General features: G+C 73.9%; 98 protein-coding genes. 40 read left to right on the forward strand and 58 right to left on the reverse strand.

Annotated features, from left to right (window positions below; genetic code table 11):
* Nucleotides 1–113 precede the first annotated feature (113 nt).
* Together ACPOLA_RS10015 and ssd are read right to left on the reverse strand one after the other, a co-directional pair.
* A complete protein-coding gene (locus tag ACPOLA_RS10015) occupies nt 114–1,283 on the reverse strand; it encodes a TadA family conjugal transfer-associated ATPase (RefSeq protein ID WP_435770374.1) in 1,170 nt (389 codons plus the stop codon).
* Entirely contained in the window at nt 1,283–2,380 is a 1,098-nt protein-coding gene (ssd, locus tag ACPOLA_RS10020; RefSeq protein WP_435770278.1) for a septum site-determining protein Ssd, read from the reverse strand. The genes ACPOLA_RS10015 and ssd overlap by 1 nt, the downstream gene beginning before the upstream one ends.
* 131 nt (nt 2,381–2,511) lie before the next feature.
* On the opposite strand from ssd, the gene ACPOLA_RS10025 reads away from it, so the two are divergent.
* The gene (locus tag ACPOLA_RS10025) at nt 2,512–3,318 is read left to right on the forward strand and encodes an HAD family hydrolase (protein ID WP_435770279.1); all 807 of its coding nucleotides are present in this window, start codon (nt 2,512–2,514) and stop codon (nt 3,316–3,318) included.
* Between the two features lie 351 nt (nt 3,319–3,669).
* On the opposite strand, the gene ACPOLA_RS10030 is transcribed toward ACPOLA_RS10025, so the two are convergent.
* Entirely contained in the window at nt 3,670–4,398 is a 729-nt protein-coding gene (locus ACPOLA_RS10030; RefSeq protein WP_435770280.1) for an oxidoreductase, read from the reverse strand.
* Between the two features lie 67 nt (nt 4,399–4,465).
* On the opposite strand from ACPOLA_RS10030, the gene ACPOLA_RS10035 reads away from it, so the two are divergent.
* The 5 genes from ACPOLA_RS10035 (at nt 4,466) to ACPOLA_RS10055 (ending at nt 9,664) form a co-directional block, all read left to right on the forward strand.
* Complete coding sequence (locus ACPOLA_RS10035; RefSeq protein WP_435770281.1) at nt 4,466–5,407, forward strand: class I SAM-dependent methyltransferase; 942 nt, start codon at nt 4,466–4,468, stop codon at nt 5,405–5,407.
* Between the two features lie 367 nt (nt 5,408–5,774).
* Nucleotides 5,775–6,911, forward strand: coding sequence for a sensor histidine kinase (locus ACPOLA_RS10040; protein ID WP_435770282.1), 1,137 nt, complete (start codon nt 5,775–5,777; stop codon nt 6,909–6,911).
* Nucleotides 6,908–7,696: a LytR/AlgR family response regulator transcription factor gene (locus ACPOLA_RS10045; protein WP_435770283.1), complete on the forward strand. Its 789-nt coding sequence runs from the start codon at nt 6,908–6,910 to the stop codon at nt 7,694–7,696. The genes ACPOLA_RS10040 and ACPOLA_RS10045 overlap by 4 nt, the downstream gene beginning before the upstream one ends.
* Nucleotides 7,696–8,136 carry a hypothetical protein gene (locus tag ACPOLA_RS10050; protein WP_435770284.1) on the forward strand — a complete coding sequence of 147 codons (441 nt, stop codon included), beginning with the start codon at nt 7,696–7,698 and terminating at the stop codon, nt 8,134–8,136. Before ACPOLA_RS10045 ends, ACPOLA_RS10050 begins: the two co-directional genes overlap by 1 nt.
* Nucleotides 8,137–8,149: 13 nt before the next feature.
* Entirely contained in the window at nt 8,150–9,664 is a 1,515-nt protein-coding gene (locus ACPOLA_RS10055) for a sodium/solute symporter (RefSeq protein WP_435770285.1), read from the forward strand.
* Nucleotides 9,665–9,855: 191 nt separating this feature from the next.
* Here the strand turns inward: ACPOLA_RS10055 and ACPOLA_RS10060 are convergent, their stop codons facing one another.
* Nucleotides 9,856–10,941, reverse strand: coding sequence for a hypothetical protein (locus ACPOLA_RS10060; RefSeq protein ID WP_435770286.1), 1,086 nt, complete (start codon nt 10,939–10,941; stop codon nt 9,856–9,858).
* Between the two features lie 268 nt (nt 10,942–11,209).
* Here ACPOLA_RS10060 and ACPOLA_RS10065 point away from each other — a divergent pair, with 268 nt between their 5' ends.
* Together ACPOLA_RS10065 and ACPOLA_RS10070 are read left to right on the forward strand one after the other, a co-directional pair.
* Nucleotides 11,210–12,676 (forward strand): protein adenylyltransferase SelO, encoded by a 1,467-nt coding sequence (locus tag ACPOLA_RS10065; RefSeq protein ID WP_435770287.1) that lies wholly within the window; start codon nt 11,210–11,212, stop codon nt 12,674–12,676.
* A 60-nt stretch (nt 12,677–12,736) separates the two neighbouring features.
* Complete coding sequence (locus ACPOLA_RS10070; protein WP_435770288.1) at nt 12,737–12,874, forward strand: hypothetical protein; 138 nt, start codon at nt 12,737–12,739, stop codon at nt 12,872–12,874.
* 89 nt (nt 12,875–12,963) lie between these two features.
* Here the strand turns inward: ACPOLA_RS10070 and idi are convergent, their stop codons facing one another.
* Genes idi through ACPOLA_RS10105 form a run of 7 tightly spaced genes read right to left on the reverse strand, consistent with a single transcriptional unit; the run spans nt 12,964 to nt 19,454 of the window.
* Complete coding sequence (idi, locus tag ACPOLA_RS10075; protein ID WP_435770289.1) at nt 12,964–13,554, reverse strand: isopentenyl-diphosphate Delta-isomerase; 591 nt, start codon at nt 13,552–13,554, stop codon at nt 12,964–12,966.
* Entirely contained in the window at nt 13,551–14,576 is a 1,026-nt protein-coding gene (locus tag ACPOLA_RS10080; RefSeq protein WP_435770290.1) for an NAD(P)/FAD-dependent oxidoreductase, read from the reverse strand. The genes idi and ACPOLA_RS10080 overlap by 4 nt, the downstream gene beginning before the upstream one ends.
* Nucleotides 14,573–15,208 carry an isoprenylcysteine carboxyl methyltransferase family protein gene (locus ACPOLA_RS10085; protein WP_435770291.1) on the reverse strand — a complete coding sequence of 212 codons (636 nt, stop codon included), beginning with the start codon at nt 15,206–15,208 and terminating at the stop codon, nt 14,573–14,575. The genes ACPOLA_RS10080 and ACPOLA_RS10085 overlap by 4 nt, the downstream gene beginning before the upstream one ends.
* A complete protein-coding gene (locus ACPOLA_RS10090; RefSeq protein ID WP_435770292.1) occupies nt 15,205–16,326 on the reverse strand; it encodes a type III polyketide synthase in 1,122 nt (373 codons plus the stop codon). Before ACPOLA_RS10090 ends, ACPOLA_RS10085 begins: the two co-directional genes overlap by 4 nt.
* Nucleotides 16,314–17,516, reverse strand: coding sequence for a geranylgeranyl reductase family protein (locus ACPOLA_RS10095; RefSeq protein ID WP_435770293.1), 1,203 nt, complete (start codon nt 17,514–17,516; stop codon nt 16,314–16,316). Before ACPOLA_RS10095 ends, ACPOLA_RS10090 begins: the two co-directional genes overlap by 13 nt.
* Nucleotides 17,513–18,349 (reverse strand): UbiA family prenyltransferase, encoded by an 837-nt coding sequence (locus ACPOLA_RS10100; protein WP_435770294.1) that lies wholly within the window; start codon nt 18,347–18,349, stop codon nt 17,513–17,515. Before ACPOLA_RS10100 ends, ACPOLA_RS10095 begins: the two co-directional genes overlap by 4 nt.
* 22 nt (nt 18,350–18,371) lie before the next feature.
* Complete coding sequence (locus tag ACPOLA_RS10105) at nt 18,372–19,454, reverse strand: NAD-dependent epimerase/dehydratase family protein (protein ID WP_435770295.1); 1,083 nt, start codon at nt 19,452–19,454, stop codon at nt 18,372–18,374.
* A 157-nt stretch (nt 19,455–19,611) separates the two neighbouring features.
* Between ACPOLA_RS10105 and ACPOLA_RS10110 the strand changes: the two genes are divergently transcribed.
* Nucleotides 19,612–20,172, forward strand: coding sequence for a GNAT family N-acetyltransferase (locus ACPOLA_RS10110; protein ID WP_435770296.1), 561 nt, complete (start codon nt 19,612–19,614; stop codon nt 20,170–20,172).
* Between the two features lie 257 nt (nt 20,173–20,429).
* On the forward strand, nt 20,430–21,731 hold the full coding sequence (locus tag ACPOLA_RS10115) for an HNH endonuclease signature motif containing protein (protein WP_435770297.1): 1,302 nt from the start codon (nt 20,430–20,432) through the stop codon (nt 21,729–21,731).
* Between the two features lie 7 nt (nt 21,732–21,738).
* Here the strand turns inward: ACPOLA_RS10115 and ACPOLA_RS10120 are convergent, their stop codons facing one another.
* Nucleotides 21,739–22,308, reverse strand: a complete 570-nt coding sequence (locus ACPOLA_RS10120; RefSeq protein ID WP_435770298.1) for a hypothetical protein — start codon at nt 22,306–22,308, stop codon at nt 21,739–21,741.
* A gap of 202 nt (nt 22,309–22,510) precedes the next feature.
* Between ACPOLA_RS10120 and ACPOLA_RS10125 the strand changes: the two genes are divergently transcribed.
* The gene (locus ACPOLA_RS10125) at nt 22,511–23,599 is read left to right on the forward strand and encodes an NAD(P)H-dependent amine dehydrogenase family protein (protein WP_435770299.1); all 1,089 of its coding nucleotides are present in this window, start codon (nt 22,511–22,513) and stop codon (nt 23,597–23,599) included.
* A gap of 75 nt (nt 23,600–23,674) precedes the next feature.
* Here the strand turns inward: ACPOLA_RS10125 and ACPOLA_RS10130 are convergent, their stop codons facing one another.
* The 7 genes from ACPOLA_RS10130 to ACPOLA_RS10160 all read right to left on the reverse strand — a co-directional run bounded on the left by ACPOLA_RS10130 (nt 23,675) and on the right by ACPOLA_RS10160 (nt 33,176).
* On the reverse strand, nt 23,675–24,349 hold the full coding sequence (locus tag ACPOLA_RS10130; RefSeq protein WP_435770300.1) for a sirohydrochlorin chelatase: 675 nt from the start codon (nt 24,347–24,349) through the stop codon (nt 23,675–23,677).
* Entirely contained in the window at nt 24,346–25,458 is a 1,113-nt protein-coding gene (locus ACPOLA_RS10135; RefSeq protein ID WP_435770301.1) for a uroporphyrinogen-III synthase, read from the reverse strand. The genes ACPOLA_RS10130 and ACPOLA_RS10135 overlap by 4 nt, the downstream gene beginning before the upstream one ends.
* A complete protein-coding gene (nirD, locus tag ACPOLA_RS10140; RefSeq protein WP_435770302.1) occupies nt 25,455–25,859 on the reverse strand; it encodes a nitrite reductase small subunit NirD in 405 nt (134 codons plus the stop codon). Before nirD ends, ACPOLA_RS10135 begins: the two co-directional genes overlap by 4 nt.
* Nucleotides 25,860–25,870: 11 nt before the next feature.
* Nucleotides 25,871–28,465 (reverse strand): nitrite reductase large subunit NirB, encoded by a 2,595-nt coding sequence (nirB, locus tag ACPOLA_RS10145; RefSeq protein WP_435770303.1) that lies wholly within the window; start codon nt 28,463–28,465, stop codon nt 25,871–25,873.
* A complete protein-coding gene (locus tag ACPOLA_RS10150; RefSeq protein ID WP_435770304.1) occupies nt 28,465–30,075 on the reverse strand; it encodes an FAD-dependent oxidoreductase in 1,611 nt (536 codons plus the stop codon). Before ACPOLA_RS10150 ends, nirB begins: the two co-directional genes overlap by 1 nt.
* Nucleotides 30,076–30,168: 93 nt before the next feature.
* Nucleotides 30,169–30,927: a glycoside hydrolase family 16 protein gene (locus ACPOLA_RS10155; protein ID WP_435770305.1), complete on the reverse strand. Its 759-nt coding sequence runs from the start codon at nt 30,925–30,927 to the stop codon at nt 30,169–30,171.
* Between the two features lie 134 nt (nt 30,928–31,061).
* The gene (locus ACPOLA_RS10160; RefSeq protein ID WP_435770306.1) at nt 31,062–33,176 is read right to left on the reverse strand and encodes a molybdopterin oxidoreductase family protein; all 2,115 of its coding nucleotides are present in this window, start codon (nt 33,174–33,176) and stop codon (nt 31,062–31,064) included.
* A gap of 130 nt (nt 33,177–33,306) precedes the next feature.
* Here ACPOLA_RS10160 and gdhA point away from each other — a divergent pair, with 130 nt between their 5' ends.
* A complete protein-coding gene (gene gdhA, locus ACPOLA_RS10165) occupies nt 33,307–34,647 on the forward strand; it encodes an NADP-specific glutamate dehydrogenase (RefSeq protein WP_435770375.1) in 1,341 nt (446 codons plus the stop codon).
* On the opposite strand, the gene ACPOLA_RS10170 is transcribed toward gdhA, so the two are convergent.
* The 9 genes from ACPOLA_RS10170 to ACPOLA_RS10210 form a co-directional block, all read right to left on the reverse strand.
* A complete protein-coding gene (locus ACPOLA_RS10170) occupies nt 34,640–35,170 on the reverse strand; it encodes a GNAT family N-acetyltransferase (protein WP_435770307.1) in 531 nt (176 codons plus the stop codon). The two genes, gdhA and ACPOLA_RS10170, sit on opposite strands and share 8 nt — an antisense overlap.
* Before the next feature lie 238 nt (nt 35,171–35,408).
* Complete coding sequence (locus tag ACPOLA_RS10175; RefSeq protein WP_435770308.1) at nt 35,409–36,926, reverse strand: MFS transporter; 1,518 nt, start codon at nt 36,924–36,926, stop codon at nt 35,409–35,411.
* Nucleotides 36,927–37,068: 142 nt separating this feature from the next.
* On the reverse strand, nt 37,069–38,772 hold the full coding sequence (locus tag ACPOLA_RS10180) for a hypothetical protein (protein ID WP_435770309.1): 1,704 nt from the start codon (nt 38,770–38,772) through the stop codon (nt 37,069–37,071).
* Nucleotides 38,773–38,893: 121 nt separating this feature from the next.
* Nucleotides 38,894–39,460: a GNAT family N-acetyltransferase gene (locus ACPOLA_RS10185; protein ID WP_435770310.1), complete on the reverse strand. Its 567-nt coding sequence runs from the start codon at nt 39,458–39,460 to the stop codon at nt 38,894–38,896.
* Nucleotides 39,457–41,559, reverse strand: coding sequence for a penicillin acylase family protein (locus ACPOLA_RS10190; RefSeq protein ID WP_435770311.1), 2,103 nt, complete (start codon nt 41,557–41,559; stop codon nt 39,457–39,459). Before ACPOLA_RS10190 ends, ACPOLA_RS10185 begins: the two co-directional genes overlap by 4 nt.
* Nucleotides 41,556–43,874 (reverse strand): GNAT family N-acetyltransferase, encoded by a 2,319-nt coding sequence (locus ACPOLA_RS10195; protein WP_435770312.1) that lies wholly within the window; start codon nt 43,872–43,874, stop codon nt 41,556–41,558. Before ACPOLA_RS10195 ends, ACPOLA_RS10190 begins: the two co-directional genes overlap by 4 nt.
* Nucleotides 43,871–45,223 carry a lysine N(6)-hydroxylase/L-ornithine N(5)-oxygenase family protein gene (locus tag ACPOLA_RS10200; protein WP_435770313.1) on the reverse strand — a complete coding sequence of 451 codons (1,353 nt, stop codon included), beginning with the start codon at nt 45,221–45,223 and terminating at the stop codon, nt 43,871–43,873. Before ACPOLA_RS10200 ends, ACPOLA_RS10195 begins: the two co-directional genes overlap by 4 nt.
* Complete coding sequence (locus ACPOLA_RS10205) at nt 45,220–46,686, reverse strand: pyridoxal phosphate-dependent decarboxylase family protein (RefSeq protein WP_435770314.1); 1,467 nt, start codon at nt 46,684–46,686, stop codon at nt 45,220–45,222. Before ACPOLA_RS10205 ends, ACPOLA_RS10200 begins: the two co-directional genes overlap by 4 nt.
* A 156-nt stretch (nt 46,687–46,842) precedes the next feature.
* Entirely contained in the window at nt 46,843–47,256 is a 414-nt protein-coding gene (locus ACPOLA_RS10210) for a hypothetical protein (RefSeq protein ID WP_435770315.1), read from the reverse strand.
* A 299-nt stretch (nt 47,257–47,555) separates the two neighbouring features.
* On the opposite strand from ACPOLA_RS10210, the gene ACPOLA_RS10215 reads away from it, so the two are divergent.
* From ACPOLA_RS10215 to ACPOLA_RS10230, 4 genes are all read left to right on the forward strand, one after another.
* Nucleotides 47,556–47,846 carry a DUF4212 domain-containing protein gene (locus ACPOLA_RS10215; protein WP_435770316.1) on the forward strand — a complete coding sequence of 97 codons (291 nt, stop codon included), beginning with the start codon at nt 47,556–47,558 and terminating at the stop codon, nt 47,844–47,846.
* Entirely contained in the window at nt 47,843–49,552 is a 1,710-nt protein-coding gene (locus ACPOLA_RS10220; protein ID WP_435770317.1) for a sodium:solute symporter family protein, read from the forward strand. The genes ACPOLA_RS10215 and ACPOLA_RS10220 overlap by 4 nt, the downstream gene beginning before the upstream one ends.
* Before the next feature lie 98 nt (nt 49,553–49,650).
* Complete coding sequence (gene acs / locus ACPOLA_RS10225; protein ID WP_435770318.1) at nt 49,651–51,654, forward strand: acetate--CoA ligase; 2,004 nt, start codon at nt 49,651–49,653, stop codon at nt 51,652–51,654.
* A gap of 38 nt (nt 51,655–51,692) precedes the next feature.
* Nucleotides 51,693–52,106 (forward strand): PPOX class F420-dependent oxidoreductase, encoded by a 414-nt coding sequence (locus ACPOLA_RS10230; RefSeq protein WP_435770319.1) that lies wholly within the window; start codon nt 51,693–51,695, stop codon nt 52,104–52,106.
* Between the two features lie 104 nt (nt 52,107–52,210).
* On the opposite strand, the gene nhaA is transcribed toward ACPOLA_RS10230, so the two are convergent.
* Complete coding sequence (nhaA, locus tag ACPOLA_RS10235; protein ID WP_435770320.1) at nt 52,211–53,659, reverse strand: Na+/H+ antiporter NhaA; 1,449 nt, start codon at nt 53,657–53,659, stop codon at nt 52,211–52,213.
* Nucleotides 53,660–53,760: 101 nt separating this feature from the next.
* Here nhaA and ACPOLA_RS10240 point away from each other — a divergent pair, with 101 nt between their 5' ends.
* From ACPOLA_RS10240 to ACPOLA_RS10260, 5 genes are all read left to right on the forward strand, one after another.
* Nucleotides 53,761–54,162, forward strand: a complete 402-nt coding sequence (locus ACPOLA_RS10240; RefSeq protein WP_435770321.1) for a phage holin family protein — start codon at nt 53,761–53,763, stop codon at nt 54,160–54,162.
* Nucleotides 54,163–54,189: 27 nt separating this feature from the next.
* The gene (locus ACPOLA_RS10245; protein WP_435770322.1) at nt 54,190–55,056 is read left to right on the forward strand and encodes a fructosamine kinase family protein; all 867 of its coding nucleotides are present in this window, start codon (nt 54,190–54,192) and stop codon (nt 55,054–55,056) included.
* A gap of 52 nt (nt 55,057–55,108) precedes the next feature.
* Entirely contained in the window at nt 55,109–55,819 is a 711-nt protein-coding gene (locus tag ACPOLA_RS10250) for a response regulator transcription factor (protein WP_435770323.1), read from the forward strand.
* Complete coding sequence (locus tag ACPOLA_RS10255) at nt 55,816–57,231, forward strand: sensor histidine kinase (protein ID WP_435770324.1); 1,416 nt, start codon at nt 55,816–55,818, stop codon at nt 57,229–57,231. The genes ACPOLA_RS10250 and ACPOLA_RS10255 overlap by 4 nt, the downstream gene beginning before the upstream one ends.
* Before the next feature lie 94 nt (nt 57,232–57,325).
* Nucleotides 57,326–57,919 (forward strand): hypothetical protein, encoded by a 594-nt coding sequence (locus tag ACPOLA_RS10260; RefSeq protein ID WP_435770325.1) that lies wholly within the window; start codon nt 57,326–57,328, stop codon nt 57,917–57,919.
* Between the two features lie 68 nt (nt 57,920–57,987).
* Here the strand turns inward: ACPOLA_RS10260 and ACPOLA_RS10265 are convergent, their stop codons facing one another.
* From ACPOLA_RS10265 to ACPOLA_RS10290, 6 genes are all read right to left on the reverse strand, one after another.
* Nucleotides 57,988–58,692, reverse strand: a complete 705-nt coding sequence (locus tag ACPOLA_RS10265; RefSeq protein ID WP_435770326.1) for a hypothetical protein — start codon at nt 58,690–58,692, stop codon at nt 57,988–57,990.
* A gap of 115 nt (nt 58,693–58,807) precedes the next feature.
* Nucleotides 58,808–59,620 carry a hypothetical protein gene (locus ACPOLA_RS10270; protein ID WP_435770327.1) on the reverse strand — a complete coding sequence of 271 codons (813 nt, stop codon included), beginning with the start codon at nt 59,618–59,620 and terminating at the stop codon, nt 58,808–58,810.
* A 67-nt stretch (nt 59,621–59,687) separates the two neighbouring features.
* Nucleotides 59,688–60,995 carry an anthranilate synthase component I family protein gene (locus ACPOLA_RS10275; protein WP_435770328.1) on the reverse strand — a complete coding sequence of 436 codons (1,308 nt, stop codon included), beginning with the start codon at nt 60,993–60,995 and terminating at the stop codon, nt 59,688–59,690.
* Nucleotides 60,992–61,570, reverse strand: a complete 579-nt coding sequence (locus ACPOLA_RS10280; RefSeq protein WP_435770329.1) for an anthranilate synthase component II — start codon at nt 61,568–61,570, stop codon at nt 60,992–60,994. Before ACPOLA_RS10280 ends, ACPOLA_RS10275 begins: the two co-directional genes overlap by 4 nt.
* Before the next feature lie 7 nt (nt 61,571–61,577).
* Nucleotides 61,578–63,500, reverse strand: a complete 1,923-nt coding sequence (locus ACPOLA_RS10285; RefSeq protein ID WP_435770330.1) for an anthranilate synthase family protein — start codon at nt 63,498–63,500, stop codon at nt 61,578–61,580.
* A gap of 9 nt (nt 63,501–63,509) precedes the next feature.
* A complete protein-coding gene (locus tag ACPOLA_RS10290) occupies nt 63,510–63,842 on the reverse strand; it encodes a hypothetical protein (RefSeq protein WP_435770331.1) in 333 nt (110 codons plus the stop codon).
* A gap of 43 nt (nt 63,843–63,885) precedes the next feature.
* Here ACPOLA_RS10290 and ACPOLA_RS10295 point away from each other — a divergent pair, with 43 nt between their 5' ends.
* Nucleotides 63,886–65,124 carry an MFS transporter gene (locus ACPOLA_RS10295; RefSeq protein WP_435770332.1) on the forward strand — a complete coding sequence of 413 codons (1,239 nt, stop codon included), beginning with the start codon at nt 63,886–63,888 and terminating at the stop codon, nt 65,122–65,124.
* On the opposite strand, the gene ACPOLA_RS10300 is transcribed toward ACPOLA_RS10295, so the two are convergent.
* Nucleotides 65,096–66,160: an SMP-30/gluconolactonase/LRE family protein gene (locus tag ACPOLA_RS10300; RefSeq protein WP_435770333.1), complete on the reverse strand. Its 1,065-nt coding sequence runs from the start codon at nt 66,158–66,160 to the stop codon at nt 65,096–65,098. The genes ACPOLA_RS10295 and ACPOLA_RS10300 overlap by 29 nt on opposite strands.
* Nucleotides 66,157–67,671, reverse strand: coding sequence for a flavin monoamine oxidase family protein (locus ACPOLA_RS10305; protein ID WP_435770334.1), 1,515 nt, complete (start codon nt 67,669–67,671; stop codon nt 66,157–66,159). The genes ACPOLA_RS10300 and ACPOLA_RS10305 overlap by 4 nt, the downstream gene beginning before the upstream one ends.
* 78 nt (nt 67,672–67,749) lie before the next feature.
* Between ACPOLA_RS10305 and ACPOLA_RS10310 the strand changes: the two genes are divergently transcribed.
* From ACPOLA_RS10310 to ACPOLA_RS10350, 9 genes are all read left to right on the forward strand, one after another.
* Nucleotides 67,750–68,391, forward strand: coding sequence for a TetR/AcrR family transcriptional regulator (locus ACPOLA_RS10310; protein WP_435770335.1), 642 nt, complete (start codon nt 67,750–67,752; stop codon nt 68,389–68,391).
* Nucleotides 68,388–69,074, forward strand: a complete 687-nt coding sequence (locus tag ACPOLA_RS10315; protein WP_435770336.1) for a class II aldolase/adducin family protein — start codon at nt 68,388–68,390, stop codon at nt 69,072–69,074. Before ACPOLA_RS10310 ends, ACPOLA_RS10315 begins: the two co-directional genes overlap by 4 nt.
* Nucleotides 69,071–70,024 carry a carbohydrate kinase family protein gene (locus tag ACPOLA_RS10320; protein ID WP_435770337.1) on the forward strand — a complete coding sequence of 318 codons (954 nt, stop codon included), beginning with the start codon at nt 69,071–69,073 and terminating at the stop codon, nt 70,022–70,024. Before ACPOLA_RS10315 ends, ACPOLA_RS10320 begins: the two co-directional genes overlap by 4 nt.
* Nucleotides 70,025–70,086: 62 nt before the next feature.
* A complete protein-coding gene (locus tag ACPOLA_RS10325) occupies nt 70,087–70,416 on the forward strand; it encodes a WXG100 family type VII secretion target (protein WP_435770338.1) in 330 nt (109 codons plus the stop codon).
* Nucleotides 70,409–70,714, forward strand: a complete 306-nt coding sequence (locus tag ACPOLA_RS10330; RefSeq protein ID WP_435770339.1) for a WXG100 family type VII secretion target — start codon at nt 70,409–70,411, stop codon at nt 70,712–70,714. The genes ACPOLA_RS10325 and ACPOLA_RS10330 overlap by 8 nt, the downstream gene beginning before the upstream one ends.
* Nucleotides 70,711–72,099, forward strand: coding sequence for an HNH/ENDO VII family nuclease (locus ACPOLA_RS10335; protein ID WP_435770340.1), 1,389 nt, complete (start codon nt 70,711–70,713; stop codon nt 72,097–72,099). The genes ACPOLA_RS10330 and ACPOLA_RS10335 overlap by 4 nt, the downstream gene beginning before the upstream one ends.
* A 40-nt stretch (nt 72,100–72,139) precedes the next feature.
* The gene (locus ACPOLA_RS10340) at nt 72,140–72,730 is read left to right on the forward strand and encodes an ankyrin repeat domain-containing protein (RefSeq protein ID WP_435770341.1); all 591 of its coding nucleotides are present in this window, start codon (nt 72,140–72,142) and stop codon (nt 72,728–72,730) included.
* 9 nt (nt 72,731–72,739) lie between these two features.
* Nucleotides 72,740–73,093 (forward strand): DUF2185 domain-containing protein, encoded by a 354-nt coding sequence (locus ACPOLA_RS10345; protein ID WP_435770342.1) that lies wholly within the window; start codon nt 72,740–72,742, stop codon nt 73,091–73,093.
* Nucleotides 73,090–73,422 (forward strand): hypothetical protein, encoded by a 333-nt coding sequence (locus ACPOLA_RS10350; protein ID WP_435770343.1) that lies wholly within the window; start codon nt 73,090–73,092, stop codon nt 73,420–73,422. Before ACPOLA_RS10345 ends, ACPOLA_RS10350 begins: the two co-directional genes overlap by 4 nt.
* Before the next feature lie 30 nt (nt 73,423–73,452).
* Here ACPOLA_RS10350 and ACPOLA_RS10355 read toward each other — a convergent pair whose 3' ends face one another.
* The gene (locus ACPOLA_RS10355; protein ID WP_435770344.1) at nt 73,453–75,678 is read right to left on the reverse strand and encodes a HelD family protein; all 2,226 of its coding nucleotides are present in this window, start codon (nt 75,676–75,678) and stop codon (nt 73,453–73,455) included.
* Nucleotides 75,679–75,817: 139 nt separating this feature from the next.
* On the opposite strand from ACPOLA_RS10355, the gene ACPOLA_RS10360 reads away from it, so the two are divergent.
* A complete protein-coding gene (locus tag ACPOLA_RS10360; protein ID WP_435770345.1) occupies nt 75,818–76,435 on the forward strand; it encodes a TetR/AcrR family transcriptional regulator in 618 nt (205 codons plus the stop codon).
* 9 nt (nt 76,436–76,444) lie between these two features.
* On the opposite strand, the gene ACPOLA_RS10365 is transcribed toward ACPOLA_RS10360, so the two are convergent.
* Nucleotides 76,445–77,326 carry a TIGR03619 family F420-dependent LLM class oxidoreductase gene (locus tag ACPOLA_RS10365; protein WP_435770346.1) on the reverse strand — a complete coding sequence of 294 codons (882 nt, stop codon included), beginning with the start codon at nt 77,324–77,326 and terminating at the stop codon, nt 76,445–76,447.
* Nucleotides 77,327–77,372: 46 nt separating this feature from the next.
* Between ACPOLA_RS10365 and ACPOLA_RS10370 the strand changes: the two genes are divergently transcribed.
* Nucleotides 77,373–79,316, forward strand: a complete 1,944-nt coding sequence (locus ACPOLA_RS10370) for an oxidoreductase (RefSeq protein ID WP_435770347.1) — start codon at nt 77,373–77,375, stop codon at nt 79,314–79,316.
* Nucleotide 79,317: 1 nt separating this feature from the next.
* Here the strand turns inward: ACPOLA_RS10370 and ACPOLA_RS10375 are convergent, their stop codons facing one another.
* Nucleotides 79,318–80,130, reverse strand: a complete 813-nt coding sequence (locus ACPOLA_RS10375; RefSeq protein ID WP_435770348.1) for an enoyl-CoA hydratase-related protein — start codon at nt 80,128–80,130, stop codon at nt 79,318–79,320.
* A 65-nt stretch (nt 80,131–80,195) separates the two neighbouring features.
* On the opposite strand from ACPOLA_RS10375, the gene ACPOLA_RS10380 reads away from it, so the two are divergent.
* From ACPOLA_RS10380 to ACPOLA_RS10400, 5 genes are all read left to right on the forward strand, one after another.
* Nucleotides 80,196–81,692, forward strand: a complete 1,497-nt coding sequence (locus tag ACPOLA_RS10380; RefSeq protein WP_435770349.1) for a molybdopterin-dependent oxidoreductase — start codon at nt 80,196–80,198, stop codon at nt 81,690–81,692.
* A gap of 102 nt (nt 81,693–81,794) precedes the next feature.
* On the forward strand, nt 81,795–82,457 hold the full coding sequence (locus ACPOLA_RS10385; protein ID WP_435770350.1) for a fasciclin domain-containing protein: 663 nt from the start codon (nt 81,795–81,797) through the stop codon (nt 82,455–82,457).
* A 43-nt stretch (nt 82,458–82,500) separates the two neighbouring features.
* Nucleotides 82,501–83,100 (forward strand): ECF RNA polymerase sigma factor SigK, encoded by a 600-nt coding sequence (gene sigK / locus ACPOLA_RS10390; protein ID WP_435770351.1) that lies wholly within the window; start codon nt 82,501–82,503, stop codon nt 83,098–83,100.
* Nucleotides 83,097–83,951 (forward strand): anti-sigma factor, encoded by an 855-nt coding sequence (locus tag ACPOLA_RS10395; protein WP_435770352.1) that lies wholly within the window; start codon nt 83,097–83,099, stop codon nt 83,949–83,951. Before sigK ends, ACPOLA_RS10395 begins: the two co-directional genes overlap by 4 nt.
* Before the next feature lie 42 nt (nt 83,952–83,993).
* Nucleotides 83,994–84,908, forward strand: coding sequence for a tyrosine-protein phosphatase (locus ACPOLA_RS10400; RefSeq protein WP_435770353.1), 915 nt, complete (start codon nt 83,994–83,996; stop codon nt 84,906–84,908).
* A 258-nt stretch (nt 84,909–85,166) separates the two neighbouring features.
* Here ACPOLA_RS10400 and ACPOLA_RS10405 read toward each other — a convergent pair whose 3' ends face one another.
* The 14 genes from ACPOLA_RS10405 to ACPOLA_RS10470 all read right to left on the reverse strand — a co-directional run bounded on the left by ACPOLA_RS10405 (nt 85,167) and on the right by ACPOLA_RS10470 (nt 100,775).
* Entirely contained in the window at nt 85,167–86,315 is a 1,149-nt protein-coding gene (locus ACPOLA_RS10405) for a YihY/virulence factor BrkB family protein (RefSeq protein WP_435770354.1), read from the reverse strand.
* A gap of 38 nt (nt 86,316–86,353) precedes the next feature.
* Nucleotides 86,354–86,758 carry a PLDc N-terminal domain-containing protein gene (locus tag ACPOLA_RS10410; RefSeq protein WP_435770355.1) on the reverse strand — a complete coding sequence of 135 codons (405 nt, stop codon included), beginning with the start codon at nt 86,756–86,758 and terminating at the stop codon, nt 86,354–86,356.
* A gap of 134 nt (nt 86,759–86,892) precedes the next feature.
* Nucleotides 86,893–88,059, reverse strand: coding sequence for an acyl-CoA dehydrogenase family protein (locus tag ACPOLA_RS10415; RefSeq protein ID WP_435770356.1), 1,167 nt, complete (start codon nt 88,057–88,059; stop codon nt 86,893–86,895).
* On the reverse strand, nt 88,056–90,074 hold the full coding sequence (locus ACPOLA_RS10420; protein WP_435770357.1) for an acetyl/propionyl/methylcrotonyl-CoA carboxylase subunit alpha: 2,019 nt from the start codon (nt 90,072–90,074) through the stop codon (nt 88,056–88,058). Before ACPOLA_RS10420 ends, ACPOLA_RS10415 begins: the two co-directional genes overlap by 4 nt.
* A gap of 52 nt (nt 90,075–90,126) precedes the next feature.
* Complete coding sequence (locus ACPOLA_RS10425; RefSeq protein WP_435770358.1) at nt 90,127–91,743, reverse strand: acyl-CoA carboxylase subunit beta; 1,617 nt, start codon at nt 91,741–91,743, stop codon at nt 90,127–90,129.
* Nucleotides 91,740–92,219 (reverse strand): SRPBCC family protein, encoded by a 480-nt coding sequence (locus ACPOLA_RS10430; protein ID WP_435770359.1) that lies wholly within the window; start codon nt 92,217–92,219, stop codon nt 91,740–91,742. Before ACPOLA_RS10430 ends, ACPOLA_RS10425 begins: the two co-directional genes overlap by 4 nt.
* 10 nt (nt 92,220–92,229) lie before the next feature.
* On the reverse strand, nt 92,230–93,381 hold the full coding sequence (locus ACPOLA_RS10435; protein WP_435770360.1) for an acyl-CoA dehydrogenase family protein: 1,152 nt from the start codon (nt 93,379–93,381) through the stop codon (nt 92,230–92,232).
* Between the two features lie 10 nt (nt 93,382–93,391).
* Nucleotides 93,392–95,143 carry an acyclic terpene utilization AtuA family protein gene (locus ACPOLA_RS10440; RefSeq protein ID WP_435770361.1) on the reverse strand — a complete coding sequence of 584 codons (1,752 nt, stop codon included), beginning with the start codon at nt 95,141–95,143 and terminating at the stop codon, nt 93,392–93,394.
* Nucleotides 95,144–95,213: 70 nt separating this feature from the next.
* Nucleotides 95,214–96,029: a TIGR03084 family metal-binding protein gene (locus tag ACPOLA_RS10445; protein WP_435770362.1), complete on the reverse strand. Its 816-nt coding sequence runs from the start codon at nt 96,027–96,029 to the stop codon at nt 95,214–95,216.
* A complete protein-coding gene (locus ACPOLA_RS10450; RefSeq protein ID WP_435770363.1) occupies nt 96,026–96,655 on the reverse strand; it encodes a TetR/AcrR family transcriptional regulator in 630 nt (209 codons plus the stop codon). The genes ACPOLA_RS10445 and ACPOLA_RS10450 overlap by 4 nt, the downstream gene beginning before the upstream one ends.
* A gap of 52 nt (nt 96,656–96,707) precedes the next feature.
* On the reverse strand, nt 96,708–99,338 hold the full coding sequence (locus tag ACPOLA_RS10455; protein WP_435770364.1) for an FtsX-like permease family protein: 2,631 nt from the start codon (nt 99,336–99,338) through the stop codon (nt 96,708–96,710).
* A complete protein-coding gene (locus ACPOLA_RS10460; RefSeq protein ID WP_435770365.1) occupies nt 99,335–100,054 on the reverse strand; it encodes an ABC transporter ATP-binding protein in 720 nt (239 codons plus the stop codon). The genes ACPOLA_RS10455 and ACPOLA_RS10460 overlap by 4 nt, the downstream gene beginning before the upstream one ends.
* Nucleotides 100,051–100,182, reverse strand: coding sequence for a hypothetical protein (locus tag ACPOLA_RS10465; RefSeq protein WP_435770366.1), 132 nt, complete (start codon nt 100,180–100,182; stop codon nt 100,051–100,053). Before ACPOLA_RS10465 ends, ACPOLA_RS10460 begins: the two co-directional genes overlap by 4 nt.
* Nucleotides 100,179–100,775: a PadR family transcriptional regulator gene (locus ACPOLA_RS10470; RefSeq protein WP_435770367.1), complete on the reverse strand. Its 597-nt coding sequence runs from the start codon at nt 100,773–100,775 to the stop codon at nt 100,179–100,181. The genes ACPOLA_RS10465 and ACPOLA_RS10470 overlap by 4 nt, the downstream gene beginning before the upstream one ends.
* A 113-nt stretch (nt 100,776–100,888) precedes the next feature.
* Between ACPOLA_RS10470 and ACPOLA_RS10475 the strand changes: the two genes are divergently transcribed.
* Both ACPOLA_RS10475 and ACPOLA_RS10480 read left to right on the forward strand, forming a co-directional pair.
* Nucleotides 100,889–101,650 (forward strand): SDR family oxidoreductase, encoded by a 762-nt coding sequence (locus ACPOLA_RS10475; RefSeq protein WP_435770368.1) that lies wholly within the window; start codon nt 100,889–100,891, stop codon nt 101,648–101,650.
* Between the two features lie 206 nt (nt 101,651–101,856).
* A complete protein-coding gene (locus ACPOLA_RS10480; RefSeq protein ID WP_435770369.1) occupies nt 101,857–103,113 on the forward strand; it encodes a hypothetical protein in 1,257 nt (418 codons plus the stop codon).
* Between the two features lie 191 nt (nt 103,114–103,304).
* Here ACPOLA_RS10480 and ACPOLA_RS10485 read toward each other — a convergent pair whose 3' ends face one another.
* The 4 genes from ACPOLA_RS10485 to ACPOLA_RS10500 all read right to left on the reverse strand — a co-directional run bounded on the left by ACPOLA_RS10485 (nt 103,305) and on the right by ACPOLA_RS10500 (nt 109,396).
* Entirely contained in the window at nt 103,305–106,316 is a 3,012-nt protein-coding gene (locus tag ACPOLA_RS10485; RefSeq protein ID WP_435770370.1) for a S8 family serine peptidase, read from the reverse strand.
* A 524-nt stretch (nt 106,317–106,840) separates the two neighbouring features.
* Entirely contained in the window at nt 106,841–107,524 is a 684-nt protein-coding gene (locus ACPOLA_RS10490; protein ID WP_435770371.1) for a histidine phosphatase family protein, read from the reverse strand.
* Between the two features lie 13 nt (nt 107,525–107,537).
* Entirely contained in the window at nt 107,538–108,590 is a 1,053-nt protein-coding gene (locus ACPOLA_RS10495) for a phosphotransferase family protein (protein WP_435770372.1), read from the reverse strand.
* A complete protein-coding gene (locus ACPOLA_RS10500; protein WP_435770373.1) occupies nt 108,587–109,396 on the reverse strand; it encodes an SDR family NAD(P)-dependent oxidoreductase in 810 nt (269 codons plus the stop codon). Before ACPOLA_RS10500 ends, ACPOLA_RS10495 begins: the two co-directional genes overlap by 4 nt.
* Between the last annotated feature and the right edge of the window lie 122 nt (nt 109,397–109,518).

Consider the following 109,518-nt stretch of genomic DNA (forward strand, 5'->3'; position numbering starts at 1 on the left):
GGCGGGTGCGCCGGCCCCTCCGGCGGGCCCGGCAGATCCGGCGGCGGGCCGAGGGCGGGTCGGCAGCAGCAGTCCGACGGCCGCGGCCGCGCACGCGGCGGCCAGCGCCCCAGTCACGCCGCCCGCCTCCCGTCGAGCAGGTCGAGCAGCCGCCGCGAGCCCGGGCCGGGCGCGAGGTCGCCGTCCGCGCTGAACCGCACCGCCGGCACGGTGCGCACCAGTCCGCCCGGATCCCGCTCCAGCACTGCGATCTCGCCGAGCCGGCGCCGTCCGGAGCCGCGGTCGCGGACCACGTGGAGCACGGCGTCGAGCGCCGAGGCGAGCTGGCTGTGGGCCGCCTCGCGCCCCAGACCGGCGGTCAGCGCGAGCGCCTCCACGCGCGCCGGCACGTCGGTCGCCGAGTTGGCGTGCAGCGTGCCGCAGCCGCCCTCGTGGCCGGTGTTCATCGCGGCCATCAGGTCGACCACGGCCGCGTCGCGGACCTCGCCGACGACCAGCCGGTCGGGCCGCATCCGCAGCGCCTGGCGCACCAGGTCGCGCAGCACGACCGCGCCCGCCCCCTCGAGGTTGGCCGGGCGGGCCTCCAGCCCCACCACCTGCGGGTGGCGCGGCCGCAGCTCGGCGGCGTCCTCCACCACGACGATCCGCTCGGCCGGGTCGACCTCGCCGAGCATCGCCGCCAGCAGGGTGGTCTTGCCGCTGCCCGTGCCGCCGCTGACCAGGAACGCCAGCCGCGCGGCGACCACCTGGCCCAGCAGCTCCAGGCCGTCGTCGGTCAGCGCCCGCTCGGCGGCGAGCTCGTCGAGGGTGAAACCGCCGCTGCGCGGCACCCGCAGCGAGATCGCCGTCCCCGGCTGGGCGAGCGGCGCCAGCACCGCGTGGCAGCGGGTGCCGTCGGGCAGCCGGACGTCGGCGTACGGCGCCGCGTCGTCGAGACGGCGACCGCCCGCGGCCACCAGCCGCTGCGCGAGGCGGCGTACGGCGTCCTCGGACTCGATCACGACCTCGGTCTCCTCCAGGCCGATGCCGCGGTCGATGCGGACCGGTCCGGACCCGTTGACCAGCACGTCGGTGACGTCGGGCAGCCGGAGCAGCGGCTCGAGCGGGCCGGCGCCGACGACGTCGCGCCGCAGCTGCTCGTAGACGGCGAGCACCGTCGCGTCGCCGACGGGGCGGCCGGCGGCCCGCAGCGCGTCGGCCACGCGGTGCGGCGAGAGCGCGCCGGGCGTGGCCGCGAGCCGGCGCCGGACCTCCTCGACCAGCGACGTGACGTCGTCGGCGATCACGCCGCAGCCTCCCGCTGCGCCGCTCCGTCGAGGATGCCGGCGACGGCCCGGGCGAGTGGTCCGCGGCCGGAGCGCAGCGGCCCGAGGCCGAGGTCGACCGCCTCCGCGAGCCCGCGCTGGTCCCGCATCTGCACCGCGACCGGCAGCCGGACGGCGCGGGCGACCTCGTCGGCGGTCAGCGCCTCCCCGCGCAGCACCAGCCGCGCGGACGGGTGGCCGGCGAACCGCGCGCGCATCCGAGCCGCGCCGGCCACGCCGACCACGCTCGCGACCGTCACCACCAGCAGCTCGTCGCACCGCGCCGCGACCTCGTCGGTCAGCGCGTCGGGCGTGCGCGGCAGGTCGACCACCACGGTCCGGTGCCCGCGGCGGGCCGCCGACACCGCCTCCCGCACGGCGAACGCCTGCAGCGTCTGCACCCGCCCGTCGACGTACCAGCTGAGGACGCCGAGCGAGCCCTTGCGCGGCAGCGCCTCACGCAGCGCCCGTGCCGAGAGCCGGCCCGTTGTCTGGCACAGGGCATCCCAGCGGAACCCGTCGTGGCGCTCCAGGCCGAGCATCCGGTCGAGGCCCGGCCCCTGCGGGTCGCAGTCGATCACCACGGCGTCACCCGACCGCGCCGCCCACTGACCCAGCGCGCAGGCCAGCGTGGTCGCGCCCGCGCCGCCGGTGCCGCCGACCACGCCGATCACCCGGCCGCGGGCCGGCTGCTGCTCGGTCAGGTCGGCGAGCAGCTCCACCAGCCAGCCTGCCGACCCGGGCAGGCCGATGACGTTCTCCGCGCCGAGCGCCAGCGTGGTGCGGAAGAGCTCGTGCGGCGCCTCCCGGTTGGTGACCACCCACGCCTGCGCGCGCTTGTCCGGCGCCACCTTCGTCATCGGCGCGGCGAGGTCGGCTCCGACGAGTACGACGGGGGCATGGCTCCAGCTGCGGAGCGCGGTCAGCGGGTCGCGGGCGACGGTCGGCGTCACGTCGGCCGCGGCGAGGAGGGGCAGCAGGTCGGTGAGCAGCGCCTCGTCGTCGGTCACCACGAGGGGTGGCGCGGCGGCGGCGTCGGGGCGGGCAGGGGCGGCGGGTCGGGTGCGTCGGTCCATGCCCCCACGGTCGCCGTACCGGCGCAGGGATACGCCTCGGGGCGGCGCGGCCTGTGGAGGACGGCTCGCCGGGCCGCGCCTGTGGACGCGAGGTGGCGGATCCGCGGCCGCGCGACACCTACGATGGGCGCATGGCCCCCGTGGGTGCGCCCACCGCGGCGTTCTTCGACCTCGACAAGACGATCATCGCCAAGTCGAGCGTGCTGGCCTTCAGCAAGCCCTTCCAGGCCGGCGGGCTGATCTCGCGACGGGCGGTGCTGCGGTCGGCCTACGCCCAGTTCGTCTTCATGGTCGGGGGCGCCGACCACGACCAGGTCGAGAAGATGCGGCAGTTCATGTCCCAGCTCACCGCCGGGTGGGACGTCGCCACCGTGCGCGAGATCGTGGCCGACACGCTGCACAACGTCGTCGACCCGCTCGTGTACGACGAGGCGGTGGAGCTGATGGAGCAGCACCACGCCGCGGGACGCGACGTCGTCATCGTCTCCACGTCGGGCAGCGAGGTGGTCGAGCCGATCGGCGCGATGCTCGGCGCCGACCGGGTGATCGCGACCCGGCTCGAGGTCGAGGACGGCCACTACACCGGCGAGATCGGCTACTACGCCTACGCCGAGGAGAAGGCCACCGCGATCCGGGCGCTGGCCGAGGAGCGCGGCTACGACCTGGCCCGCAGCTACGGCTACTCCGACTCGATCACCGACGTGCCCATGCTGGAGGCCGTCGGCCACCCCCACGCGGTCAACCCCGACAAGGAGCTGCGCAAGGTCGCGGTCTCCCGCGAGTGGCCGGTGCTGGAGTTCACCAAGCCGGTGACGCTCCGGTCGCGGATCCACCTGCCCCCGCCGAAGCCGACGCTCGCCGCGCTCGCCGTCGGCGGCGTCGTCGCGGTGGGTGCGGCCGTGTGGATCGGCGCGCGGAAGCGGACGCTCAGCGCCTGAGCGGTGCCACCGCGCGGGCGGGTCCCGGAGGCGTCGTACGGGGCGAGCGGGCAGTGTGCCCTCAACCGGCCAGACAACCCCTTCCGGAGCCCAATTGCAACCCTTGAAGGTGCCCGGGGAGTGGCGTACAAAGGAGACAAGAACTCAAGAGCAACACGTGATCCCGGTACCCACGCGGCGATCCACCCTTCCCAACAGGGCGCTGGTCTCTCGGAACACTTCCGGGGCAGCAATATGACGATGCACGCCTGGTAGCCGAAGGTTCACGTGTCAGCGGTGGCACCCGAGACACTCGATGACTCGGGTGCCACCTGCATGTCCGGGGCCGTTGGCGGCTGCTCGACCGGTCGGCTACTCGGCGTCGCGGACCAGCGGGCTGGCCTCGGCGGCCGCGGCGTAGGCCTCGGCCGCGTACAGCAGCCAGGAGTGCATGCCGGACTGGCCGCCGGTGGCCCAGCCGCGGAGGTTCGACTCGTACTGCGGGCGGAGCGCGAGGTGCGCGGCCTCCGGCACGACCAGCGACTTCTCGTCGACGCCCTTGGTGGCGAGCAGCAGCCGCTCCGCGGCCCGGGCGACGATGCCGTTGTGGGAGCCGAACGGCGCGGCGGTGACGAGCTCGGCGTGCACCACGGCCGCCACCGCGAGGGCGGGGGCCTCGGTCGGCGCGGTGATCAGCTCGGCGATGCCGCGCAGCCGCAGCGCGGAGTCGCCGTCGCGCGGCCGGCCGAGCCGATCGTCGGGGAGCGACCCGCGGGCCGCGACGGCGTGCATCCGCGCCAGCGCCTGCAGCGGCTGGCGGCGCAGCACCGGCATCAGCGAGAGCAGCTCGGTGGAGAGGCGTACGGCGTCCGCGGCGATCTCGTCGCCCTCGCCCGCGCGCACCGCGGCGAGCGAGGCGGCCGACCCCTCGAGCACCGCGCTGGCGTGGGCACCGCGCAGCAGCGACTCGGCGGTCAGGTCCGGGCCGGTGCGGCGCAGGCCACGGTCGCGAAGCACGACGTCGATGCCGTCCCGGGCGCCGGCGAAGCCCGAGGGGACGCCTTCGAGCGCCACCAGCCAGGCGTGCGGGTCTCCACTCACGGCGTCACGCTATCGGGCGAGCGTGCCTCCACGATCCGGTGCCCGGGGCGCCGTACATTCGGGCCTGATGGCTACCGACGACGCTTCGCCCGCTCGCCCCGCCCTCTCCTTCGGGGGCGTGGCGGAGGCCTATGACCGCGGCCGCCCCGGCTACCCGCGCGACGCCGCGGCCTGGCTGGCCGGTGACCGGCCGCTGTCGGTCCTCGAGCTCGGCGCCGGGACCGGCAGGCTCACCGAGCAGCTGGTCGCCCTCGGCCACGACGTCCACGCCACCGACCCCGACCCGCGGATGCTCGACCGGCTCGCCGCGCGGCTGCCGGAGCTCCGGGTCTCCCAGACCACGGCGGAGGAGATCCCGGCCGCCGACGCGAGCTTCGACGTCGTCCTCGCGGCGGACAGCTACGAGTGGTTCGACCACGAGCGGGCGCTGCCCGAGATCGCGCGGGTACTCAAGCGTGGCGGGTCGCTGGGCGTCGTACGCAACGTCCGCGACGAGCGGATCCCGTGGGTGAAGCGGCTCGGCAACCTGGTCGGCCACCACGTCGCGGGTGCGGGCGTCGGCGAGGAGCTCGAGGCGTCGCCGTACTTCGGTCCGGTCGAGGTCGCCACCTTCAAGCAGTGGCACGTGATCGACCGCTCGACGGTGCAGGACATGGTGCGCTCGATCGCCGAGGTCGCCGTGCTCGACGCCACGGGCCAGGAGGCGAAGGTCCGCGAGGTGCTCGACTTCTACGACGACTTCGGGCGCGGGATGGACGGCATGCAGCTGCCGTACGTCACCGAGTGCTACCGCGCCGTCGTCGGCATCCGGCCGCAGCCGCGGCCCGAGGCCCGGCCGGCTTCGGCCGACGACGGTGCCGATGCTGGGACTGGTGCTGGTGTCGGCGCCGATGCGGGCATCGCCGGCGCGACGGGTGCTCACGCGGAGTCGGTCGCCGCCTCGTCCTCCCCCGCCGTCGACCCGCCCACCGACGACGACTCCGGCGTCCTGCTCATCGACTTCCGCTGACCCACCCATCTCGCCCCGTCGGGCCTCGGGTGCGTTGAGTCGGCCGTCCTGGCGCGTCGAGTCGGGTGTGGTGGCGCGGCGAGCCGCGTCCGTCGTACGACGCGTGGGGCGGCCCTGCGCGGGCCTGGGCGGCCCTGGGCGGGCGAAGGCCGGCGACGACCGGGCCGACGCCGGCGCGACGAGACCTGCCCCCTCGCGCGCGAGAACCTCCCACCTCGCGGACCGAAACCTTCCACCTCGCGGACCGAAACCTGCCCCCTCGCGCGCCACAACCTCCCACCTCGCGCGCCACAACCTCCCACCTCGTGCGCCGAAACCCGCCACCTCGTGCGCCGGAACCTGCCCCCTCGTGCGGCACGATGGGGGCATGCGGATCGCGCGGTGGTGGCAGCGCGGGCACCTGGGGAGCGAGGCCGACCGGGCGGCGTTCCGGGCGCTGCATCAGGCCTCGCTCGCCTCGCCGGCGCTGCGGGAGGGGCTGACCCAGGACAGTGCCGAGCGGGCGATCCGGCACCTGCGCAACCTGCTCGGCACACCGGCGATGGCGATCACCGACAACGAGACGGTGCTGGCGTGGGACGGGCTCGGGGGGCACCACGCCGACCAGGCGACGGTGGTCGCGCTGCTGGCCGCCGAGCGCGGCGCCACCCGCACCGTCGACCGCGGCCAGCTCTCCTGCGAGACCAACGGGTGCCCCGTGCGCACCGGCGTGGTCAGCCCGCTGATCGTGGACGACCGGGTGCTCGGCACGGTGCAGGCGTTCGCGCCCAGCCCCACCGCCGGGCTGGTCCGCGCCACCGACGAGGTCGCGCAGTGGGTCTCGGGACAGCTCGAGCTCGCCGAGCTGGACGCCCACCGCAACCGGATGATCGAGGCCGAGGTGCGGGCGCTGCGCGCGCAGATCAGCCCGCACTTCGTCTACAACTCGCTCAACGCCATCGCCAGCTTCGTGCGCACCGACCCCGACCGGGCCCGTGACCTGCTGCTGGAGTTCGCCGACTTCACGCGCTACTCCTTCCGCCGCCACGGCGAGTTCACCACGCTCGCCGAGGAGCTCCGCTCGATCGAGCGCTACCTCCTGCTCGAGCAGGCGAGGTTCGGCGACCGGCTCCAGGTCACGCTCAACATCGCGCCGGAGGTGCTGCCGGTCGTCGTACCGTTCCTGTGCATCCAGCCGCTCGTCGAGAACGCCGTGCGCCACGGCCTGGAGGGCGCGGGCTCGCCGGAGAAGCCGGCCGGCCACCTGCGGATCATCGCCCACGACCGCGGCCACGAGGCCCTGCTCGAGGTCGAGGACGACGGGGCCGGCGAGGACCCGGAGCGGGTACGACGCGCGCTCGCCGGCGACGCGTCGCTGGACTCCGTCGGGCTGGGCAATGTGGACGCGCGGCTGCGCGCGACCTTCGGCGACGACTACGGTCTCGTCGTGGAGACCGCACCGGGGGCCGGGACCAAGGTGATCGTGCGCGTGCCGAAGTTCGCGCCGGGAGTGACCGCGCAGTGACGGGCGCGACCGGCCCGATCAGCGGCCCCCTCAGCGGCCCCGGGAGCGGCCCGCAGCAGCCCGACCGGCTGCGGGTGCTGGTCGTCGACGACGAGCAGCCGGCGCTCGACGAGCTGTCGTACCTGCTCGAGGCCGACGAGCGGGTGGGCGAGGTGGTGGCCTGCCGCTCGGCGACCGAGGGACTGCGCACCCTGCGCGAGTGCGAAGTCGACTGCGTCTTCCTCGACATCCAGATGCCCGGCCTGAGCGGCCTGGAGCTGGCCGAGGTGCTCGGCCGGTTCAAGCAGCCGCCGCCGGTGGTCTTCGTGACCGCCCACGAGCAGCACGCCGTCGAGGCGTTCGACCTGCACGCCGTCGACTACGTGCTCAAGCCGGTGCGGCCCGAGCGGCTCGCCGAGGCGGTGCGCCGGGTGGTGACCGACGCCGACCGGCGGCCCGCCCCGGCCGACACCCAGATCGCCGTGGAGCGCGGCGGCGTCACCCGGTTCGTCGACCGGCACGACATCACCCACGTCGAGGCGCAGGGCGACTACGCCCGGCTGCACACCGGCGGCGACGCCTACCTCGTGCGCGTGCCGCTCTCCACGCTCGAGGAGGAGTGGGCCGAGGCCGGCTTCCACCGGATCCACCGCTCGCTGCTGGTCTCGCTCGCCCACGTGACCGAGGTGCGCACCGAGGAGGGACGCACCTCGGTGGTCGTCGGCGGCACCGAGCTGCCGGTGAGCCGCCGGCACACCCGCGGCCTCCGCGACGTGCTCGTACGACGCGCACGGGGCGGCCCCTGATGTCCGACCGGGTGCGGGTCACCGGTCCCCCGCGGCGCAACGCCTCGGCGCGGACCGGTCCGGCGAGCCGGATCGGCGACGTGCACGAGCAGACCCCGCTGGGCGACCTCTACCTGCGGTCGCTGCTCAGCGAGCAGCTCGGCCTGGCGGGCCGGGTGCTCGCCGTACTGGTGTTGACGCTCGGCCTGGTCCCGCTGGCCTTCCACCTCTGGCCCCACCTGGCCGAGGTGGAGGTGGTCGGGCTGCCCGTGGCGTGGGTGGTGCTGGGCGTCGCGGTGCACCCGTTCCTGGTGGCGCTCGGCTGGGGCTACGTGCGGCGGGTGGAGCGCAACGAGCGGGTCTTCGCCGACCTGGTGGGGGCCGAGCCGGACCCCTATCCCGGTCGAGGCCACTCCGGTGCCCCGGGTTCCGGTCCGGGGCATCTGGGGCCTGAGGCGTGAGGGCCGGACGACGATGAGCACCTCCGCCGTACCCGGCCTGATCGCGGTCATCGCGGTCTCGCTGGTGACCCTCGCGATCGGCACTTGGGGGCTCCGCTTCTCCCGGACGACCAGCGACTTCTTCGTGGCCTCGCGGACCGTGCGGCCGCCGCTCAACGCCTCGGCGATCGGCGGGGAGTACCTCTCCGCCGCCTCCTTCCTCGGCGTCGCCGGCCTGCTGTTCGTGGGCGGCGCGGAGATGCTTTGGTACCCCGTCGGCTGGACGGCCGGCTACCTCGTGCTCCTGGTGCTGGTGGCGGCCCCGCTGCGCCGCTCCGGCGCCTACACGCTGCCCGACTTCGCCGAGGCCCGGCTGGGCTCGCCGGCCGTCCGCGCGGCGTGCTCGCTGCTCGTGGTGGGCGTGGGCTGGCTCTACCTCGTGCCGCAGTTCGAGGGCGCCGGGATCACCCTCCACTCCGCCATCGGCACGCCGGAGTGGGTGGGCCCGGTGGTCGTCGGCGCCGTCGTGCTCTTCGGCGTCTCCTCCGGCGGCATGCGCTCGATCACCTTCGTGCAGGCGTTCCAGTACTGGCTGAAGGTGACCGCGATCCTGGTTCCGGCGGCGGTGCTGGTGGCGGTCTGGTGGGGCGACGGCCGCCCCGGCCACGCCATCCCCGGCGAGAGCTGGTCGGTGCCGGTGGCCTCCGGCGGCAGCCTCGGCCTCTACACGACGTACTCGCTGATCGTCGCGCTGTTCCTCGGCACCATGGGCCTGCCGCACGTGGTGGTGCGGTTCTACACCAACCCCGACGGCCGCGGCGCGCGTCGTACGACGGTGGTGGTGCTCGCCCTGCTCGGCCTGTTCTACCTCTGGCCGCCGGTGTACGCCGCCCTCGGCCGCGTGTACGGCGAGCCGCTGGCCGAGTCGGGACGGGCCGACGTGCTCGTGCTGGCGCTGCCCCGACTGGTCGTCGACGGCGTCGGCGGCGACGTGCTCACCGGCCTGGTGACCGCGGGCGCGTTCGCGGCGTTCCTCGCCACCGCGTCGGGGCTGGCGATCGCGGTGTCCGGCGTGGTCACCCAGGACCTCACCAGCCGGCTCGTGGGCGACCGGATCGGCGGGGTGGCGGCGTTCCGGATCTCCGCCGTGGCGGCCGTGGTGATCCCCGTGGTGGTGGCGCTGTTCGTGCACGACGTCAGCGTCGCGCGGGCCGTCGGGCTGGCGTTCGCGGTCGCCGCGTCGACGTTCTGCCCGCTGCTGGTCCTCGGCATCTGGTGGCCTCGGCTCACCGACCTCGGCGCGCTGGCCGGCCTGTTCGCCGGCGGGGTCGGGGCCGGCGGCGCAGCGGTGCTCAACCTGGCCGGCGTCTCCCACGAGGGCTGGGCGGGGGCGCTGCTGGGTCAGCCGGCCGCCTGGAGCGTGCCGCTCGCCGCCGGGGTGATGGTGCTGGTGTCGCTCGCGACGCCCGGTCGCGAGCCGGTGCACGCCCGCCGGTTCCTGGTGCGGCTGCACACGCCGGAGGTCTTGGGGTCCTCGACGCGGGGGTGAGGTGGGCGGGGGGTTGTCGCGGGAGCTGGCATGTAACTCGGTGTTACGACCTCTACCTCGGTACTCGGGCATCTGCCACGGTCCTATGACCGGTCACAGCACCCAGGTAGTGGACCGAACACCGAGTTACATGGCGACCTCGCCCGACCTCCCCGGCCGGCCCCGCGTACGCCGCGTCCCGCCGCCCGGGGCTACGCCTCGGCCAGCGCCGCCCTGATCCGCTTGCGCAGGTCTCGGCGCGGCAGCTCGTCGATCAGCCGCACCATGACGCCGCGATCGGCCTCCCCGCCACGGGTGATCAGCGCGTCGACGGCCGCCGAGGCGGCACCGAACGCCAGCGCCTGCGGGAAACCGTCGAGGCCGTTGTGGACGGCTCCGCGTCGAGCAATCGACCCCAGGAGCTCCGCCGGCCAGGACTCGCCGGGGAGGCACGTGGTGGCGAAGGCGGCTGCCCGGACGATGTCGCCGTTGGCACCGACGAAGAGCGTCGCGCAGCAGGCGCCGATCCACGACCCCGGCCACTCCGGCACCGGGTCGGCGACCGCGGCGAGCTCGACCCAGCGGCGCAGCAGGTCTCGAGCGGGCGACGGCCGGAGGGCGCGGTCGACCTCGGCGAGCCACCGCCTGCCGGGCTTGCGCGGGCCCAGGTCGACCAGCAAGCGGACCAGTGGGGAGACCTCGTCGGCGGGCAGCGCCCGGGCGGCGTCCCGCGCCGGTCCCGCCCAGGTGTCCCCGTCCTCCAGCAGCGAGAGGTCCAGGATGCCGGGCGGTGCCACGGTGGCGATCACCCGCCTCGCGAGGCGGAGCAGCTCGGTGACGCGGTGCTGCTCGTCGCCGATCGCCGCGAAGTAGTCCGCGCAGCGGGTGAGCGCGTCGAGCAACGCGGCGTCGGCCAGTCCGGCCGCGCACACCTGACGCGCGCCGCGCAGCGCGATGGCCACCCGGCGGTCGTCGTACGGCGCCCGCCCGGTCACCGCGGTCACGGCAGTGGTCGCCGTCGCCGCCGTCCAGGGATGGCTCAGCGACGACAGCCGGTCCCAGGGCTGCCGGTGCCTACCCATCCAGTCGAGGCGCTCGTCGAAGGGGTCGAAGCAGAGCATGTCGCCCGGCCGGGCGGCGTCATGCTCGACGGTGGCCAGCAGGACCAGCACACCCGACAGCCTGGCGTCGGGGCTCAGCCGACGGTCGGTCAGCACGTCCGGCCACGCGCTCCAGCCGACCCCGAGCGACGCGAGCGCGGCGTCGAACGCGGCTCGATGCGACTCCACGTCGGACACGACTCGGAGTATGGCGTAGCCGAGCGCGCGACGTCCCCATCTCGGCGTGGTCGTGACGGCGGTCGCCGGAGGAGCTGGCATGTAACTCGGTGTTACGACCTCTACCTCGGTCTTCGGGCATCTGCCACGGTCCTATGACCGGTCACAGCACCCAGGTAGTGGACCGAACACCGAGTTACATGGCGACCAGCCACCCAGCCCGGCCGCCGCGGACCAGCCACCCCACACCCACCCCGACCAGCACCGCCCCCTCCGTACGCTCGAAGGCATGACCACGGCACCCCCGAGCGCCGTCGCGCTCCAGGCCCGCTTCGCCACCGAGCTGCCGGAGCTGGCCGCGCCGTGGCAGGCCGCGGAGCCGCCGGCACCGCGGCTGCTCGTGCTCAACGACGCGCTCGCCGAGGACCTCGGGCTCGATCCCGCGTGGCTGCGGACCGAGGAGGGGCTCGGCCTGCTGACCGGCGCCCGTCCCCCGGCCGGCGCGAGGCCGGTCGCGCAGGCCTACGCGGGCCACCAGTTCGGCGGGTTCACCCAGCTCGGCGACGGCCGGGCGCTGCTGCTCGGCGAGCTCATCGACCGCGACGGGCGGCTGCGCGACCTGCACCTCAAGGGCTCCGGCCGCACCCACTTCGCCCGCGGCGGCGACGGGTTGGCGGCGGTCGGCCCGATGCTGCGCGAGCACGTCGTGAGCGAGGCGATGCACGCCCTCGGCATCCCCACCACCCGCTCCCTCGCGGTGGTCGCCACCGGCCGCGACGTACGACGCGAGACCGTGCTGCCGGGCGCCGTGCTGGCGCGGGTGGCGAGCAGCCACCTGCGGGTCGGGTCGTTCCAGCTGGTGCAGGCGATGGGCGACTCCGACCTGCTGCGCCGGCTCGCCGACCACGCCATCGCCCGCCACCACCCCGCCGCGGCAGCCGACCCGGCGCCGTACCTCGCCTTCTACCGCGCCGTCATCGCCGCCCAGGCCCGGCTCGTCGCGGAGTGGATGCTCGTCGGCTTCGTGCACGGCGTGATGAACACCGACAACATGACCGTCTCCGGCGAGACCATCGACTACGGGCCGTGCGCGTTCCTCGAGGCGTTCGACCCGGCGACCGTGTTCAGCTCGATCGACCACGGCGGCCGTTACGCCTACGGCAACCAGCCGCCGGTCGCGGCGTGGAACCTCGCCCGCTTCGGCGAGGCGCTGCTGCCGCTGCTCGCCGACGAGCAGGACGAGGCGGTCGGGCTGGCGACCGAGGCGCTCGGCTCCTTCGGCGAGGAGTACGCCGCCGCGTGGTCGGCCGGGATCCGCGCCAAGCTCGGCCTCGCGGGCACTGGGCGCCCGGGCGAGCCGCTGCCCGAGGGCCTGGCCGAGGACCTGCTCGGCCTCCTCAAGGACAGCCACGTCAACCACACGTCGTTCTGGCGCCACCTGGCCACCGCGGCGCGGGGCGACGCCGAGCCGGTGCGGGGACAGTTCCTCGACCTGGCCGCCATCGACGGCTGGCTGGAGCGCTGGCGCGCGCTCGGCCCCGACCCGGACGCGATGGACGCGGTCAACCCGCTCTACATCCCGCGCAACCACCTCGTCGAGGAGGCGCTGGACGCCGCGACCGCCGGCGACCTGGCGCCGCTGCACCGGCTGCTCGAGGCGGTGACCCGGCCGTACGACGAGCGGCCCGGCCTGGAGCGCTACGCAGCGCCGGCGCCGGAGGACTTCGGCCGGTACACGACCTTCTGCGGCACCTGAGACTCGCCGGCACGCCCGGGTGACCGCCGGCCCAGCGGGTACCTCCCCACCATGAGGATCATGCGCACGCTCGCCACCGCCGGCATCGCCAAGAAGCTCTTCGACGAGGCCCGCAAGCCGCACAACCAGGCCAAGATCAGGTCCGGGATCGACCAGCTCCGCAGCCGGACCCGCGGCCGCAGCGGCAAGCGGCACTGACGCCGACTCGACCAGCCGCCCTCCCACTGGACCGGCCCACCCACTGGACCGGCCCGTCGGCCGGTCGGCGGCGGTGATGGAGGCCCGGCTCAGCTCCTGACGGGCCGCGCGGCCGGTGGCAGCTCGTCCAGCGGCGCGGCGACGAACCCGCCGTCGGACGCCTCCCGGCCCGCCAGCTCGGCCACCTGCTGCGCGCACCAGACCGACACCTGCCGCTCCCCCGCCAGCACCTCGTCGCGGAAGAGCGCCCACGGCACCCACGCCACCTCGGCCACCTCGGCCGCCGCCGGGACGGGGTCGGACGCGGCGACCGCGGTGAACACCGGGCACAGCTCGTTCTCCCGGACCCCGTTGTCGCCGGTCGCCTCGTAGCGGAACGCCGGCAGCACGAGCGTGAGCGAGGTCAGCGACAGGCCGAGCTCCTGCTCGGCGCGGCGCGTCACCGCCTCGACCAGGTCCTCCCCGGGCGCGGGGTGACCGCAGAAGCTGTTGGTCCACACGCCCGGGAACGTTGCCTTGTCGAGCGCCCGCTGCGTCACGAGGAGCCGGCCCGCGTCGTCGAACACGTAGCAGGAGAAGGCCAGGTGCAGCGGTGTCCGGGTGTGGTGGGCGGTGGCCTTGGGCGCCGAGCCGACGGCGTTGCCGGCCTCGTCGACCAGCACCACGAGCTCGGCGCTCACGCCGGCCTCGCCAGGGTGTTGACCGCGGCGGAGAACACCGCGGGCAGCCGCTCGGCGGTCGGCACCAGCGCCCGCCGGACCGGGACGAACCGGGTGGCGCCCAGCAGGGAGGCGGTCAGCACGCGGTAGCGCCGGGTGATCGCGTGCCAGTCGCGCTCGTACTGCGCCGGGGCGTCGGCCACGACCGCCGCGACGGCCGCCCGCGCCTGCGCCACCGCCATCGCCACGCCCTCGCCGGTGAGGGCGTCGACGTAGCCGCCGGCGTCCCCGACGAGCAGCACCCGTCCGGCGACCCGCGACCGCGCCCGCTGCCGGAGCGGCCCGGCGCCGAGCACCTCTCCCTCGACGGGCGCGCCGGCCAGCCGGGCACGGAGCGGGCCGAACGCGGCAAGCTGGTCGTCGTACCCGCCGCGAGCGGAGGTGAGCAGCGCGACGCCGACCACGTCGTCGGCGACCGGCGTCACGTAGGCCTCGGCCGACCCGGTCCAGTGCACCTCGACGTACGACGTCCACGGCGCGAGCCGGTAGTGCCGGCGCAGCCCGTAGCGCCGCCGCGGTGCGGGCCGCCCGTCGAGGCCGAGCCGGCGGCGGACCGGCGAGTGCAGCCCGTCGGCGGCGACGACGTGGCGGAACCGCTCGCCGTCGACCAGCACCCCGTCGGCGTCGGGGCGGACGTCCTCGGCGCAGCGCTGCGCGACCCGGATCCCGGCGGCGTCGGCCGCAGACCGCATCGCCGCGTGCAGCGTCGTACGACGCACGCCGCGGCCTAGCCCGTCGCGGAACGGCGCCGCGACCGCCCGCTCGCCGGCGAGGTAGCGGATGCCGGTGAGGTCGCGGCCGAGCGGGTCGATGCCGAGGTCGGCGAGCGCGGCGACCGCGCCGGGCATCAGTCCCTCGCCGCAGGCCTTGTCGATCGTGCCGGCGCGCTTGTCCCACACGGTCACGTCGAGGCCGGCGCGGGCGGCGTGCAGCGCGGTGGCCAGCCCGGCGGGCCCGCCGCCGATGACGAGGAGCTCCCTCACGACGTCACCTGCGCCGACGAGGAGCCGGTGGCCTGGCCGTCGGGCGGGGGGCCAGCGGGCGGGCCAGCGGGCGGGTCAGCGGGCGGGTCAGCGGGCGGGTCAGCGGGCGGGCCGGTCGGGCCGACCGGCAGTGCGGCGAGGGCCTGGTTCTCGACCCGGATCCGCACGGCCAGGAGAAGCGCGTTGCACACGGTGAACACGATCGCGGTGATCCAGGCGGAGTGGACCAGCGGGAGTGCGAACCCCTCGATCACCACGGCGACGTAGTTGGGGTGGGAGAGGAAGCGGTAGGGCCCGCCGGTGACCCGCGGCAGCCCCGGCACCACGATGACGCGGGTGTTCCACTGGTGGCCGAGCGTCGCGATGCACCACCAGCGCAGCGCCTGCGCGGCGACGACGAGGGCGAGCATGGTCCAGCCGAGCGCGGGCACGAACTCGGGCCGGCGCAGCCACACCTCGACCAGCGCCCCGACCAGGAAGCCGGTGTGCAGGACCACCATCACCAGGTAGTGCCGCTGGCCGGACTCCACGCCGCCGCGCGAGAAGCTCCACGCCGCGTTGCGCTTGGAGACGACAAGCTCGGCGAGCCGCTCCACGCCGACGGCGGCGACGAGCAGCGTGAACCACATCATGCGGCGGCCTCGGGAGCGCGGAGCAGCACGAGCTCGGAGCAGAACCCAGGGCCCATGGCGAGCATCAGGCCGTAGGAGCCCGGGCGCGGTGGGCGCTCCGCGAGGGTGTCGGCGAGCACGTGCAGCACCGACGCCGAGGAGAGGTTGCCGATCCGGGCCAGGGAGTCCCAGGTCACCTGGAGCTCGCCGTGCTCCAGGCCGAGGGTCTGCTGCATGGCCTCCAGCACCTTCGGCCCGCCCGGATGGGCGACGTACCACTCGATGTCGTCCTGGGTCAGGCCGGCGTCGGCGAGGAACGCCCGTACGTCGTCGCCGACGTACTGGTCGACCAGCACCGGCACGCTGCTGTCGAGCACGATCTTGAGGCCGGTCGCGCCGACGTCCCAGCCCATGGTCCGCTCGGAGTCCGGATAGAGCCGGCTGCGGGCAGCGAGTACGTCGGGCTGCGCGGCACCGACCGGGCCGCCGGGACCGGACGGACCCGCCGCGCCACCGGCGTCGAGCTCGCGAGCCCGATCGGCGCCGACCGCCACCACGGCCGCGGCGCCGTCGCCGAAGAGGCCGCTGGCGACGAGGTTGGCCACCGAGGCGTCGTCGCGCTGCAAAGTCAGCGAGCACAGCTCGACCGCCATCAGCACCGCGACACTGTCCGGATGCCCGAGCAGGTAGTCGTTGAGCCGGGCCACCCCGGCCGCCCCCGCGACGCAGCCGAGCCCGACCAGCGGCATCCGCACCACGTCGGGCCGCATCCCGGTCAAGGCGGCGACCCGGGCGTCGAGGGACGGGACGGCGAGGCCGGTGACGGTCGCCGACACGATCAGGTCGACGTCCTCGGGGGTCAGTCCCACGGCCTTGAGCGCGTCGGTCACGGCGCGCGCCCCGAGCTCCACACCGGCCTCGATGAAGGCGTCGTTGGACTCGGTGAAGTCGGCGAGCTCGCCGTACCGCTCGAGCGGGAGGGCGAGATGTCGCGTCTCCACCTGGGCGTTGGCGTGGAAGCGCCGGACGACCCGCTCGTCCACCGGGATGCGCAGCATCGTGTGGGTGAAGGCGTGGGTGATCTCATCCTGGGTGTAGCGGTGCTCGGGGAGGGCCCCGTGGACGCTCACGATTCGCATGCTGGTGTCTCCTGGGTGTCGGGGCGCCGTCCCGAGAGGTACCGGCGTCGGATGCCGCTGGCGAGCTCGCGGACGAGCGCGCGGGCGAGGGTCGGGGTGATCCGGCCGCTGGCGAGCCCGAGCTCGACCAGGTCGTCGAACACGCGCTGGTCGGCGGCCGACGCGCGCAGCCCGCCCTCGATCACCCGGCCGTGGCGGCACAGCCACGCGGCTGCGGCGATGTGGCGGAGGTGGCCGGCGAGCAGCGGCGTGACGGTGCGGGCGTAGCGCGCTCCGGCGCTCGCGGGGTCGCCCGCGCCGAGGGCCTGAGCGGCGGCCCGGCCCGCGGCGAGCCCGGTCGCGACGGCGTAGTAGATGCCCTCGCCGGTCATCGGGTTGACCAGACCCGCCGCGTCGCCGGCCAGCATCATCGGCCCGGACGGTGGCCGCCAGGAGCCGGTCGAGAGGGGCAGCTGGTGACCCTTCCAGTCCGTGCCGCCGTCGGTGGAGCCGGGCAGCAGCGCCTCGAGCCGCTCCATCATGTGTGCCTTGGTGGGCGACCCGTGCTCGCCGAGCAGCACGCCGTACCCGACGTTGGAGAGGCCGTCGCCGCGGTCGAAGGCCCAGGCGTACGCCGGCTGCCGGCCGGTGTCGAAGACGATGACCTGCGCGTTCGAGCGGGCCGCGGGCGTCGGGGCGTAGCCGCGGATCGCCACGGCCATCGGGCCCGGGGCGAGGCCGAGGGCCTTCCTGACCGTGGAGTGCGCGCCGTCGGCGCCGACGACGGTCCGGGCCGTCAGCTCGCCGTCGAGCACGACCGGCGCTCCTGCCTCACCCGCATCGACGTCGCGGACCCGCTGGCGGAGCAGCGTCGCGCCGGCGGCCCGCGCGGCCTCGACGAGTCGCTGGTCGAAGACGGTGCGCGGGATCACGAAGGTCGGACGGGCCATCCTGCGGTCGACGCCCAGCGCGCCGCGGTCGAGGCGCAGCCGCGGCACCGGCACCCGGTCGTCGGCGATGCCGGTGACGCCGGCGTCGTCGAGCAGGTCGATGACGTGTGGCGCGATGCCGTCGCCGCAGGACTTGTCCCGGGGGAACTCGGCGCGGTCGAGCAGCGCCACCCGCAGCGACGGGTCCGCGCGCAGCGCCCCGATCGCCGCGGCCGAGCCGGCCGGCCCGGCGCCCACGATCGCCAGGTCCCACGCGGTCATCCGGCCACCACCGCGAGCAGCGCGACGTCGACGAGGGCGATCGCGATGGCGGCGTAGAACGGCACCTTCCCGCGTCCGAGGAGAGCGACCCCGGCGAGCACGACGACGACGGCCAGGGCCGTCCACGCCCAGGTCGCCGGCGCACCGGCGGGGCCGAGCACCGCGACCGCGGAGGCGAGGACGAGCAGCGCGGTGGCGACGACCCGGCTCCAGGTGGCGCCCAGCCGGTGCGGGAGCCCCCGGACGCCGGTGGACGCGTCGTCGTCGAGGTCGGGGAGCGTGTTGAGGAAGTGGGCCGCGACGCCGAGCGCGGCGGCGGTGCCGACCATCCACACCGGCGTGCGCTGCGGCGGGACGTCGGCGAGGTGGACGACCGCGGGCAGCGAGCCGAACGCGACGGCGTACGGCAGCCAGGACCCCGCCGTGGCCTTGAGGCCGACGTTGTAGAGGTGACCGGCCCCGACGCCGAGGGCGAGGTGGGTCAGGCCGCTGCGCCAACCGGCCATCAGCGACAGCGCCACGCACCCGAGGGCGACGACGACCAGGCACCGGACCACCAGCGACCTGGCCAGGTCGCCGTTGGCCAGCGGCTTGTCGCGGCGGCCGACGTCGCGGTCGCGGGTGGCGTCGATCAGGTCGTTGCCCCAGCCGATGGTCAGCTGGCCGGTGAAGACGGCGGCGGTGACCAGGACGGCTTGCGAGAACGGCAGGCCGACGGCGACCGAGAGCAGCGCCACGATCGTGGTCACCGCGACGGTGGGTCCGAAGTGGGCGGCGCGGAAGAGCGGGACGAGCACGCCGGGCCGCCCGGCCGGTGCTGCCTGCGTCGTCACCGTCGCTCCTCGGGTCCGGGGCTCAGGGCCGGTTGCGCTGGCCGACCGGGCCGCGGGAGACGAAGTCGCGCAGGGCGCCGGCCACGCTGCGGCGCCGGAGCACGGGCGTGGCGTCCGCGTCGCGGTCGCGCATGCCGGCGAGCACCTCCTCGAGGACCGACACCGCGTCCACCGACGGCGACCAGTCGAGCTCACGGGCGGCGCGGCTGCAGTCGAGCATCGGGAGCGCGAACGCCATGTCGAGCCAGCCGGTGTCCACCTGTTGCAGCCGGAGGTGCCACGCGGCCGAGAAGACCGGTCGTACGACGGCCGACGGCACGTGGATGGGCCGCGCTCCCAGCGCGTCGGCGATCCGCTGGGTCGTGATCGGCGGCTCGGCGGCCAGGTTGAACGCCCCGCCGACGCTCCGGTCGATCGCCCGCGCGATCGCGTCGGCCACGTCGTCGGCATGCACCATCGGGATCATCAGCCGCCGGTCGAGCGGCAGCACCGGGATGTGGTCGAGCACGGCCGCGGGCACGATCGCCGGCAGGCCGTAGCGCAGCAGCGCGCTGCCGGCCGACCGCTGGCCGACGATGCCCGGCCGCAGCCGGGTGATCACGGTGCTGTGGCCGGCCTGCTCGTGGCGGTCGAGGAGCCGCTCGGCGGTGGCCTTGTGGACGCTGTAGCGCGACGACGGCACGCCCTCGGTGGGCCAGCTCTCGTCGACGGGCGCGTCGTCGCGCTTCGGCGAGTAGGCGCCGACCGACGACATGTGCACCAGGTGCGGCACGCCGGCGGCGGTGACGGCCTCGAGGACGCGGCGGGTGCCGCCGACGCCGAGCTCCTCGAGGTAGGTGAGGTCGTGCGAGGGCTGGAACCCCCAGGCGAGGTGGACGACCGCGTCCGCCCCGGCGAAGGCGTGCTCGAGCGCGGGCACGCAGCCGTCCTTGGTCAGGTCGGCGCCGACCCACTCGATCGCCGACTGGTCGGTGCTGCCCGGGCTGGTGGTCGGCGTACGGCGGGCGATGCCGACGAGCTCGTGCTCGCCGTCGGCGCTGAGCCGTCGCAGCAGCGCGGAGCCGATGTTGCCGCTGGCGCCGGTGATGGCGATGCGCATGCCCATGCCGCTCTCCCAACCCTGGTCAAACTCCTGCGTTACCCGGCACCGGGAAGAGCACACCTGAGCCCGAGCAGCCCGCGGGCACAGCGCCCCGCGCGTCGTCGGGCCCCGCCGAGAAATGCGGCGCGCTCACCGCGGGCGGTCCACTAGCCTCCCCGCCGTGGACTCCAGCACCGTCACGCTGCGAACCGAGCGCCTGGTGCTGCGGCCGGTCCGCGACGAGGACCTCGACCGGATGCTGGAGTACCGCAACCTGCCCGAGGTCAACCGCTGGCTGCTGCACACCGAGGTCACCCCCGAGACCTTCCGGGCCGCCTGGCACCGCGCCGCGCAGGACGCCGACGACCACAGCCTGGCGGCGACCCTCGACGGGCTGGTGATCGGGGTCGTCTCCCTGCACCGCCGGGACGGGATGGGCCAGCCTGGGATGCCCGAGCGCACCGAGGCCGAGATCGGCTACACCTTCGACCCGGCGTACGGCGGCCGCGGCTACGCGGTCGAGGCCGTCACCGCGATGCTGACGCACGCCTTCGACACCCTGGGCGTACGACGGGTCACCGCCGGCTGCTACGCCGACAACCTCGCGTCGGTGCGGCTGCTGGAGAAGGTCGGCATGCGTCGCGAGCAGCACGGCGTCGGCGACTCCTGGCACGCCGAGCTGGGCTGGGTCGACGGCTACACGTACGCGCTGCTGGCCGAGGAGTGGCGGGGCCGGAGCTGACCGGCGGGGCCGGAGCTGACCGGCGGGGCCGGAGCTGACCGGCGGGTGCTGGATCTGCGGCGGGATGTGGCCCGATCAGACCTTGCTCGGAGGTTCGAACGCATGTACGATTGACCTCAAGTCGATCCGCTGGTGGGGCCATGAGCACAGGGCCGGAGGCGGACGGCCGAGTCTCGTGGATCGGTGAGTAATAGCGCCGGGACGGCGCCTCCGGCGGGACGACACGTGAACTGTCCGTGTCCTGCTCGGAGCCACCGATGTCGATCACCGCCCAGACCTCCCACCCGCTGGTGGCGTGCGCCACGGCGATTCACACCGCCCTCGACGAGGTCGGCGAGGTCGAGCCCGCCTCCATGACGGTCGCCGACAAGGAACGTGCGGTGATCGAGCTCGAGCGCGCCGAGCGCCGGCTCGCGGAACGCAAGCTGCGGCTGCTGGCCGCCTGCGACGACGTCGCCGACCACCACAGCGCCCGTGACGTGGCGACGTGGTTCGCCCACGTGACCCGGAGCGAGCCGTCGACGGTGCGTGCCGACGTCCAGCTCGCCCGAGCCGTCGACCGGCGTTGGACCCGGGTCCGGGACGGCATGGCCGCCGGCGGCGTCTCCGCCGAACAGGCCCGCGTGATCACCCGCGCTCTCGACGACCTGCCGAGCGACCTCGGCCCCGAGGTCCTCACCTCCGCCGAGACGCTCCTCGTCGGCTACGCGAGGGACTTCCGCCCCTCCGCGCTGCGACGGATCGGCCGCCACATCCTCGACGTGGCCGCCCCCGAGGTCGCCGAGGCCGAGGAGGCCAAGCGGCTGCAGCGCGAGGAGCAGGCGGCGCGAGAGAAGGCCTCGCTGCGGTTCCGGCCGCGGGGCGACGGGACCACCGCGTTCTCCGGGTTGCTTCCTGACGCAGACACGGCCCGCTGGCGGACCTATCTCGACGCGTTCACCTCCCCACGTCACCGGCCCGACGAGCCCGACGAGCCGGGGAAGCCGGGGAACCTCGGCGGGCTTGGCGAGGCCGACCGGATCCCGCCCCACCGCAAGCTCGCCCACGCCTTCAGCGCGCTGCTCGAGCACCTCGACCCGGCCCGCCTCCCGGCCCACGGCGGCGACGCAACCACGGTGATGGTCACCCTGTCCTACGACCAGCTGCTCGCCCGGCTCGGCACGGCCGGCCTGGTCGACGCCGACCTCGGTGCCGACCCCGCTGCCGGCGCCACCCTCTCCGCCGAGCAGGCTCGACGCCTGGCCTGCACCGCCCGGATCATCCCGGTCGTCCTCGGCGGCAAGGGTGAGATCCTCGACGTCGGCCGCGCCCGCCGGCTGTTCTCGGCCGGGATCCGCAAGGCGATCAAGCTCCGCGACCAGCGCTGCCGCGCCGAGGGCTGCACCATCCCCGCCGACTGGTGCGAGGCCCACCACCTGGTCCCGTGGTCACGCGGCGGCCCGACGTCACTCGACAACGGCGTCTGCCTCTGCAGCTTCCATCACCACCGCATCCACGACCATCGCTTCACCTACCAGCGACTGGCCAACGGTGACGTCCGGTTCCACCGCCGGACGTAGGCCGACGTCAGGAGATTCGGCGCTGCCCGCCACGGGCAACAACGATGCCCCACACGACAAGCCCGATGCCCGCCGCTGCGCCGACGATCGGCAGCGGCCACCACGGGCCCAGCCCGTCCACGAGCCGGGGCCCCTGCGGATGGTCGAGATAGAGCGGCGAATGCGCAGTCCGATCGCAGGAGACCTGTACGCGATCCGAGTCGCTCGTGCCACGTGCGAAGGCGACGTAGGGCACCGCGCCGGCCCCGCGCTCCCACCGGCCATCGACGGTCTCCAGCGCGACGACCTCGCCCGACGGAGCCTCCCGGATGGTGCACTCAGGCGTGTCGTCCGAGGGGTACTTCCACAGCAGGAACTCCTCGCCCGCCTCCACCTCGACGATCTGCGCCCCGTCGCCCCCGTCGATGTGGCCGTCGGCGGGCCAGTAACGGTAGCCGCTGCTGTCGACCATCAGGGAGAGCGCGCCGAGCGTGGTCACCGCGAGCGTCGAGGCGCCGGCGGTGAGCAGCGCGACGATGGCCCAGGCCCGCCTCGGGGCGGACTGGCGAGCCGGCCGAACGGGCGGCACGGCCTCCACCTGACGATCACCTGGCACGGCCCGGCCTCCTCTGCTTGTCGAGTCAGCAGAGTCCCACGGCGCGCGGGCCGCCGACGGGATCTCGCCAGTCGGTGCTCGGCGGCGACGCGGACTGGCCGCGCCGCCGTACCCGAGGACGGTTGCCGACGATGTCGGCCGCTGCCATGGTGTCGGTCACCAACCCAGAGGATCGGAGTGCTCGATGACGGAGTCGACGTCGCGGATCCGGGTGATCCAGTGGGCCACTGGCGGCGTCGGCCGCGCGGCGGTCGACGGCGTGCTGCGGCATCCCGACCTCGAGCTGGTCGGCTGCTGGGTGCACGGCGAGGACAAGCACGGCAAGGACGTCGGCGACATCGTCGGCGCGGACCCGATCGGCGTCACCGCCACCACCGACGTCGACGAGCTGCTGGCGCTCGACGCCGACTGCGTCGTCTACAGCCCGCTGATGGCCGACGAGTCGGTGGTCGCGGCGATCCTCCGGTCCGGCAAGAACGTCGTCACGCCGGTCGGCTGGGTCTACCCCGACCGGTCCAGGCCGAGGGTGGCCGCGATCGAGGAGGCGGCGGTCGCGGGCGGCGTGACCCTGCACGGCTCCGGCATCCATCCCGGAGGCATCACCGAACGTTTCCCGCTGATGGTCTCGGCGCTGTCGGGGGCGGTGACCCGGGTGCGCGGCGAGGAGTTCTCCGACATCCGCACCTACAACTCCCCCGACGTGGTGCGCCACGTGATGGGGTTCGGCGCGACGCCGGAGGAGGCGACCAGCGGCCCGATGGCGTCGCTGCTCGGCTCCGGCTTCAAGATGTCGGTGCGGATGATCGCCGACGAGATGGGGTTCGCCATCGACCCGGAGATCCGTACGACGCAGGAGGTCGCCGTCGCCGTCGAGCGCATCGACTCACCGGTGCTCACCATCGAGCCCGGCATGGTCGCGGCCCGCCGGTTCCGGTGGGACGGGATGGTCGACGGCGAGCCGGTGATCACCGCGGCCGTGAACTGGCTGTGGGGCGACGCCGAGCTCGACCCGCCGTGGGCGCTCGGCGAGGAGGGCGAGCGGTTCGAGATGGAGGTCACCGGCGACCCCGACGTACTCCTCGTGCTGCGCGGCTGCCAGCCCGCGACGGTCGAGGAGGGGCTGGTGCGCAACCCCGGCGTCGTCGCGACCGCGATGCACTGCGTCAACGCCATCCCCTACGTCGTCGCGGCCGAGCCCGGCATCAGGACCTACCTCGACCTGCCGCTCATCGCCGGCCGTGCCGCCCCGGGCCTGAGGGGGCCTGGCAGGTGAGCTGAAGGGGACCGGCACCCGGATCTCCGACAGCGGCCCCCGGCCCACCGATGCCGGCCGGGCGACGAGGTCCCTTCAGCCCAGGGCCTGAGCCCTGCTCGCCCGCTCGACGACCAGCCCGACGACGTCCCGATGAGGCCCGATGACGTCGGCGACGACGGTCGCGCCAGCGGTCCGCGCCTCCTCGGCCAGCCGGCGGTGGAAGAAGCCGGTCGCGAGCAGGTAGGGCGAGACCGCGTCGCCGGGCTGCACCACGTCCGCGGGGCGCGAGCCGATGGCCGACAGGGTCGCCAGGCGGACGGGTGCGCCCCACGCCTCGGCCAGCAGCGCGACCGCGCCGTCGAGGTCGGTCAGGGCGTCGGGGTCGGAGGAGCCGGCGGCGACCATGACGACCGGCTGACCGGGCCGGGCGCCGGCTTCGCGGAGGCGGTCGGCCTGGGCCTCGGCGAGGAGCGGGTGGGGACCGAAGGGTCCGGCGAGGTGGACGCGGTCGGCGGCACCGGCGGCGGCGATGGCGGCGGGAAGGTCGTGCTTGATGTGGTAGCCGGTGGAGAGGAGCAGGGGGACGACGACCGTGGGACCGTCGTACGGCTCGGCGACGACGTCGGCGAAGAGGGGCTCGGAGAGCTCGACGTACGACGCGACGTGGTCGAGGCCGAGGATCTCGCCGGCGGCGGCGGTGAGCTCGACGGCGACCTCGTTGCCGACGGGCGTGCGGGTGCCGTGGGCGACGGTGACGAGACGGGTCATGTCGCGACCGCGAGGCGGTAGCCCCGCTTGACGACGGTCTGGACGCAGCGGGTGCCGAGGGCGGCCCGGAGGCGGGCGACGGCCATCTCCACGGCGTGCTCGGAGCCGGCGGTGCCCGAGGGCAGCGCGGCCAGGAGGTCGCGGCGGGAGACGACGGTGCCGGGGTTGACCAGCAGCGCCTGGAGGACGGCGTACGGCGCCGGGGAGAGGCTGACCTCGACGCCGTCGAGGAGCACGTCGTCGCCGTGCAGGAGCAGGGTGTGGCCGGCGACCTCGAGCGACGTGCCGGCCGCGCGGGACGGCAGCTCGACCTCGAGCTGCTTGACCATCGCGGCCAGACGGGAGCGGTCCGGGCAGATCGACGGCACGCCCCACATCTCGAACGCGGCGGCGGTGACCGGTCCGACGCAGGAGGCGACCACGTCGGCCTGGAAGGCGGTGACCACCTCGTCGCGGTGGCCGGTCGACGCCGCTGCCTGCATCATCGCCGCGATCGCCGGCGCGGCGGTGAAGGTCACCGCATGCACCCGGCGCTCGGCGACGGCCTCGATCAGTCGGAACATCGGCTCCGGGTCGTCGGCGCCCTCCACGCGATAGACCGCCACGGTCGTCACCTCGGCGCCCAGCCGGCGCAGCGCGTGGGCGGCCATCGACAGCGACTGCCCGTGCTCCTGTACGACGATCCGCCGGCCGGTCAGGTCGCGGCCGCGGAGGTGGCCGAGCACGTCCTCGAAGAACTCCGACTCCGGCGCCCACAGCTCCCGCAGCCCGAACCGGCGCAGCGCGCCGACGCTCTTCGGCCCGCGGGCCAGGATCTCGGCCCGGCCGAGGTGGGCGACCAGCTCGTCGAGCAGGCCCCACCGCTCGGCGGCGCCCAGCCACGACTTCATGCCGATGCCGGTGGTGGCGACGAAGATGTCGACCGGCTCGGAGAGCACGTCCTTAGTGGCTGCGAGCAGCCCGACCTCGTCGATCCGGTTGGGGTCGACCGACAGCGCGGGCGCGTGGATCACCTCGGCGCCCCGGCGCTCCAGCAGCCTGATCTGCTCCTCGGCCCGCCGGGCGGCGGTGACCCCGATCCTGAAGCCGAACAGGGGCGTGTCGGTCACGGCTCGATTGTCCCCCGCCTCGGGCCCACGAGCACAACTCCGCCCTCGACCACGCGCACCTCGTAGGTCGGCACCGCGACCGACGGGTCGTCCAGGCAGGCGCCCGTGCGCAGGTCGAACGGGTGCTTGAGCAGCGGGCTCGCCACGAACGGCACCTGCTCCTCGCCGGACTCGGTCGACACCGTTCGGGTGCCGACGATGCCGCGGGAGAGCACCGAGGCCCGGCCGAACGGGTCGAAGTTGGAGAGGGCGAACACCTGGTCGTCGTACGTGCGGAAGACGGCGACCGCCTCACCGTCGACCAGTGCGGTCACGCCCGCCTCCCGCGGGATCCGGTCGAGGCGGCAGACGGCGGTCTCGACCGCGTCCCGCGGCCCGGTCGCCGCCGGCTGCTCGACCACGTGGCCCCCCCTCACTGCGGCGCTCCGACCGGGATGGAGGCGCCGAGGGAGACCGGGCCCGCACTGTCCTCGGGCGCGATCTGGCCGCGCTCGGCGCGGAAGGAGATGTGCGGGTCGGGCACTCCGGGCGCGTTGACGAAGGAGACGAACCGCGCCATCTTCTCCGGGTCCTCCAGGGTGGCCTTCCACTCGTCGAAGTAGGAGTCGACGTGCCGCGCCATCGCCGCCTCCAGCTCCGAGCCGAGGCCGAGCGCGTCGTCGACTACGACCGCGCGCACCCGGTCGAGCCCGCCGTCGAGGCTCTCCACCCAGGGCGCCGTGCGCTGGAGGCGGTCGGCGGTGCGGATGTAATACATGAGGTAGCGGTCGAGGTAGCGGATCAGGGTGTCCTTGTCGAGGTCGCCGGCGAGCAGCTGGGCGTGGGCGGGGACGGCGCCGCCGTTGCCGGCGACGTAGAGGTTCCAGCCCTTCTCGGTGGCGATGATCCCGAAGTCCTTGCTTCGCGCCTCCGCGCACTCGCGCGCGCACCCGGAGACGCCGCCCTTGAGCTTGTGGGGCGAGCGGAGGCCGCGGTAGCGCAGCTCCAGCTCGATGGCGAGGCCGACCGAGTCCTGCACTCCGTATCGGCACCAGGTCGACCCGACGCACGACTTCACCGTGCGCAGCGACTTGCCGTAGGCGTGGCCGGACTCCATGCCCGCGTCGACCAGCCGCTGCCAGATCGCCGGCAGGTCCTCCAGCCGGGCGCCGAACAGGTCGATCCGCTGGCCGCCGGTGATCTTGGTGTAGAGCCCGAACTCCTTGGCCACCTGGCCGATCACGATCAGCTTGTCGGGGGTGATCTCGCCGCCGGGGATGCGGGGTACGACGGAGTAGGTGCCGTTCTTCTGCAGGTTGGCGAGGTAGGCGTCGTTGGTGTCCTGCAGCTGGGCGCTGCCCGGCTCGAGCACGTGGTGGTTGAGCAGGCTGGCCAGGATGGAGGCGACGGTCGGCTTGCAGATGTCGCAGCCGCGGCCGCGGCCATGGGCCTCGATGATGTCGTCGAACCGGTTGTAGCCGTGCACGGCGACGACCTCGAACAGCTCCTGCCGGGTCATCGCGAAGTGCTCGCACAGCGACCGGTCGACCGTCCTGCCGGTGGCGGCGAAGTGGTCCTCGACGATCTTCTTCACCACCGTCTTGCACGAGCCGCAGGTCGACCCGGCGCGGGTGCACCGGGTGACGCAGCCGGCGTCGCTGCATGGCCCGCCGTCGTTGGTGGTCGAGTCGTCGGAGACGGCGGCCACGATGTCGGCCTTCGTGACGTCGTTGCAGGAGCAGACCTGGGCGTCGTCGGGGAGCCCCAGCTCCACGCCGCCGCCCCGGCCGGCCGGGAGGATCAGCTCCTCCGGGTTGGCCGGCAGCGCCATGCCGCTGCCGACCATCGGCCGGAGCGCGCCGTACGCCGACGCGTCGCCGACCAGGATGCCCCCGAGCAGCTCGTAGCCGCCGGCGTCGTCCTCCTTGACGACGAGCTTCTTGTAGATGCCGGCCACCGCGTCGGCGAAGACCAGCTCCAGGGCGTCGTCGGTGGCGGCGAAGGCGTCGCCGAAGGAGGCGACGTCGACCCCGAGCAGCTTGAGCTTCGTCGACATGTCGGCGCCGAGGAACCGGCCCTCGCCGCCGAGCAGCGCGTCGGCGACGACCTCGGCCATCGCGTAGCCGGGGGCGACCAGGCCGTACATCCGGCCGGCGGGGGCGGCGCACTCGCCGATCGCCCAGACGTGCGGGTCGGAGCTGCGACAGCGCTCGTCGACCAGCACGCCGCCGCGCTCGGCGAGGTCGAGCCCCGCCTCGCGGGCGAGCTGGTCGCGCGGGCGGATGCCGGCGGAGAACACCACGATCTCCGCGGGGATCGGGTCGGCGTCCTGGAGCCGGAGCGACGCCACCCGGCCGTCCGCACCGGCCGCGATCCGCTCGGTCGTCGCACCCGTGTGCACCTTGACGCCGAGGTCCTCGATGTGGCGGCGCAGCACCGCACCGCCGGCGTCGTCGGCCTGCACCGCCATCAGCCGCGGCGCCATCTCCACCACGTGGGTCTCCACACCGAGCTGTCGGAGCGCGTTGGCCGCCTCCAGCCCGAGCAGCCCGCCGCCGATCACCGCGCCGACCTTCGCGTCCTGAGCGCGGTCGCGGATCGCCTCGAGGTCCTCGATGGTGCGGTAGACGAAGCACCCCGGCAGGTCGTGGCCGGGCACCGGCGGCACGAACGGGTAGGCGCCGGTGGCGAGCACCAGCTCGTCGTAGTGCAGCGTCTCGGCCGCGGTGCCGCCGTCGGCGAGGGTCACCGTCCGTGCCGCGGTGTCGAGGGCGGTCACAGCGGTGCCGAGCCGGAGGCGGACCCGCGGGTCGTCGTACGCGCCCTCGGGGAGGAGGGAGAGCGCGTCGGCGCCCGCCTCGAACCACGAGGTCAGCGCGACCCGGTCGTACGCCGGCCGCGGCTCCTCGCCGACGACGGTGATGTCGTAGGTCTCGGTCAGCCCGCGCTCGATCGCGGCCTGCACGAAGCGGTGGCCGACCATGCCGTGGCCGACGACGACGAGCTGCTTCCTCAGGTGCGGTGCCATCACAGGTGTCCCTTCTCGGAGGTGACCAGGGCCGGGCCGCTGGCGAGCAGCTGCCGGACCGTCGGGGCGCAGCCACCGCAGCCGGTGGTCGCGCGGGTGGTGTCGCGGACCTGCTCCACCGAGGAACAGGCCCGGATGCGGCCGGCGGTGACGCCCGCGCAGGCGCACACCTCGGCGTCGTCGGGGAGGGCACGGGCGAGGCTGCCGGCGGCGGCCGTGCTGCGGCCGGCCGCATCGGCCTCGGCGTCGGCGTCGACGGCGCCGGGGCGCTCGGGCAGCAGCAGGTGGCCGGGCTCGTGGGGGCCGAGGACCGTGCCGCGGTCGAAATGCTGGGTGATCAGCCCGATCCGGGAGAGGTCGCCGACCAGCGTGGCCGCCACGATCCGGCCCTCGCGCACCACGAGCCTGCGGTGGGAGCCGGCGATCGGGTTGGACACCTCGACCACCTCGCCGCCGGTCGCGGCCTCGCGAGCGGCGTCGCCGAGCACGGCGACGTCGAGCCCGGTGGCGCGGAGCCGGGCGACGATCCGGCTTCCGTCGTACTTCACCGGCTCGTCGCAGAGCACGCCGGCGAGCACACCGGCCTGCTCCCAGGCGGGCGGCACGAAGCCGGTGGTGCGGCCCCGGCCGTCGACCGTCGCGGTCTCGGCGCAGTCGCCCAGGGCGTGGACGGCGGGGTCGGTGACGCTGGCGAGGCGGTCGTCGACGACGATCCCCCGGCGCACCTCGAGGCCGGCCGCGCGGGCGAGCGCGGTCGAGGGGCGGCCGCCGGCGGTGAGCACGACGAGGTCGGTGTCGAGGGTGACGCCGTTGTCGAGGCGGAGGGCGACCCGGCCGGGGTTGGTCGGGAGCGGGTCGGGGACGCGGGCGGTGAGACCCGGACCGTCGGGCGACGCCACGGTGGTCAGCCGGACGGCCCGGGCGCCCGTGTAGACGCCGACGCCGAGCCGCTTCAGGTCGCGTGCCAGGATCCGGCCGGCGCCGGTGTCGACCTGCTGGTGCAGCAGGCGCTCGGCGCCCTCGACGATCTCGGTGTCGATGCCTCGGGTGCCCAGCGCGCGGGCGACCTGGAGACCGAGCAGTCCGCCGCCCACGACGACCGCGCGGCGGTTGTCCCGGGCGCCGGCGCCGTCGGTGGCCTCGACCGCGTCGAGCAGCCGTCGACAGTCGGCGAGCGACCGGAACGCGTGCACCGCCTCGTGCAGCGAGCCGTCCATCCGCACCAGGCCGCGAATCGGCGGCAGGGTGGGGATCGAGCCGGTCGCGAGCACGAGCGCGTCGTAGTCGACGGTGGTGCCGTCGACCAGCATCACGTCGCGGCGCTCGCGGTCGACCTGCAGCACCCGGGCGCCCAGGCGGAGGTCGATGCCGTGGGCGTCGTACCACTCCGCGGAGCGGAGGGTCAGGGCCTCCGGCCGGTGGGTGCCCTCGAGCACGGCGGAGAGCAGGATCCGGTTGTACGGCGCCACCGGCTCGTCGCCGAGCACGGTGACCCGGAGCGTCTCGGTCGCCCCCCGCGCGACCAGCTCCTCCAGCAGCCGGGTCGCCGCCATCCCCGACCCGACGACGACCACCCGCCGGCGCGCGGGAGTGGGTTCGGAGGCGGGCATGACTCCATGCAACGACGCGCAGGTTTCACCGCGCGGTCGGCGTGTTACACGCCGGTGTCAACTCTCTCTCACGGCCTCACCGTCCTCACGGGGTCACAGCGGCGTCCACGCCACGCGTCGTACGACGAGCTCGGGGACGGCCGCTGGGTCGCTGCGCCCGGGGAAGTCGAAGACTCCCAGGATCAGCAGCATCGGGTAGTCCGGCGACTGCGTGGACCGGGCCGTCTCCACGCCGTCGACGAGCCAGCGCACGCCCTCGGGGGTCCAGTCGACGGCGTAGCGGTGCCAGTGGGCGACGTCGAGCTCGCGGCGCGGCGCGGCGAACTCCTCGGCCAGCGCCGGGTCGCGGAAGGCGTGGATGCCCGCGCCGACGTCGGCGCCGACCCGGCCGTCCTGCGCCTGCACGGTCTCCCCGAACACCTCGACCAGGCAGATCTCGCCGCACTGGTGCGGCTCCTCCTCCATCCCGATCATCCACGCGGAGAACATCGAGCCGGGCCCGATCGCGGCGCGGCACTCGACCTCGACCCGGCCATACCGCGGCACCAGGCCGGCCATCCGCGGCTGCTCCTCCCGGACGAGCAGGCCGTCGCGGAACGGCTGCTGCCCGCGGGGGCTGCCGACCGGGCCCGACCAGTTGCCGCTCTGCACCGCGGAGACCCGCAGCGGCTGCTGGTGCAGGTCGGCGCACCACAGCGGCTGGTCGGGCGGGATGCTCAGCCGCAGCCCGTCACCGGTGAGCTCGTAGGTCGCCGCCGCCTCGGCGCGCGAGCTCCAGGCCGGCAGGTACGCCGCCAGCCAGCGCTCCCGGTCCAGCGCCTCGCCCTGGAACCGCTCCTCGAATCCGGCCACGTCCCGATCATGGCCGGGACCACCGACATCGCCCGGTGGTCGCCGAAACCCGCCACCTCGCGCGCCGAAACCCGCCACCTCGCGCGCCGAAACCCGCCACCTCGCGCGCCGAAACCTGCCACCTCGTGGGGTGGTCAGACGACGACGGCGGCGGCGCAGACCTTGAACTCGGGCATCCGGCTGGAGGGGTCGAGGGCGTCGTTGGTGAGGCGGTTGGCGCCGACCCAGTGGAACGGGACGAAGACGGTGTCGGGGCGGATCGTGGTGACGACGCGCGCCGGCGCCTTCAGCTCGCCGCGGCGGGTGCGGACGACCACCGGCTCGCCGTCGTGGGCGCCGATCCGGGTCGCCAGCATCGGGTGCAGCTCCACGAAGGGCCCGGTGTCGGGCAGGGAGCGGATCCGCCGGGTCTGGGCGCCGGACTGGTACTGCGCGAGGACGCGCCCGGTCGTCAGGTGCAGGGGGTACGCCGCGTCCGGCTGCTCCGCCGCGCCGACGTACTCCGGCACCACGAAGCGGGCCCGTCCGTCCGGCGTCGGGAACCCGTCGGCGAACAGCCGCGGGGTGCCGGGATGCGGCGCCTTCCCCGCGGGCACGGCCGGGCACGGCCAGAACACGCCGTGCTCGGCGGCGATCCGCTCGTAGGTGATGCCGGAGTAGTCGGCCTTGCCGCCGGCCGACGCGCGGCCCAGCTCGGCGAAAACCTCCTGCGGGTCGGTGCTGAAGGGCACCGGCGAGTCCAGCCGCTCGGCCAGCCCAGCGATCACGTCGAGGTCCGAGCGCACCCCGTCGGGCGGCGCCACGGCCTGCTGCCGCAGCACGACCCGCCCCTCGAGGTTGGTCATCGTGCCGGTCTCCTCGGCCCACTGCGTCACCGGCAGCACGACGTCGGCGAGCGCCGCGGTCTCGCTCATCACCAGGTCGCAGACCACCAGCAGGTCCAGCGACTCCAGGCGCCGGGTGACGTGGCCGGCGCGCGGCGCGGACACCACGATGTTGGAGCCGAGGACCAGCAGCGCGCGAGCCCCGCCTCCGTCGCCCAGCGACTCCAGCAGCTCGTAGGCCGACCGGCCCCTGCCCGGGAGGGACGCCGGGTCGACGCCCCACACCCGTGCCACGTGCTCCCGCGCCGCGGGGTCGTCGATCATCCGGTATCCCGGCAGCTGGTCGGCCTTCTGGCCGTGCTCGCGGCCGCCCTGCCCGTTGCCCTGCCCGGTGAGGCAGCCGTAGCCGGCGTACGGCCGGCCCGGCAGGCCCAGCGCGAGGGCCACGTCGATCCAGCCGAGCACCGTCGCCGTGCCCTGCGCGTGCTGCTCGGCGCCGCGTGCGGTGAGCACCATGACCCGCTCCGCACCGGCGAGCAGCTCGGCCAGCTCGCGCAGCTCGAAGGTGGACACTCCCGTGGTGCGCTCCACCCGCTCGGGCCACCACGCGGCGGCCGCCTGCCGGACGGCCGCGAAGCCGGTGGTGCGTGCGGCGACGTACTCCTCGTCGACGGCGCCGGCCGCGTCGAGCAGGTGCAGCACGCCCAGCGCCAGCGCGAGGTCGGTGCCGGGCACCGGCTGCACGAACAGGTCGGCGCGCTGCCCGGTCGGCGTCAGGCGCGGGTCGATCACGACGAGGCGGCCGCCGTTGTCGCGGAGCCGGTCGAGGTGGCGCGCGGCCGGCGGCATCGTCTCGGCGAGGTTGGAGCCGACCAGCACCACCACGTCGGTCTGCTCGACGTCGGCCAGCGGGAACGGCAGGCCGCGGTCGATCCCGAAGGCCTGGTTGCCGGCGCTGGCGGCCGAGCTCATGCACCACCGGCCGTTGTAGTCGATCTGGCTCGTCCCGAGCGCCACCCGCGCGAACTTGCCGAGCTGGTAGGCCTTCTCGTTGGTGAGCCCGCCGCCGCCGAAGACAGCGACCGCGTCCCGGCCGTGCCGCTGCTGCAGCGCCCGGATCCGACCCGCCACCAGGTCAAGAGCCTCCTCCCAGCCGGCGGCCCGGAGCTCGCCGGTCGACCGGTCGCGCACCATCGGCGTGGTCAGCCGCTCCCGGCTGCCGCGCAGCTCGCCGGCGGTCCAGCCCTTGCGGCACAGGCCGCCCTCGTTGACGGGGAACTCCTCCCAGGCCCCGACCTCGATGCCGGCCCGCCCGCGGCGGGCGACGGTCATGCCGCACTGCAGGCTGCAGTAGGGGCAGTGGGTGCGCGCGGCGGGGCGGCTGGCGGGGCGGCTGGTGGGGCGGTCGTCGGCACGCTCGGTCATGGCCCCATTGCACGGCGCCGGCGTTTCCCCGGGTGCCGAGCGGGGGCACCGTGAGGTCAACTGCTGCTCACACCCTCACAGGCCCGATTGGCCGCCGGGCGCCCGGCAGTGGCACCGTGGGCCGGTGCCCCTGAACGAATCCCTCCAGCCGATCTTCGACGAGGTCCTCGCCCGCAACCCCGGCGAGACGGAGTTCCACCAGGCCGCCCAGGAGCTGCTCGACAGCCTGGAGCCGGTCGTCCGCCTGCACCCGGAGTACGCCGACGCGGCCATCATCCGCCGCGTGTGCGAGCCCGAGCGGCAGATCATCTTCCGCGTCCCGTGGGTCGACGACGCCGGCCGGGTGCAGCTCAACCGCGGCTTCCGCGTCGAGTTCAACTCCGCGCTCGGCCCCTACAAGGGTGGCCTGCGCTTCCACCCGTCGGTCTACCTCGGCATCGTGAAGTTCCTCGGGTTCGAGCAGATCTTCAAGAACGCGCTGACCGGCATGCCGATCGGCGGCGGCAAGGGCGGCTCCGACTTCGACCCGAAGGGTCGCAGCGACGCCGAGGTGATGCGGTTCTGCCAGTCGTTCATGACCGAGCTCTACCGCCACATCGGCGAGTACACCGACGTCCCGGCCGGCGACATCGGCGTCGGCGGTCGCGAGATCGGCTACATGTTCGGCCAGTACAAGCGGATCACCAACCGCTACGAGTCCGGCGTGCTCACCGGCAAGGGCGTCGGCTGGGGCGGCTCGCTCGTGCGCACCGAGGCCACCGGCTACGGCACCGTGTTCTTCGCCAACGAGATGCTCAAGGCGCGCGGCCAGTCCTACGACGGCAAGACCGTCGTGGTGTCCGGCTCCGGCAACGTGGCGATCTATGCCGCGGAGAAGTCCGTCGCGCTCGGCGGCAAGGTGATCGCCTGCTCCGACTCCAGCGGCTACGTCGTGGACCTCAAGGGCATCGACCTCGACCTCCTCAAGGAGGTCAAGGAGGTACGCCGCGAGCGGATCTCCGCCTACGCCGACGCCCGGCCGCACTCGGCGAAGTTCGTCGGCGACGGCTCGGTGTGGGACGTGCCCTGCGACATCGCCCTGCCCTGCGCCACCCAGAACGAGCTCGACGAGCACGCCGCGACCACGCTGGTCCGCAACGGCTGCACGGTCGTCGCCGAGGGCGCCAACATGCCGTGCACCCCCGAGGCGGTGCGGGTCTTCGCCGACGCCGGCGTCGCGTTCGCTCCAGGCAAGGCGGCCAACGCCGGGGGCGTCGCGACCAGCGCGCTCGAGATGCAGCAGAACGCCTCGCGCGACTCCTGGTCCTTCCCGCACACCGAGGAGCGGCTGGAGGAGATCATGGTCGGCATCCACCACCGGTGCCTGGAGACCGCCGACGCCTACGGCATTCCCGGCAACTACGTCGCCGGCGCCAACATCGCCGGCTTCATCCAGGTCGCCGACGCGATGCTGGCGCTCGGCGTCATCTAGGACCACCACCGGGCGGCGCCTGCAGCGCCACCTCGGTCCGGCTCATCCGCAGCTCGGTGCCGTGCTCGTCGGCGCGGGTGGCGCCGTCCGCGACGAAGCCGTGCCTGCCGTAGAAGGCGATGGCCCGGTCGTTGCCCCGGAGCACCCACAGGTACGCCGGGCGGTCGGCCAGCGCGTCGACGAGCAGGGCCCGGCCGACACCGGTTCCCCACCGTCGCGCGCGGACGTACAGCGCCCACAGCTCGACGTCGACGTCCACGTCGCCGTCCCGGGCCGGGCCGGCGCTCGCGAAGCCGACCAGGCCGTCGGCGTCTACGGCGGCGGCGGTGCGGGCGGGTCCGGCGGCCAGGTTGTGGCGCCAGCGGGCGACCCGCTCCGCGATGGTGGCGCGCCGGTGCTCGAAGATCGCCGCCGGCATCAGCTGCCGGTAGGCCTCCTCCCAGACGTCGACGTGCAGCACGGCCAAGGCCTCGGCGTCGTCGGGAACCGCCGGTCGGATCGTGACGCCAGGGGGTGCGTCCATGGCCCGACGGTACTGGGGGGTGCAGGCATCGAGGGTGCCCCTCGACCGGTGCCGCGAGTAGGTTCGGTGCGTGCAGCTGGCGGTCCACCACTGGGGCTCCGGCCCGCGCGTCGGGCCAGGCGGACCTGGCGCTCGTCGTACCTGATGTTCTCGTTCCATTTCCGCCGTACGGAGAACTCGTTCGTCAGGTACGTCGAGCTGGCCCGGTCCGCGAGCAGGCGATCGGGGGCCCGTGGACTCAGACCCCGACGTACCCGCGGTCGGGGACGCCCTTGCGGACCCGGAGGTAGACCGCCCAGGTGACCAGGGCGCACACCACGTAGAAGGCGGTGAAGATCAGGAACGCCGTCTTGGTGGCCTCCATCGGCGCGGTGACCCACGGGGAGCTGAACGTGATCGGGATCAGGAAGCCGCCCATCGCGCCGACGGCGCCGATGATGCCGATCGCGGCGGAGGCGCGCTTCGTCGCGTTGAGCACCGCCCACTCCCGCTCGGGGCTGTCCGGCTCGCCGACGCGCTGTGCCTCGCGCTGGAAGATCGCCGGGATCATCTTGTACGTCGAGCCGTTGCCGATCCCGGTCGAGGCGAAGACCAGCAGGAAGAAGCCGAGGAACAGCGGGAACCAGGCCTTGTTGTCCTCCGCGATCGTCACGTCGGCGGTCGGGTTGGGCGTGAGCTGCATCAGCGTCCACAGCACCAGGGCGGTGAAGACGATCATGCCGGTGAACGCGCCGAGGGTGACCCGCGCGCCGCCGTACCGGTCGGCCAGCCAGCCGCCGAACGGCCGGGTGATCGAGCCGACCAACGCTCCCAGGAAGGCGTAGTAGGCGAAGTAGATGCCGGTGCCGAGCGGCGCCGGCTCGGGCACCCAGAAGTTGAGCTTGATGAGCAGCGGCATCGCCGCGGAGTAGCCGATGAAGGAGCCGAAGGTGCCGATGTAGAGCAGCGACATCACCCAGGTCTGACGGTTGCGCAGCACGCTCAGCTGCGACCGGGTGTCGGTCCGGGCGGTGCCGAGGTTGTCCATGAAGAGGTACGCCGCCAGGGTGGCCACCACCGCGAGACCCGCGTAGACCCACGCCGCGCGCTCCAGGTGGATGCCGCCCTCGGAGGCCTTGACCAGTCCGAAGACGGCCGAGCCACCGACGATGATCGGCAAGCAGAACTGGATGATCGAGACGCCGATGTTGCCGCCGGCGGCGTTGAGCCCGAGCGCGGCGCCTTTCTTCGCAGCCGGGTAGAAGAAGTTGATGTTGGCCATCGAGCTGGAGAAGTTGCCGCCGCCGAAGCCGGCGGTCGCGGCGATCAGGCAGAACGCCCAGTACGGCGTGCCGGGGTTGGTCACCGCGTAGGCGAACAACAGCGTCGGCACCAGCAGCAGCGCCGCGCTGACCATCGTCCAGTTGCGGCCGCCCACCTTGCCGACCATCAGCGTGTAGGGCACGCGCAGCAGCGACCCGACGAGGTTGGGGATGGCGACGAGGAAGAACAGCTGCTGCGGGGTGAAGGTGAAGCCCTGGGCCAGCAGGAACGCCGAGGAGACGCTCCAGATCAGCCAGACCGAGAAGCCGAGGTGCTCGGAGAAGATCGACCAGATCAGGTTGCGCCGGGCGATCGAGGCGCCCTCGGCCTCCCAGAACGCCTCGTCCTCGGGGTTCCACTCGTCGATCCACCGCCCGGTACGGCGGCGCGGTGGTGTCGTTGCTGCACGGCTCGCGACGACGACGTCGCTGTCACTGTCGGTGGTGAGGGTCATCGGAGGCTCCTGGCGGACAGGGGTCGGGTGATGGGTCCCGATCCTGTGCGCGCGGGGTTTCGCCCCGGCTCGCCCGCGGATTTCGTTGCGTCAACTCCTCCTCACGGGCTCACGCACCTCACCGACGCACGCCACACCCACCTCAGCAGGGCGGGTGGTCCGCCGCGTGGACGTACCAGAAGGTCGCCCGGGAGCCCCACCGCACGACCGTGCCCGGGCTGATCGACTGCTTCGCGACGGTGTCCACCTTGCGGCCGGGGTCCACGCACCCGTTGAAGCTCGGCGAGAAGAAGGCGCCGATGTCCGGCGCGCCGCAGTCGCCGTTGCCGTAGCAGCCGACGTAGCGGGGCATCACCCGGTGCGTGTCGCGCACAGTCCAAGTGAAGCTGCCGGTGGTGCGGGCGCCCTTCTCGTCCTGGATCGTGACGGACACCCGGAAGCTCCGGGTGCGGAGGCTGGACTTGTGCACGGTCACGCCGGCCGCCGTGTGGGACACGGTGCCACCGAGGCTGCGCGACCCGCTCTTCCCGATGCCCGCAGGCGCCCCGGAGACGGCGACGACGCTCCAGCTGTCCCCGTCCGGGTCGCTGCCGTTGACCGCGTAGCTCGCGCTGACCCGCTCGTCGGTCGTCTTCGACGCCAGGGACAGCCGCGGCGCCCGGTTGCGCGGGGGCGGCGGCGGGTCGTCGTCCTCGGTGGGGCCGTCCTCGACCGGCTCGTCGGTCGGAGGCGCGGCCACGTCCGAGGGGTCCGACGTCGACGCGGCGACGTCCTCGCGGTCCAGCGCGGGTGGAGGCGGCTTGATCACGCTCTCGCCCTCGCGCGCCAGCCGGGCGAGCGCCCGCTCGATCCGCGGTGTCGCGCCGGTGACGGCCTCCTCGTGCCACCCCACGACGCGGTTCAGGTACTCCGCGCTCGGCTGCGCCTCGTCGGGCAGCGCCGCGCTCCACCGGATCTCCTTCGTCGCTCCCGCCGGCAGCCGGATCCGCCAGTAGACGATCGGATCGGCCTCGATCACGCCGGTGTAGCGGGGCTTGAAGGCGGCCTTGCTGACGTGGTCGGCGACCTCCTTCGGCACGACCTCCGCCCACAGCCGGGTCACCGGCTTCCTCGTCGTGTTCGTGAGCGCGACGACGGAGACGACGCCCCGGTCGGTGAGCCGGTAGCGGCGCGCGCTCCGCACACCCTCGGCTCGTGACCGGTCGCCGACGACCTCCGCCGAGGTGAACGGCGGAGCGACGACGGGGTCCTGCGACTCCCGGTCACGGCCGTCCCCGTCGTCGAAGGCCCGCAGCGTCACCGCCGCCGCGGCGAGCAGCACGACGACGGCGACCACCGCAGCGATCACCCGGCCTCGCCGCTCCGGCCGCTCCTCCTTCTCCCAGGGGAGCAGCTCCCGGGTCCCGGCGGCGGCAGGCGCCGCCACGGTGGTCGGCGCTGCCGGCGGCGGCGTCGCACTGGCGGGCGGCCGGTCGGGGCGGTCGTCCGCACGCTCCATCGCCTCCCGGCGGGCGAGCACCACGTCCTCTCCGGCCCTGCCGACGGCATAGGCCAGGGCCGCGATGGCCCACCGGGCGCTCCGGACCTCGCTGGTGCCGCGGTCACGTGCGAGCTGGTCACCGAGCACGTCGATCGCCGAGCCGACGTCGGCGCCGTTGTCCACCTGGGCGGCGAGGCGCTCGAACACACCGAGCCGCACCGCGTCGACCAGGACGTTGATCTCCCCACGGGTGGCCGTGTCGTCGGCGAGGTAGTCGTCGAGCACGGCCCGGAAGACCTCGGCGTCGTCGAACGCGCCTGCTCCCACCTCGGCCGCTAGCTCCGCCAGCTCCTCGTGCACCCCCACGGAACCGAGGATGGCACCGCCCTCGTCCGCAGGGATCGGATTGGCGCAACTGGCCCGCTGGGTTCCCGCTCGTCGGTCAGGCCCGTCAGTCAGGCCGTCAGTCAGGCCGTCAGTCGGGCCGTCAGTCAGGCAGGGCAGCGTGCAGCCTCGCGGCCGATGCCAGCGCCGCCTCCGCGGAGAGGAAGCAGAACTGCGCGGGCTTCTGGCTGATGCTGGTCCGCAGGTCGACCAGCGGCCCCCGCTGGGCGCCGAGCCGGTCGAGCAGCGCCAGCGACCGCTGGTTGCGGGCGTCGGGCTCGAACACCAGCCGCTCGCTGCCCGGGCGGGTCGCGACGAACCGCAGCCCGGCGGCGACCACCTCCGCCGTGCGCCCGCGTCGCGCGCGGTCGTCGGCGAGCAGCAGGTGGACGCCGACGTCCCCGGGCCGACGGTCGTACCAGTCCCCGATCTCGTCGACCTCGGGGTCGTAGGTCTGGAGCAGTCCGACCGGATGGCCCGGGGGCACGTCGCCGAGCACCAGGAGGTACGCCGCCAGGTGCGCCTGCTCGGCGATGAAGCCGTAGACCTCGGCGACCTGCGCCCGGCTCAGCTCCGCCATCCCCCAGAACTCCGCGCCCTCGGCCGTGACCCAACGGTGCAGCAGGTCTGCATCGGCCTCGGGATGGACGGGCCGGACGCTCACGCTCATCGCGGCGCGGTCTCTCGTCCGGGGGACGCGACGGGCAGGGTGCCGCCGGCGGCCCAGGTGGCCTGCTGGTCGTGGTGGTGGGGCGACCCCGGGTCGCCGGACGCGCCGAGCGGAACCACCCACCGGCTCCGCCCGGCCAGGTCCCAGACGTAGCGCGCGACCGGTCCGTGCACGCAGGCCCCTGTGCCGCCGACCGCGCGGGTGGCGAGGACGCAGTCGTCGTCACCGGACACCGGCACCATCGGCACTGTCAGCGCCGAAGGCCCCGGCGCACCTGGACCGGGCGGCACGGCGTCACCGGCGAGCTCGTGGGCGCTGAGCGGGTGCACCCGGTGGGACTCGCCCCACGGCGGCGGGTCGGGCGCCGCCGCCACCCGCTCCAGCGCGTGGGCGACCATGCCGAGCGGATCGGCCCCGAACGGCTTGTCGGCCGCCAGCAGGGCGGGCAGGCAGAGCCGCACCCGCGCGCGCAGGTCGAACCACGGGCTGAACAGCTCGCCGTGCGGGCTGGTGTCGACCCCGGCCAGGCCGGGCGCCCGGACGAACCCCTCGACCACGACCTCGCGCACGGCGGCGAAGCGGGCGGCGTCCACGCTGCCGGCCGCCATCTCGCGGTCCCAGGCCAGCAGCCGGTCGCGCAGCACCGCGGCCGGCTCGGAGAGGTCGCGCAGCGCGGCGATCGCGGCGAGCAGCGGCTCGCCGGCCGTCTGCCGCACGTCGGCCAGCACCGCGCCGAGCTGCTCGGGCATGACCGGTCCGCGCGCCGCCAGGTCCGCGACCAGGGCGGCGATCCGGCGGGCGCGGTGCGGCGGCGCGAAGTCGTCGCCCACGCGGTCCCAGCGCTCGTCCGCGCGGTCGTTGGCGGTGACCAGCACGTCGCCGGTGCGGGCCGGCAGGTCGGTGACCCAGCCGGTCCAGCCGTGGCCGTCGGCGCCGCGGCCCGGCGCCCGCCGCAGCGCCGTACGTCGGCTCGGCTCGCGTTCCGGCACCCGGCCCACCACGCGGTGCTCGAGCCGGCCGGTGTCGTCGGCGACGAGGAGGTTGTCGACGGGCCCGACCCAGGGCCCGAAGGCGGCGACCACCTCACCGGCGGTCCGCGCCCGGAGCAGCAGGGGCAGCGCATCGAAGCCGAGGTCGCCCAGCACGTGCGCGGGCGTGCGGAGGCTGATCGCCTCGGCGTCCTCCGGCCCGCCGAGCACGACGGGGCCGCGGTCGGTGACCAGCACCTCGACCGGCTGCTCGGCGAGCCTCCCGTCCGGCTGCCGCACGCGGACGGTCTCCAGCCGCCGGGCCACCGGCTCCCAGCTCGTCCGGCCGCGCGCGACGACCGTCTCGCCGTGCCGGGCCAGCTCCTCGACGTAGAGGTCCTCGTCGTCGGCGACCGCGTTGGTGACCCCCCAGGCGACCGACCCCGCGTGGGCGAAGTGCTGGACGCCCGGGACGCCGACGAAGGCCAGCCCGGTGACGTCGAAGCCGTCGTCGGGGTCGGTGCAGGCCAGCCGCACCTGGGCGTAGCAGCCGGGGGCCTCGATCAGCCGGTGCGGGTCGCCGGCCACGATCGGCAGCCCGCCGGCGGCCAGGGACCCGGCGACGGCGACGGCGTTGCTGCCGCCCGGCAGGCCCTCGGTCCGGAGCAGGCCGAGGGCCTCCTCCCCCGCCACCGAGGCGAGGTGGCGGCGCCAGAGCTTGCTCGGGAAGCCGGAGAAGAGCAGGTGCTGCACGGCGAACACCACCAGCGGCGCCCACGCCTCCCACCGCCCGGCCCGGATGCCGAGCGCCGCCAGCTCCGGTGACGTGGCGTCGGCCAGCCCGGCGTTCACCCCGTCGGCGTACGCCGCCACCATCGCCCGGGCCTCGGGCGAGAGCCGCGCGTGGGCGCGCCGGGCGACGTCGGCGAGCCGCGCCCGGCGGGCGAGCAGGTCCCACTCCAGCGCTCCTGGGCCGAGCAGCTCGGCGCTGGTGCCCTCGCCGCGCCGCCGCTCGACCTCGAGCTGCCAGGCGCGGTCCTGCGCCGTCGCGCGTCCCTGCTCGTGGCACACCTCCGCGAGCGAGCCGCCTCTGACGTGCGGGATGCCGAGCGCGTCGCGCCGCACCGTCACGACGACGTCCCGCCCGACGGCGTCTCGCCCGACGACCCGCCCGGTGGCGGCAGGGCGATCGGGTTCGCCAGCGTGCCGGCGAAGATCAGCGACTCGGCCTGGTCGGTCAGGTCGACCATCTGCAGCGTGTTGCGCAGCTGGAGCCGGTTGAGGCAGCTGTGCCGGAACTCCGGGCGGCGCAGGTCGTAGCGCGCGGCGGCCTCGGCGAGCTCGGGGTGGTCGGCCGCGTGCTCGTCGACGCAGTCGCCGACCAGCGCCCAGAACTCCTCCTCGGGCAGCACGCCGTCCTCGTCGAGGATCGCCGCGACGAAGCGGAGCACGCCGTCGAAGACGTCGGTGTGGATCGCCAGTGCCTTCACGTCGTCGGGGAAGGAGCCGCGGATCCGCTCCACCTCCTCGGGCAGCGGCAGGTCGCCCATCACGGCCACCTCCTCGCCGATGTCCTTCATGAACGCCGCGACCGGCACCCGGTCGCGCAGGAGCAGCACGAGGTTCTCGCCGTGCGGCATGAACGCCAGGTCGTAGGCGTGCAGGCAGTGCACCAGCGGGCGGAGGTAGGCGCGCAGCCAGGCGCGCACCCAGCCGGCCGCGTCGACCGGCGAGGCCTTGATCCACGCCGTCACCAGCGCGTCGCCGTCGGCGTCGCGGTGCAGCAGCGCGGCCATCGTGGTCAGCTGCTCGCCGGGCGCGATCCGGGGCACCGGGCTCTCCCGCCACAGCGCCGCGACCATCTTGCGGTACGGCGAGGGGCCGGCCTCGCGGTGGAAGGCATCGCCGGTGTAGCCGATCGCCGCCACCTCCCGCAGCACGCCGAAGCCGCACTCCTGCAGCTCGGGGTCGGCGTGCACGGTCTCCGCGACCCAGTCGTTGATGGCCGGCGTCGCCGCCATGTAGGCCGGCGACAGGCCGCGCACGAACCCCATGTTCTGGATCGCCAGCGCGGTCTTCACGTAGTGCCGCTCGGGTCGGCTGGCGTTGAAGAAGGTGCGGATCGACTGCTGCGGCCGGTGCTCGTCGTCACCCTCGCCGAGGTGCACCAGGTCGCGGCGCGCGACGTCGGGGGCGAACGTGACCGCGAGCCGGTTGCGCCACTGCCAGGGGTGCACGGGCATCAGCAGGTAGTCCTCCGGCGCCAGCCCGAGCGCGAGCAGCCGGTCCTCGAAGTGCTCGCGCAGGCCGCCGGCCAGCTCGGCGCCGTACAGGCCCTGCTCGGTCTCCCCCGCGCCGAGGGCGAGCCGGGTCAGCGAGCGGCGCGCGGCCACCCAGTGCAGCCGCACGCTGCGGGCGGTCTCCGGCGCGTAGGCGCGGTAGTCGTCGAGGCCGAAGCCGATCCGGCCGTTGTTGGCGACGAAGGCCGGGTGGCCCTCGGTCATCGCGGCCTCGATCCGCTGGTAGTCGGCGTCGACGAGCTCGGCCACCGGCAGCTGGCGGTGCCGCAGCTTCCAGGCGCCGGCGGCGAGGGTCGCGGCGACCTCCTCCAGGTAGGTCGGCAGCAGCTGCTCGGGGATGCCGAGCACCGGCGCCAGCTCCGCCACGAAGGCCTGCACGTCCGGCTCCGCCGGGCGGCCGGCCACGGTCCGCCCGATGGACCCCGGGTCGACCACCCAGTGCTCGAGGGCGTGCACACGCGCCGTGAAGCAGTACGACGACCGGCCGGCGTCCAGCTGCCACCGCCCGTCCGCGCGCCGCTCCGGCGCGACCAGCCGCTCGTGGGCGTACTCCCCGATCGCCTTGGCCAGCAGGTGCCGCTGGGCACGGGCCATCAGGTCCGGGGCGAGGTGGTCGGCCTCGACCGCGGCGGCGAAGTCGGCGCGCCGGCAGACCGACAGCATCGCGGTCTTGCCGGCCAGCGGCACCTCGCACAGCTCGACGAACCCGGCGGCGACGTTCTTCGCCCGGATCGCGGCGTTGCGGACGTCGGGCTCGACCACCACGCGCCGCACGGCCGGGTCGCGGAAGCAGTGCTCCATCACGGCGGTGAAGATGCGCGTGGTGAGCCCGCGGACCGGCGCGCCTGCCGGGGGCGCGACCAGCACGTGCATGCCGAGGTCGCCGGCGCGGAGCTCCGGCAGGCCGGCCAGCGGCGAGTGCGCGGGATCGTAGGTCTCGGCGAGGAACGCCGCTCCGCCGTCGACCCGCCCGAGCCAGGCGTCGTGGTGGGGGTCGGCCGTGATCGCGGCGTACTCCGCGAGGACGTCGTCGCGGGTGGCGCCCTGCATCATCCAGTACGCCGAACGTGGGTGGGTGACCCACGCGTGCAGCAGGTCGAGGACGGCGGGGTCGCGGTCGAGGTCGAGCGGCTCGAGGGTGATCACCGGGCCGCCTCCGGCTGGCGGCGGAGTTGGTCGGGGACGCCGAAGGTCTGCACGGCGATCCGCTTCTCGACCGGGTGGACCTCGCGGCCGAGCATCGCGGCCAGGATGACCGAGTTGCGGTAGGGGCCCATCCCGAGGTCGGGGGCGAGCACGGAGTGGGTGTGCTCCTCGGCGTTCTGGACGAAGATCTCGCCGCCGGCGACGTCCACGCTGTAGTCGGCGGCGACGTCGTAGCGGCCCCGCGGGTCGCGGCGGACCCGGTCGGCGACGCCGTCGAGGAACGCCGGCACCGTGGGTGCGTAGCCGGTGGCGAGGACCAGCCCGTCGGTGCGCAGCCCGAACTCCTCGCCGGTCTCGGCGTGCCGCAGGTCGAGCTCGTGCGCCGAGCCGTCCCGCCGGGCGCCGGTGACCGCGGTGTTGGTCAGCAGCGTCGTGCGGGGGCCGTCGCCGCAGACGCGCAGCCGGTAGTGCAGGTCGGAGATCGCGTCGACCAGGTCGCCGGAGATGCCCTTGAACAGCTGCCGCTGGTCGCGCGCGAGCCGGTCGCGGACCTCGACCGGCAGCCGCCGGTGGTGCTCGGCGTAGTCGGGCGAGGTCATCTCGAGGGTGAGCTTGGTGTACTCCATCGGGAAGAACCGCGGGCTCCGCGTCAGCCAGGTCAGCTCGTAGTCGTGGTCGGGCGAGGCCGCCAGCAGGTCGTGGTAGATCTCCGCCGCCGACTGGCCGCTGCCCACGATCGTGATCGACCGGCACCGCCGCAGTCGGGCGCGGTGGGCGAGGTAGTCGGCGGAGTGGGTCAGCGGTGACGGCTCGGCTGCCGGCCGCTGCGCGACCTCCTCCACCAACGGGCGGAGCGGCTCGGGGACGTGCGGCTCGGTGCCGATGCCGACCACCAGGCGACGGGCGCGATGCACGTCGCCGGTCGCCGAGGTCACGACGTACGACGCCCCGTCGTGCCGCACGTCGACGACCCGCTGGCCGAAGCGGATGCCGTCGACCCGCTCGGCGGCCCAGCGGCAGTAGTCGTCGTACTCCCGGCGCAGGGGGTAGAAGCTCTCCCGGATGTAGAACGGGTAGAGGTGCCCGGTCTCCTTGAGGTAGCTGAGGAACGACCACCGCGAGGTCGGGTCGGCCATGGTGACCAGGTCGGCCAGGAACGGCACCTGCAGGGTGGCGTCGTCGAGCAGCATCCCGGGGTGCCAGTCGAACCGCTCCCGCGCCTCGAGGAAGACGCCGTCGAGCTCTCCGGACTGCCGCAGCGGCTCCGAGAGGCACGCCAGGCCGAGGTTGAAGGGCCCGAGACCGATCGCGACGAAGTCACGCACGCCCGGCGTCGTCGCCCCGGTCACCGGGCGACCTCGGCCTCGGGCAGCACCGCGGCGAGCCGGGCACCGGCCGCGCGGACGAGGTCGAGCACGGCCACGATGTCGGCGGCGGTCGCCATCGGGTTGAGGAGCGTGAGCTTGAGGTACTGCCGGCCGTCGACCTTCGTCGCCGCCACCATCGCCCGCCCGGAGGCGTAGAGCTCCTCGCGGATCCGGCGATTCAGGGCGCCGAGGGCGGGCTCGTCGAGCACCGGCCCCGCGGGCAGGTAGCGGAAGACCAGCGTGCTGAGCTCCGGCGCGGCGGCGTACTCCAGGTCCGGCTCGACGACGGTGGCGGCGTGCACGGCCGCGGCGAGGTCGACGACGGCGTCGACGTAGTCGCCGATCACGTCCGGGCCCATCGCCCGCAGCGTGACCCACAGCTTCAGCGCGTCGAACCGCCGAGTGGTCTGCAGGCTCTTGTCGACCTGGTTGGGGCTGTCGGTGCCGACCGGCTCGCGCGGGTTGAGGTAGTCGGCGTGCCAGGTGACCGGCTGGAGGAGTGCCCGGTCGCGCACGATGAGCGCGCTGGAGGAGACCGGCTGGAAGAAGGTCTTGTGGTAGTCGACGGTCACCGAGTCGGCCCGGTCGATGCCCTCGAGCAGGCCGCGCCGGCGCCGGGACGCCAGCAGGCCCCCACCGTAGGCGGCGTCGACGTGCAGCCAGGTGTCGTAGGCGCGGGCGAGGTCGGCGATCGCGGGCAGCGGGTCGATGGCGCCGAAGTCGGTGGTGCCGGCGGTCGCGACGACGGCCATCGGTCGCAGGCCCAGCGCGGTGCAGGCGGCCAGCGAGCGCTCGAGCGCGGCCGGGTCCATCCGGTGCCGGTCGTCGGTCGGCACGCTGACCACCGACTCCTCGCCCAGGCCCAGCAGCCGCGCGGACTTCTGCACCGAGAAGTGGCTGTCCTCGGAGGCCAGGATGCGCAGCCGCTCCAGCCGCACCCGGTCGAGCCGCCCCCGCGCCAGCAGCAGGCCCTGGAGGTTCGACTGGCTGCCGCCGCTGGTGAACACGCCGTCGGCGGCGTCGCCGAACCCGATCCGCTGGGCCGTCCACTCGACCAGCCGGCGCTCGATGAAGGTGCCGCCGACGCTCTGGTCGAAGGTGTCCAGCGAGCTGTTCACCGCGGCGACGAAGAGCTCGGCGAGCAGCGCGGGCACCACGACCGGGCAGTTGAGGTGCGCGGCGTACGACGGCTCGTGGAACCACACCGCGTCGTCGAGCCAGAGTGCGGACATCTCGGCCAGCACCTCGTCGAGGCCGGCGAGCGGGGCGTCGAGGTCGACCGCGGCGACCCGGGCGGCCGCCTCGGCCGGTCCGGTGCCGGCGGCCGGGCCGGTCACCCGACCGAGGTGGCCCAGCAGGTGCTCGAGCCCCGAGCCGATCGCGGTGGCGTAGTGCTCGGCGTGACGGGGGTGGAAGACATGATGGAGCGGGGGCTGCTGCGACAAGGCGATCTCCTACCGAGAAAGGTTAGGCTTACCTAAGTACCTCCTCGGCGCGCTGCCAACACCGCCTCCTGTGGCCTGGCCCACAGGTCGCCGCCCGCCGGCGATCGGGCGGGCGGTCAGGCGAGCAGTCAGGACTGGCCGGTCAGGACTGGCCGGTCAGGCGGGAGCGGGGTCGCGCAGCAGCTGGACCGCGGCCGACCCGGCGAGCACCCCGCCACCGAGGACCAGCACGATCCCAGGGCCGGGCAGCCAGCCGGAGGTACCGACCAGGTCGAGCACCCGCACCAGCTGCCACACCGGCAGCACCACGGCGACCGCCGCCAGCACCGCGGCCTGGACGCCGCCGAGCCGGTGCAACGGGATGATCGCGCCGCCGAGCCCGAGCATCGCCGCGTAGAAGGTCCACAGCCCCGGACCGCCGCCGCCGGAGAGGTTGCCCACCGGCGTGTGCAGCCACGGCAGGAAGGAGCCGAACATCACCATCGCCGTGGCCAGGCCCAGCCGCTTGCGGCCGGGGTGGACGGGGGTGCGGGTCCGGGTCGCCTTGCCCGCGATGCCGTGGGTCGCCATGCCCCGACGGTAGCCGCCGTGACCGGGGTCACGCACCGTCCGCGTCGCGGCGCCGTGCCGCTCGTCGCCGGCCCGTCGGCCGCCGTCGGCGACGAGCGGTCGATGAGGGGCGACGAACGGTCGCTAGCGGTGCCGATCGGAGGTGGGCAGCGATCGCCCCCGCCGCTCGCCGAGCCGATCACGCCGCTCGGCGACTCCTGTGACCCAGGGCACATCTGTGCCTTGACCGAGCGCGCCCGCCGTTGCTTGCCTCGATGTGGTGGCCGTCACCTCCTGGCCGCCCCGTGGTCCGACGAGGAATGGAGCAGGCAATGGATGAACAGGCGCGCCGGGAGTACTGGCGCCACAACCTGACGCTGATGGCGGTGCTGCTCGCCATCTGGGCACTGGTGTCGTTCGGCGCCGGGATCTTCTTCGCCGACGCGCTCAACAATATCGAGGTCGCGGGCTTCCCGCTGGGCTTCTGGTTCGCCAACCAGGGCTCGATCCTGGTGTTCCTGGCCCTGATCGCGGTCTACGTGTGGCGGATGGACCGGCTCGACTCCAAGTACGGCATCAACGAGTACGAGGAGGAGGTGCACCACTCGTGAGCGACATCCAGCTCTGGACGCTGATCTTCGTCGTCCTCACCTTCTCGGTCTACATCTACGTCGCCTACGCGAGCCGGGTCTCCGACACCTCCGGGTTCTACGTCGCCGGCGGCGGCATCCCCGCCCCGGCCAACGGCGCCGCGATCGCGGCCGACTGGATGAGCGCGGCGTCGTTCATCTCCATGGCCGGCCTGATCGCCCTTGCCTACAACGGCTACGGGGGCTCTGCCTACCTGATGGGCTGGACCGGCGGCTACGTGCTGCTCGCGCTGCTCCTGGCGCCGTACCTGCGCAAGTTCGGGAAGTACACGATCCCCGACTTCGTCGGCGACCGCTACAACGAGACGGCGCGGATCATCGCCGTCGTCTGCGCGATCGTCGTCTCGCTGACCTACGTGGTCGGCCAGATGGCCGGTGTCGGCGTGGTCTTCAGCCGGTTCCTCCAGGTGAACACCACGGTCGGCGTGCTGATCGGCATGGCGATCGTGCTCTTCTACGCGGTGCTCGGCGGCATGAAGGGCATCACCTGGACCCAGGTCTGCCAGTACTCCGTGCTGATCGTCGCCTACCTGATCCCCGCCGTGGCGATCTCGGCGAAGGTCACCGACATCCCGCTGCCGCAGGTGGGCTTCGGGCAGATCCTCGACGAGCTGGAGGCGCTGCAGGCCGAGCTCGGGTTCGGCGACTACACCGCGGCCCTCACCGGCAGCGGCCAGTTCAACATGTTCCTGCTGACCGCGACGCTGATGTTCGGCACGGCCGGCCTGCCGCACGTCATCGTGCGGTTCTACACGGCCAAGAACGTGCGCGCGGCGCGCTACTCGGCGCTGTGGGCGCTGTTCTTCATCGCGCTGCTCTACACGACGGCGCCCACGGTGGCGGCGTTCGCGAAGTACAACATCCTCAGCGAGTCGCAGAGTGGCGGGCTGGCCGACCAGTCCTGGTTCGGCAAGTGGGCCGACGTCGGGCTGATCACCGGTCCCGACGGTGGCGAGGTGACCGACATCAACGGCAACGGCGCGATCGACTTCCAGGGCGGCGCCGGCAACGAGGTGCTGATCAACAACGACATCCTGGTGCTGGCCTCGCCGGAGATCGGCGGCCTGCCCGCGCCGATCGTCGGGCTGGTCGCGGCCGGTGGCCTCGCCGCCGCGCTGTCGACGGCGTCCGGACTGCTGCTGGTGATCTCCTCCGCGGTCGCCAACGACGTCTACCACAAGCGGATCAACCCGGGAGCGAGCGAGAAGCAGCAGCTGCTCGTCGCCCGGATCGCGATGGCGGTGGCCGTGCTGGCCGCCGGCTACCTCGGCGCCAACCCGCCGGGATTCGCCGGCCAGGTGGTGGCCCTCGCGTTCGGGCTGGCGGCGGCCAGCTTCTTCCCGATCCTGGTGCTCGGCATCTTCTGGAAGAAGTGCACCGCGGCGGGTGCGGCCTCCGGCATGGCGGTCGGCCTGGGCGTCACGGCGGCGTACTTCGTGTGGACGCTGCCCTCGGAGTCGGCGTGGTTCTTCCTCGGCAAGGACCCGATCCTCGACATCGCACCGGTGGGCTTCGGGGCGATCGGCATGCTGCTCAACTTCATCGTGACGATCGTGGTCTCCCAGTTCACGAAGAAGCCGTCGGTCACCATGCAGCACCTGGTGGAGGAGATCCGCTACCCCGGCCGCACCGACCTGGTCGCCAAGCACGCGGAGGGCCAGCTCTGACGCCCGGCAACCGGGAGACAACCCCTTGAGAGCAGGCTGGTGGTGCGGCCTACTGTGAGCCGTGCCACCAGCTTGCCCATCGTTCGGAAGGAAGAGTCGTGACTGACACCGAGCAGACCCTCGCGAACCTGCTGCGGGAGGAGCGCCGGTTCGAGCCGCCGGCCGACCTCGCCGCCGACGCCAACCTGAAGGCCGACGCCTACGAGGCGGCCGCTGCCGACCGCGAAGGCTTCTGGGCCCAGCAGGCCGAGCGGCTGTCGTGGGCGAAGAGGTGGGAGCAGGTCCTCGACTGGTCCGACCCGCCGTTCGCCAAGTGGTTCGTGGGCGGCACCCTCAACGCGGCGTACAACTGCGTCGACCGGCACGTCGAGGCCGGCCGCGGCGACAAGGTGGCGATCCACTGGGTGGGCGAGCCGGTGCACGACGGCGTCGCGGAGAGCCGCGACCTCACCTACGCCGACCTCCAGCGCGAGGTGTCCAAGGCGGCCAACGCGCTCACCGACCTCGGCGTGGCCAAGGGCGACCGGGTGGCCATCTACATGCCGATGATCCCCGAGGCGATCGTCGCGATGCTCGCCTGCGCCCGGATCGGCGCCCCGCACACCGTGGTGTTCGGCGGCTTCTCCGCCGACGCCCTGGCCTCCCGGCTCGAGGACTGCCAGGCCAAGGTCGTGGTCACCGCCGACGGCGGCTACCGGCGGGGCACCGCGTCGGCGCTGAAGCCGGCGGTCGACGAGGCCCGTGCCAAGACGGCGAGCAACGGGCACACCGTGAGCAAGGTGCTGGTGGTGCGTCGTACCGGTCAGGACCTCGGCGAGAACGGCTGGGACGACGACGTCGACGTGTGGTGGCATGACGTCGTCGACAGCGCCTCCGAGGAGCACGCCCCCGAGCCGGTGGACGCCGAGCACCCGCTCTACGTCATGTACACCTCCGGCACGACCGGCAAGCCGAAGGGCATCCTGCACACCACCGGCGGCTACCTGGTCGGCTCGGCCTACACCCACCACGCGGTGTTCGACATCAAGCCGGAGACCGACGTCTACTGGTGCACCGCCGACATCGGCTGGGTCACCGGCCACTCCTACATCGTCTACGGGCCGCTGGCCAACGGCGTCACGCAGGTGCTCTACGAGGGAACGCCCGACAGCCCCGAGCGGGGCCGCTGGTGGAAGATCATCCAGGACTACAAGGTCACCGTCTTCTACACGGCGCCGACCGCGATCCGCTCGTTCATGAAGCAGGGGCACGAGGTCCCGGACCAGTTCGACATGTCCAGCCTGCGGGTGCTCGGCTCGGTCGGCGAGCCGATCAACCCCGAGGCCTACGTCTGGTACCGCCACGTCATCGGCGGCGACCGCACCCCCGTCGTCGACACCTGGTGGCAGACCGAGACCGGGTCGATCATGATCAGCCCGCTGCCCGGCGTGACCGCCGGCAAGCCCGGCTCGGCCATGACGCCGATCCCCGGCATCGAGGCCGACGTCGTCGACGACGAGGGCAACCCGGTGCCCAACGGGTCCGGTGGCTACCTGGTGGTCACCTCGCCGTGGCCGTCGATGCTGCGCACGATCTGGGGCGACGACAAGCGGTTCGTCGACACCTACTGGCGGCGCTTCGAGAAGCAGGGCTACTACTTCGCCGGCGACGGCGCGAAGAAGGACGACGACGGCGACATCTGGGTGCTCGGCCGGGTCGACGACGTCATGAACGTCTCCGGCCACCGGCTGTCCACCACCGAGATCGAGTCGGCCCTGGTCTCCCACCCCAAGGTCGCCGAGGCCGCGGTGGTCGGCGCCACCGACCCCGACACCGGCCAGGCGGTCGTCGCCTACGTCATCCTGCGCGACGAGGCCGGCGACGGCGGGGAGGGCATCGCCAAGGAGCTCTCCGACCACGTGCGCAAGGAGATCGGCCCGATCGCCAAGCCGCGGCAGATCATGGTCGTCCCCGAGCTGCCCAAGACCCGCTCGGGCAAGATCATGCGGCGGCTGCTGCGCGACGTCGCGGAGAAGCGCGAGGTCGGCGACACCACCACCCTCGCCGACAGCTCGATCATGGAGCTGATCTCGGCGGGCCAGGCGACGTCCACCGACGACTGAAGCCGCGGCCTCCCACACCGACCGATGACAGGAGTTCCGTGCCCAGCTGGCACACCGACTGGTCCGACTTCCCCGAACCGCTCGCGGCGTTCTGGACCGAGCGTCACCTCTGCACGCTGAGCACGCTCGACTCCACGGGCGCCCCGCACGCGGTGCCGGTCGGCGTCGCGCTCGACCCTGAAGAGCATTGCGCGTGGATCATCACCGGCCGCGGGTCGCAGAAGGCGCGCAACCTGCGCCGCGACCCGCGGCTGGCGGCCACCCAGGTCGACGGTGCCCGCTGGTCCACGCTGCTCGGCGCGGCCGAGGTGCTCGACGACCTGGAGTCGGTCGCCCGCGCCTGTGAGCGCTACTCCGAGCGCTACCGCACGCCCCGGCCGAACCCGGAGCGGGTAGCGGTCCGGGTCACCGTCGACCGGTTCCTGGGCTCGCGGCAAGTCTTGCCCGGCTGACCTCCCCGCCTTCCTCGAGGCCGGCCTCCCGCTTTGACCGGCCACCCGCTCCGGGTGGCCGGCCGTTCGGCGTCGGGGCCGTGGGACGGCGATCTGCGCCGGCGTCAGCCGGGGGTGACCCGCGACGCGCCCTCGGCGACCTTGTCGACCGGGTCGTCCTGGGGCGGGACGCCGGTGTCGGTCGGCTCGGGGTGGTGCTCCCCGCGGCCCGCCCACAGCAGCACGAGGACGCCGACGACGGCGGCCGTCACCGAGGCGAGCAGGATGCCCACCTTGGCGTCGTCGGTGAGCACCTGGTCGCCCGGGAAGGAGAGCCCGGCGATGAACAGCGACACGGTGAAGCCGATGCCGGCCACCGAGCCGACGCCGACCACCTGGGCCCACGACGTGCGGTCGGGCAGGTGGCTGAGGCCGAGCTTGACCGCGAGGTAGCAGAACAGCGCGATGCCCAGTGGCTTGCCGATCACCAGCCCGGCCGCGATGCCGAGGCCGACGGTGGAGGTGACCGCCTCGCCGAGCACGCCGCCGCCGAGGTAGACCCCCGCGTTGGCCAGGGCGAAGATCGGCAGCACGACGTACGACGACACCGGGTGCAGCCGCGTCTGCAGGCGCTCGACCACGGGCACCGACTCCGCGAGCAGGAAGCGCAGCTTGTGCAGCTCCTCGGCGTCGAGGTCGTGGTCGCGCAGCGCGTGCACGGCGTACTCCTTGGAGACGTCGGGCTTGAGCAGCGCCACGGCGGGGGTGAGCAGCCCGATGGCCACACCGGCGAGGGTGGCGTGCACGCCCGACTGAAGCATCGCGAACCAGGTCGCGACCCCGAGCACGGAGTAGACCGAGATCGACCAGACCCGGAGCACCCTCAGGACCGCCATCGTCACGAGCAGGACCACTGCCAGGGCGAGCCACTGGAGGGACAGGTCGGCGGTGTAGAACACCGCGATCACCAGGATCGCGCCGATGTCGTCGACGATCGCGAGCGTCAGCATGAAGAGCCGCGCCGAGGAGGGGATGCGGCGGCCGAGCAGGCCGAGGACGCCCACCGCGAACGCGATGTCGGTGGCCATCGGGATGCCCCAGCCGCGACCGGTGTCCCCGCCGCCGGCGATGGCGAGGTAGATGGCAGCCGGCACCAGCATGCCGCCGAGCGCCGCGACGATGGGCAGGGCGGCCGTGCGGGGGTTGCGGAGATCGCCGTGGACCAGCTCGTACTTGATCTCCAGGCCCACGACGAAGAAGAAGATCGCCATCAGCCCATCGTTGACCCAGTGCTGCAGCGTCTCGTCGATCTCCAGCCCGCCGATGTGCAGCGAGATGTGGGTGTGCCAGAACTCGTCGTAGCCCTCGGCCCAGCCGTCGAACGGCAGGTTGACCCACAGCAGCGCGGCGACCGTGGCGGCCAGCAGCAGCAGCGATCCGGCCGCCTCGATGTGGAGGAACTCGCGCAGCGGCCGGGCGACGTAGCGCGCCAGCGCCTTGTCACTCGCCGTCCAGACGGGGCCCTGGTTCCAGAGGTCGTCGCGGGGGCGGTCGGACGACGGTGTCTCGGGCACGGAGCGGCCTCCAGGTGTGGGTGGGCAGGCATGGTCGAGCGCCGACCAGACTTCCCGGCTCACCTGTCTCCCAGCGTATCGGTATCGGTAAGGTCGTCGGCATGGCCATCGAACCGCTCCGCGACGAGCCCACGATCGGGCGTCTCATCAAGGACGCGCAGACCGATTTCTCCACGCTCATGCGCAAGGAGATCCAGCTCGCCAAGTCGGAGCTGAAGGTCAGCGTGACCGCGGGCGGGATGGGGGCGGCGTTCCTGGCCGCGGCGGCGTTCTTCCTGGTCCTGTTCGTGATCATCCTGTCGGTGGCGGCCGCCTACTTCATCCACTGGAACGGCGACGGCCTCTCGCTGCACTGGGCGTTCCTGATCGTCGCGGGGTTCTGGCTGTTGGTCGCCGCGCTCCTGGTGCTGCTCGGCATCCGCGCGTTCAAGCGGGTGAAGGCGCCGGAGCGGGCGATCGAGCAGGGCCGCGAGATCCCGCGCGCCCTCAAGGGCCAGGCCTGAGCCGGAGCCCCGGAGGGGTGGGCCGAGGTGGCACGGCAGCCGGTGGTCGCCGGCAAGGCTGAGCAGCTGCTCGGCTCCGCGGTGGTCGCGACCGCACCCGTCGCCGGAGGTGACGTCTGCACCGCCGTGAAGCTGCGGCTCTCCAGCGGTCGCACCGCGTTCCTCAAGACGCTCACCGGCGCGCCGCCGCACTTCTTCGCGCGGGAGGCCGCCGGGCTGCGCTGGCTGGGCGAGGCCGAGCCGGCGGGCGGCGTCGCGGTGCCGGAGGTCCTCGGCTTCGACCAGGACTGCCTGATCCTCGGGTGGGTCGAGTCCGGCCGCCCGGGCGCCGAGGCGGCGACCCGCTTCGGTCGGGCGCTGGCCGCGACCCACGGCGCCGGCGCGCCGGTGTTCGGCGGTGACGCCGACGGCTACATCGGCCGGCTGCCGCTGCCCAACCGCCCGCTGCCCACGTGGGCGGAGTTCTGGGCCGAGCGCCGGATCGCGCCGTACGTGAAGGTGCTGCGCGACAAGCAGCTGCTGTCGGCGGACGACGCCGCCGCGATCGAGGCGGCCGCGGCCCGGACCGCCGAGGTGGTGCCGGAGGAGCCGCCGGCACGGCTCCACGGCGACCTGTGGAACGGCAACGTGCTCTGGACCGCGGACGACCGCGTCGTGGTGGTCGACCCCGCCGCCCACGGCGGTCACCGCGAGGTCGACCTGGCCATGCTGTCGCTGTTCGGCCTGCCCCAGCTGCCGCAGGTGCTCGAGGCCTACCAGCACGCCGCCCCCCTGGCGGACGGGTGGGAGGAGCGGCTGGCCTTCCACCAGCTCTTCCCGCTGCTGGTGCACGCCTGCCTGTTCGGCGGTGCGTACGGCGCCCGCGCCGCCCGCCTCGCGCAGCGCTACCGCTGAGTCCGGCGGCCGCTCTCAGCGCGCGCTCAGGGCGATCAGCCATCATGGGATGGTGTCGCAGCGTGCCGCCAGCCCAGCCCGTGTCCTCGTCGTCGACGACGACCGGGCGGTCCGCGAGTCGCTGCGGCGGTCGCTGGAGTTCAACGGCTACGACGTGCACCTGGCCAGCGACGGCGCCGAGGCCCTGGCGGGCATCGGCGCGGTCGCGCCCGACGTCGTGGTGATGGACGTGATGATGCCCAAGCTCGACGGCCTGGAGGCGACCCGGGCGCTGCGCGCCGCCGGCAACGACGTGCCGGTCCTCGTGCTGACCGCGCGGGACGCGGTCGGCGACCGGGTCGAGGGGCTCGACGCGGGCGCCGACGACTACCTCGCCAAGCCGTTCGCGCTGGAGGAGCTGCTGGCACGGCTGCGCGCCCTGCTCCGACGGATCGCGCCCACCGAGGAGGGCGCCGACGAGGAGGTGCTCACCTTCTCCGACCTGACCATGAACGTCACCACCCGCGAGGTGACCCGCGGCTCCCGTCCGATCGAGCTGACCCGCACCGAGTTCACGCTGCTGGAGATGTTCCTGCGGCGTCCGCGGCGGGTGCTCGACCGCAGCTTCATCCTCGAGGAGGTCTGGGGCTACGACTTCCCCACCACCGCGAACTCCCTCGAGGTCTACGTCGGCTACCTGCGTCGCAAGACCGAGGCCGGTGGCGAGCCGCGGCTGATCCACACCGTGCGCGGCATCGGCTACGTGCTGAGAGCGACGGAGTGAGCGGCTGGGGGCTGTCGGCGATCGGCCCCGGTGCCGACGGCCGCTGGCGCTACCGCCGCTCCCTGGCGAGCCGGGTCATCCTGCTGACCACGATCGCGGTCGGCCTCTCGGTCGCCCTCGTCGCGGTCGGCGCCTACATCACCGCCCGGGTGCAGATGCAGCACGCGCTCGACGACTCGCTGCTCGACCGCGCCAACAAGGCGGCGCGCTCCAACACCCTGCTGGAGGCCTCCTCGGCGGGCATCCCGCCGTGGGCGCTCGGCGCCGCCGACGTGCGGATCGCGTTCCTCGACCACGAGGGCACCCCGGTGATCCTCGACCGCGGGCCGCGGATCGAGCTCGGCCGCCCCGAGCTGGAGGTGGCGCAGGGCGACGCCGACCACAGCCTCCGCACCATCGTGATCGCCGGTGAGCGGCACCGGGTGGTCGCCGTACCGACCCGGCAGGAGGGGATCGCGCTGATCATCGCCCAGCCGCTGGCCGACCAGGACCGCACCCTGTCGCGGCTCGGCTGGGTGACCGTCGCCTTCGGGGTGGTGGGCGTGCTCGCCGCCGCGCTGGCCGGGTGGATGGTCGCCAGCAACGGCCTGCGGCCGGTCCGCCGGCTGACCGCCGCGGTCGAGGACATCGCCCGCACCGAGGACCTCCGGCCGCTCCCGGTCGAGGGGGACGACGAGGTGGCGCGGCTGGCCACCGCGTTCAACCACATGCTCACCGCGCTGGACGCCTCGCGGCTGCGCCAGCGGCAGCTGGTGGCCGACGCCTCCCACGAGCTGCGCACGCCGCTGACCGCGCTGCGCACCAACATCGACCTGCTCGCGATGAGCGCCCGTGGCGACGGGTTCGAGGGGCTGCCGCCGAAGGCGCGCGACGAGCTCCTCGACGACGTGCGCGCCCAGATCGAGGAGCTGACCACGCTCATCGGCGACCTCACCGCGCTCGCCCGGGACGAGCCGATGCCGGTCCAGGTGGAGCCGGTCGACCTCGGCGAGGTGGTGGACCACGCCGTGCAGCGGGTGCGGAGGCGGGCCCCGAGCCTGACCTTCGAGGTCTTCACGCGACCATGGTGGGTGATCGGCGAGGCCGCCGAGCTCGAGCGGGCGGTGACCAACCTGCTCGACAATGCTGCGAAGTGGAGCCCCGAAGGAGGCCAGGTGACGGTGCGACTCAGTGACGGCGTGCTGACCGTCGACGACCAGGGACCAGGCATCGCGGAGCCCGACCGGCCGCACGTGTTCGACCGGTTCTGGCGCTCCCCCGACGCCCGCACCATGCCCGGTTCCGGCCTCGGCCTGGCGATCGTCCGCCAGGTGGCCGACCGCCACTCCGGCACCGTCCAGGCCACCGAGAACGCCAGCGGCGGCGCCCGCCTCGTGCTCCGCCTCCCCGGCCGGGAGAGCGCCCATGCCTGACCCGAGGCGGCAGGTTCCGGCGCACGAGGTGGCAGGTTCCGGCGCACGAGGTGGCAGGTTCCGGCGCGCGAGGTGGCAGATTCCGGCGCGCGAGGTGGCAGGTTCCGGCGCACGAGGTGGCGCGTTCCGGCGTACGACGTGCGCGGCGCTCGCCGCGCTCCCGGCCCTCGTGCTCGCGGCCTGCGGGGGTGAGGACGTCGGCGCCAAGCCCGACCTCCCGACCGAGCCGCCGGCCCGGTGGAACCCCTGCGACGCCCTCGACAGCGCCTTCGTGGAGAAGAACTTCGGCTCGGTCGCCGAGGAGCGCAACGGCACGCCCACCAAGCCCGACTGCCGGTTCGCCCCCGAGGAGGAGAGCGGCGAACCGGTGGTCACCGCCAACTACATCCTCTTCCCCGGCAAGCTCGAGGACGCCTGGGAGAGCATGGGCCAGTCGCCCGACGCCGACGTGCGCGAGCCCCGGATCGACGGCGCCGACGCCGCCCGGATCGTGGTCGCGGTCGAGCAGGACCAGCTCTATGTCACCGGGTTCGTGCAGAACGGCGACCTGATCCAGCAGGTCGACGTCGCCGACCCGGCGCCGTTCGCCAAGGCGCAGGTCGTCGCCGGGGTGCGTACGACGCTCGCCCGGCTCTCCGACCACGCCAACGCCGCCGGCGTCGGCAAGGCGGACCCCTCGGCCGAGTGAGGCCGCGGCACGTCCGAGCGCCGGTTGGCCGGCTGGCTGGTGACCGGTGACCGGTCGCCGGTGGCCGGTCAGGCCAGCTGCACGGCGGCGACGCCGTCGTACGGGTTCACCCCGCTCAGCGTGCCGGTCGACCGGGTGGGCCGCATCCGGAGGAACCGCTGGCTGACGTGGTGCCCGCCACCCAGGTCGGCCGCCATCGCGGTCGCGTGCGCACCGGGCTTGTAGGCGAAGGCACGGGAGTCGGCCGCCGTGCGCCAGGCGCTCACCGAGGTGGTGTTGCGTGGCGAGCTGAAGAACCCGAGCCCGCCGAGGTATCCCGGCGCGGCGAACGCCTGTCCGGCGGCGCGGATGCTGCCCCGCACGAACTCCGGGAGGTGCCGGCTGCGCAGCTCACCGCTGATGAACACCACCACCGGCTGGTCCTTCGGCAGCGGGCGGTCGGACTCGGGGCTCGGCTCCCACCCGCGCCACCGGGTGTCGTGGGTGCCGAAGCCCAGCGGGCCGCGGACGTGCCAGTGCTCCCGCGCCCCCTCGGCGAGGGTGCGGAGCAGCGGTGCGGAGTCCGCGGCGTCCTCACTGGTCCACGCGGCGAGGACGCCGAGCCGACGGAGCGTGTAGGGGAACTCCTTCCCCGTGTCGGTGAAGTTGCCGGTCGTGCCGGGCACGATGCCGCGACATCCGGGCGGGAGCGGCGCCCGCGCGAGGTGGAGCAGGGCCCGGGCGGCACCTCGGGCCGGCCGGTCGACGACGTCGAAGGTCAGGAAGTCCGCCATCGGCCGAGCGTAGATCCGCGGCCGCGGGCGCGGGGAGGCTCGCCGGCGAGACTTGACCGTCCGGTCCAGACCGCGGCCCGATCGGGCAGCCAGCACAGCCGCGGCCACAGGCCGGTCACGCGCAGGCCAGGTCGGCGGCCGGCCAGGCCTCCACGGCCGCCGGGCGGCCGACGTAGGCACGGTCGCCGCTGGGCGACGTCCACAGCCGGTCCCTGCCGCGGCTGAACCCGGTGCGTACGGCGTCCCGCGGCAGGGGCATCGAGTCGACGTACTCACCGTCCACCCACTCCTGGAGCCCCGGCTGCGGCCGCCGCACGTAGCTGCGCTCGCCGAGGGCGAGGAAGGTCATCGACTGCCAGTCGCAGTGCGCGGGACCGGCGTAGGAGACCACCTCCGTGGTCGGCGCCGGCTCCCCGGCGGTGCCGGTCCACAGCTGGTAGCCCAGGTCGCGCGCCACCTCCGGGCCGAGCTCGGCGACGTCGCAGCGGGCGTACGACTCGACGTACCACCCGTCGCCCCCGGCGCCGTCGGTCGCGTCGCCGTCGTGGACGACGACCGCCGCCACGATCCGGCCGTCGCGGCGGTGGGCGAACATCACCCGGTCACGGTCGCGGGCCACCTCCGCCAGCTCGACCTCGGGGAGGTCGATGGCCCCCTCGGACCTCGCCGTGACGAGCGCCGACTCGGGGTCGTCGCTGGTGGCACCCTCGGCGTAGACGGCCGCGTCCTCGAGCACGCCGGCCCGCGCTCCGTGCCGGCAGTCCACGGCCGCGCCGGCGGCGCCGTGCCGGCCCTCGGAGAGCTGCAGCGGTCCGTCGTACGACGCCCCGGCGGGCTCGTCCGCGCCCCGCTGCCCCCGCTCGCCCTGACCGCAGGCCACCAGGAGCAGCGCTGTCATCAGGATCCACGTCCACGCCGGTGTGCGCATGTCGCTCCTCGCGTCGGGGGTCTGCTCATCCTGACGTGCCGGAGCGGTGGCTGGTTCCGGTCGCCGGTCAGGGCGCGCTCGGATCGACCGCCTGCAGCACCCGGGCCGCCTTCCAGCGGGTCTCGTCGTACTCCTCGACGACGTCGCTGGCGACCGTGATCCCGCCGCCGGTGCCGAGGACCCAGTCGCCCCCGGCGGTCGTGAGGGTCCGGATCACCACGCCGAGGTCCGCCCGGCCGTCCCCGGAGACCCAGCCGAAGGCGCCGCTGTAGGCGCCACGCGGCGTGGCCTCGACCTCGCCGATGATCTCCATGGTCCGCAGCTTCGGCGCGCCGGTCATCGATCCGGCCGGGAACAGCGCCTTGAGCGCCGCGACGGTGGAGACGTCGTCGCGCAGCCGGCCGCGCACGGTGGAGACCAGCTGGTGCACCGACGCGTAGGACTCCACCTCCATCAGCACCGGCACCTCGACCGACCCCACCTCGCAGACCGTCGCCAGGTCGTTGCGCAGCAGGTCGACGATCATCAGGTTCTCGGAGCGGTACTTCGGGTCGCTCGCGAGGCGGTCGCGCGCCGCCGCGTCCTCCTCCGCCGTGCTGCCGCGGGGGGTGGTGCCCTTGATCGGCTTCGCCTCCAGCAGCCGGTCGCCCGTCACCAGCGCGTAGCGCTCCGGCGAGGAGCTCAGCAGCCACGCCCGGGCCCCCTCGACGTCGTGCTGCAGGAACCCGGCGTACGGCGCCGGGTTGATCGCCCGCAGCCGGAGGTAGGCGTCGGCGGGCGAGGTGGCGGCCGGAGCGGCGGCTGCCGGCACCCGCAGCCGGTGGGTCAGGTTGACCTCGTAGGAGTTGCCGGCGTGGAGGTGTTCCTGCACGCGGGCGAACGCGGTGGCGTAGTCGGGGGGTGGGGTGGCGGGGCTGCAGGAATCACCGGTCAACCGGTGATTCCTCGACTTCGCGGCCATTGCAATGCCCGAGAGGTGCGAGGAAACCTCCGAGGAGCCGTGCTCGAACCGCCGCACGTGGCTGGGCCGCATCCACACCGCGTCGGGCAGGTCGGGGTCGGGCGCGGCGGGAAGGTCGGGCCGCGCGGCGTAGCCGAAGTAGCCGAACCACTGGTCCCGCGACGAGCCGGCCGCCAGCTCCTCCTCGAGTACGACGAACGGGTCGTCCCCGACCACGACGGAGCGCCCCGCGGCGTGGCGGGTGACCTCGCGAGCGGCGGCGTCGTAGGTGAGGGAGACGTCGTCGTCGTCGAGCCAGCCGACGATCGACTGCCGGCGCGACCAGTTGCGCGCGCCACCGCCGTCGAGCCACACGCAGCGAGCGCGGCTGGACTGGACGCGGGTGAACGCCTCGACCGCGTCGGCCTCGCTCATCGTCCGGCGCCGCTCAGGAAGTTGGCCACCAGTCGCGCGCCGTGCTCGGTGAGCACCGACTCCGGGTGGAACTGCACGCCCATCACCGGCAGCGTGGCGTGCTCGACCGCCATGGTGAGGCCGGACTCCGCGTCGACCGCGGTCACCCGCAGCACGTCGGGGAGGCCCAGCACCGCCAGCGAGTGGTAGCGGACCGCCCGGAACCGGTCCGGGACGCCCGCGAACAGCCCGGTCCCGTCGTGGTCGACGGTCGCCGTCACGCCGTGCCCCGGCGGCACCCGGTCGACCGCGCCGCCGTACGCGGTCACGATGCCCTGCATGCCGAGGCACACGCCGAGCACCGGACGGCTGCCGTCCCGGAGAACCTCACGGCCGACGGCGAAGTCGCGCTCCACCGCGGGGTGGCCGGGCCCCGGCGAGAGCACGACGAACTCGTGGGCGAGCACCTCCTCCGGGGTGCAGGCGTCGTGCTGCACCACCGTGGGCAGGGTGCCGGTCACGCCGGCCACCAGGTGCACCAGGTTCCACGTGTAGGAGTCGTGGTGGTCGACGACCACCACGTCCGGCACCCGCATCAGCCGGTCACGCGGGCAGCAGCACCGAGCACACGAGGTCGTGCACGATGTCGAACCCGCGCTCGGTGAGGATCGACTCGGCGTGGAACTGCACGCCCCGGTAGTGCGGCCCGGCGACCGCGTGCACGTCGCCGGTCCCGCCGTCGGTGTCGACGGTGACGCCACCGGGAAGCACCGTGTCCGCGCCGGGCCTCCCCACGAAGGTGTTGTAGAACCCCACCTTCTCCGGCCGGCCGCCCACGACGACGTCGGCCTGCGTGCCCTGGAAGACGATGTCCTTGTAGGCCAGCGGGATGCCGAGCTGGTGGCACAGTGCCTGGTGGCCCAGGCACACGGCGAGGAACGGTCGCTCGGCCGCGAGCAGCGCGGCGACGGCCGCGCGCAGGTTGGCCATCTTGGGATCGGTGTCGTCGCGCGGGTCGCCCGGACCGGGGCCGACGATGACCAGGTCGTAGCCGTCCAGGCAGCCCTCGACGTAGTCGTCGTGGCGGACGACCGCGCTGCTCATCCCCATCCGGGTGAGCATGTGGCGCAGCATGTTCACGAAGTCGTCCTCGCCGTCGAGGATCACCGCGGACCGGCCGATCAGCCGCGGGTCGACCGGGGTGCCGGCCTGGTCGGCGAGCCAGAAGCCGGAGAGCCGGCTGTTGCGGCTGTGGAGCGCGATCAGCACGTCCTCGTCGGCGACCAGCTCGGACACGGCGACGTCGGGCACCGGCGCGGCCGGCACCAGCCCGAAGGCCGACAGGATGCCGCCGGCCTTGGCGTGGGTCTCGGCGACCTCGTACGCCGGGTCGGAGTCGCGCACCAGGGTCGCACCGGCCGTGACCCGCAGCCGGCCGTCGAGGTCGACGTCGGCGGTGCGGATCACGATCGGGCTGTCGACGACCGGCTCCCCCTCGGGGTCGCGGCCGAAGAGCGCCAGCGCGGCGCCGTAGTAGCCGCGGCCCTCCGCCTCGTACCGCCGGATCAGCCGGCACGCGTTCTCCACCGGCGAGCCGGTGACGGTGGCGGCGTACATGGTGTCGCGCAGCACCTCGCGGACGTCGCGCGTGGTGCGGCCGGCGAGGAGGTACTCGGTGTGGATCAGGTGCGTCATCGGCTTGAGGAACGGGCCGAGCACCTGGCCGCCCTCGGTGCAGATGTCGCACATCATCTTCAGCTCCTCGTCGACGACCATGAAGAGCTCGTAGATCTCCTTCTCGTCGCGCAGGAACTCGCGCAGCCGCGCCTCGGTGCCGCGGGTCTCCCCGGCCGGCGGGCGGAGGTGGAAGGTCCCCGAGATCGGGTTCATCCGTACGTCGCCGCCGTGGACGCTGACGTGGCGCTCGGGGCTGGCCCCGATCAGGTAGCGGTCGCCGGTGAAGAAGACGTAGGTCCAGTAGGCGCCGCGCTCCCGCTCGAGCAGCCGGCGGTAGACCGTCAGCGCCCGCTCCGCGCTCCAGTCGGCGACGGCCGCGCGGTAGTTGCGGCCGACGACGAGGTTGGCGCCCTCGCCCTGGCCGATCTCCTCCTCGATGATCGCCTCGACGACCTTGGCGTAGTCGTCGTCGCCGGTGTCGAACCCTCCGCGGTCGGCGAACTCGATGCCGGTGTCGTCGATCGCGGCGACCACGTCGGCGACCGAGAACTCGTGCTCGGTCTGCACGTCGACGACCACGAGCGGGGTGCCGTCGTCGTGGGCCTCGAAGCCGCGCTCGGCCACCTGCCGGAACGGTACGGCGACCAGCCGGTCGGCCGTCCGGCCCGGCTCGGGGACGCCGGTCTCGAGCGGGATGTCCAGGATCGACTCGGCCACCCAGCGGCTGCCGCCGAGCACGCCGACCGTGTCGCGGTCACCCGCCCGGGTGGAGCGCCGGATGATCGCCCACGCCTCGTGCCCCTGGACGGCCGCGATGGCTTCCCGGGCGGTGAGGGTGGTCTGCTCCATGGCCGAAGCCTAAGCCGGGCCCGGCGGCGGTGGCCCGGCGGTTTCGCCCTGCGGCCGGGCCGGTGCCGGCGGCTCCCCGTCGGGACCGCCGGCGAGCGGGTCGGCCGGGAGGTCGGCCGGGTCCACCCGCTCGGTCGGCACCCACTGGTGCGCACTCCCCAGGAAGGTGTGCACGAACCCGCAGCGGACGCAGATCGCCCCGTCGGCGGACTTGTTGAGCCAGTCCAGGTCGAAGAAGGTCATCCCGGTCGTGGTCATCTTGATCTCCCGCTGCGCGAACACCAGGCCCGCGCACACGTGGCAGGACAGGAACCGCTGCGTCGGGATCACGAACACGTGCATGCCGCGACTGTAGGCGCTGCCGCCGGCGAAGTACCGTCCCCTCGTGGCTCCGCCCGCGCCCCCCTCCCCCCTCGCCTCGCCTCCGTTCCGATACCTGGTCGGCGGCCTCGTCGTCAGCGGGCTCGGCTCCGCGATGACCCCCGTCGCCCTCGCGTTCGCGGTGCTCGGGCTCGGCGGCTCCGCGACCGACCTCGGACTGGTCGTCGCCGCCTTCGCCGCGGCCGAGGTGATCACCACGCTGTACGGCGGCGTCCTCGGCGACCGCCTGCCCCGCCAGCTGCTGCTCCAGGGCTCGGCCGCCGCGACGTGCGTCAGCCAGAGCATCTGCGCCGCCGTGCTGATCACCGGCCACGGCTCGCTGTGGTTCCTCACGCTGATCGGCGTCGTCAACGGGTGCCTCGGCGCCCTCTCCCGGCCGGCCTCCGCGGCGCTGACCCGGCTGACGGTCACCCCGGCGCAGCTGGCCCGGGCCGTCGCGCTGCGCAGCCTGGCCAACGAGTCGGCGTACGCCGTCGGCTTCGCGCTGGCGGGCATCGTGGTGGCCGTGGCCGGGCCCGGCTGGGCGATCGCCGTCGACGCCGCGTCGTACGGCGCGGCCGCTGTGCTGTTCTCCCTGATCCGGGTGGAGGGCAGCGTCCGGGGCGAGCGCCAGCGGATCGGCGCGGAGCTGGCGGCGGGCGCGCGCGAGGTGCTCCGCCACACCTGGCTGTGGCTGCTGATCGGGCAGGCGCTGCTCTACCACCTGCTCTACAGCGGCGTGCAGGGCGTGCTCGGGCCGATCCTCGTCGGCGAGGAGTGGGGCGAGGAGGCGTGGGGCTGGTCGCTGTCGGCGCTGATGGCCGGCTTCGTCGTCGGCGGTCTGGTCGCCCTGCGGTGGCGGCCACGCCACCTGCTGCGCTGGGGCGTGGTGGTGCTGTCCCTCACCGCCGCCTTCCCGCTGGCGATGGCGCTCTCCCCGTCGCTGCCGCTGGTGCTCGCGGGCGCGGCGGCGCACGGGATCGGCCTGCAGCTGTTCAGCGTGAGCTGGGACCTGGCGATCCAGGAGAACGTCGCCGAGGAGATGCTGGCCCGCGTCTACTCCTTCGACCTGGCGGGATCCTTCGTGTGCCGCCCGATCGGGCTGGTGCTCACCGGACCGGTGTCGGCGGCGGTGGGGATGGACCGGTGGCTGGTGGTCGTCGCCGCGGTGATGGGACTGAGCGCGCTGGCGGCCCTGGCGGCGCCGTCGGTGAGGCAGCTGACCCGCCGGCCGGTCACCGCAGCCGAGACCGTGCCGGGATGAACGGCGCCGCGCCCGGCTCGCCGACCTCGACGTCGAGGATCACGTGGTGCGAGGCGTTGCCGACGATGGCGGACTGGTTGGCCACGAGCAGCCGGGTGCCGAGGAACGTCGCGTTGGACGGGCTGTCGAACGGCACCGCCGACCCGTTGCTGCCGACCAGCGGCGCCTTCGGGAAGCGGTCGCGCACGGCGCCGTCCGGCCCCAGCTTCACGACCTGGTTGGTGCCGAGCAGCGCGACGTAGATGTTGCCGGCCGCGGAGATGCCGAACCCGTCGGGCAGGTCCAGCGGGCCTGACGTCCACAGCGTGCGGAGCGCGCCCGGGCTGCCGTCCGCGCGCACCGGCAGCCGGTAGAGGTGGCCGCGGAGCAGGTCGAGCGGGTCGGTCGTGGTCTGCTGGCTGATCAGGAACGCGCGGCGGTCCGGCTCGTAGACCAGGCCGGTGGTGCCGAACTGCAGGCCGGCGAGCGCGAGCGAGCGAAACCACGCCCGCGGCGTGCCGCCGGCGGCCGGGATCCGCCAGATCACGTCCTGGCCGTAGTCGCTGACGTAGAGGCCGCCGTCCGGCCCCCACGTCGCGTAGTTGGGGATCGGGTGCCCGCCACCGGGGAGGTCGGGGATGGTCGCCTGCACCCGGAAGCGCCCGGTCGTGACGTCCAGGGTCAGCACCCGTCCGCGGGACTTCTCCAGCAGCACCAGCCGGCCGCGGGCGTCGGAGGTCGCCACCTGCACGCCCCGCGGCGCGGCGAGGTCCTGGCCGGGCACGGTCCACGAGCGGAGCAGGGTCCCGGACGCCGTCCACTCGAAGACCCGCGAGCGCATCGCGTCGCCGGTCGGGTTGGTGTAGGTCGCGGCGTAGACCCGCCCGTTGGGGTGCACGTGCACGTAGGCCGGGAAGCCCGGCTTCGGCACGTTCGCGAAGACCCGGGTGTGCCAGACCGGTCGCTCGGCCGCGGCGGCCGGGAGCAGCCCGACCGTGGCCAGCAGCGCCGCGACGACCCCCAGCAGCGTCGTACGACGCAGGGCGGCGCGGCTCACAGCCGCTCCACCACCTCGGTGGCGGCCCGCTCGCCCGCGCGCACCGCGCCGTCCATGTAGCCGGTCCAGTACGTCGAGGTCTCGGTGCCGGCCCAGTGCACCCGGCCGAAGGGCCGGCGGATGTGGCGCCCGTGGCCGGCCAGCACGCCGGGCGGGCAGATCGCGACCGGTCCGCCGCGGGTCCACTGCTCGTGGGTCCAGTCCTGCTCGGTGTACTCGATCGGCCGGAGCGCCCGGTCGCCGAACATCGTCGCGAACCCGGCGAGGACGGCCTTGCGCCGCTCGTCACGGGAGAGGGTGCCGTAGCGGCGCCAGGTCGACCCGCCGACGAAGGCCAGCAGGATGCCGTGGTCGGTGTCGGTGACCCCGTTGTCGAAGGCGACCCGGACGGCGCCGGAGTCGGAGACGCCGAAGCCGGTCAGCCCGTCGGCACGCCAGAACGGCGTGTCGTAGACCGCGTCGCACTTCATCAGCCGGCCCATCTGCATCCGCTCCAGCAGGGTGCGCCGTCCGGTCGGGAGCCCGGGCGCCCAGTCGATGTCGAGCACCTGCTTGGGCGGCGCGGCGACGACGACCCGGCGGCACGACACCCGCCCGCGGGTGGTGTGCACCCGCACCCGCCCGTCGACGTGCTCGATCCTGGTGACCGCCGCCGACAGCGCCACCCGGTCGCCCAGCCGGCGGGCCAGCGTCAGCGGGATCCGCTGCGAGCCGCCGACGAAGCGGCTCTCCTGCGCCCCGCCGACGGTGTCGGAGTTGCGCTCGAAGGTCCCGACGTGGGTCTCGTCGCCGGAGCAGGCGAGGTAGTGGATCACGAAGAGCATGGACAGCTGGTCGGGGTCGGCACCGAAGGTCGGCTGGGTCCACGACTTCATCAGGTTGTCGATGCCGCGGCTGTTGAGCGTGTTGCGCCGCACCCAGTCGCCCAGCGTGATCGCGTCCCACTCGGCCGCGCGCGGGTGGGCCCAGGGGGCGTCGACCGGCATGTCGGCGGCGAAGCCGTTGAGCCGCCGCAGCGCCACGGCCGCGTCGAGCAGGATCGTCGGGTCGGGCGGGACGGTGCCGGTGTACTCCTGCCGGCCCAGCAGCGAGGAGACGTAGACGTTCTTGCCGGTGACGTACTCGTCGAAGGTGGCGACGCCGAGGTCGGCGGCCAACCCCTTGATGTGACCCTGCGTCGGCCCGACGAACGCGCCGCCCGCCTCGATGGTGCCGCCGGTCGCGAGCTCGTGGTTGAGCACCCGGCCGCCCACCCGGTCCCGGGCCTCGACCACGAGCACCGAGTGGCCGGCCCGCGCCACCTCGCGGGCCGCCACGAGCCCGGAGATCCCGCCCCCGACGACGACCACGTCGACCCGTCGGGGCAGCGGTCCCTGGAGCGTCGCCGCGTGCACCTGCTGCTCGAGGACGTCGGTGGCCAGCAGCCCGAGGGCGGCCGCCCCGCCGGCCAGCGCGCCGCCGGCGAGGAGTCCGCGGCGGCCCAGGTCGAGGGTCGGTCGTCGGGTCGCCATGGATCCTCCTCGGCCGTCTCGCCACGGGGCGAAACATGAATGTGTGTCAGGTTCGGGTTCTGAGGCTACACTCCCGCCATGTCCACCGCCAGCGTCTCGAGCCGGCGCCGGGTGCCGACCCAGGCCCGCTCCCGCGAGCGGGTCGAGCGGATCCTCGACGCGGCCTCGCAGATCGTGCTCGCCGAGGGCGTCGACGGCCTCAGCACCCGCTCGATCGCCGAGGCGGCCGGCCTGCCGGTGGCCTCGCTCTACCAGTACTTCTCCGACAAGGAGGCCGTGCTGCTCGCGATCTGCGAGCGCGACATGGCCGAGATGGACGAGCAGGTGGCCGGCGACCTGGCCGCCGTGCAGGAGCTGGGCGAGCTCAGCATCGAGCGGATGGTCGAGACCGCGATGCGCGCCTTCGTCACCGTCTACCACCGCCGTCCGGCCTTCATGCGGATCTGGATGCGCGGGCGCACCAACCAGGCGGTCTACGACTACGGGCGCCACCACAACCGGCGGATCGCCGACAACCTCCTCGCCTTCGGGCTCGAGACCGGCCTGGTCGACGGGCGGCGGTTCACCCGCGAGGAGCTGACCGCGGTCGCCGAGCTGGCCGTCGAGGTCGGCGACCGCGCCTTCCAGCTGGCGTTCGAGCGGGACCCGCGCGGCGACGCCTTCGTGGTCGAGCAGGCGATCGAGCTGGTCAGCGGCTACCTCCGGCGGATCGCCGCGTGATCCCCCACTCCGGCGCGGAGCTCCGGGAGCGCCTCCGCTCCGACGTGGCCAGCGCCGCCCGCCGGCTCGCCGACGCCGGCCTGCTGATCGGCACGGCCGGCAACGTGTCGGCGCGCGCCGGTGACCTGGTCGCCGTCACCGCCACCGGCGTCGCCCTCGGCTCGTGCTCCGCACAGGAGGTGACGGTCGTCGACCTCGCCGGCCGCGTCGTCGAGGGCGACCTCGCGCCGACGTCCGAGCTGTCCCTCCACCTCGGGGTGTACGCCGACGGGCCGGCCGGCGCGGTGGTGCACACGCACGCGCCGTACGCCACGGCCCTCGCCTGCGTGCTCGACACGCTGCCGGTGCTGCACTACCAGCAGCTGGCGCTGGGCGGGGAGGTCCGGGTAGCGCCGTACGCGACCTTCGGGACGGCCGAGCTGGCCGGCCACGTCCGCGCCGCCCTCGACGGCCGGAGCGCCGCCCTGCTGGCCAACCACGGCTCGGTGGCGCTCGGCGGCTCCCTCGACCAGGCCGTCGACAACGCGCTGCTCCTGGAGTGGCTGTGCCAGCTCCACCACCGCGCCAGCGCCCTCGGCACCCCCCGCGTGCTGACCGCCGAGCAGCAGGCCGACGTGGTGCGCGCCGCGCTGGAGCGCGGCTACGGCTCGACCCGCCCGATCCCTCCGGAGGACCCCGCATGACCGACCCCTCGCAGCCGACCGTCGCCGCCGTCGGCGTCCACGTGCTCGACACCCACGTCGTCGGCGTCGAGTCGATCCCGGACGGCTCGGCCGGGCAGGTGGTGGAGACGATCCGGATGTCGCCGGCCGGGACCGCCGGCGGCACCGCCGTGGTGCTCGCTCGGCTCGGCGCGAGCGTGCGCAGCCTGGGCGCCATCGGGGCGGACCCGATCGGCGACACCCTCGTGGCGCTGCTGCAGCGGGAGGGCGTCGACACCACCGGGCTGGTGCGCAAGCCGGACGCCCAGACCTCCGCGTCGGTGCTGCCGGTGCGGCCGAACGGCGACCGGCCGGCGTGGCACTGCATCGGCGCCAACGGCGCCTTCACGCTGGCCGACCTCGCCCCCGACGCGCTCGACGGCGTCACCCACCTCCATCTCGGCGGCCCCGAGTTCCTCGGCGGCGAGGCCGCGGCCGAGCTCCTCGGCCGCGCCCGCGCCGCGGGCGTCACCACGTCGGTGGACGTGCTCGCTCCCGGCGACCCCGACCTGCTGGCCTGGATCGAGGCGGCGCTGCCGCACACCGACTTCCTGCTGCCCAACGACGAGCAGGTCCTCGGCTTCACCGGGGCGTCGTCGCTGGCCGACGGCGCCCGGGCCCTGGTCGCCCGCGGCGCCGGCTGCGTCGCGGTCACCCAGGGCCGGCGTGGTGCCCTGGTCGCGACCGCCGACGGCGTCACCGAGGTGCCTGCGTACGCCGTGGAGGTGGTCGACACCACCGGCTGCGGCGACGCCTTCTCCGCCGGCTTCCTGCGCGGGCTCTCGCTCGGCCGGCCGCCGGTCGACGCGGCCCGGCTCGGGTGCGCGACGGCGGCCCAGGTCGCCGGCGGGCTCGGCACCGACGCCGGCAGCTACACCCTGGCCAGCGTGCAGGAGTTCCTCGAGCAGGCCGATCCGCTCCCGCGTGATTGACCGGGTGCCGAGGTGGGTAGGCGGGCGTTCGTCCCCCCGCCACCGGATCTCGGAGTCTCCCCATGGGCATCGACCTCGTGCACGAGGCGCTCGACAAGGCCAAGGCCGACGTGCGCGCCGCCGCGTCGGAGCTGCGCACGACGCGGACCAGCATCAACGACCGGGTCAACGGCTTCCTCGGCGACGGCTGGACCGGCGTCGCCGCGGCGTCGTTCGTGCCGGCCTGGAACGACTGGCTCGACGGCGCCCTCGACATGGAGGAGGGCCTGGTCGCCACCGCTGAGCTCCTCGACGCCTTCCACCGCGACATGCGCGCCCAGGACGGCGAGAGCCAGCGCCAGCTCGACGCCATCTCCGCGCGGATCATCGACAGGCTGAGCGGCGATGACTGACGAGGACGAGTTCACCGTCGACCCCGCCGAGCTCGACCAGATCATCGCCGAGCTCAAGACCAGCCGCCGCACGCTGGGCCGGCTCCTCGACGACCTGCGCCAGCAGATGCGCACGCTGCAGGCGACGTGGGAGGGCCTCTCCGCGGACGCCCAGGCGGTGGCACAGGCCGAGTGGGAGCAGGGCATGAGCGAGATGAACGACGCCCTCGACGACCTGATCACGGCCAACCGGATCGCGCACGGCAACTACACCGGCGCCGTACGCGCCAACGTCGCGATGTGGCAGGAGCTGTCGTGAACGTCCGGCTCCGGGTCCGCGCCCGCGCCTACGACGACGCCGCCGCCCAGCTCGTCGCCGCCAACCACAGCGCCGCGCAGTGGTACGACGCGTTCGCCGACGTGCTGTCCGGTTACGGCGGGATGGCGGGTGACGACGCCACCTCCACCGAGTTCGCCGCCGAGTACGACGCCTGCGCCACCGAGGCGATGGGCGGGCTCCGCGACCTGGTCGCCGCGGCCGGCAACATGTCGGTCCTCCTCCACGCCTCCGGCTCCAACCACCGTCGCGCCAACCGCGACTCCGTCTGGGAGGGGCCGGTCTACGACGGGGACGACCCGCTGCCGGAGGGCCCGGTCGAGGTCGGCGCCTACACCCCGCCGACGTCCGAGGGCGGGGACAACGAGGACCTCCCGGAGTTCTGGAACCACATCCAGGACCACCTCGAGGGCTTCGCCTGGCCCAACGCCGACGTCGCCAGGCTGCGCGAGGCCGCCACGGCCTGGACCAACCGCGGCTCTTGGATCCTCGGTCTGCAGGACAAGTGCGAGACCGCGATGAACCAGCTCGAGGGCGTCGAGTCCCCCGAGATCCCGATGGCCGTCTCCGCCCTGCAGGTGCTGCGCAGCTCCGTCGGCGACGTCGCCCAGGCGTTCGTCGACACCGGCGCCGCCTGCACCGCCTACGCCGACGAGGTGGAGAACCAGCGGGAGGTGATCAAGGGCATCCTGAGGGACCTCGCCATCGAGGCCGGGATCACCGCGGTCGCGAGCGGCGTGCTGAGCTTCGTCACCTTCGGCGGCAGCGCCCTGGCCGGCGGCGCGATCGCCGGGTGGCGGATCACCGCCGCGGCGCGCAAGATCATCCGGGCCCTGCAGGCGCTCAAGGCGGCGGCCAAGGCCGGCGCCGTCGCCAAGCTCACCGCCGCCGGGGCCAAGGTCCGGTCCCTGCGCGTGAAGCTCGAGCGGTTCGCCCGGGCCCGCAAGGTCGACGCCGTCCCCCAGCGTCCGCAGCGGGTCAACGGCAAGCTGCCGAAGAAGGGCGAGCCCGGGTCCTACGGCTACGACGACGCCGGCAACCGGCTGCCGTACGCCAACAGCCGCCCCGACTACGGCCCCGACCAGATCGAGGACGTGTGGGACAACGCCAAGGACGCCAACGGCGACGTGTGGGTGCTGGACGAGAACGGCAACCGGGTCAAGGTCGAGTGGACGCCCGGCGACCCCCGCAAGGGCGTGTGGGACATGGGGCACAACCCCGGCTCGGAGTACCGCGACCTGCTCGACGACTACCTCAACCACAAGATCAGCAAGGAGGAGTTCCTCGAGCGCTACCGCGACCCGGACAACTACACGGTGCAACATCCCACCCGCAACCAGTCGCACATCGACGAGGCCGGGCGCTAGCCCCGGCCGACCGCCACGAGCGAAGGAGTAGCGTCCCACCATGGGTCTCTTCCGCAAGTCCCGCTCCGTCGAGGAGGGTCAGGAGCTGCGCAGGCTGGCGGCCCGCGGCACCCTCGACGAGTTCCTCGCGAGCTACCGCGCCGCCGACGCGACCGACCCCGAGCTCGGCACCGACCTGCTGTTCGAGTCGGTGCGCAACAAGGACATCGCGGCCCGCACCGGCATCGCGACCCGGCTGCTCGACGACGGCGCCGACGCGACCGCCGAGCGCAGGGGCCTCGGCATCCTCCACCAGCTGCTGACCTACGGCGTGCACGACTTCCCGGCCGAGGTGCCGCTCCTCCAGCGGCTGCTCGCCGAGGGCGCCGACGTCAACCGGGTCGACCCGCGCACCGGCACCCCGCTCGAGGCGCTCGCCGCGCAGTTCAAGTTCAGCGACGACCAGCTCGCCCCGTTCTACGACGTGCTGCTCACCGACCCGCGGCTCGATCCGCTGCAGGACAGCGTCTTCGGCCGCACCGTGCTCGGCAACGTGCGCAACTGGCGCGACGGCCGGCCGCAGCTGGTGGCCCGGCTCGAGCAGCTGCTCGCCGACCGCGGCGTCGCGGTGCCGCCGTACGAGAGCGCCTGAGGGGTAAGCATGGAGTTCATCCCGAAGGCGGGCGCCTGCGTCACCACCAAGAACGTGCTGAGCCGGGCCGGGCGCGTGAAGTGGATGGTGCGCGAGGAGTCGAAGGCCGCCGCCGACAACGGCTGGCGGATCTTCAGCCACCTCGACACCAGCGACTACCTCGCCGACAGCAGCAACTTCCAGATCGTCGACTTCAACACCGTGTGCGAGATCGAGCCGGCGCTGATCGGCATCTGGGACTTCCCGGTCGGCTCCGACCTGCAGATCGTCGACGACGGCGACGGGCTCCAGGTGGTCGAGACCGCCTCCGGCCGGGTCGTGCCGCCGGAGAGCTTCTACGTCCCGCCGCCCTTCCGGGAGTGACCGCCGTGCCCGAGCCCGACTCGATCGAGGAGTTCGCCGGCGACCGTGCCGGCGGCGCCGCGCTGCGCCGCTCGCTGGAGGTGATCGCGCAGCAGTACGCCGGCCACCCGCTCGGCGAGCAGGTCGCCGAGGTGCTGGCCGGCCGGCTCGACATGCGCACCCTGGCCGGCGACCCCGAGTTCGCGACCCTCGCCCACGACGGGATGCGCCGCTTCGCCGAGGAGTGGGAGCGCCTCGACCCCGAGCAGCGCGCCGACCTCCTCGAGCAGGGCCGCCGCGCCGAGGCCGCCATCACCGCCGAGCTCGACGCCCCCCAGCCCCCTTCCTGAGTCGGAGGTCCCGACCCGTCGGATCGGGGGTCAGCTGATCGTGGTGAGGAGCTGGGTGGCGCGGGTGAGCACGACGTAGAGGGTGGCGCGGCCGGTGGCGGACTCGGCCTCGATCTCCTCGGGGCGTACGACGACGATGCCGTCGAACTCCAGGCCCTTGGTGTCCAGTCCGGTGAGGACGACGACCCGGTCGTCGCCGGAGGGGGCGACCGAGGAGTCGACGGCGGCGCGGGCGCCGGGGGCGTCGGCGGCGAGCTCGGGCCAGGACGCCAGCCAGGCGTTGACCTCCGAGCGGCGGGCGACCGGGACCACGACGCCGACGGTCCCGCCGACCTCGGCGGCGATCTCCACCACGGCCCTGCGGGTGGCGGCCTCCAGCTCGTCCCCCTGCGCGAGCCGGACCTCGCGCGGCTCCGCCCCGGTGCGTCGTACGGCGTCGGGCAGGTCGGCGTCGAGCCCGACCCGCTCGGCGTAGGCGGCGGCGTAGGAGTAGATCTCCGCGGAGTTGCGGTAGTTGGTGGAGAGGTGGAACTCGTGCACCGGCTTGCCGGCGAGCGCCTCGGCCCGGGACGCGGCGGCCTCGGCCGGCGCCGGCCACGACGACTGCGCGGGGTCGCCGACGATGGTCCACGACGCCGTGCGCCCGCGACGGCCGACCATCCGCCACTGCATGGGCGTGAGGTCCTGCGCCTCGTCGACGAGCACGTGGGCGTAGCCGTCGTCCTCGATGCTGCTCGTGGGCGGCGTCCAGGCGCGTCCCGACGGGGCGTACTCGCGGTCGGAGGCGGTCATCAGCTCCTGGATGTCGACCGCGCCCTCGATCAGGGCCAGCGGGTCGTCCCGCTCGTCGTCGGTCTTCTGCGGCACGTCGCCCAGCGCGTAGCGCAGCTCGTCGAGGAGCGGCACGTCCTCGATCGAGATCTGGCCGCTGACCGGCCGGGACGGGTCGTAGCCGGCCCACGACTTGAGCAGCAGCCGCTGCTCCTCCGGTGTCAGGATCCCCTCCGCGACCCGGGCCAGGAAGTCGGCGTCGCGCAGCCAGCCGAGCACGGTCGGCGCGTCCAGCGGCGGCCACCACGCGAGGGCGAAGTCGAGGAAGTCCTGCCGGGACAGCAGCTCATCGTTGAACCTCTCGCGGCCCTGCTCCCGGCCGCGCTCACCGCGGACCTGCCGCCAGAGCACGTCGAGCAGGGCGTTGGACACCCGCGGCAGCTGCTTGTTGCGCAGCCCCTGCGACATCAGCTGGCGGCGGAGCTGACCGAGCCTGCCCCGGTCGAGGACCAGGCGGTCGTCGCGCCAGAACACGCGGTACTCCCGCGGACTGCCGGGCGCCTGCTGGCGGGCCGTACGACGCATCACCTCCGCCATCCGCGCGGAGCCCTTGATGTCGGCGACCGCCGGCTCGTCGTGCCGGGTCGCCCGCACGTCGTCGACGACCTCGCCGAGCGAGCGCAGCGCGACCGCGGTCTCACCCAGCGAGGGCAGCACCCGTTCGATGTAGCGCATGAAGACGCCGGACGGGCCGACGACGAGCACGCCGCCGCGCTCGTAGCGCTGCCGGTCGGTGTAGAGCAGGTAGGCGGCGCGGTGCAGCGCGACCACGGTCTTGCCGGTGCCCGGCCCGCCGGAGATCGACACCACGCCCCGCGAGGGCGCGCGGATCGCCTTGTCCTGCTCGGCCTGGATGGTGGCCACGATCGAGTGCATCGACCGGTCGCGTGCGCGAGAGAGCTGCGCCATCAGGGCGCCCTCGCCCACGATCGGCAGCTCCCGGCCGCTGGCCTCCGCCTCGGCGAGCCCCTCGGAGTCGAGCAGCTCGTCCTCGACGCCGGCGACCCTGCGGCCGGTGCTGCGCAGGACCCGGCGCCGGATCACGCCCTGCGGCTCGGCGGCCGTCGCCTGGTAGAACACCGCCGCCGCCGGTGCCCGCCAGTCGATCAGCAGGGAGTCGCGGTTGTCGTCGCGCAGCCCGATCCGGCCGACGTAGCGCGGCTCGGCGTCCACCTGCTCGCGGAGGTCGAGGCGCCCGAAGACCAGCCCCTCGTGGGCGGCGTCGAGCTGGGCGATCCGCTTCGCCGCCTGGAAGACCATCGCGTCCCGCTCGACGAGGCCACCCTCGTGACCGAGCCGACCGCGGGAGTGGCCCTCCTTCGCCAGCTGCTGGGCGGCTCTTCCCGCCTCCTCCAGCTGCCGGTAGACCCGATCGACGAAGGCCTGCTCTGCTGCGACCTCGCGCTCCACCAGCTCATCTGCCACCGACGTGTCCCTGCCCGTCCCACATCAAAGTCCGCTCCCACCCGGTGAGCGGCAAGCACCCAACTCTACAGGTCGCCCTCAGGCAAAGGCTGGTTGAATGGCGAGATCCGGCGCACCCCACGGACATGAGGAGGTCCCGGTGGACACGACGCCCTCGCCATCGGGCCGCAGGCCCAACCGCCGCGGTCTGGCCGCCCGCGAGCACCTGCTCACCACGGCGCTCCGACTGCTCTCCACCGGCCGGCCCGACACCGTCTCGGTCAACCTGGTCGCCAAGGAGGCGGGCCTGAGCTGGGGCTCGGTGCAGAACCAGTTCGGCGACTCCGACGGCTTCTGGGCCTCGGTGATCGAGGCCATCATCGCGGCGGGTCCGGACCACTGGGCCGAGCCGGTCAGCGACGACGTCACCTCGCGGGTGGAGCAGGTGACCGAGCTCTACCGCCGCATGCTCGACTCCCCGGTGGGGACCGCGGTGGAGAACCTGCGCGCGGGCCTGCCGCGACCGCTCGACGTGCTCGCCGAGACGCATCCGCGGACGGCCGCCGCGCTCGCCGAGCTCGACCGACTGTGGGAGCAGGCGTTCCTGCACTTCCTCGAGGGGCTGGAGTTCGACCGCGAGCGGGCGCTCGACGTGGCCGCCGTGGTGCCCAGCGCGCTGCGCGGCCTGCAGGCCGACCAGCGGTTCGGCACGACGGTCGACGTGGAGCGGGCCCACCGCACGCTGGTGGCCGCCCTGACGTCGTACCTCCAGGGCTGAGCGGGCCGGTCAGGCCAGCAGCTGCCGCACCGGCCCGATCACGTCCTCGCCGAAGCGGGCGATGCCCTCCAGCTTCTGCTCCAGCGGCGCCTGCTGGCCGCAGTAGTACATCCACGGCATCGTCATGCACATGGTGACGCCGCCACGCGCGGCGCGGGCGAAGTCCTCGGGCGCCACCGCGTCGGTCAGCGCGGGCAGCACCTCGAACGGCTCATCCGGGTCGCGCCCCGCCTCCGCGCGGCACGCCCGCAGGCGTGCGGCGATGGCCACGGCGTCGTCGACGGTCGCCATGTCGCCCACCCACCCGTCGTGCCGGGCGGCGCGCCGGAACGCCACGTCGGAGAGGCCGCCCACCCACACCGGGATCGGCCCGGGCGGCTCGGGCCGCATCACCAGGCGCTCGCAGGAGTAGAACTCGCCGGCGAACTCGGTCCACCCGGGCCGCCACAGCTCCTTCATCAGATCCAGCGCCTCGTCGGTACGGCGCCCGCGCGTGGTGAAGTCCTGCTCCAGCAGCTCGAACTCCTCACGGCACCAGCCGACGCCGACGCCCAGGGCGACCCGCCCGCCGGACAGCGCGGCGGCGGTACCCACCGCCTTGGCCACCACGAACGGGTTGCGCATCGCCGCCACGTAGATGGAGGTGAAGAACTCCAGCCGGGTGGTCACCTGCGCCAGCGCACCCACGGTCACCCACGGGTCGGGCCAGTCGACGTCGGTCTGCCACCGCCGCTCGCCGGTGGCGGTGTAGGGGTACGGCGTGCGGATCGTCTCCAGGTCCACGACGTGGTCGGCGAGGCTGAACGCGCGGAAGCCGGCCGCCTCCGCCGCGCGCGCCAGCGGCACCAGGTCGTCGATCGGCTGGTAGGCGGTGACCATGGCGAAGTCCACGCCGCCACCCTAGGCGGAAAGGTAGAACGCGTTCTACTGTGCCACGGTGCCCACCACCTCCGCGTTCCCGCACCTGCTGGCCCCCGGGCGGATCGGCGCCATGGAGCTGCGCAACCGGATCGTCATGTCCCCGATGGAGACGATGTACGGCACGCCCGAGGGCCTGCCCTCGGACCGCACCGTCGCCCACTTCGCCACCCGCGCCGCGGGCGGGGTCGGCCTGGTCACCGTCGGGGCCACCGGCATCGACCCGCTGCACCCCGAGACGCCCGGCGGCCTGCAGATCGGCACCGACGACGCGGTGCCGGCGCACCGGCGACTGGTCGAGGCGGTGCACGCCGCGGGCGCCCGGATCCAGCCGCAGCTCGTGCACGCCGGCCCCGACGGCCTCGGCCCCGAGCTGCACGGGGTCACCTCGCTCGGCCCGTCGGTCATCCCGTCCTACCTGACCGGACGGCCCAGTGCCGAGGCCACCAAGGAGCAGGTGGCCGCGATCCTCGACCAGTTCCGGGCCGCCGCCGCCCGCGTCCGCGAGGCGGGGTACGACGGCCTGGAGCTGCACGCCGCACACGGCTACATGTTCCTCGGCTCCTTCCTGGCCCCGCAGCGCAACCGGCGGGGCGACCGCTACCGCGGCACCTCCGTCGAGGGCCGGATCCGGGTGGTGCTCGAGGCGCTGGCGGCGATCCGGGCCGAGGTCGGTGCCGACTTCCCCGTGACCCTGCGGATCTCCGGGTACGAGCGGGTCGCCGCCGGCCGGCCGATCCACGACACCGCGACCATCGCGCCGCTGCTGGTCGAGGCCGGGGTCGACGCCTTCCACGTCAGCGGCGGCGTCATCGACCGGCTGGTGACCGGGATGGTGAACGCCGCCGACGCCGGCGACGGCCTCAACGTGGGTGCCGCCGCCGCGGTGCGGGAGGTGGTGGACGTGCCGGTGATCGCGGTCGGGCGGCTGCACCACCCGGCGCTCGCGGAGCAGGTGCTGGCCGACGGGCGGGCGGACTTCGTGGCGATGGGCCGGCCGCTGCTGGCCGACCCCCTGCTGCCGGCGAAGCTGGCCGCCGGTGAGCCCGAGCGGGTCCGGCTGTGCATCTCGTGCGAGAACTGCATCGACACCCTCGAGGAGAAGCTGGCCACCGAGTGTGCGGTGAACCCGTTCACCGGCCACGAGACCGAGCTCGTGATCGGTCCGACCGAGGTCCGCCGCCGGGTGGTCGTGGTGGGCGGAGGACCCGCCGGGATGGAGGCCGCCCGGCTCGCGGCGGGGCGGGGCCACGACGTGGTGCTGCTCGAGCGGTCCGACCGGCTGGGCGGCGCACTGGTCGACGCGAGCACCGTGCACCCCGAGAACGGCTCCTACCTGCGCTGGATCTGCGCGGAGCTGGAGCGTGCGCCGGTCGAGGTGCGGCTCGGCGTCACGGCGACGACCGACCTGGTCGCCTCGCTGCGTCCTGACGCGGTCGTGGTCGCCACCGGCGGCCGGGCGGTCGCTGCCGCGATCGAGGGCGACCACCTGCCGCACGTGGTGCGGGCGCTCGACCCGGCCGTCGTGCCGGACGGACGGCGGGTGGCGGTGCTCGGCTCCCGGCTCGCCGCCGTCGAGCTGGCCGAGCTGCTCGCCCGGCAGGGCCGCCTCGTCAGCGTCCTCACCGACGCACCGGAGATCGCCCCGGAGTTCGGGCTCAAGCGGCGCACCGAGCACATGGACCGGCTCGACCGCCTCGGTGTCACCGTGCACGTCGGCACCACGGTCGAGCGGATCACGCCCGCCGGCGTGGTGCACGTCCCGGCGAACGCCCGCCGCCCGCGCGAGCTGCCGGCCGACGCGGTGGTGGTCGCCGGCGACGTCGTCGCGGACCTCGCGCTGCACGCGTCGCTCGCCGCGCGGCTGCCGGAGGCCGCCGTACACGCGATCGGGGACGCGAGCGGGCTGGCCCTGATCCGAGGGGCCACCCGGCAGGCGGCGGAGGTCGCCGCCGGGCTCTGAGTCAGCCCTTCTTGCGGCTCAGGAACGCGGTCATCGCCTCGCGGGCCGCGTCGCTGCCGAAGAGCCGGGCGCTGAGCTCGACGAGCTCCTCGCCCCGCGCGTCGATGCCATCCACGAGGTCGGCATTGACCAGCCGCTTGGTCTCCCGCAGGCCCTGCGCCGCCCCGGTGGCGAGCTGTCCGACGACCTCCTCGACGGCCGCGTCGAGCCGGTCTGCCGGCACCGCCCGCGTCACCAGCCCGTACGACGCCGCCTCGGCGCCGGTGAAGACCTCCCCGCCGAGCGCGGTCAGCGCCGCCGCCCGCGAGGTCATCCGCGGCAGCACGGTCAGCGAGATCACCGCCGGCGTCAGGCCGAGCTTGACCTCGGTCAGCGCGAAGGTCGCGTCCTCGGCGACCACGGCGACGTCGGAGGCCGCCACGATGCCGATCCCACCGGCGCGCGCGGCTCCCTCGACGACCGTCACCACCGGCTTGGCCAGGGTCAGGATCTGCCGCTGCAGCGCGACGATCGCCCGCGCGCCCTCGTGCATCGGGACGGTCGCGGCCTCGGAGAGGTCGGCACCGGAGCAGAACACCCGGCCCGAGGACCTCAGCACGACCACGAGGACGTCGTCGCGGCCGTCCACGTCGGCGAGGCGACCGATCAGCTCGGTGACCAGCTGCCGGGAGAGGGCGTTGCGGTTGTGCGGGGAGTCGAGGGTGATCGTGGCGACCGCGCCGTCGACGTCGAGGTGGACCAGCTCGGCCGGTGCGGTGCTCTCGGGGCTCTCGGTGCTCTCAGGGCTCTCGGGGCTCTCGGGGCTCTCGGGCATGCGCGTCATCCTGCCGCACGCCGACCGCGACCCATCCGGACGTCCGCCCGCGACGAACCACCGGCATGAGGACACGACTCGCCTGGGCCGGCTACGGCGTGCTCGCGACGCTCGTCGGCATCGGCCTGGCCCACGCGGTGGCCGCGCTGGTCGACCCGGCCTCGTCGCCGGTGCTCGCCGTCGGCTCGGCCGTCATCGACCTCACCCCCACCCCGGCGAAGGAGTGGGCGATCCGGACCTTCGGCAGCGCCGACAAGGTCGTCCTGGTCGGCTCCGTGCTGGCCGGGGTGGTCGTGCTTGCCGCGGTCGCGGGGCTGCTCGCCCGCCGGCGCCTGGCCCTGGGCGTCGGCCTCCTGCTCGCGCTGGTCGCGGTCGCGGCCACGGCCGTGATGACCCGATCGGCGGCCACCATCGTCGACGTCGTGCCCAGCGTGGTGGCCGCCGCCGCGGCCGTCGCCTCCCTCGTCCTGCTGGCCCACAGGCAGGAGCACGCCGCGTCCGCTGGGGGGCGGCGCGGCGTGCTCCTCGCCGTCGGCGGGCTCGGCCTCGCCGCGCTCGCCGGCGGCATCTCCGGCCGGATCATCTCCGGCCTCCGGCTCCGCCCCGAGGACGTCGCGCTGCCCGCCCCGGCGGACCCGGCACCACCGCTGCCCCGCGGCCTCGACGCACAGGTGCCGGGGATCACCCCGTTCCGGACGCCGACCGCGGACTTCTACCGCGTCGACACCCGGCTGGACACCCCGATCGTGGGCGCCGACGACTGGACGCTCACCATCGACGGCGACGTCGACCGCGAGGTGACGCTGACCTTCGACGAGCTGCTCGACCTGCCGATGATCGAGCGCGACATCACCCTCACCTGCGTGTCCAACAGCGTCGGCGGCCCCTACGTGGGCGCTGCCCGCTGGCTCGGCGTACGGCTGACCGACGTGCTGGACCTCGCCGGGGTCGGCTCCCGCGCCGACCAGATCCTGTCCACCGACTTCGCCGGCATGACGATCAGCACGCCGCTCGACCTCGCCACCGACGGACGCGACGCGATGATCGTCGTGGGGATGAACGGCCAGCCGCTCCCCCGCGAGCACGGCTTCCCGGTGCGGATGGTGATCCCCGGGCTGTACGGGTTCATCAGCGCCACCAAGTGGCTGACCCGCCTCACCCTCACCACCTACGCCGAGCAGACCGCCTACTGGACCGAGCGGGACTGGGCCACCCGTGCCCCGATCAAGATCTCCTCCCGGATCGACACGCCCAAGGCGCTCGCGAGCCTCGACGCCGGTGACGTGGTCGTCGGCGGGGTGGCCTGGGCGCAGGAGCGCGGCGGGATCGCGAAGGTCCAGGTCCGCATCGACGGCGGCGCGTGGCAGGACGCCAACCTCGGGCCCGACGGCGGCGACGACTACTGGCGGCAGTGGTTCTACCGCTGGTCCGCGGAGCCCGGGTCCCACCGGCTCGCCGTGCGGGCGGTGTCCGGCGACGGCGAGCCGCAGACCGCCGTACGCAGCGAGCCGTTCCCCGACGGCGCCAGCGGGCTCCACGAGCTGCTCGTCGACGTGGCCTGAGCCCGGCGCCTCTTCTTCGCGATTTTCCTCACCGGCGACCCATCCGTCGCCGCCGGCACGACGAATCACCACCGACAGTCCCCACCAACGAAAGGCACGACCATGAAGCTCAGCCAGTTCCACCGCAACGTGGGCATCGCCACCGCCGCGCTCGCGATGTCCGTCTCCCTCGCCGCCTGCAGCGAGGACGAGGGCAGCGACGGCAGCATGGGGTCCGACGACACCACCTCGGAGGCCGCGGCCGCCGAGGGTGCGGGCGCCCAGACGTTCGGTGAGGGCTGCTCCTCGATCCCGACCGACGGTGCCGGCTCGTTCGACGGCATGGTGAAGGACCCCGTGGCGACCGCGGCCAGCAACAACCCGCTGCTCAGCACCCTGGTCACCGCGGTCACCTCGATCGACGGGCTCGCCGACACGCTCAACGGCGCGGAGGCGCTGACCGTCTTCGCCCCGACCAACGACGCGTTCGCCGAGATCCCCGAGGAGGACCTCAACGCCATGGTCATGGAGGGCAAGGAGAAGGGCCAGGACAGCACGCTCTACAAGGTCCTCGCCCACCACGTGGTCGGCGAGAACGCCGAGGCCGACGAGATCGCCGGTGAGCACGAGACGCTCGCGGGCGACACGCTGACCGTCGACGGGGACGCCGAGTCGGGCATGACGGTCTCCGACGGCACCGTCACCGCCACCGTGCTGTGCGGCAACATCCCCACCGCCAACGCCACCGTGTACGTGATCGACAAGGTGCTGACCGGCGTCCAGTGACGCCATTCGCCACGAGCACCGATCACGCGGGAGGATCAGACCCATGGATCCGGCGCAGCACGACCCGGCCGGCGTCCCCCACCCGGGGGCGCCGGCCGGCGCCGACCTCGCCGAGCTGCTGAACCGCTCGGCACGCGGCGACCAGGCCGCCTTCGCCCAGCTCTACGACGCCACCGCCGCCCGGGTCCACGGGTTGGTCGTCCGCGTGGTGCGCGACCCGGCGCAGGCCGAGGAGGTCACCCAGGAGGCCTTCCTCGAGGTGTGGCGGACCGCCAGCCGGTACGACGCCGCCCGGGGCAGCGCCCTCGCCTGGCTGATGACCCTGGCCCACCGCAAGGCCGTCGACCGGGTCCGCAGCGCCGAGGCGGCGGCCCGCCGGGACACGACGTACCACCAGGCCAACCAGAGCGTCGACCACGACGCGACCGCCGACGCGGCGCACGCCTCGCTCGAGGCCCGTCGGGTGCGGACCGCCGTGGCGCAGCTGACCGACGTCCAGCGCGAGGCCATCGAGCTGGCGTACTTCGGCGGCTACACCCACACCGAGGTGGCCGGCCTCCTCGACCTGCCGTTGGGAACGGCGAAGACCAGGATCCGCGACGGGCTGATCCGCCTGCGCGACACGATCGGAGTAGGACGATGACCGATCCACGAGCCCCGGAAGGGCGCGAGGACATGCATGCGCTGTCCGGCGCGTACGCCGTGGATGCGCTCGACCCCGCTGAGCGCGAGCGCTTCGAGGCGCACCTCCAGCAGTGCGCCGAGTGCCGCGAGGAGGTGGACAGCCTGCGCGAGGCCGCGGCGACGCTCGGGTCCGACGACGCGGTGGAGCCGCCGTCGTCCGTGCGCGACGCGGTGCTCTCCGGCATCACCACCATCCGGCCGCTGCCGCCGCTTCCTCCACAGCGTCCCGACCCGCCGGCCTCGCCCGCCTCTCCCGCCTCCCCGGAGGGGCCGGGCGCGCCGGAGGACGCTCCGGACGACCCGCTCCCCGCGGCCCAGCGACCCGACGACCTCGCCTCACGGCGCCGCCGCCGGTTCGACGTACGACGCATGCCGCTGCTCGTGGCCGCCGCGGCCGTCGTGGTCGCACTCGCCGGCGGGGTGGTCTGGGAGACCGTCTCCGACGACCAGCAGGCGCCCACGCCGACCGTGGCCGAGCAGGTGCTGGCCGCCGACGACGCGCAGCGCATCCCCAAGCGCTTCCCCGACGGCGCGGAGGCGGTGGTGGTGGTGTCCCGCTCGCTCGGTCGCGCGGTGATCCAGACCGAGGAGATGCCGCCGGCGCCGGACGGCAAGGACTACCAGCTGTGGCTGCAGACGCCCGCCGGCGAGATGCAGGACGCGGGCGTGATGCCCAACAGCCGCGACACCACCAAGCTGCTGGAGGGTGACGCCTCCCGGGCCACCGGCGTCGGGATCACCGTCGAACCCGACGGCGGCTCCCCGCAGCCGACCAGCGAGCCGATCGCGTTCTTCCCGCTGGAGGCGTGAGGCTTCACCGCAGGTTCACCCCCTCGCCCTAGGCTGCGCCGCATGCCCTCCGACGCGATCACCGGCGACGAGCTCGATCCCGCGACGCAGGAGCCGCCCGCGGCCGACCCGGCTGGGTCGGTGGCTGGGTCGGTGACTGGGTCGGCAGCTGGGCCGGCGGCTGGTGCCGTCGCGGGGCAGGACGCGGGGCAGGAGCTGCTGCGGCTGGCGTCGGCCGACAACTTCCGCGACGTGGCGGGGCCCGGCTACGCCACGGCCGACGGCGGCCGGCTGCGCACCGGGGTGTTCTACCGCTCCAACGACCTGCGGCTCACCGACGCCGACCACGGCCTCCTTCAGGAGATCGGGCTGCGGGCGATCCTCGACCTCCGCTCGGAGACCGAGATCGCGCTGCACCCCGACCCGGAGGTGCCCGGCGCCACCCCGCTGCACTTCGACGCGATCGGGATCCCGATGGAGCAGGTCGCCGGGCTGGGGTCCCGCGAGGAGGCGGTCGCGCTGATGGAGGAGGTGTACCGCGCCTTCGTGACCCACCCGCGGTCACGGGCCGCCTTCGGCGCCGTACTCCGGCAGCTGGCGGAGGGAGGGCCGCAGCTGTTCCACTGCTCCGCGGGCAAGGACCGCACCGGCTGGGTGGCCGCGCTGCTGCTCCACGTCGCGGGCGTCGACGACCCCACCATCGAGAGCGACTACCTGCTGACCAACGCCAGCTCCGCGGCCAGCCGCGCCCGCACCGAGGCCGAGATCGCCCGCGGCCTCGGCCCCGACCGGGTCGCCGTCTTCGAGCCCGTCCTCGTCGCCGACACCGCCTACCTCGACGCCGCCCACGCCGCCGTCGCCGAGCACTACGGCGACCGCGCGACGTACCTCCGCGACGGCCTGGGCCTCGACGACGGCGTGCTCGGGCGGCTGCGGGGGCTGTTGCGGGGGGCGGCGGCGGCCGGGGCTGGCATGTAACTCGGTGTTACGGACCACTGCCACGGTCTTGTGACGCGTCAGGAGACCGTGGTGGATGCCCGACCACCGTGGTGGACGACCGAACACCGAGTTACATGACCGCTCGGTCCGGCGAGGCGGCGGCTGGCATGTAACTCGGTGTTACGGACCACTGCCACGGTCTTATGACGCGTCAGGAGACCGTGGTGGATGCCCGACCACCGTGGTGGAGGACCGAACACCGAGTTACATGACCGCTCGGTCCGGCCACCCACCCACTCACACCGACGGCGGCAGCGTCCCCTCGTCGGGCGGCGTCGGGTGGCCCGGCGAGGGCGCGGGCCGGGGCGGCAGGATGGGCAGGGGTACGCCGTGCGCCGGGGTGTGCTGCTTGATCACCTGCTCCGTGCGCGGGTCGAGCACGATCTCGTGGCTGTCGCCGTCGCGGCCGTCGAAGCGGACGGCGACGGTCTGGAAGCCCTTGTGGCGCTGCATCTGTGCATACATGGCGTAGGCCCGGCGGTCGGCCTCGGTGAGGTCGACGGCGTCGGTGAAGGGGGTCAGCAGCGCGCGCGGCCACAGCCGGCGCGCGATCACCACGTTGACCTCGATGCCGAGGACCCCCATCACCGCGCCGATGTAGAGCAGGCCCATCAGCCCGAGGACCAGGCCGAAGGTCTGGGTCATGTCGTTGCGCTGGGTGCTCGCGAGCACGTTGGTGACGTAGATCGTGCCGACGTACTGCAGCAGCTGCCACAGCACCGCGATGGTGAACCCGCCCGGCGCGGCCCGGACGACGTTGTGCTTGATGGCGCGGGCCGCCGCCATCCGCAGCAGGACCGTCATCACGCCGCCCAGCAGCAGCACGGTCAGCAGCCGGACCAGCCACGGGAACCAGGCGTAGTCCGACATCGCGCCGATCAGCTGGGTGCTGGTCAGCACCGCGGAGCCGACCGAGATGGTGAGGATCGCCGAGCCGGCGACGATCAGGATGGCCAGGCTGTTGACCCGGGTCATCACCGGGTGCGGCCGGCTGTTGCGTGGGACGGCCCACGCCGCCGACTGCACGTTCTGCAGGGCGAGGCCGAGCCCGAGCGCGCCGTAGAGGGCCGCGAGGCCACCCGCGATGATCCCGCCGGCGGAGCCGCGCAGGCCCTCCGGCCGGCCGAGCTGGTCGCCGATGATGGGGAACTGGGCGAGCGCCGAGTCGAGCACCGAGTCCTGCAGCTGCGGCCGGCCCTCGAGGATGAAGCCGAGGATCGACGTCCCGAGCAGCAGCAGCGGGAAGATCGCGACGAACGCGTAGAAGGTCAGGATCGCCGCGAGGTAGTTGCCCTGGTCGTCGAAGAACTTGTAGAGCACGGCCAGGGGGAAGCCCGCGACGGGATGCTTCCGCTGCCCACGGTCAGCGGCTCCGACGACTCCCACGGGCGCAACCTACCTCCGCGAGCGCCTCGGCCCGCGCATCAGGCGGGGTCGGGCTCCACGGGCGGGTCCGCAGTCCCGTCGTCGGCGACGCCCCGCTCGCGCCGCTTCTGCTCCTCGTGCCGGCGGCGCTGCTCCTCCGCCCGCTCGCGCACCTTGCGCAGGAACTCCTCGTCCCGCTCGGGGTCGGCGGCGGCGAACCGGCCGCGGCGCTCGTACTCCGGGAACCCGGGCGCGGCGCCCTGCTCCCGGGCGAGCGGCCGGTCGGCCACCGGGCGGCCGGCGACCAGCCACGCGAGCGACCCGACCAGGGGGAAGAACAGCACCAGGAGCAGCCAGATCGTCTTGCCGAGGTGACGCACGCCGTCCTCGCGGGCGGTGATGACGTCGACCAGGCAGTACAGCCAGAGCACGAGCACCAGCAGCGCCGGGAGGAACCTGATCATGCGCCGGATTCTGCACCCGCGGCCCGCCGCCCGCTGGGAAAACGCCGAGGCGCCCCCAGCGGACCGCGGCCGCCCGCCTCCGCGGCCGCCCGTGCCGCCCGCGCCGCCCGCGCCGCCCGCGCCGATCGAGGGCCTCAGTACGACTTGGGCAGCCCCAGCGAGTGCATCGCCACGAAGTTGAGGATCATCTCCCGGCTCACCGGGGCGATCCGGCCCAGCCGCGCGGCGACGAGCAGGTTGCCCAGGCCGTACTCCTGCGTCAGCCCGTTGCCGCCGTGGGTGTGTACGGCGACGTCGGTGGCGTTGCAGGCGACCTCGCCGCCGGCGTACTTGGCCATGTTGGCGTACTCGCCCGCGCCGAAGTCGTCGCCGGCGTCGTACATCGCGGCGGCCTTCTGCCACAGCAGGCGGGCCTGCTCGAGCTCGATCTTGACCTTCGCCAGCGGGTGCGCGATGCCCTGGTGGGCGCCGATCGGCTGCTCCTTCCACACCGCCCGCTCCTTGGCGTAGCCGACGGCCTTGTCGAGGGCGTAGCGGGCCATGCCGCACGACATCGCGCCGCCCATGATCCGCTCGGGGTTGAGGCCGGCGAAGAGCTGCCAGAGGCCGCCGTCCTCGTCACCGACGAGGGCGTCGGCCGGGAGCCGCACGTCGTCGAGGAAGAGGGTGAACTGCTTCTCCGGCGCCTGCCACGACATCGGGATCGGCTGCTTGGTGAACCCCTCCACGTCGGTCGGCATCACGAACAGCGCCGGCTTGAGCTTGCCGGTCTTGGCGTCGGCGGTGCGGGCGACGATCAGCACCGACTGCGCCTCGTCGACCCCGGAGATGAAGGTCTTCTGGCCGTTGAGCACCCAGGTGTCGCCGTCGCGGGTCGCGGTGGTGGTGATCTGGTGGGAGTTGGACCCGGCGTCGGCCTCGGTGATGCCGAAGGCCATCAGGTGGCTGCCGTCGGCGATGCCCGGCAGCCAGCGCTGCTTCTGCTCCTCGGTGCCGCAGCGGCTGATGATCGAGCCGCAGATGGCCGGGCTGACCACCATCATCAGCAGCGGCGCGCCGGCGGCGGCGGCCTCCTCCAGCACGGCGGCCAGGTCGGACATCCCGCCGCCACCACCGCCGTGCTCCTCGGGCAGGTTGACGCCGAGGAAGCCGCTGCGGCCCATCTCGAGCCACATCTCGGTCATCTTGCCGCCCTCGCGGGCCTGCTTCTCGACGTACTCGCGGCCGTACTTCGACGCGAGCTTCTTCACGGCCTCCCGCAGCGCCACGCGCTCCTCGGGCTCGCTGAACAGGACGGTCATGCGCTCTCTCCTTCGGCTGCTGCGTCGGCGGGACCTGCGTCGCCGGCCGGCTCGACGACGGCGAGCACGGTGCCCGCCTCGACCTGCTGCCCGGCGGCTGCGGACAGCTCGGTGACGGTGCCGGAGTACGGCGCCGCGATGGTGTGCTGCATCTTCATGGCCTCCATCACCAGGATGGGCTGGCCCTCCTCGACGGAGTCGCCGACCGCCGCCCGGACGGTGATCACGCTGCCCGGCATCGGCGCCAGCAGCGACCCCTCCGCCACCTGGCTGGCGGGGTCGACGAAGCGTGGCTTGCGGCGGAGGGCGACGTGGCCGAGGCCGGACTCGACGTCGACGCGCTCGGGGTCGGCGGGGTCGGTGCGGACGGTGAGGGTGCGCGCCACGCCACCGACCTCGAGCGTCACCGCGTCCGGTCCCGCGGACGTCACCACGACGTCGTCGCGGCCGGCCAAGGTGAACTTGCGGCCGCCGTACCAGCGCACCTCGTGCTCCCGCTCCCCGGCCACGAACGTGGTGACCTGTGGCTGGGAGACGACGTTGCGCCACCCGGCCGGGATCCGCTGCTGCACCGGGCCGGCGAGCCGGGCCTGCTCGGCGAGCGCCACGGCGGCGGCGAAGGCGGAGAGCTCCAGCGTCTCCGGCCCGCCCGGCGCGGCGGCGAGCTGCGCGAGGTCGGCGGTGTCGAGCCAGGTGGTGTGCATCCGCGCCTCGGTGAACACCGGGTCGCGGAGCAGGTTGAGCAGCAGGTCGCGGTTGGTGACCAGGCCGTGCAGCTGGGCCCGGGCGAGCGCGCCGGCGAGCTGGCGCGCGGCCTGCTCGCGGGTCGGCGCGTGCACGATCACCTTGGCGATCATCGCGTCGTAGAAGGTGCCGATCTCGTCGCCGCCGCCCACGCCGGAGTCGAGCCGGACGCCGTACCCGACGGCGCCGTCGGCCCGTCCGAACTCGTTCACCACGCCCGGCACGGCGAACCGCGAGATCCGGCCGCTCTGCGGCTGGTAGTCGTGCAGCGGGTCCTCGGCGTAGAGGCGGACCTCGATCGCGTGGCCGCGCGGAGCGCTTCTCGCCACGTCGACGGTCCGGCCCTCGGCGACGGCGATCTGCAGCGCGACCAGGTCGACGCCGTACACCGCCTCGGTGACGGGGTGCTCGACCTGGAGCCGGGTGTTCATCTCCAGGAAGTAGAAGCGGTCCTTGGCCGGGTCGTAGAGGAACTCGACGGTGCCCGCACCGCGGTAGTCGATCGCCTCGGCCGCGGCCCTCGCCGCGGTGTGCAGCGCGTCGCGGGTCCCCTCCGGCAGGCTCGGTGCGGGCGCCTCCTCGATCACCTTCTGGTGGCGGCGCTGCACCGAGCAGTCCCGCTCGCCCAGCACCAGGGCGCCGTCGGTGGTGCCGAGCACCTGGACCTCGATGTGGCGGCCGTTCTCGACGTAGGGCTCGACGAAGACGGTGCCGTCGCCGAAGGCCGACTCCGCCTCGGACTGCGCCGCCTCGACCTCGCCGGCGAGGCGGCCGAGGTCGCGGACGATCCGCATCCCGCGCCCGCCGCCGCCCGCGCTGGCCTTGACCAGCAGCGGCAGGTCGTCGGCGGTCGCGGTGTCCGGGGACAGGTTGCCCAGCACGGGCACCCCCGCGGCCTCCATCAGCAACTTGCTCTCGATCTTGGAGCCCATCCGCTCGATGGAGTCCGGCGCCGGACCGACCCAGACGAGCCCAGCGTCGGCGACGGCCCGCGCGAACTCCGCGTTCTCGGACAGGAAGCCGTAGCCGGGGTGGATGGCGTCGGCGCCGGCCCTGCGGGCCGCGTCGATGACGAGGTCGCCGCGCAGGTAGGTCTCCGTCGGGCTGTTGCCCGGCAGGCGTACGGCGGCGTCGGCCTCCCGGACGAACGGCATGCCGGCGTCGACGTCGGAGTGCACGGCGACCGTCTCGATGCCGAGGTCGCGGCAGGTGCGGAACACGCGCCGGGCGATCTCGCCGCGGTTGGCGACGAGGAGGCGGGTGATGGTCATGAGGTGGTTCCCCTCGGTGTGGCTGGTGGGTTGCGGCGCGGGACGGGCCGCGTCACATCCGGAAGACGCCGAAGTTCATGGCGCCCTCGATCGGCTGGTTGTCGATGACGGAGAGGCAGATGCCCAGCACCGTGCGGGTGTCGCGCGGGTCGATGACGCCGTCGTCGTAGACCATGCCGGACAGGAAGTAGGGCAGCGACTGCTCCTCGACCATCCCCTCGACCATCTCGCGCACGCCCTTGAAGCCCTCGGCGTCGAAGACCTCGCCCTTCTTCTCCGCCGACTCGCGGGCGACGATCTCGAGCACGCCCGCCAGCTGCTGGGGCCCCATCACCGCCGACTTCGCCGACGGCCAGGTGAACAGGAACCGCGGGTCGTAGGCGCGGCCGTTCATGCCGTAGTTGCCCGCGCCGTACGACGCGCCCATGATCACCGTCAGGTGCGGCACCTTCGAGTTGGAGACGGCGTTGATCATCATCGCGCCGTGCTTGATGATGCCGCCCTGCTCGTACTCCGCACCGACCATGTAGCCCGTCGTGTTGTGCAGGAACAGCAGGGGCGTGTCCTTCTGGTTGGCCAGCTGGATGAACTGCGCCGCCTTCTGCGCCTCCTCGCTCATCAGCACGCCGCGGGCGTTGGCGATGATGCCGATCTCGTGGCCGTGCAGCCGTGCCCAGCCCACGCACAGGGCGGAGCCGTAGAGCGGCTTGAACTCGTCGAACGCGACGGCGTTGCCGGCCGAGGTGCCGTCGACGATCCGCAGGATCGCCTCCCGCGGGTCGAACGGCTCCTTGAGGTCGGTGGGGATCAGGTCGAGCAGGTCGTCGGGGTCGAGGTCCGGCTCGGCGTAGTCCAGCACCGGGGCCGCGCCGCGCTTGCGCCAGTTCAGCCGCGCCACGACGCGGCGGGCGATCCGGATCGCGTCGTGCTCGTCGACGGCGAGGAAGTCCGAGGAGCCGGAGACCCGCGAGTGCATCTCCGCGCCGCCGAGGGTCTCGTCGTCGGACTCCTCGCCGGTGGCCATCTTCACCAGCGGCGGGCCGGCGAGGAACACCTTGGCCTGCTCCTTGACCATGACCACGTAGTCGCTCATGCCGGGGACGTAGGCGCCGCCGGCCGTGGAGTTGCCGAAGACGACCGAGACGGTGGGCTGCTTGCGCGCCGACGCCCGGGTCAGGTCGCGGAAGCCCCGGCCGCCGGGGATGAAGATCTCCTTCTGCGTGGGCAGGTCCGCGCCGGCCGACTCGGTGAGGTTGATCGACGGCAGCCCGTTCTTCTCCGCGATCTCCGCGGCACGGAAGGTCTTCTTCAGCGACCAGGGGTTGAGGGCGCCGCCCTTCACCGTCGGGTCGTTGGCGACGATCATGCACTCGACGCCCTCGACGACGCCGATGCCGGTGACGACGCTGGCGCCGACCGCGAAGTCGCTGCCCCAGCCCGCCAGCGGCATCAGCTCGAGGAAGGCGGAGCCCTCGTCGACGAGGAGCTCGATCCGCTCGCGGGCCGTGAGCTTGCCGCGCTCGCGGTGGCGGGCGACGTACTTCCCGCCAGCCTCCACCGCCTTCAGCTGCTCGGCGTGGAGGTCCGCGATCTTGGCGAGCATGGCCTCCCTGCGGCCCGGTGCCTCGGTCGCTGCGCCGTCCTCGGCCTCGTGGGTCCTTGCGGTCATGACTCGACCACCGCCTTCATCCTCTCCAGGGTCGTGCGCATGCCGCGCTCGTTGGTCCGTGCGCGCAGCCGGCCCAGCAGCAGCCAGTAGCCGCGGATGTACCAGGCCGGCGTCAGCCGGAAGTACTCCGTGACGGTCGTCCCGCCACGGTCCCCAGGGCCCGGCTCGAGCCGGTAGCCCCACGTGTTGATCGGCTTGTCGTCGAGCCCGACACCGAACTCGAAGACCCGCTCCGGCTCGCACCGGGTGACGGTGCACGGCGTCCAGTAGACGGGGCCGACGCCGTTGCGCTTCACGTGGCCCTTGAACCGCGCGCCGACCGCCGGGCCGGTCGCTCCGTGGGTCCACCGCGCCTCGAAGGTCTCCGGGGAGAACTCGCCGATCCGGGTGACGTCGCTGACCAGCGCCCACACCTTCTCCGGCGGCGCGTCCATCCACACCGCCACCTCGCCGCCGAGCGGCTTGACCAGACCCATCGGTGCCTCCTCAGGCGTAGCCCAGCAGCTTCGCGGCGAGGTCGGTGAGCACCTCGGTCGCGCCGCCGCCGATCGGGAGCAGCCGGGCGTCGCGGTAGTGCCGCTCCACCTCGGTGCCGTGCATGTAGCCGGTGCCGCCGAACAGCTGCACCGCCTCGTTGCTGACGTCGACCGCCGTCTCCACCGCCGTCTGCTTCGCCAGGCACGCCTCGGCGATCACCATCTCGCCGGCGACGTGCCGGGCCGCCACCTCGAGGGTGTAGGTGCGCGCCACCTCCACCTGCCGGTGCATCTCGACGAGCTTGGCCCGCACCACCTGGTTGCGGACCAGCGGCTTGCCGAAGGTCTCGCGGTCGCGGCAGTACTCCGCGGCGAGGGCCAGGCAGCGCTTGGCGTGGCCGTAGCCCATCAGCGCGAGGAAGATCCGCTCGACCACGAACTGCTGGGCGATGTAGGCGAAGGCCGCGTCCTGCTCGCCGACCAGGTTCTCGACCGGGACCCGCACGTCGACGTACGACAGCTCGGCGGTGTCGGAGCAGTGCCAGCCCATCTTGCGCAGGCCCCGGGTGACGGTGAACCCGGGCGTGCCCTTGTCGACCACGATGAGCGAGATGCCGCCGTGGCCCTCACCGCCGGTGCGGCAGGCGGTGACGACGAAGTCGCCGCGCACGGCGGAGGTGATGAAGGTCTTCGCGCCGTTGAGAACGAAGTGCTCGGCCCCGTCGCTGCCGCGGACGCGCTCCGCGCGGGTGGTGATGCCGGCGACGTCGGAGCCCCCGCCCGGCTCGGTGATCGCGAGGCTCCCGATCATCTCGCCGGCCAGGGTGGGTCGCACGTAGCGGTCGACCAGGTACGGCGACCCGTTGGCGATCATGTGCGGCACGGAGATGCCGTGGGTGAACAGCGACGCCATCAGCCCGCCGGACGCCCCCGCCTCCATGAACCCCTCCTGCAGGGCGCACGCGTCGAGCAGGTCGCCGCCGTCGCCGCCGACCTCCTCGGGATAGCCCACGGAGAGCAGGCCCGCCTTCGCCGCCGCCTCGGTGAGGCTGCGCGGCAGCTCGCCGGCGTCCTCCCACTCCTGCAGGCTCGGCACGATCTCGCGACGGGTGAACTCCGCCGCCGACTCCTTGAGCGCGAGGCGCTCCTCGTTCCACCGCATCCTGCTCCTCCTAGACCAGGTCTTCCTGGATGTGCACGATCCGGCTGCGCAGCCACTCGCCCAGGCCCTTGGCCTGCGGGTCGAACCGGGTGGAAGCCGCGACGCCGTCACCCAGCAGGCCGTGGATCACCACGTTCACCGCGCCCAGGTTGGGCAGCAGGTAGACGTCCACGTCGAGCTCCTTGGCCTCCGGCACCAGCTCGCGGACCTTGCGCGGGCTCATCAGCTTGGCCAGCCACTGCACGCGGGCCTCGTAGCGCGGCGAGCCGTCGCGCTGCACCCAGAGCCCGATGTTGGCGTCGCCGCCCTTGTCGCCGGAGCGGGCGTGGACGAAGGTGCCCAGCGGCATCCGTCGGGTGATCGTGTCGGCCGGTGCCGGGTAGGGCGAAGGACGGCGGCCGAGGTCGGGGTCGAGCTCGTCGGGAGCGACCTGCTCGACGAGCTCGGTCGGGTCGGCAACCACCTCGCGGGTCCCGTCGTGGTGGACGACCGTGTGCTCGACGGCCGACCGGTCGACGTACTCGGGCCGGTAGATGCCGAACGGCGACGGCTTCTGCGGCGGCGTGGTCATCGTGAACCCCGGGTACGACGCCAGCGCGAGCTCGACCGCGGGGCCGGTGAACGGCTTGCCGAGCGGACCGGCCTCCGGGTCCTTGCCGATGCAGCGCAGCAGGACCGAGGCACCCTCCTCGGTGTCGGCGTCGCCGGTGCGCGCCGGGGTCTGGGTCCAGGTGATCTCCTGGGCGGTGAAGGCGCCGTCGAGCTGGGCGCGCAGCCAGTCGGCCTTGGCGTCGACGTCGAGCCCGGTGAGCACGAACTCCATCTGGTTGCGGTAGCCGCCGAGGGTGTTCACGGCGACCTTGAGCCGCTCCGGCGGCGGTGCGCCGGTGACCCCGCCGATCTCGACGCGGTCGCGCCCGGCGTCGCGGAGCCGGACCGTGTCGAGCCGCACGGTGACGTCGGGGTTGAGGTAGCGGGTGCTCTGGATCTCGTACAGCAGCTGGGCGGTGACGGTGTCGAGGTTGACCGCGCCGCCGGTGCCGTCGTGCTTGGTGATCACGCTGCTGCCGTCGACCGCGACCTCGGCGATCGGGAAGCCGAGCGGCCGGTCCATCGGGTGGCCGGAGCGGAACAGCTCGCGGAAGCCCGAGAAGTTGCCGCCGGTGGCCTGGGTGCCGCACTCGATGACGTGGCCGGCGACCACCGCGCCGGCGAGCTGGTCGAGGTCGGTGGCCGTCCAGCCGTGGTGGGCGATGGCGGGGCCGACCACGACCGAGGCGTCGGTGACCCGGCCGGTGACCACCACGTCGGCGCCGGCCGCGAGCGCCTTGGCGATGCCGAACGCGCCGAGGTAGGCGTTGGCGGTCAGCGCGCCGTCGTACAGCTCCTGCGGCCGCAGGTCGTCGCCCTCGACGTGGGCGACCCGGGCCGTCACGCCCAGCCGCTCGGCGAGCTCGCGCACCTTCGCGGCCAGGCCGGCCGGGTTGAGCCCGCCGGCGTTGCTGACGATCTTCACGCCCTTCTCCAGCGCGGTGCCGAGGGTGTCCTCGAGCTGGCGCAGGAAGGTGCGGGCGTAGCCGAGGTCGGCGTCGCGCAGCGTGTCCATGCCGAGGATCAGCATGGTCAGCTCGGCGAGGTAGTCGCCGGTGACGACGTCGACCCCGCGCCCGTCGGACGTGCCCTCGAGCTGCTCGCGCAGCGCCGAGAGCCGGTCGCCGTAGAACCCGGAGCAGTTGGCGATCCGGATCGGTTCGGTGGTCATGCGGTCCTCCTGGTGGCGCGCTCGTCGGCTCGGCTCACTGGTCCCCGTCGGCTCACTGGTCCCGGTCGGCTCACTGGGTCCCCCTCGGCTCGCGGCCGCCGCCGGCCGGCCCGGCGAAGGCCTGGGCGATGGTCAGCCACCGCTCCGCGTCCGGCCCGGTGGCGACCAGGTCGGTGTCGTCGCGGTGGATCCGCTGGGTGACCAGCTGGCAGAAGTCGTACGCGGAGCCGGTCACCGACTGCGCGGCGTCGGCGGGGCCCCAGGCCCAGCGCTCGCCGCTCGGGGCGGTCAGCTCGACGCGGAACTCCTCGGCCGGCGGCTCGAGGCCGTTCTGGGCGTAAGAGAAGTTGCGGGTCCGCACCCCCAGGTGGGCGACGTGCCGGATCCGGTCGGTGACCTCCGGGCGGACGCCGAGCGCGTCGTACACGTCGAGGGCGTGGGCCCAGGTCTCCATGAACCGGGCGGTGGCCATCGAGGTCGGCGACATCGGCGGGCCGAACCACGGCATCCTGGCGCCCTCGGGATAGGTCCGCAGCGCCTCGACCAGGGCCGCGCGCGCGGCGTCCCAGCGGGCGAGGAGCTCGGCCGGCGGCAGCTCGGCGAGCTCGTGGGCGCTCCGGTCGACGAACCCGGAGGGGTCCTCGATCGCCTTCATCACCACCTCGTCCCAGGCCTTCTTGCCCTCCTCGGCGCGCGAGCCGGCCGCGATCACGGCGACCTCGTCGGTCCAGAGCAGGTGGGCGACCTGGGTGGCGACGGTCCAGCCCTCGGCTGGCGTCGGCGTGGCCCAGCCCTTGGCGGCGGAGTCGTCGAGCTCCGCGACGATGCCGCGCAGCCGGTCTCCCTCGGCGGTGAGGTCGGCGACGACCTCGTCGAGCACGCTCATCGGATCTCCTTGTCGGGGGTCGGATGGAGGGCGGCCTCCAGGGTGCGGGACCACTGGGCGAGGATCCGGCGCCGGCGGGCGGCGTCGTCGCCGAGCGTGTTGGCCAGGCCCAGGCCGCGCACCAGGTCGAGGGTGGCCTGCACCAGCTCCCGCATGCCGGGCGCCGCCTCGTCGACGCCGAGCAGCTGCACGGTCAGCCGGTGCGTCTCGCGGCCCAGCCGCTGCTCGAGCGGGCTCACGATCGCGCGCAGCGCGGCGTCGGTGCGCGCGGCGACCCACAGTTCGAGCGCCGCGGTGAACACCGGCGACGCGAAGTGCTCGCCGAGCATCTCCACCACGGCGGCGGTGCGGTTGCGACCGCTCGGCAGCCGAGCGGCCGCCGCGGCCAGCTCGGCGCCGCGCTTCTCGGTCAGGTGGGTCACCGCCGCGACGACGAGGTCGTTCTTCGTCGGGAAGTGGTGGAGCTGGGCGCCCCGGCTCACGCCGGCGCGCTCGGAGACCAGCGTGGTCGTCGTACCGCCGAAGCCGCGCTCGACCAGCAGCTCGACCGTCGCCTCCATCAGCCGCAGCCGCATCGCGCGGGTGCGCTCCTCCTGCGAGACGCGGGCGGTAGCGGGCGTTGTCACCGGGCCAGCATGGCCGGTGAGAAACAAACAGTCAAGCCTGACTGTTAATCGCTCACTCGATCCGCGCCGCAAGGGGAAGCCGGCTGCGGGCGCAGGCGCCGACGACACCGGCGCTCAGCAGCGGCAGGCCGACGACCACCAGGGCGATCAGCAGCCACGGCACGTCGAGCACCGCACCGGACAGGTCGGCCTGCCGGGTGAGCGGCTTGCTGATCGCCACCCCGGGGATGAAGCCGACGCTCGCCCCGAGCACGGCACCGACCACCCCCACGACGAGGGCGTACGACGCCGCGATCCGCCGTCGGGTCCGCGGTCGGGCACCGACCGCGGCCATCGTCGCCAGGTCGGGCCGGGCGTCGGACAGTGCGAGGAAGGTGGCCGTGATCGTGCCGCCCAGCATCAGAACCGCGCCCAGGGCAGCGAGCACCAGCTGGATGACCCGCTCCTCGCCGTCGGGCTGGTGGCCGCGCTCGACGTACAGCTCGCCGCCCGCACCACGCAGCTTCGCCAGCCGCTCGTTCACGTCCGCCACCTGCGCGGAGGTCAGGCCCGGGGGCACCGTGAGTGCCGTCGTGGCCATCCCGAGGTGGAGCTCCCGGACCACGGACGGTGCGAGCACGACCGCCACGGCGAACGTGGGCTCGGCCGGTGTCACGACGGCCGCCGGCACCTCGACCGATCGGCCCGGCCGCTCCTCCCCCGACTCCTCGTCGTAGGAGACCACCTCGACGGTGAGGGCGTCGAGCTCCTCGGGTCCGTGGAGGTCGCGGTTGCGCAGCACCACCGCGCCTCCCTCGGCCAGCACCGCCTCCGCCCGGTCCTCCTCCGCAGCACTCAGTCCGAGCGCCGGCGGGATCCTCGTGCCGACGAGGTACGGCGTCCCGAGCGTGCCCCAGCTGGAGAACGTGATCGGCTCCCCACGAGCCTCGAGGGCGAGCTCGACCCAACCGCCGTCCGTCTCCTGGACCACCCCCCTGATCGGCTCGATCGCCGACGCCGGCACCTCCTCGGCCAGGGTCGCGCGGATCGCGGCGAGGTCGGGGTCCGCACCGACCGCGACCGCGCCGTAGCCGTGGCGCAGCTGGGGCTGGTAGCGCTCCTCGTCGGCGGCCGCCTGGCTGCTCACGGCGATGCTGAGCGCGACGACGCCCGCGACGGTGCCGCCGACCGCCGCCACGGCCGGCACGGTGCGCGTGCGGTGGCGCGCCGCGTCCCGCGCCGCGAAGCGCAGCGCGAGCGGCAACCCGGCTGCGAGCCGGGACACCGTCACCACGACGATCGGCACGAGCAGGATCATGCCGAGCACCGAGACGATTGCGGAGCCTCCGACGAGCACCGGTGAGGTGTCGGCGCCGGCGACGCCGAGCAGCGAGCCGCCGATGCCCGCTCCGATCAGGACCAGCCCGACGAGCGGGGAGCGCGCCGACGGCCGGCCCTCTCCCCGGCGTCCTGCGAGCACGGTGACGACGTCCTGGCGGGACGCCGAGATCGCGGGCACCACCGCGGCGAGCACGGCCGAGGCGAACCCGAAGCCGGCGACGACGCCCAGCAGCAGCCACGGCACCTCGAACGGGCCGAACCACTCCCCCTGGAACCGCTGCGCGACGGGGGCGCCGATCGCGCCGACGCCGACGCCGACGAGCGTCCCGACGAGGCCGCCGACGAGGCCCACCACGACGCCGGAGGCGAGGACCGTACGCCGCGCCTGGGCGGGCGTTCCCCCGCTCGCCGCGACCAGCGCCAGCGCGTGTGCCTGCGCCTTCGCACGCACCGCGAAGGCGGGACCGGCCAGGAGCACCACCTCGATCAGGACCATGACCACCACCAGCGCGAGCACCGTCACCATGCCGTCGTCCGGTCCCTGGTCCACCGCGAGCCCCGGCGGCAGGGCCGAGTCGGGGGGCGGGTCGGTGAGCACGGCGCGCGAGGCCACGAAGACGCCGACCTCGTTGGCCGCACGGACGTCGGCCCAGCTGACCGGCCCACCGCCCACCAGCCACTGCCGGCCCGAGCCCTCCGCCACGGGCCCGAACGAGCCGGGCAGGGCGGCGGCGACCGGTCGGCCGCGGATGGCCGCGCTGTGCGCGATGCCGACGACCTCGGCGGTGAAGCGCACGTCGCCGTGCTCACCCTGGCGGATGACGGTGAGCGTGTCGCCGAGCCCGGGACCGCGGGCGGCGGCGGCCGGGTTCACCACCGTCTCCCCGCGCTCACGCGGGAATCGACCCTCCTCCAGCCGGAACAGGCCCGCGGCGAGCGGGTCGTCCAGGTCGACCGCGAACGTCTCCAGGGCACCGAGGCCCTCGTCGGTCTCGAACTCCAGCGACTGCTGGTGGAGCGGAACCAGCGACCGGTCCTCCCCCAGCACGGCGCGCAGGGTGGCGGGGCCGGCTGGGGCCACGACCTGGTCGGTCAGCCAGCTCCGACCGACCTCGGGATCGAAGTGCTGCTCGACCCGTGCCACCGTGTCCGTGGTGACGAGGGCGTCGGCCGCGCCCATCCGGCGCTCGATGCTCTCGACGCTGGACACGTCCGACGTGCGCCACACGACCGTGGCTGCCGTCACGGCGACGACGGGCAGGCAGATCAGCACCAGCATCAGCGCGGTTTGGCCCTTGCGCCGCAGCGCCTCGCGGCGCGCCAGCCGGAGGGCGACCCGCCAGCCGGCGGCTCGCGCGCTCATCGGGCTGCGGGCTCGGTGAGCAGCTCGACCGGGTCGGCCCCGGTCTCGTCGACGACGACGCCGTCGCGGAGGAAGACGACCCGGTCGGCCCAGGCGGCGTGCCGGGCCTCATGGGTGACCAGCACGCCCGCGGCACCGGCGTCGCACCGCGCCCGGAGCAGCCGCAGGATCTCCTCGCCGGTCTCGGTGTCGAGCGCGCCGGTCGGCTCGTCGGCGAGGATCAGCCGGCGCTCACCCACCACGGCGCGCGCGATCGCCACGCGCTGCTGCTGGCCACCGGACATGTCGTCGGGGAACCGGTCCGCCAGCTCGCCGATGCCGACCTCCTCCAGTGCCTGGCGGGCCTCCCGGTGGGCCTCGCGCGCCGGCGTGCCGTCGAGCTCCCGCGGGAGGGCGACGTTCTCGGCGGCGGTCAGGGCCGGGATCAGGTTGAACCCCTGGAAGATGTAGCCGATCGCCGTCCGCCGCATCCGCGCGCGGCCGGACTGGTCGAGGGTGCCGAGGTCGACGCCCTCCACTGCGACGATGCCGGCGGTCGGCTGGTCGAGGCCGCCGGCGAGGGTCAGCAACGTCGACTTGCCCGAGCCCGACGGCCCCATCACCGCGACCAGCTCGCCGGCGTGCGCGCGGAAGCTCACCCCGCGCAGGGCGTGCACCTCCGCGGCTCCGGTGCCGTGCACGCGGCTGACGCCGGTGAGCTGCAGCACCGCGCTCATCGGTCGGCCTCCGGCTTTGCGGCCGGCTCCGGCGGCGTCGTACGACGCAGGCGGGCGCGCGCGTCGTCGAGCCACCGCCGCTCGGCGCGGTCGAGGCGGCGGACCTGGTCGAGGATCGCGTCGTTCACCGCTCGCTCCCCTGCTGCTCGCGCGCCGGCGACGGCGTCATCTCCGGTGCCGGTGTCGCTGCGGGCCGCTCCACCGCGGCGCGGCGCAACCGCGCCTCGCAGTGGTCGAGCCACCGGATCTCGGCCTCCGCGCCGAAGACAAGGGAGTCGAGCACCAGGCTCCACGCGAGCTCCTCGCCCTGGGTGCCGGTCGCCCGGCGCTTGAGGCGGGTGTAGTCCTGGAGGGCGGCCATCGTCGCGCTGCGCTGCTGCTGGATGACCCCGCCGACGTCCACGCCCGGGACGGTCACGGCGAACGCCAGCTTGATGGCCAGCTCGTCGCGCGGCGGCTGGGTCCGCGCCACGGGGGTGGTGAACCAGGCGGCCACCTCGTCGCGGCCGGTCTCGGTGATCCGGTAGATGACGTGGCCCTCGTCGTCCTCGCCGCCACCGGCCACGAGGCCGTCGCGCTCGAGCCGGGTCAGTGTCGTATAGACCTGCCCGACGTTGAGCGGCCACGTCGTGCCGGTGCGCTTCTCGAACTCGCTGCGCAGCTGGTAGCCGTACATCGGCTCCTGCTCCAGCAGGGCCAGCAGGGCGTGCTTGACCGACATCGGGCCTCCTCGGCGTACATACTCGGTATGGAGATGTATACCCGATATGCATCCGGTCTGTCGAGGACCGGCCCGGGACTTCCCCGTGGGGTCGCTCTGGGAGACTCGGGCCCATGCCGAAGACGATCGTGATCACCGGCGCGTCGAGCGGCCTCGGCGCGGAGATGGCCAAGCAGTTCGCCGCCAAGGGCTACGACCTCGCCCTGTGCGCGCGCCGCACCGAGCGGCTCGAGGAGCTGCGTGCCGAGCTGGAGGGTGCCTACGCCGACCGCCGCGTCGTCGTACGACCGCTGGACGTCAACGACCACCCGGCGGTGTTCCGGACCTTCCAGGAGCTCAAGGAGGAGCTGGGCAGGCTCGACCGGGTCGTCGTCAACGCCGGCCTCGGTAAGGGGGCGCGGCTCGGCACCGGCCGCTTCGACGCCAACCTCGAGACCGCGATGACGAACTTCGTCGGCGCGCTCGCGCAGACCGAGGCCGCGATGGAGGTGTTCCGCGCCCAGGAGTCCGGCCACCTGGTGATGGTGTCGTCGATGTCGGCCATGCGAGGGATGCCGAGCTCGATGACGACGTACGCCGCCACCAAGGCCGGCGTGGCGCACCTCGCCGAGGGGCTGCGCACCGAGCTCTACGGCACCCGGCTGCAGAAGAAGGTCAAGGTGACCGTGCTCTACCCCGGCTACATCCGCTCGGAGATGAACGAGCAGGTCGAGCAGTCCACGCCGCTGATGACCTCCACGGAGAAGGGCGTGCGCGCCATGGTGGCCGCGATCGAGAAGGAGGTCGCCGACGCGTGCGTGCCGCCGCTCCCCTGGGCCGCGATGGCGCCGCTGATGAAGCACGCACCGCTGCCGGTGCTGAAGCGGCTCATCTAGCCATCAGCGGAGCCGCTTGAGGAGGTAGAGGATCGCGAGCACGACCAGGACGATGATGAGCACGGTCAGGATGAACTTCATGGCGCTGAGGTACCCCGCGTTCCGGTCTTCATGAGGTCCGCGGCGCAGTGACCTGGCGGGGGCTGCGTCGTTGAGGGGTGTACGGCGCGCTCGGGGCGCACCACCCCCCGTCGTCAGGAAGCCTCGTGCCGTCTCCGCGCCGCCTCGCGCTGCCCTCCCTCGCCCTCGCCGCCGTCGTCGCCGCCGCGCCCGCCCAGGCCGGGTCGCCGGCCGGGTCGCCGGCGCCGGCAGCCGCCGCGGTCGCCGCCGCCTGTGGCCAGCCCGGCGTGCCGGCCGTCCTTGCGACGGTGCACCACGAGGCGACGTACACGACGATCGAGGAGCAGTCCCACGCCGAGTGGCTGTGGGCCCGCGACGTGCCGACCGTGGAGACCCGGTACGTCCGGACGGTCGAGCAGGTCCTGCGCAGCTACGAGTGGTCGCGCCCAGTCCTCGTGGACGAGCGGCAGCACTCCCGGCTCGTCGTCGACCAGCCCTACGTGCCCGCCGTGCCGGAGCAGGGCCGGTGGGAGACCCGCACCGTGCCGCGGACGGTGCAGGTGACCGAGTGGGAGTACGAGCAGCGCCAGACCGGCCGTACCGTGTGGCGGGACCAGGCGGACTGGAACCCCGGGCAGGGCTGGAACCTGACCGGCGCAACCCGGGTCGTCGAGGACGTGCGGCAGGTCACCGAGGACGTCTGGATCATCGTGCGCCCGGCGGTGCCGGAGGTGCCGGAGGTCAGCCACCTGGAGTACCTCTGGCTGCTCGACGGCGCCGCGGCGCCGGCCGGCTACACCGCGACCGGCGCCACCCGCTCGACCAGCACCGGCACCGAGGTGGTGCGGCTTCCCGAGGGGCAGCAGCCGTCCGGCGACGGGTGGACCCGCGGCGCCTGGACCGAGACCGCCTCCGCGATCACCGAGGAGCGGTGGGTCGCCGAGGGGGAGCCGTCGCCGGGGTTCGAGGCCACCGACGACACCCGTCCCGGGACGCCGCGCCGCGAGGTGACCGCGGACACCTCACCGGTCCCGCCGGAGGGCGAGGGCTGGAGCGAGGTGCCCGGCTCCCTGCGCGTGGTGGTCGACGTAGAGGCGGGCAGGGTGCAGGTGACCGACCCGTGGGACGAGGTGGTCCTGGTGACGCCGGCGGTACCGGCGACGGCGCCGTGCCCCGACGCGGCCCCCGGCGAGGTGGACCCGGCGGTCGAGGAGGCCGGCGTGCGCGACACCGCCACCGGCACCGGCCGCGCGCCCGCGCCCATGCCCATGCCTGCGGACTCTCCGGCGGCCGCCGACGCCCTGCCCGCCGCCGGCGCCCCGGTCGACCCGTGGCTCGCCGGCCTCGGCGCCGTCAGCGTGCTCCTCGGCGCCGGACTCCTCCTCCGCCGCCGTACCCCCTGACCCACGAAGTGGCACCTTCCGGCGCGCGAGGTGGGAGGTTCCGGCGCGCGAGGTGGGAGGTTTCGGCGCACGAAGTGGGAGGTTCCGGCGCGCGAAGTGGCACGTTCCGGCGCGCGAGGTGGCACGTTCCGGCGCGCGAAGTGGGACAACTCCTCCCACCTCACGCGCCAGAACCTCCCACCTCTTGGTGGTTAGGACGCCGTAGCGACGTAGAGGTACGTCGAGTTCGGCGCGCCCTCGTAGCCGAGGACCCCGAAGTAGTACGCCTCCGGGTCCAGGCCGCTCCACGACACGTCGAAGGACGTGTCGCCGCCGGTGGTGACCGGCACCGGGTTGGGGTCGACCGCGAGGTCGCCGACCGCCGGTGACCCGCCCAGGTCGTAGACCCGCAGCGAGTACGGCACCGGCGAGCCCTGCTCGCCGGCGGCGAACGCGTCCACCTCGACGATGTAGGTGCCGGCCGGGGCGTTTTCGAGCGTGAACGTCTCGCCCGGCGACGGGGTGGCCGCCTCGCCGGCGACCGCCGTGATGGTGGCGGGGTCGCAGGTCGCTGCCTTGTAGACGTACATGTCGAGGTCGCTGGTGGCGTCCGGCGCGACCAGGTCGAACTGGGCCAGCTCGCTGCCGCTACCGATGGTCACGCACTCCAGCGTGTAGTCACCCTCCGGGAGGGCGCCCTCGCCGACCTGGCCCTTCACCAGTCCGGCCGTGGAGACCGCCAGCTCGCCGTCGAAACCGCCGGTGATCGGCACCTCGACCGAGCCGTCGGTGCCGGTACCGGCGACCGATGCGGGCGCCTTGACCGACACCGGGCGCAGCGCCACGGGAAGGCGGACGGTGGTCGGGCCGGTCAGCGTCACGTAGCCGAACGTCCACTGGCTCAGCGGCGCGGTGGTCCGCTGGAAGGTGAAGTCGACCGGGATCTCCTGCCCGGCCTTCCGCGCCGCCACCCAGCGCCGGCTCGCCGTACCCTTGAAGCCCGGCACGTCGACCGAGACGCGCCAGGCGCCCCGCTCGGCCGCGGTGAAGGTGCGGGTGAACGTCGCCTCGGTCATCAGGTGCCCCTCCGCGATCGACGGGAGGTTCACCTCGTTGGGCGCGATGGCCGGCACGCCGGTGTCCAGACCGATGCCGGTGAGGTAGCCGTACCACTGCTCCCAGTCGGAGACCACGAACAGGCCCGGGTCGAGGAAGCGACGCGGGTTGACGTGGCCGGCGCCCTGCGCGAACAGGTCGTTCGACCGGCCCCCGGACGCGTCCTTGAGGTCGGTGGCGGTGGTCATCATCGCCGACTTGATCTGCATCGGCGACCAGCGCGGGTGCTCCCCCTGGATCAGTGCCGCCAGGCCGGCGACGTGAGGCGCCGACATGGAGGTGCCGGAGTAGAGGTCGTAGTCACGCCCCTCGTTGGACGGCGGCGCGACCGCCGCGAGCACGCTCACGCCGGGTGCGGAGATGTCCGGCTTGAGCAGGTCGCTGTCGTCGGAGGTCGCCGGCCCGCGGGAGGAGAACCCGGCGATCTGCGGCACCGGCGTCTCCTCGCCACTCAGGTTTCCGAGCTCGAACCGTGCGGTGGCCGCTGCCCCCGCCGACTCGAGGTAGTCGTAGACCTTCGGCGAGTCGGTGTGGGAGATGTGGATGGTCGGGACCGCGTGGAAGTCGGCGTCCAGGCTGCCCTCGGTGACGTTGGCCAGGACGACGCCGACACCGCCGGCGCGTTGCACCTCCTTGCTCTTCACCACCCGGTCGTAGGCACCGCGCTGGCAGACCACGATCGTGCCGGTGACCTCGGCCGGGTCGAGGCTGTCCGGCGCACACAGCGCGGTCTCGCTCGCCGAGGCGGAGCCGTTGCCCACGGCGGCGGCGTCGACCAGCGGCGTGCTCGGCAGCGGCGTACGGCTGATCGAGGCGCCGACGATCTGCTCGCCGTTGCCGAGCACCACGGTGTTCTCGAACGACGCGTGCGTGCTCGCCGCGACCGTGGTCACCCACGGGCTGTTGTGCGCGACCGTCGAGGCGCCGGGGCCGTTGTTGCCCGCTGAGGCGGCGACGAAGATGCCGGCCTCCGCCGCGCCCTCGAACGCGATCTCGGCCGCGTCGAGGACGGTGTCGGTGGAGCCGGAGATCGAGTAGTTGATGACGTCCACGCCGTCGATCACGGCCTGCTCGATCGCGTTGACCAGGTCGAAGGTGGAGCCGGTCGCCCGGCCGTCGGCCGTGGCCCACAGCGCCTTGTACGACGCGATCTTCGCGGCCGGCGCGACGCCCGAGACGGTGCCGAAGTCGATGCCCTCGGTGGTGACGTCCTCGACCTGGTTGCCGGCGGCGGTGGACGCGGTGTGGGTGCCGTGGCCGTTGCCGTCACGCGGGGAGATGTAGTCCTCCTCGATGGTGCGGCTCTCGCCGTACCCGTCGAGGAAGTAGCGGGCCGAGATCAGCTTGTGGTTGCACAGGTCGGCGGTGAACTCCTCGCCGACCTGGCAGGTGCCGCGGAACAGTCCGCCGTCGGACTTCCGCATCGACGTCACGGTGCCGTCGACCTGCGCCTTCCAGCGGCCCTCGGGGTCGGAGGTCAGCCGCCGTCCGCGGAAGGATTCGGACTCCGGCCAGATGCCGGAGTCGATGATCCCGACGACGATGCCGTCGCCGGCCTTGCGCTCGCCGCCCACCTGCTTCCACACGCCGCGCTTGCCGGTGAGGCCGAGGAAGTCGGGGGTGTTCCAGGTGTCGGCGTACACCAGGCGGTCCTTCTGGACCAGCAGCACCTCACGGTCGGTGGCCAGCTCGGTGGCCTGCCGCGCGGTCAGGTCGGCGACGAAGCCGTTGGCCGAGATCGTGTAGTGCTTCTCGACGTCGAAGCCGAGGTTGCGGCCCATCCTGTCGTGCGAGGCGCGGAGCTTCTTCGCGTAGGCGACCACCTCGGCGCTGCGCGCGTCGAGCTGCTTGCCGGGTGCGGCCTGGGTCTTGGTGTAGGTCGACGCCGGCGGGGCGGCCAGCATCACGATGTAGCGGCCGGCCTTGAACCGCTGGAGGTCCGCCTTGCTCCCCGACCGGCCCTCGCCGTCGGAGGCGCCGGGGCCTGGGTCGTCCGCGAGCGCGGGTGCCCCCAGCGCTGCGGTGACCCCGAGCATCACCGCGAGGGCGACGATCAGGGCCGAAGGAAGGCGGCGGGCGCGCGCGGCACCCGTTCCCGAGACGTGCATGGGCTCTCCTCCGAGTCCGAGAAGGGGGTACGGCGGCGCTGGAGAAGAGCCGCCGCCGAAACGGACATCTGCCCGTTGCGGACACCCAAGCCGCGGAGATCCGCCACGTCAAGACCCCCGGCACCGGAGATCGTCGTCGTGACCAACCCTTTGCCGAAGGGGAGCCGGAGCCCGGCCGGACTCCCGCCGACTCACGAGGTGGGAGGTTTCGGCGCGCGAGGGGGCGAGGTATGGCGCACGAAGTGGGAGGTTTGGGCGGACGAGGGGGCAAGGAATGGCGCGCGAAGTGGGAGGAAGTGGCGTCGTCGTACGCCGGAGCCTGCCGCCCGGACGCCGGAACCTCCCACCTCGCACACCGAAACCTGCCACCTCGGACGCCGGAACCTCCCACCTCGCGCGCCGAAACGTCCCACCTCGCGCGCCGAAACCCGCCACCTCGCGCGCCGAAACCCGCCACCTCGCGCGCCGAAACCCGCCACCTCGCGCGCCGAAACGTCCCACCTCGCGGGGGCGGGAGGGTGGGGTCAGCGGTAGGTGACGAGGTCGCGGGGGAGGTGGGGGTGTTCGTTGAAGCTCAGCAGGCGCAGGCCGGTGGCGCCGGCGATCACCCGGGAGACCGACGAGTTGACGATCACGGTGTTGAACCGTGACCACACCGGTCCGAGCTCCGCTTCGGGTGGTACGACGAGCTGCGCGGCGAGCGAGGCGATCACCCCGCCCGAGGTGACGACGACGGTGGGTCCGGGGAGCTCGGCCGCCCGCTCCAGCGCGCGACGGGTGCGGCCGACGAAGTCGTCGTACGGCTCGGGGTAGCCGGCCTCGGTCCCGGCCGACGCCCAGTGCCCGGTGGCCGACTCGAAGCGCGCCTGGAACGCCCGCCGGTCGACCGCCTGGTCCAGCGGCTCCCCGCTGACGTCGGCGTGGTGCTCCAGGATCGCGAGGTGGTCGAACTCGTCCCAGTCGGCGTCGACCTCAGCCTCGACCGCGTCTCCTCCGCCGCCGTCCCACCCGGCGCCCTCGGCGATCGCCGCCCACGTCTCCCGGTGGCGCCGCATGCCTCCGTGCACCACCGACCCGGGCCGCACGCCCGAGTCCGCGAGCCAGCGGCCCAGCGCGCGGCCCTGGTCCCAGCCGGTCTCGGAGAGGACGTCGTAGTCGTCGGCACCGAACGACGCCTGGCCGTGCCGGACCAGGAGCAGCACCCCCACTGCGCGCCGCCCGTCAGCCGAACAGGATCCGGCGGCAGCGCGCCTCGAACCCCGCGACGGCGGGCCCGAACACGGCGTACGCCTCGTTGGTGGTCTGGCCGTGGACGTAGCGGTACCAGATCTGCTGGGCGATCACGGCGAACCGGAACAGCCCGAACACCTCGTAGAACCGCCACTGGTCCCAGGTCAGCGTGCGCCCGGTGCGCAGCAGGTAGGCGTCGATCACCTGCTGCCGGGTCCACATGCCCGGGTCGGCCGTCGGCTGCCGGCGGGTCATCCGGAAGAACTCGTCGTCGTCTGCCTGCACCCAGTAGGCCAGCGTGCAGCCGAGGTCCATCAGCGGGTCGCCGACGGTGGAGAGCTCCCAGTCCAGGACGCCGACGATCCGGGTCGGGTCGTCCTCGGCGAGCACCATGTTGTCGAGGCGGTAGTCGTTGTGGATCATCGCCGAGGCGACGTCGGCCGGCTGGTTGTCCTCGAGCCAGCCGGTGATGGCGGACCAGTCGCCGGTGTCGTCGGTCCGGGCGTTGTCGAGCCGCTTGATCCAGCCGCCCACCTGGCGGGCGACGTACCCCTCGCCCTTGTTGAGCGCGGCGAGCTCGGGCACCGCGTCCACGTCGACCGAGTGCAGCGCCACCAGGGTGTCCACCGCCGCGCTGCACAGCGCGTCGGCCTGCTCGGGACTCACCGGGAACCCGAACTCGCTGCGCGGGATCCGGCCACGCAGCCGCTCCATCACGTAGAGCTCGCTGCCGGTCGGGCTCTCCTGGGGCGCGGCGTAGGCGACCATCGTCGGCACTTGGGGGAAGACCGGCTTCAGCGCGGACTGGATGCGGAACTCGCGGCCCATGTCGTGGGCACCCCTGGCCTTGGTGCCCGCAGGCGGCCGCCGCAGGATCAGGTCCGGGCCGGCCGCCATCCGCAACAGGTAGGTCAGGTTCGACGCGCCGCCCGGGAACTGGCGCACCTCCGCGATCGGGCCCCGGTCGAGCCAGGCCTCCACCGCGGCGACGTCGAAGGCGTCCTCCTCGCGGACCGGTCGGCTCTCGTCGCGGGTCTGGGTCATGGCTGCTCCGTGATCTCGTCGAGCTTGCGGGCCTGCGCCCGCATGACGGCGTCGTACGACGCCCGGTCGGTGCGCTTCAGCTCGTGGGCGCCGTGCGCGGCGGGGTCGGGCAGGATCAGCTCATCGCCCCGGTCGAGGCCGTCGAGGACGGCGGCGGCGATCGCGTCGGGACCGAGCGGAGCCTCCTCGACGAGCCTGCTCATCACACCCTGGAGGGCGGTGTCGCGGCCCTCCACGTTGCTCATCAGGTTGGTGCGGAAGTAGGACGGGCACACGACGTGCGCGGTGACGCCGTGGGCCGCGAGCTCGTGGCCGGTGGTCTCGGTGAGCGCCACCACCGCCGCCTTGGTGGCGTTGTAGCCGGCCATGCCGGCGGGGTGCACGAGGCCGGCGAGCGAGGCGACGTTGACGATCCGGCCGCCGCGCTGGCGCTTGAACAGCGGGGTGAACGTGGCCGTGCCGCGCACCGCGCCCAGCAGGTTGATGTCGACGAGCCGCTGCCACTCGTCGATGCCCGCGACGTCGAGCCGGCCGCCGCCCGCGATGCCGGCGTTGTTGACGAGCACGTCCAGGCCGCCGAGGTCCTGCTCGACCCGCTCCCGCGCCGCGGCCCAGTCGTCGTCGCTGGTGATGTCGAGGCGCCAGAGGCCCGCGGCGCCGTCGGGCACGGCCCGGTCGGTGCGGACCACCCGGGCGCCGCGGGACTCCCAGGCGGTGGCGAGGGCGGCACCCAGCCCGGACGCGGCGCCGGTGATCAGGACACGGAGCGGGGCGTCGTACGGGCGGACGGGCGTCTCGGTGCTCACTCGGGCGACCCTACTGACGGGCGCGGGCGGCGTCCCGGACGGGGTGCTCGGAGGTTCTCTGTCACTTCTCGGGCATTGCAATGGCCGCGAAGTGGCGGGAAGCGGCCGTTTCGTGGGCGCGC

The organism is Nocardioides proteolyticus, assembly GCF_051280635.3.
Taxonomy (GTDB): Bacteria; Actinomycetota; Actinomycetes; order Propionibacteriales; family Nocardioidaceae; genus Nocardioides.

What these genes read in the sequence shown, in the direction of transcription:
- ACPOLA_RS10040 (WP_435770282.1), top strand. Translation starts at nt 5,775, where the DNA reads ATGCGGATCGCGCGGTGGTGGCAGCGCGGGCACCTGGGGAGCGAGGCC.
- ACPOLA_RS10210 (WP_435770315.1), bottom strand. Translation starts at nt 47,256, where the DNA reads ATGGCGACCCACGGCATCGCGGGCAAGGCGACCCGGACCCGCACCCCC.
- ACPOLA_RS10290 (WP_435770331.1), bottom strand. Translation starts at nt 63,842, where the DNA reads ATGCACGTGTTCGTGATCCCGACGCAGCGGTTCCTGTCCTGCCACGTG.
- ssd (WP_435770278.1), bottom strand. Translation starts at nt 2,380, where the DNA reads ATGGACCGACGCACCCGACCCGCCGCCCCTGCCCGCCCCGACGCCGCC.
- ACPOLA_RS10345 (WP_435770342.1), top strand. Translation starts at nt 72,740, where the DNA reads ATGGAGTTCATCCCGAAGGCGGGCGCCTGCGTCACCACCAAGAACGTG.
- ACPOLA_RS10475 (WP_435770368.1), top strand. Translation starts at nt 100,889, where the DNA reads ATGCCGAAGACGATCGTGATCACCGGCGCGTCGAGCGGCCTCGGCGCG.
- ACPOLA_RS10410 (WP_435770355.1), bottom strand. Translation starts at nt 86,758, where the DNA reads ATGATCAGGTTCCTCCCGGCGCTGCTGGTGCTCGTGCTCTGGCTGTAC.
- sigK (WP_435770351.1), top strand. Translation starts at nt 82,501, where the DNA reads ATGGATCCGGCGCAGCACGACCCGGCCGGCGTCCCCCACCCGGGGGCG.
- ACPOLA_RS10280 (WP_435770329.1), bottom strand. Translation starts at nt 61,570, where the DNA reads ATGCGGGTGCCGGACGTGGTGGTCGTCGACCACCACGACTCCTACACG.
- ACPOLA_RS10285 (WP_435770330.1), bottom strand. Translation starts at nt 63,500, where the DNA reads ATGGAGCAGACCACCCTCACCGCCCGGGAAGCCATCGCGGCCGTCCAG.
- ACPOLA_RS10185 (WP_435770310.1), bottom strand. Translation starts at nt 39,460, where the DNA reads ATGAGCGTGAGCGTCCGGCCCGTCCATCCCGAGGCCGATGCAGACCTG.
- ACPOLA_RS10090 (WP_435770292.1), bottom strand. Translation starts at nt 16,326, where the DNA reads ATGCGAATCGTGAGCGTCCACGGGGCCCTCCCCGAGCACCGCTACACC.
- ACPOLA_RS10125 (WP_435770299.1), top strand. Translation starts at nt 22,511, where the DNA reads ATGACGGAGTCGACGTCGCGGATCCGGGTGATCCAGTGGGCCACTGGC.
- ACPOLA_RS10330 (WP_435770339.1), top strand. Translation starts at nt 70,409, where the DNA reads ATGACTGACGAGGACGAGTTCACCGTCGACCCCGCCGAGCTCGACCAG.
- ACPOLA_RS10485 (WP_435770370.1), bottom strand. Translation starts at nt 106,316, where the DNA reads ATGCACGTCTCGGGAACGGGTGCCGCGCGCGCCCGCCGCCTTCCTTCG.
- ACPOLA_RS10065 (WP_435770287.1), top strand. Translation starts at nt 11,210, where the DNA reads ATGACCACGGCACCCCCGAGCGCCGTCGCGCTCCAGGCCCGCTTCGCC.
- ACPOLA_RS10160 (WP_435770306.1), bottom strand. Translation starts at nt 33,176, where the DNA reads ATGACCGAGCGTGCCGACGACCGCCCCACCAGCCGCCCCGCCAGCCGC.
- ACPOLA_RS10150 (WP_435770304.1), bottom strand. Translation starts at nt 30,075, where the DNA reads ATGCCCGCCTCCGAACCCACTCCCGCGCGCCGGCGGGTGGTCGTCGTC.
- ACPOLA_RS10380 (WP_435770349.1), top strand. Translation starts at nt 80,196, where the DNA reads ATGAGGACACGACTCGCCTGGGCCGGCTACGGCGTGCTCGCGACGCTC.
- ACPOLA_RS10470 (WP_435770367.1), bottom strand. Translation starts at nt 100,775, where the DNA reads ATGTCGGTCAAGCACGCCCTGCTGGCCCTGCTGGAGCAGGAGCCGATG.
- ACPOLA_RS10430 (WP_435770359.1), bottom strand. Translation starts at nt 92,219, where the DNA reads ATGGGTCTGGTCAAGCCGCTCGGCGGCGAGGTGGCGGTGTGGATGGAC.
- ACPOLA_RS10435 (WP_435770360.1), bottom strand. Translation starts at nt 93,381, where the DNA reads ATGCGGTGGAACGAGGAGCGCCTCGCGCTCAAGGAGTCGGCGGCGGAG.
- ACPOLA_RS10275 (WP_435770328.1), bottom strand. Translation starts at nt 60,995, where the DNA reads ATGAGCGAGGCCGACGCGGTCGAGGCGTTCACCCGCGTCCAGTCCAGC.
- ACPOLA_RS10070 (WP_435770288.1), top strand. Translation starts at nt 12,737, where the DNA reads ATGCGCACGCTCGCCACCGCCGGCATCGCCAAGAAGCTCTTCGACGAG.
- ACPOLA_RS10035 (WP_435770281.1), top strand. Translation starts at nt 4,466, where the DNA reads ATGGCTACCGACGACGCTTCGCCCGCTCGCCCCGCCCTCTCCTTCGGG.
- ACPOLA_RS10340 (WP_435770341.1), top strand. Translation starts at nt 72,140, where the DNA reads ATGGGTCTCTTCCGCAAGTCCCGCTCCGTCGAGGAGGGTCAGGAGCTG.
- ACPOLA_RS10425 (WP_435770358.1), bottom strand. Translation starts at nt 91,743, where the DNA reads ATGACCGCAAGGACCCACGAGGCCGAGGACGGCGCAGCGACCGAGGCA.
- ACPOLA_RS10130 (WP_435770300.1), bottom strand. Translation starts at nt 24,349, where the DNA reads ATGACCCGTCTCGTCACCGTCGCCCACGGCACCCGCACGCCCGTCGGC.
- ACPOLA_RS10420 (WP_435770357.1), bottom strand. Translation starts at nt 90,074, where the DNA reads ATGACCATCACCCGCCTCCTCGTCGCCAACCGCGGCGAGATCGCCCGG.
- ACPOLA_RS10460 (WP_435770365.1), bottom strand. Translation starts at nt 100,054, where the DNA reads ATGAGCGCGGTGCTGCAGCTCACCGGCGTCAGCCGCGTGCACGGCACC.
- ACPOLA_RS10170 (WP_435770307.1), bottom strand. Translation starts at nt 35,170, where the DNA reads ATGGACGCACCCCCTGGCGTCACGATCCGACCGGCGGTTCCCGACGAC.
- ACPOLA_RS10400 (WP_435770353.1), top strand. Translation starts at nt 83,994, where the DNA reads ATGCCCTCCGACGCGATCACCGGCGACGAGCTCGATCCCGCGACGCAG.
- ACPOLA_RS10095 (WP_435770293.1), bottom strand. Translation starts at nt 17,516, where the DNA reads ATGACCGCGTGGGACCTGGCGATCGTGGGCGCCGGGCCGGCCGGCTCG.
- ACPOLA_RS10385 (WP_435770350.1), top strand. Translation starts at nt 81,795, where the DNA reads ATGAAGCTCAGCCAGTTCCACCGCAACGTGGGCATCGCCACCGCCGCG.
- nirB (WP_435770303.1), bottom strand. Translation starts at nt 28,465, where the DNA reads ATGGCACCGCACCTGAGGAAGCAGCTCGTCGTCGTCGGCCACGGCATG.
- ACPOLA_RS10175 (WP_435770308.1), bottom strand. Translation starts at nt 36,926, where the DNA reads ATGACCCTCACCACCGACAGTGACAGCGACGTCGTCGTCGCGAGCCGT.
- ACPOLA_RS10240 (WP_435770321.1), top strand. Translation starts at nt 53,761, where the DNA reads ATGGCCATCGAACCGCTCCGCGACGAGCCCACGATCGGGCGTCTCATC.
- ACPOLA_RS10050 (WP_435770284.1), top strand. Translation starts at nt 7,696, where the DNA reads ATGTCCGACCGGGTGCGGGTCACCGGTCCCCCGCGGCGCAACGCCTCG.
- ACPOLA_RS10025 (WP_435770279.1), top strand. Translation starts at nt 2,512, where the DNA reads ATGGCCCCCGTGGGTGCGCCCACCGCGGCGTTCTTCGACCTCGACAAG.
- ACPOLA_RS10305 (WP_435770334.1), bottom strand. Translation starts at nt 67,671, where the DNA reads ATGGCGACCCGACGACCGACCCTCGACCTGGGCCGCCGCGGACTCCTC.
- ACPOLA_RS10270 (WP_435770327.1), bottom strand. Translation starts at nt 59,620, where the DNA reads ATGCGCACACCGGCGTGGACGTGGATCCTGATGACAGCGCTGCTCCTG.
- ACPOLA_RS10445 (WP_435770362.1), bottom strand. Translation starts at nt 96,029, where the DNA reads ATGAGCGTGCTCGACGAGGTCGTCGCCGACCTCACCGCCGAGGGAGAC.
- ACPOLA_RS10115 (WP_435770297.1), top strand. Translation starts at nt 20,430, where the DNA reads ATGTCGATCACCGCCCAGACCTCCCACCCGCTGGTGGCGTGCGCCACG.
- ACPOLA_RS10440 (WP_435770361.1), bottom strand. Translation starts at nt 95,143, where the DNA reads ATGACCACCGAACCGATCCGGATCGCCAACTGCTCCGGGTTCTACGGC.
- ACPOLA_RS10310 (WP_435770335.1), top strand. Translation starts at nt 67,750, where the DNA reads ATGTCCACCGCCAGCGTCTCGAGCCGGCGCCGGGTGCCGACCCAGGCC.
- ACPOLA_RS10085 (WP_435770291.1), bottom strand. Translation starts at nt 15,208, where the DNA reads ATGATGTGGTTCACGCTGCTCGTCGCCGCCGTCGGCGTGGAGCGGCTC.
- ACPOLA_RS10415 (WP_435770356.1), bottom strand. Translation starts at nt 88,059, where the DNA reads ATGACCGTCCTGTTCAGCGAGCCCGAGGAGCGCGTGGCGCTGCGGGAG.
- ACPOLA_RS10105 (WP_435770295.1), bottom strand. Translation starts at nt 19,454, where the DNA reads ATGGGCATGCGCATCGCCATCACCGGCGCCAGCGGCAACATCGGCTCC.
- ACPOLA_RS10320 (WP_435770337.1), top strand. Translation starts at nt 69,071, where the DNA reads ATGACCGACCCCTCGCAGCCGACCGTCGCCGCCGTCGGCGTCCACGTG.
- ACPOLA_RS10055 (WP_435770285.1), top strand. Translation starts at nt 8,150, where the DNA reads ATGAGCACCTCCGCCGTACCCGGCCTGATCGCGGTCATCGCGGTCTCG.
- ACPOLA_RS10455 (WP_435770364.1), bottom strand. Translation starts at nt 99,338, where the DNA reads ATGAGCGCGCGAGCCGCCGGCTGGCGGGTCGCCCTCCGGCTGGCGCGC.
- ACPOLA_RS10395 (WP_435770352.1), top strand. Translation starts at nt 83,097, where the DNA reads ATGACCGATCCACGAGCCCCGGAAGGGCGCGAGGACATGCATGCGCTG.
- ACPOLA_RS10325 (WP_435770338.1), top strand. Translation starts at nt 70,087, where the DNA reads ATGGGCATCGACCTCGTGCACGAGGCGCTCGACAAGGCCAAGGCCGAC.
- ACPOLA_RS10495 (WP_435770372.1), bottom strand. Translation starts at nt 108,590, where the DNA reads ATGACCCAGACCCGCGACGAGAGCCGACCGGTCCGCGAGGAGGACGCC.
- ACPOLA_RS10215 (WP_435770316.1), top strand. Translation starts at nt 47,556, where the DNA reads ATGGAGCAGGCAATGGATGAACAGGCGCGCCGGGAGTACTGGCGCCAC.
- ACPOLA_RS10375 (WP_435770348.1), bottom strand. Translation starts at nt 80,130, where the DNA reads ATGCCCGAGAGCCCCGAGAGCCCCGAGAGCCCTGAGAGCACCGAGAGC.
- ACPOLA_RS10265 (WP_435770326.1), bottom strand. Translation starts at nt 58,692, where the DNA reads ATGGCGGACTTCCTGACCTTCGACGTCGTCGACCGGCCGGCCCGAGGT.